Source organism: Azospirillum sp. UENF 112521 (genome assembly GCF_058780665.1).
The window spans coordinates 520,858-632,707 of the sequence record NZ_JBSNCI010000003.1 but is presented as its reverse complement, the minus strand read 5'-3'; the positions used below and the strand labels follow the sequence as shown (position 1 = coordinate 632,707).

Below are 111,850 nucleotides of genomic sequence, written 5' to 3'. Positions count from 1 at the left end.
GCCGGAGCTTCTGTGGGCCACCCCCCTGCTGTTCCGCTACGGCTGCGGCGATGCGGCGGCCTTCGACTACCCGGCTCTGCTCGACCCGGACAGCCGGAGCCGCAATTTCGACGACGTCGGCAGGACCGCCTATGTCTACATGACGCGGCTGAACCTCGACAAATGCAGGATCACCTGGAACCGCGACCTCGTCCGCATGCGGGTGGAGATCGACGGAGGCTGATCGCCCGGCAGCGGCAAGGATGCCACGCCCAGAGAATGCCACGCCCAGAGCGGCCGGACCCTATAGCCTGACAAACAACCGTTGCGAAGCGCCGGCCTGCATCCGATGTCTCGGCATGCCCCCAGGAACGAGGAGCAGCGCCATGCCGGACAGCGATCCTTTCGACCTCCAGCGCTTCGTCAAGGCTCAGGACCCGGTCTATGCGACCGTGCTGGCGGAGCTGAGCGACGGCCGCAAGCGCACCCATTGGATGTGGTTTATCTTCCCGCAGCTGCGCGACCTCGGCCGCTCGCCCACCGCCCAATTCTACGGCATCGCCGGCCTGGACGAGGCGCGGGCCTATCTGGCTCACCCGGTACTCGGCAGCCGGCTGGCACAGGCAACCGAAACCGTGCTGGCCGTGCAGGGGCGGACGCTTCACGAGATCTTCGGCTCACCCGATGACCTGAAGTTCCGCTCCTCCATGACCCTGTTCGCCCAGGCGGCGGCAGAGGGGGAGATCTCTACCGCAAGGCACTCGACCGATTCTGCGACGGACGGCCGGACGATGCGACCGTGAAGCTGCTGGCCTGACGGCCGGCCGTCAGGCCAGCAGTTCGCCAAGAGCCAGCCCGCGCTCCCGCCCCAGGCTGTCCAGCATCGCCAGCGTGGCGCCGTCCAGCGGAATGCCGTCGGCCAGACGCTGGCGGCGGGTGCGGGTTTCCGGCTCGCCCGGCATCTGGATGGCTTCGGCCCCCGGCACCGTGGGCGTGTCGCGGACATAGGCCACCAGATCGTCGAGATCGGCGGCCCACTGCATGTTGCCGCCACGCGCCGGGTCGAAGACGATGGCGAACATGTTGTTCATCACCCGGCCGGAATCCTGGTGGGACGGCGTGCCCGGCATCGCCGAGGCCAGCGCCCCCGCCAGCACGTCGCACATCAGCGCCAGCCCGAAACCCTTGTGCCCGCCCAGCGGCAGCAAAGCGCCCGACGGGTCCTGGAACATCACGCCGGGATCGCGCGTGGGCTCGCCCTGCGGATCGAGCAGCAGGCCCGGCGCCATCTCCTGCCCCTTGCCCATCGCGACGCGGCATTTGCCGACGGCGACGGCGCTGGTGGCGAAATCCAGGATCAAGGCCGGTGTCGCTTGCGTGGCCGGAACCGCGATGCAGATCGGGTTGGTGCCCAGCCGCGGCCGGGTGCCGTCATGCGGCGCCACCGCCGGGCGGGTGACGACATTGACGAAGGCGAGCATGACCATCCCGGCATCGCTGCACTGCTCGCCATAGGAACCGACGCGGCCGATATGGTGGCTGTCGCGCAGCGACAGCACGGCCAACCCGTCCTGCCGCGCCTGCTCGATGGCAAGCTCCGTTGCCTCGCGCGCGATCACCTGCCCATAGCCGCTGTCGCCGCCGACCGCCAGGAAGGGGCCGGACCGGCCGATCACCGTCGCATGCCGGTTGGGGCGCAGCAGCCCGGCGGCAATCGCCGGCATGTACATCGCCAGCATGCCGACACCGTGGCTGTCATGCCCGCGCAGATTGGCCTCGACCAGATGGTCGGCGACGACCGCCGCCTCCTCTGCCTCGCTTCCTGCCGCTTGAAGCAGACGCCGCGCCGCCGCTGCCAGCCGCTCCGCCCGGACCGGCCGCAATCCGGTGCCATAGACGCCGGCAGTGAAGGATGCCGCCGCGGCGAAGGGATCCTTGTGTGATTCCGTCATTGTCTGTCATCCCGTTCGATGGCCCCTATTTGGTTGCCGGTTTCGCGGCGGGGCAAGGGCTGAATTGCGGCCAAAAATGCAAAGGGGCGGATTCCGGCAGCCTGGACCGCCGGAAATCCGCCCCGCATCAGCCGGTCAGGCTATACGGTCAGGCGGCGTTGACCTCCGCCACGAAGCGCCGGACTTCGTCCTTCAGCCGATCGGACTGCTCCGAGACGCTCTCCACGCTGGTGGAGACGAGGCGCATCCGCTCGCTGGTGGTGGTCATGGTGGACGACAGCGAGCCGACACTGCTGGTGACGCGACGGGAGTTGTCGGCGGCGGCGCGGGCGTTGGCGAAGATCTGGTGGGTCGCCGCCTCCTGCTGCTGCACGGCCGACGCCACTTCGCCGTTCAGCGCGCTGAGGTTGGTGATCAGGCTGGCGATGCTTTCGATGGCGCCGATGGCGTTCGCGGTCGCCGCCCGGATCGCGCCCACCTGCGACTGGATGTCCTCGGTGGCCTTGGCCGTCTGGGTGGCGAGGCTCTTGACCTCGCTCGCCACCACGGCGAAGCCCTTGCCGGCCTCGCCGGCACGCGCCGCCTCGATGGTGGCGTTGAGCGCCAGCAGGTTGGTCTGGCCGGCGATGGAGTTGATCAGCTCCACCACCGCGCCGATCTGCTCGGCGGCCGACGCGAGGCCGGTGACGATCCCGGTGGTATTGGAGGTCTCCGTCACCGCGCGGGATGCCGTCTGGGCGGCGCTTTCGACCTGACGGCTGATCGCGGCGATGGAGCCGCGCAGTTCCTCGCTGGCCTGGGCGGCGGACTCGACGCTGTCGGAGGCACCCTGCGCGGCACCGGCGGCAGCATGCGCCTGGTCAGTCGTGCTGGCGGCGTCGTTGGTCAGGGCGGCAGTGCGCTCGTGCAGGGCCACAGTGGTGGTGCTGAGCGTCGCCACGACCTCGTCCATCGCGCGGGCGAACTCGGCGGCACGGACGGACAGGCGCTCGCGCTGAAGGTCGCGGGCGGCACGTTCCAGGTCGGCGCGCTGGCTCTCGTCGCGGGCACCCTGCAGGGTGGTGGCGAGGCCGGCGACGGCGCGGGCCATGTCGCCGATCTCGTCGGGCCGGTCGGCGTGGGGCACGGCAACGGTCAGGTCGCCGCCGCCGATGCGGCCCAGCACGTCGCGGATCGCCAGCAGCGGGCGCGACATCCCGCGCGACACCCAGATGCCGATGCCGACGCTGATCGCCAGCAGCAGCAGCGAGACCCCAAGCTCGCGCCAGATGCGGGCGCGGAATTCCGCATCGACGTCGTCGGTGTAGACGCCGGTGCCGACCATCCACTGCCAGGGCTGGTAGCCGGCGGCATAGGCGATCTTCGGGGTCGGATCGGCGTCGTCGGTACGCTTGTGGCGGAAGGCGACGAAACCGCCGCCGGCCTTGGCGGCCTCGGTCATCTGGACGTTGAACGGGACGCCGTCGGGGTCCTTCAGGTTCAGCAGGTTCTTGCCCTCGACCTGCGGGCGCAGGCCATGAACCAGGCTGACGCCGGCATAGTCGTAGACGAAGAAATATTCGCCGTTGCCATAGCGCATGGCGCGCACGGCATCGCGGGCCCGCTCCTGCGCCTCCGCGCGCGGCAGCTTGCCGGACTTTTCCTGCTCGCCATACAGCGCGATGACGGACGCGGCCGCATCGACCATCTCCTTGACCTTGGCCTTGCGCTGCTCGATCAGGTTCGTGCGCGTTCCCGTCAGGTGGACGGTGGCCCCGGCGAGCGTGCTGAGCAGCGCCACGCCGAACACCAGCAGCATGAGCCGCGTACCAATCTTGAGCTTCATCGCCCTTCTCCTTACTCCTGATCCACGCGGCATCGCGCGGCATCCACGCATCGATTTTCGATTGGTTTTCCGACCGGTTCTCCGGTCAGGCCGGGCAGCAGGCCCCGGCTTTCGCCTCCAGCGGGGTTTCCAGTGGAGCTGCCAGCGGGTCGCACCGCCACCATCCCGGCCCGCCCGGCGGGGCGGACAGGCGGGTGAAGGCCACGACCTCGCAATTTCCCAGTTCGACACCCGGCCGGCCGGCGAGCCGGTGCAGCAGGATGCGGGCCACGCCCTTGCTGCCGACCAGCAACGGCCGGTGCTCCAGCAGTCCGGCGGGTCCGTTCGCCAAGTCGTCGACACCATCCAGGACACGGGCGGCGAAGGCGCCTTCGCTCTCTCCTCCCGGCGGCGTCTCTCCGGCGGCGAACCAGGGGCGGGTCAGCTCGATCGGCAGGCCGTTCCACGCCCCCAGGCTGCGCTCGCGCAGCCAGTCCCGGCTGAGAAGCGGAACGCCCAGCGTCTCGGCGAAGACGGCGCCGGTCACGGCGGTGCGGTCCAGCGGACCGGCGATCACCAGACCGCAGGCCCGGCCGGACCGGCGAAGCCGCTCCGCCGCGTGGCGGGCCTGTTCGATCCCACGCTCGGTCAAGGGAATGTCCCGGTCGCCGCCGCAGCGCACGCCCCGCAGGTTGTCGTCCGTCTCGCCGTGGCGCACGAAATGGAAGCCGTCACTCATCGCCGGCCCCCTCACCGGAACAGGATGCGGGCAGCACCCGCGGTCCAGCCGATGGTGCTTTCCGCCGGCAGGGCATGGGGGGCCGACAGCCAGCGGGCCAGGGCATCGATGTGCAGAGGATCGCTCAGCGTCGGGGTATGGCCGACATCCGGCACATGCAGGACGCTCACCCCCGGCTTGCCCATCATCCGGGCGATGGTCGCCTCCTGCAGGGCGTCGCTCATCATGCCGTGCACCAGCAGCACCGGGCAGTCGATGCCCTGCCAGTCGTCCCACTGGTCATGGTCCTGGATGGCGCCGTCGCGGTAGCATTGCAGCGCCCGGATGTCGTGGCGGTAGACCCGGCCGCCATTCTCCTCCGACCAGCGGGTCTGGTGGAAGCTGTTGTGCAGGAGAACGGTGTCGTCCACCGGCCCGTCATTCTTCTGGGCCGCTCCGGTGCGGTGGAACAGTTGGGCCGGATGGCGGAAGACATAGTGGCGGGCGACGGATTCGGCGCGCCGGCGCCGCCGTTCGGTCGGGATGAAGGGGCCGATGTCGTTCAGGATAAGGCGTTCCACCAGATCCGGAGCCTCTGCCGCCACCCGCATCGCCACGCTGCCGCCGAGCGAGGACCCCAGCAGGGTGACCGGTCCCAACTGCTTGTGGCGGATCAGGGCCAGCACCTGGGCGACGGTTCCGTCGAAACTGTAGTCCGACTGGTCGGCCAGCCAGCCGCTGCGGCCGCGCCCGGCCCAATCGAGGCACAGCACATGGTAGCGGTGCGACAGGGCGCGGGCGACATAGTCGAAGCGCCGGGCGGAATTGGCGATTCCCCCAGGCATATCAGCGCCGGATTCTGCGGGCTGCCCCATTCCGTGTAGGCGAGGCGGATGGTGTAGTCGGTGCGCAGCCGCTCCACCGTGCCGAGTTGCAGTGCCGCGCTGTGTGTATAGTCGAAATGGCGCAGGCGATGGCCGGCACCGATCAGCGGCTCGACCACCCGCATGATGGTTTCATAGTTCTTCCAGGTCATGTCCTCGACGGATCCGATCCCCAGCGCCTCCAGGGTGACGCGCAGGGTCTCCATCGCGCCGTCGTGGCGGCCATGGGCAGGAAGGGTTTCCCTGGCGAAGGACGGGCAAGGCATCGTCGGAACTGGCTCCACGAGCATCTGGTCAGGCATGGGCGTCGAAGCCTCCGTGATCGATGGGTGTGGGGGCAAGGGACACAAGGCTGTCGGGGTTTGCGGCATCGGGGGATGACGCAAGGGGCTGGAGGCGGGGGAATTCATCGGACAGCCTCTCCCGCTGCCGGCGAGGCGGACGGAGCCAGCAGGAAGACGACGCAGAAGGCGGTCCCGCACAGCATGCCGAGCGCACCGAGAGCGACCAGCGCAGCCTGCGCTCCAAAGCGGTCGGCAATCGCCGCCGCCAGCAACGGACCGATCACCGAACCGCCGCGTTCCAGCAGGCGGTAGACCGCGAAGACGCTGGAATCGCCCATGCGGGCGCAGTCCGCGCGGCAGACCTCCGGGACCAGAGCCAGCTGGGTGGCGTTGTTGAAGGCATGGGCGACGCCGAGCGCGGCGATGCCGATCAGGATTCCCGCGACGCCCTGTTCCTGCAGGATCGCCAGCGTGCCGGCCCCGCCGACCAGCCCGCCCAGCCCGGCGAACAGGGCATGGCGGCCGGTGCGGTCGGCGACCTTCGACACCCACGGGCCGAGCAGGACGATGATCAGCCCGTAGGTCATCATCAGACGGCCGATCCCGGCCGGGGTCTCACCGGCCGCATGCAGCGACACCGGGACGAGATAGAAGAGGTATCCGGTCAGCATCAGCTTCGTCGGCACCGACGAGAACAGCAGCAACGCCAGGAACCGGGGATTGGCAAGCAGTGCGGTCGCATCGCCCATGCGGAAGGGGTGTTGTCGCACCCGCTCCGTCCGGTCGGCCGGAAGAAGCGTCACCGCCGCCGCGGCCGCCAGCGCCAGCAGCGCCGAAACCGCGAAGGTGGCGCGATAGCCGAACTGGTCGGCGAGGATGCCGCCCAGCGGTGCGCCGCACAGGCCGGCGACGATCACCGCGGCGACGAACTGCGCCATGCCGCGCGCCCGCCGGTCCGCCGGGGTGTGGCGGGCGACGAAGCCCTGCGCGCCGATGAACATCACCGCATAGCCGAGCGCGCAGGCCCCACGCCAAAGCAACAGTTCCGCCATCGATCCGGCCATCGCCGTCCCGATGAATCCCGCCACCGCCGGCAGGGTGCCGAGCAGCAGCGTGCGGCGGCTGCCGAACCGGTCGGCCCAATGGCCGGCGAAGGGAGTGAAGACGGCGACCAGAGCCATGAACAGCCCGATCGGCAGCCCCATCATCATGGTCTCGGACAGGCCGGGAACCGGGGTGTAGAGTTCGCGGGCGTAGAGCGGCAGGAAGGACCGCGACAGTTCCTCCGCCAGCATGAACAGGAACAGGGCGGCACGCATGCGGCCCACCGCCGATGCCGGCTCCGCATCCCCGCAGCCCGGGCGGGCGGCGAGCAAAAGCAGCCCTTCAAACACCAGAAGAAGGCAGACGACCAGCATCACGGCAGCGTCATAGAAGAAGCCGCGCACCGCCTCGGCTGGCAGCAGACCCGCGAGCCCCGGCAAAGTCATGGCACAGAATGCAAGCATGGCCCCTGCCACCACCATCAGCCCCCGCAGGGGCGTGGCACCGGCCAACCCTGGGAAAGAAGGCAGCAGCCAGCCGGCTGACCACAGGACCGCCGGAATTGCAGCCGCCAGGATCGCCATATGGTTGCGTGCGGAATCGAGCGACATCCGTGTAGCAGAAAAGGTGAAATCTGCAGCGGCATTTCCATAAAATTTTGCATAAATCAGACAAGAAAACAGTATGATTCCAGTCATCGCCAGAACAGGCAGAACGATGTGCGGACGTGTGACTGATTTCGATTGCATTGTTAGCTCCAGACACACAACCGCTGCGCAGAAGTGTTTCGGAGGCTAATTCGTAACTCCAAAGAATTGGTAAATCGAATTTGCTTCGGAAATAAAAGTTCTAGATTCTGAATGTCATACCAGGGTATGATTTTTGTTGGCAATACTGATACTGAAAATATTCAGGAAAATACGATGGAACGTCTCTCAATACATATTTCTGATATGATTTTTATATGAATTTCAATGTTTTTTGGCGGCGCAGGACGCCATTGCCCAGCAATCCGCGACGCCAGAGAGTGGAATACACACGTTGGTTGCGGCGCAGCAAAAAGTAAGCTTTGCTATTTTGAATTGGAATCGCCTCCTGATTTTCACACAGATTGAGAGTGATATCGCGAAGACGCACCCAACTCCTTCGCTTTTTTTCGGGAAAAATCGAAAAAATTGCCGCCCAGGGAGAGGCGCTTCACCCCTTTCGCCCCGGCTCCGTAAGGACGGGACCGTTCCGCGGCGCTTCGCCACATCGCAAATGCAAGTGATTCGCATCATTGTCGGGTTTGCGGCCCTTGCCGCCCATGCGCACGTCCTTTCCGGCGTGCCGCCCACAGGTGTTCCACCATGATCCCGCCGCTACCCGGCCCCGCTCACGCCGCCCATCCTTCCACCGCCACCCGCCAGACTCCCGGTCCTGCACCCGGCACCAGCTCCGATCCCCCCGCCGGGGACGATTGCTGCCGTCTCGGCGCGTTGCGCAAGGGCCAGCGCGCGGTTGTGACCGGTCTGGACGACTCCGCCGTCGCAACCCCGCTGCCACCCGGCGAACTGGAACGCCGCATGATCGAGATGGGCCTGATCGAAGGTGCCCGCGTGGAAATCCTGCATGAGGGCTTCCCCGGCGCCGATCCGCTTGCCGTGCGCATCAACGACCACACCCTGGCCTTGCGCCGGGCGGAGGCGCACGCCGTCCTGGTGACGCTCGGCTGAGCCGTCACCTCCTCTTCCTGCGGAAAGGTTTCCGCGATGTCCGATACCGTTCTTTCCACCCCGGCCTTTATGGGCGCTCCGCCGCGCATCGCCCTGGTCGGCAATCCCAATTGCGGCAAGACCGCCCTGTTCAACGCGCTGACCGGCGCCCGCCAGAAGGTGGCGAACTATCCCGGCGTGACGGTCGAGCGCAAGATCGGCGAGTTCCTCAGCCCGGCCGGCACCCGCGTGCAACTCGTCGACCTGCCCGGAACCTACAGCCTGCGCGCCCGCTCCCCCGACGAGGAGGTGACGCGCGACGTCGTGCTGGGCCGCTTCCAGCACGAATCCCCGCCGGACGTGATGGTCTGCGTCGCCGATGCCACCAACCTGCGCCTGCATCTGCGGCTGGTGCTCGAGTTGAAGAAGCTCGGCCGGCCGATCATCCTCGCGCTCAATATGATGGACGTGGCGGAGGCGCGGGGCTGCCGCGTCGATGCGGCGGCCCTGTCGGCGGCGCTGGGCGTGCCGGTGGTGCCGACGGTGGCGATCAAGCGCACCGGCGTGGCCGGGCTGCTCGACCAGATCGACCGCAGCATGATCGCGATGACCGCCGCGCTGGCCCCCTCTCCCGGCAACGCCCCTGACATTATCCCCGGCACCTCCTCCTGCGGTTGGAGCGAGCCCTCCGCCCTCGACCTGCGCGCCTATCATCAGGAGGTCGAAGCCATCCTGGCCGCTGCATTGCGCGATGCCGGCCGGCCGTCGCTCGCCACCCGCCGCATCGACGCCGCCCTGCTGCATCCGGCCATCGGCCTGCCCTTCCTGTTCCTGGTGCTGTTCCTGATGTTCCAGGCGGTGTTCGCCTGGGCCGCCGTGCCGATGGACATGATCGACAAGGGGCTGGGCTGGGTTCAGGCCGGCGCCGGAGCGGCCCTGCCCGACGGGCTTTTGAAAAGCCTGCTGACCGACGGCATCATCGCCGGCGTGGGCAGCGTGGTGATCTTCCTGCCGCAGATCCTGGTGCTGTTCTTCTTCATCCTGATGCTGGAATCCACCGGCTACATGGCGCGGGCGGCCTTCCTGCTCGACCGGCTGATGGGCGGTGTCGGACTGCATGGCCGGGCCTTCATCCCGCTGCTGTCCAGCTTCGCCTGTGCCGTCCCCGGCATCATGGCGGCCCGCACCATCGAGAACCGCGCCGACCGGCTGGCCACCATCATGATCGCCCCACTGATGACCTGCTCGGCCCGGCTGCCGGTCTATACGCTGATCATCGCCGCCTTCGTCCCCGACCGGACGGTGGCCGGCGGCATGATCGGCTTGCAGGGGCTGGTGATGTTCACCCTCTACGCCGCCGGCATCCTCTCGGCGCTGGCGGCCGCCTTCGTGCTGAAGCGAACGATCTTCAAGGGTGCGCGCGAACCGCTGCTGATGGAACTGCCGTCCTACCGGCTGCCCAGCCCGCGCGACATCCTGCTGGGGCTGCTGGAGCGGGCGCGCATCTTCCTGGCCCGCGCCGGCACGGTGATCTTCGCCATCATGATCCTGCTGTGGTTCCTCGGTAGCTTCCCGGCGGCGCCCGACGGAGCGACCGGACCGGCCATCGACCACAGCTTCGCCGGGATGCTCGGCCATGCGCTGGCCCCGCTTCTCGCCCCCATCGGCTTCACCTGGCAGATCGCCATCGCGCTGGTGCCGGGCATGGCAGCGCGCGAGGTGGCGGTGGCGGCCCTCGGCACCGTCTATGCGCTGAGCGAGACGGGCGACGCACTCTCCGGCTCGCTGGCCGGCGTGCTGGCGGCGGACTGGAGCCTGCCGACGGCGCTGTCGCTGCTGGCATGGTTCGTGTTCGCCCCGCAATGCGTCTCCACCCTGTCGGTGGTGAAGCGGGAAACCAACAGCTGGTTCTGGATGCTGGTGATGATCGTCTACATGACGGCGCTCGCCTATGGCGCCGCCTTCGTCACCTTCCACCTGTCCAGCGTCCTGCTGGGAGGGTGAGCCATGATGGAAAGCCTGCCCGAAACCATCCTTGTCGGCCTGATCGTAGCCGCCGCCTTCGCCTGGGTGGCCTGGACCATCCTGCTGCCTACCCCCTTGCGCAACCGCCTGCGCCGGCTGGCCGGCCGGCGGGCTCCCGCGCAGGCGGGCGGCTGCTCCGGCGGCTGCTGCGGCTGCGAGGCGGCGGGACCGAAACGCGGCAAGCGCTGCTGACGGTCCCGCCGCACACCGTCACCAGCCGGTCGGGCAGGACCGGCAGTCGGTCATCAACGCGTCCTGGAAGATGGCGAAGCGCAGCTTGGCCCCGTCCATGTTCGCCCCGGACAGGTTGGACAGGGCCATCTTCGCCTCCTGAAGGTTGGCCCCCTCCAAGCTGGCGCCGGCGAGATTGATCTTGTCGGCGCGGATCGCCTCCAGATTGGCGGCGGTCAGGTCGCTGCCGGTGAAGTCGGCGCCGGTGGCTCGGGCGAATTCCAGGTTGGCGCCCCTCAGCCGCGCACCGGACAGGCGCGCGCCCTGGAGAAAGGCGGTGCGCAGGTCGGCCCCGTCCAGAATGGCGCCGGTCAGGTCGGCGCCGCGCAGATCCGCCTTGCGCAGGTCGGCCCGCATCAGGTTGGCCCCATGCAGATCGGCCCCGGCCAGCGACAGTCCACGCAAATTGCGATGCCGCAGATCCAGGTTGGGGCAGACGATGCGGGGGCCAAGCGTGCATCCGTTGACGACGCTCGCCCGCTCCTCCTCGCCGCCGCCGACCGGCAGCGCGGCCTCCTCGACGGCCGCCGGGATCGCCGCCGTCTCCATCTCCGCCGCCAGCACGGCGGGAACAGGCGCCGCAAGACAGGCGGCCAGGGCGTTCAAAGCCAGGATCCGACAGAATTTTCTCGGCAGCGCGGCCTTGCTGTGCGACGTCATGATGATGCCTCCGATGAAAAGGACCGGGGCGGCGACCGCCCCGGCGCTCCAGGCTCCGGTTTCGCGGAGCCGGTCACTTGCTGCTGGAGACCTTCACGTCGGCCAGCTTGAACACCCAAAAGGAACCGCCCTGGGTCACGCGGGTGGTCAGGTCGGCAAGGTCACCGCCCCACAGCGGCACCGCGCCGCCATAGCCGGTGGTGATGCCGACATACTGCACCCCGTCCTGCTCCCAGGTGATCGGGGATGAGACGATCCCCGACCCGGTCTGGAAGTGCCACAGCTCCTGTCCGGACTTGGCGTCGAAGGCCTTGACGAAGCCGTCGCCGGTGCCGGTGAAGACCAGATTGCCGGCGGTCGCCAGCGTGCCGGCCCACAGCGGCAGTTCCTCCTTATGCTCCCAGACGATCTTGCCGGTCTTCGGATCCAGCGCCCGCAGGCTGCCGACATGATCGTCGAACATCTTGTGGATGCGGAACCCCATGCCGAGATAGGCCGAGCCGGGGTTGTAGCCGACATGCTCGGTCCAGTAATCCTCCTTCCAATGGTTGGCGGCGATGTAGAACAGCTTGGTGTCCTCGCTGTAGGACATCGGGTTCCAGTTCTTGCCGCCCAGGAAGGGCGGCGACACCTCGACCGGCTTGCCGCGCTTCTCGCCTTCGGCCGGCAGCGGCGGGCGCTGGCCCTCATTCTCGATCGGACGGCCGGTCTTCAGGTCGATGCCCTTGGCCCAGGTGATGCCGTCGACGAAGGGATAGGCCGCCAGCACGCTGTTGGGCTTGTTCGCCTCGCCGCCGGCCGTCGCCAGCTTGGTGCGGTCGGTGACGTAGAAGAAGCCGTTGCGGTCAGCATGCGCCGTCGCCTTCACCGTCTTGCCCGAGGCGTCGGTGTAGTCGAACAGCACCAGCTCGTTGTTGCCGGAGAAGTCCCAGGTGTCGTTCGGCGTGTGCTGGTAGAAGCCCTTCAGCTCGCCGGTGGTCGGGTCGACATAGGCCTGGCCGGAGGTGTAGAGGCTGTCTCCCGGCCAGCGCGCCCAGCCGTTCCAGGGCGCCGGGTTGCCGGTGCCGATGACGATGGTGTTGGTCTCCACGTCGAAGGTGGCGCTCTGCCAGGGCGCGCCGCCGCCGTGGTTCCACGCCTCCACCAGATTGCCGTCCTTGTCGCGCGGCCAGGAGGGGGCCTTGTCGCTGCCGGTCGGCGTGCTGTCCTTGCCGTTCAACCGGCCCATATGGCCCTCGACCAGCGGGCGCATCCAGATCTCGTCGCCGGTGTCGGGATCGCGGGCGAACAGCCGTCCGACCACGCCGAATTCGTCGCCCGAAGACCCGTGGATCAGCAGAACCTTGCCGGTCTTCTGGTCCTTCACGATGGTCGGCGCACCGGTCATGGTGTAGCCGACCTTGTGATCGGCGAACTTCTTCTTCCAGACGACCTTCCCGGTGTCCTTGTTCAGCGCGACGACGGAGGCGTCGAGCGTGCCGAAGAAAACCTTGTCGCCATAGATCGCGGCGCCGCGGTTGACCACGTCGCAGCAGGGGCGGATGTCGTCGGGAAGCCGGTGGGAATAGCTCCACAGCCGCTTGCCGGTCTTGGCGTCCAGCGCGAACATCCGCGAGTAGGAGCCGGTGACGTAGATCACCCCGTCATGGACCAGCGCCTGGGTTTCCTGCCCGCGCTGCTTCTCGTCGCCGAAGGAGAAGGACCAAGCGGGGACCAGACGTGACACGCTTTCGGTGTTGATCTGCTTCAGGGTGCTGAAACGCTTGCCTTCCACCCCCATCCCGTACATCAGCACGTCGCCGGGATTCTTCGCATCGTTGGCGATGGCATCCCAGGTGACGTCGGACGCCAGTGCCGGACCGGCAGGCGCCGCGGCCAGGAACAGCGCGGCAGCCACCGCCGCCATCCCGGCCATGCAGGTCCCGCGGAAGCGGCGTCGCGGCTTGCCGCCGGTGACGGCCGCAATCGTGCTGTAGGACGAAAGTGTCATGCGTTTCCCCCGATGATTGGCCGCGAAGCGGCGGTTGCGAACACGGCCTGCGCAGCCGTGCCGGCGATGGCGTCACGCCGGCCCGATCCCGTTCCTGCAAGCGGCGGGAGGCGATGCCGCCCCAGTAACGGGATGAGCCGAGCGTGACGATGTCGCGCCAGAAAGCCGTTGCCTTCTGAATGGCAGGACCCTTTTCAGGCCGGCCTGTGCATCCCGCCCGGCGCACAGCACCATGTCTTGCCGGCTCCAATAGTCTCCCGGACGGAGCCATGGTTCCATTCGACAATCCGGGGAAGAACTTCTTGACACAGCTCCATGATGACATCCCGGATCGACCGGGATTTTTTCCCGTTCGATGCGGTACACGGCCAGGATCGGCATCCGCACTGCGGCTCGATTGTGCGAAGGGTGGATGGCACCCGAACAGATGGATGGGTTAGCATTCCGTCGATGGTCGTATTTCGGAGTGGGCGCTGGTGTCGCTGAGGATGCGCATCCTGGCCCTGATCGGGCTTTTCCTTCTGCTGATGGCCACCGCCGGCGGTGCGGTGATGGTCGCCAATGCCCGCGATGCCGTTCGCGCAGAAATGGCCTCCGCCCTCGAACTGGGCGGCGCGTTGAGTCTCGCGGTGGCAGAGCACGGTGACATCCCCGGCGGCATCGCCATGCTGAACGGGCTGGGGCTGCGCCACCTGCGTTTCATCGGGGCCGACGGCCTGCCGAGTTCGGAACCGGCGGACCGGCGCGTGCCGGACTGGTTCGCAGCACTGATCGGCGTCGATCTGCAAGAGCGGCAGCTAGCAGCCGGCAAGCTGCGCATCGTTGCCGAGCCCTGGGACGAGATCGCCGAGGTCTGGGAGGACATGACCGATCTCGCCGCCGCAACGCTAGTGGTCGGGCTGCTGCTGATGGGGGCCGCCTATCTGGCGGTCGGGCGCGCCCTGGTTCCGCTGGCACGGCTGGAGGCCGGGGTGGAAAGGCTGCGTGCCGGCCATTACGCATTTTCCTTCGATGGCCGCGGGGTTCCCGAACTCGACCGGCTGGGAACCGGAATCGCCGCGCTGGCCCACGGGCTGGCAGCGGCGGAGGCGGAGAACCGGCGGGCCGGCCAGCGCATCGTCGCGGCGCAGGATGCCGAACGGCGGGAGGTCGCCCGCGAAATCCACGACGAACTCGGTGCCGCCCTCTTCGCGATCAAGGTGGATGCCGGTCGCATCCTGCGCCTGCGGGAGGGCCGAAGCGATGGGGATGCCACCGGCGAAGCGGCCGAGCGCGCCGGCAAGATCCTGGACACCGCGGCGGAGGTCCATCGGTTGAGCCGCCGCCTCCTGGCCCGCCTGCGCCCCGCCCTGCTGGACCAGCTGCCGCTGAGCGAGGCGCTGGCCGAGCTGGCCGGAGACTGGAGGAGGCGTCAGCCCGACGTCGCCCTGACCCTTGCCATCGAGCCGGCCCCGGCGGTGGCGGAGCTGGATGGCTGCGACGACGTGTTGCGGCTGACGGTTTATCGGCTGGTTCAGGAATCGTTGCTCAACGCCTTTCGCCATGCCAAACCGTCGGCAATCACCGTCACTCTGCGGGTCGATCCCGAGGCAGTCGAGATAGTCGTCGCCGATGACGGACCCGGCCTGCCGGACGGCGACGAACCGGCAAGGAACGGCTTCGGAATTTCCGGTATGGCGGAACGGGTGCACACTCTGGGCGGCAGCCTGTCGATCGGAACCGCGACCGGCGGCGGCACCCGTGTGTCGGCGCGCCTGCCCCGGCCCGCCCAGTCGCCATACTCGCCGGCAGCATTGGAGCGCATGGCGTGACCCACACCATTCTCCTGGTCGACGACCACCCCATCGTCCGGGCCGGCTGCCAGCGCCTGCTGGCCGAAGCGGCGCTCGGCCGCGTTGTGGAGGCGGAGGATGTCGGCAGCGCGCTGAATCTGTGGCGGGCGGAGCGGCCGGACGTCGTCGTGCTCGACCTCAATATTCCGGGAGACGGAGGCGGCATGGCCGTGCTGCGGACCATCCGCCAGGAAAACCCGGCGGTCCCGGTCCTGATTTTCAGCATGCATGAGGATCCGGCCATCGCCGCCCGCGCGCTGAAGGCCGGCGCCCGCGGCTATGTCACCAAGAACGACGCCCCGGACAGCCTGGCCTTCGCCATCGGTACGGTGCTGGCCGGCCGCATTCATCTGGACAGCGGGCTTGCCCGCGATCTGGCATTGATGAGCCTGTCGCCGCCGTCCGACCCGCTGGCCGTCCTGACCCAGCGGGAGCGGGAGATACTGGCCCTGGTCGGACGAGGGATGACAGCCTCGGCCATCGCGGATCGGCTGGGGATCAGCCAGAAGACGGTGGCCAACAGCTGTACCCAGATCAAGGACAAGCTGGGCGCCGACAGTGCCCGCGCCCTGATCCGCATCGCCATCGACAACGGTCTCGCCGACTGAACGGCCTCAGCCGCCCTGGGCCAGCGCGCGGCGGAAGGCGTCCAGCGTCTCGGCGCTGACATGGTGTTCGATGCCTTCGGCATCGATGCGCGCCGTGTCGGCGCTGACGCCGAGGGAGCGGAGGAAGGCCACCACCGTCCGGTGCCGCTCCCGGCTTTCCTCGGCGATCCGCCGGCCGGCATCGGTCAGGAACACCGCCCGGTAAGGCTTGCGATAGACCAGCCCGTCGGCCGCAAGCCGGTCCAGCATGCGGGCGACGGTGGGCTGCGCCACCCCCAGCCTTGCGGCGATGTCGACCTGTCGGGCCTCCTGCCCGCTTTCGATCAGGTCGGCGATCAGTTCCACGTAATCCTCGGCCAGGGCGGTCCGCTGGGCCTCCCGCGTCTTGCGGAAGCCCTCGGCATGGAGTTCGGCATCGGGAAGGTCCGCATCGCTGTCAGTCACGCCCCACCCGCCCGGAAAAATGTTCGGATGCTGAAAGTATAGCACCTTGCATACTCGTTGTCCCGGTACATACTTGATTGATACCAGTTCGCATTTTGGCCGGGAGTCACGCCGATGTCGGAAGCCGAAGCCGCCGTGCCGCCCCACCGGGCCTGGAGATATTCCAGTCCGGACGGGGAGCTCCGGCCGAGCCTGCCGGAGGTCCATGCCTCCGTCGCGGTACCGCAGGGTGGCCTGTGGCTGCGTCGGCTGATGGCCTTCGCCGGGCCGGGCTACATGGTGTCAGTCGGCTACATGGACCCCGGCAACTGGGCGACCGACCTCGCCGGCGGGTCGCAGTTCGGCTATACGCTGCTGTCGGTCATCATGCTGTCGAACCTGATGGCGATCCTGCTGCAATCGCTGTCGGCGCGGCTGGGCATCGTCACCGGACGCGATCTGGCGCAAGCCTGCCGCGACCATTACCCGCGCCCGGTCAACCTGATGCTTTGGGTGGCGTGCGAAGCGGCGATCATCGCCTGCGACCTTGCCGAGGTCATCGGCACCGCCATCGCGCTGAACCTGCTGTTCGGCATCCCGCTGATCGGCGGCGCGCTGATCACGGCACTCGACGCCTTCCTGGTGCTTCTGCTGATGCAGCGGGGTTTCCGCTATCTGGAAGCCTTCGTGGTGGCCCTGCTGACGGTCATCGCCGGCTGCTTCCTGGTGCAGATCATCGCGGCGGCCCCGCCGTTGGCCGCCGTGCTGCACGGCTTTGTGCCGACGACCCAGGTGGTGACCAACCCCGGTATGCTCTATGTCGCCATCGGCATCCTGGGGGCGACGGTGATGCCGCACAACCTCTACCTCCACTCCTCCATCGTGCAGACGCGGGCCTATCCTCGCACCGACGAGGGGCGGCGCGACGCCATCACCTGGGCCACCGTCGACAGCACCATCGCGCTGATGCTGGCCCTGTTCGTCAACGCGGCGATCCTGATCCTGGCGGCCAGCGTCTTCCACGGCAGCGGCCATACCGAGGTGGCGGAGATCGGCGAGGCATTCGAGCTGCTGTCGCCCCTGCTGGGCCTGGGCATCGCCTCGACCCTGTTTGCGGTGGCGCTGCTGGCCTCGGGCCTCAATTCCACCGTCACGGCGACGCTGGCCGGGCAGATCGTGATGGAAGGGTTCCTGCGGCTGCGGCTGCCGCACTGGATGCGCCGGCTGCTGACCCGCGGCCTCGCCATCATCCCGGTGGTGGTGGTGACGGCGCTCTACGACGAAAGCGGCACGGCCCAGCTGCTGGTGTTCAGCCAGGTCGTGCTGTCGATGCAGCTTCCCTTCGCGGTGATCCCGCTGGTCCGCTTCGTCACCGACCGCGGCAAGATGGGCCGCTTCGTCGTGCCCGGCTGGGTCGCCGGGCTGTCCTGGGTCGTCGCCGGCCTGATCGTCGTGCTGAATCTCAAATTGTTGTACGACACCGTTCTGGGCTGAGCGCTGTTGTGTATCGGGCGGGACGCGTTATCTGAAGGTCCGTCCCAAACGAGTGCGCATCGCCGCGGAGGATCGGACATGACCATCGGCCGTCTGCGACTGATGTCGGTTTGGCGCGGCGGGCTTCTCGCCGCAGCCACCCTGCTGTCCGCCTCCTGCGCCAACCCGCAGGCCGAGTTGGCTCTGCGTGCGCCCGAGGCGATGGTCGGGATGAGCAAGGGCAGCCTGCTGTCCTGCGCTGGCGTGCCGGAACGCTCCGCCGTCAACGGCGACGCGGAGTATCTGGCCTACACCCGCCGGCAGACCCTGGTCGACCGCGACGTGGATTGGGAGCCCAGCCCCTGGCTCGGCCCGCGCGGACCGCTGCTGTGGCAGCCCGACGTGACGACCTGGTCCCGGACCTACAGTTGCGAAGCGACCTTCGAACTGCATGGTGGGCGGGTCACCGCGGTGCGCTACAACGACAGGCGCGATCCCACGCTGTGCTACCAGATCGTCGGAAATTGCATGCGCTAGGCGCCGGCCGGTCGGGCTATCTGGCAGCCTCTCGGCACCCCGTCAACGACCGGGGGCCGCCGAGCCAAAGATAAAGGAGTCGACATGCAAGGCAAAACAACGTCCTGGCTGCGCCGGGCTGGACTGGCCGGCGGCATTGCCCTGGCCCTCCTCACCACCCAGATCGCCGCCCACATCGCCGAAGCCGCTGCCGAGACCGTGAAGCTCGGCGTCATGGGCGGTGCGGAGGAGGAGATCGCCGAGGTGGCGAAAACGGTGGCAGCCGGCAAGGGTCTGACCGTCGAACTGATCACCTTTTCCGACTACAACATCCCCAACGCGGCGCTGGATGCCGGCGACCTCGACGCCAACGCCTTCCAGCACAAGCCCTATCTGGAGGCCCAGATCGCCGCGCGCGGCTATAAAATCGTGCCCATCGGCTTCACCATCGTCGAGCCGATGGGGCTCTATTCCCGCAAGATCAAATCCGTCAGCGATCTGAAACCCGGCTCCAGCATCGGCATTCCGAACGACCCCAGCAACGGCGGCCGTGCGCTGAACCTGCTGGCGGCCAACGGACTGATCACGCTGGCGCCCGGCAAGGGCCTGTCGCCGAGCATCCTCGACATCGCCGAGAATCCGAAGAAGCTCAAGCTGGTGGAACTGGAGGCGGCACAGCTGCCGCGCGCCTTGGAAGACTTCGACGCGGCGATCATCAACACCGACTATGCGGTGAATTCCGGCCTGACGCCGTCGAAGGACGCGCTGATCCAGGAGCCGCGCGAAGGCAACCCCTACGGCAACTTCATCGCCGCGCGGGAAAAGGACAAGGACCGTCCCGCCCTGAAGACGCTGGTCGAGTCCTTCCAGTCCAAGGAGGTCCGCGACTTCCTGGAGACCCGGTTCAAGGGTGCGATCCTGCCAGCCTGGTAACTGATGCCCTGCCGCCTCCCCCTTCGCGGGTGGGAGGCGGCAGAATCCCCGATCAGACGGTCGGGCGGTCAGGCCGCCGGCAGCGGCGAGGCCTGACGGGCGAGCAGCTTCCAGGCTCCGTCGACCTTCTTCCAGACCTGCAGCACCTTGATGTGGGCGGTGTTGGTCTTGCCGTCCGGCAGGTTGTTGACCGAATCGAAGGTGTGGCGGGCGACCGCGATATCGCCGACCACCTGGATCGCATGGTCGCTGAGATCCAGCGCCTTGAAGGCGTTTTTGCCGTCGAGGCTGCCGACGAAGGCGGCCTTGTCCTCCAGCCGGCTGTTAGAGTGGCCGTAGGTCAGCTGGTCCATCGTCATCGCCCGCAGCGTGGCGCCGTCGCCCGCCAGCATGGCGTCGCGAAGGCCGTTCACCGCCTTCGCCACCGCCTGCTGGTCGTCATCGGCGGCAAACGCACCCCCCAGCGGCGCGATGGCGGCGGGCATAGCCAGCCCGGCGGCAGCGGCGGCGAGCAGAAGGCGGCGCGAGCGGATGTGGCCGGATTTGAACGCAGTCTTCTTGAGCATGGTGACCCTCCCATTCGATTGCAGTCACGCCCACCCGGAATGCTGGCGGGCGGGCAATGTAATATACTAGTATCCACGTCAGTGCCACAAACCGTTTGGGTGTGCGCCGGTTCGCCGCAGAAGAACGGACAGGCCGCCTTTGGATTTCCGGTTGGCATGCCCCCATCCGCATGGGCTATGTGACTTTCCGGAGATCATCTTGTGATTGGCTGCGCCGGACGGGGCGGGCGGCTATGCTCCCGGCCGCGGAGACGGATTTGAAAGCGGGGAGAGGGGCATGACGACCAGACGGCGAAAACTGCCGCGCAAGCGCAAGGGCCGGCAGGCAACCGCAGTTCGCGGGTCGGCAGGGGAGCCGGTCAATACCGGACGGCCGTCCCAGGGTGGCTTGACGACGGCCATCAGGGGGACCGCGGCAACCGCGGGCATGGCGGCCAAGGGCCGTGGCCGGGTGCGCTACGTGCCCACGCCGGACGCCGCCGCCGGCCGCTTCCTCAGCCCAGAACAGCAATTTCTGCTGAAGAAGCGGCGCGAGGCCGAACAGCGCGAGGCAAAGGACCGGCGCACCGCCTTCGCCATCATCCTGGTGCTGGTGCTTCTGGCGGCGGGTGCGGTCGCCGGTCTGGTCTGGCTCTGGCGGTCGTCAGCCCTCTGACATCGCCGCGCTCAATGCGTCGCCCCGGCCAGTGCTGCGGCGTAGCGTTCGGCCAGCAGCGGGCTGGCGGCGGCACAGGCCTCCGCCACGAGGCGGGAGCCCTGGACATAGGCGTCGGCCCGCTCGACGCTCCAGGACAGCGGGCGTTCGACCGCCAGCGCCTGCAGGATGGAGATCTGCTCGGCAAGCTTGATGCGCTTGGCCCCTTCGGGCGCGGCGGCGAGGCGGGCGGCCTGGATCGCCTTGCGCTCCGCAATCGCCTTGCCGACATCCTCCGGCGCGTCGCTGACCGCGGCGACGAGGTCGGCGACCTCCTGCCCGAACCGCCGGGCCAGATCGGCGACGTTGGTCAGCCCATCCTCCACCGCGTCGTGCAGCCAGGCCGCGGCGATCTCGGCGGGCGTGCCCCCGGCCTGCGCCACGAGTTCCGCCGTTTCCGACAGATGCGAGACGAAGGGCGTGCGCGCCCGGTCGGGCCGATAGGTGCCGTCATGCAGTTCCGCCGCGTAGCGCAGCGCCGCGATGACCACTTCCTTGTCCATAGACATGTGCTCTCCTCCGCGCCGCGGGCGGGCGGCGGAGGCCATGGCCCGTCCTGGCGGCGACAGTCCGCAAGGATGCCCGGTCGGGCGGCGCCCGCGGTGAAGGCGCGGCGGCGACCGATCCCCGAATGTTCGCAACCGGGTAGGGAGATGGTCCGCCCTGGAGGGGCCGAAGTCCAGGCCCTCGGCCGGCGGCACATCGCCGCGGCCTGACCTCCAGGGTTGGCGGAACAGGACGGAAGCCGCCTTGGCCCGTCGAACGCGCATCCTCGGCTGCCAGCCTCAGCCCCGCCGCTGCTCCAGCGCCTTGACGGCGAGGCACAGGATCTCGAACAGCATCTGCGCGCCGGCCTGGGCGGTGGTGGTGTTGGCGTCATATTGCGGCGCCACCTCCACCACGTCGCCACCGATGACGTCCAGCCCGGCCAGCCCGCGCAGAAGCTCGATTGCCTCACGCGTGCTCAGCCCGCCGATCTCCGGCGTGCCGGTGCCCGGCGCGAACACCGGGTCGAGGCAGTCCACATCGAAGGAGACATAGACCGGCCCGTCACCGACCACCCGGCGGGCCTGCTCGATCACCGCGGGGATGCCGCGCTGCGCCACCTCCTCGGCATGGATCACCGTCATGCCGGACTCGTAGGAGAACTCCCAGAGGAACTCGGTGCTGCCGCGGATGCCGATCTGCACCGTGCGCTCCGGGTCGAGCACGCCGTCCAGCACCGCCTGGCGGAAGGGACCGCCATGGTGGAACTTGGACCCTTCATAGGGGCCGCCGGTGTCGCAATGGGCATCGAAATGGATCATGCCGACCGGCCGGTCCCGTCCCACCGCCTTCAGGATCGACTGGCTGATCGAGTGGTCGCCGCCGACCGACAGCGGGATCACCCCGGCATCCATCACCTTGTTGTAGAAGCCCTCGATGTCGTGATGGCAGGCTTCCAGGCTGAAACGGCTGGACAGCGGCACATCGCCGACATCGGCCATCCGGCAGGCCGCCGCCGGCACCATCTTCAGCACATATTCGTAAGGACCGATCCGCTCGATGGTCCGCACCGCCCGCGGACCGAAGCGGGCGCCGGCGCGGTTGGTCACCCCCAGATCCATCGGCACGCCGATCAGCGCAACCTCCAGCCCGCCGAAATCGGGCAGTTCGGGCGCATCCGGACGGTATGGCGCGTCGAGCAGGGTGGAGACCCCGGCGAAGGGTTGGGTCCGTCGCCCCCCGGCGGAGAATTGCAAGGCAGCGACTCGCTGGAATTCGGGAGAGTGGATGTCGGCACCGCCGCTGCCGCTGTATTTCTCGCGCAGACGGTTGAGCTTGTCCGGATCGATCATTTTGCAAGGTCTCCTGTCGGAAGGTCAGTCGGCCCAGTCAGTCCTGCTTTATCCAGGCGCCCAGCAGGCGCGGCAGGTCGCCGAAGCGGGCGATCAGCCCGAAGACGGCGGCGGTCAGCAGCACGAACAGCACGGTGACGGCGGCCATGGTCGGCGTGTAGCCGTAGCGCAGGGCGTTGAAGATCTTGATCGGCAGCGTTTCCAGCGTGAAGCCGGCGACCATGTAGGCGACGATGTATTCGTTGAGTGACAGCACGAAGGCGAAGGCGAAGCCGGAAATCATGTATGGCCGCACCAGCGGCATCACCACCGTCCGCAGCACGGTGCGGTCGTCGGCCCCCATGGTTGAAGCGGCCTCGACAAAGCTGCGATCCACCGCGCCGAAGCCCAGCGACAACGTGACCAGCGGCAGGGTGACGAAGAAGACGGCGTGGCTGACCACCACCGTCCACGGCTCGCCATACTGCCCGAAGGTGGACCAGAAGCTGAGGAACCCCAGCGCGGTGATGACCGGCGGCAGGATGAAGGGGGCCATGCCCAGCACCTCGAAGGCCCGCGCCCAGGGCGCCCGCCAGCGCCAGATGAACCATGCCAGGGGAAAGGCGATGGCGACCGCCAGGGCCGCCGACGACGCCGCCACCACAAGGCTGGCGATCAGCGCCCCGCGCCAGCCGGGATCGGTGAAGATCTCGGCATACCAGGACAGCGACAGTCCATTGGGCGGGAAGTCGAGCGAGCGCTTGGCATTCAGCGACACCCCCGCCACCACCAGGATCGGTGCCGCCAGGACGAGGCCGATCAGGCCGGCCATCAGGCTGTTGAGCCAGCGCAGCATCACGCCTCCTCCTTGCGTCCGAACAGCAGGGACAGCCCGACCAGCGCCAGACTGACCAGCACCAGGAAGACTGCCATCGCCGCGGCGAACGGCATGTTGGACTGGTAGATCGCCTGATCGGTGATCAGCACCGACAGGGTCCAGTGCTGCGGCCGTCCCAGAAGCTGCGGCAGCAGGTAGCTGCCCAGCGCGAAGACGAAGGCCATGATCAGGGTGGCGACGATGGTGTTGCGCTGGGCCGGCACCACCACGGTGAAGAAGGCCTTGAGCGGCGAAGCCCCCAGCGTCCGCGATGCCTCCACGAGCGCTGGGTCGAGCCGTGCCAGCGCCGGATAGAGCACCAGCACGGTGTAGGGGAAGGCCTGATAGACCATGCCGGCCAGCAGCGCGCCGAAGCTGGGCGACAGCGATTGCGGCTCCGCCATCAGCCCGACCGCCACCAGCAGGTTGGTGATGCCGGCGGTGCGCGACAGCAGGGTCGACCAGGCGAAGCCGATGATCACCTCCGACAGCGACAGGATCGACAGCAGGAAGACCAGCCAGCGCACCTGGGCCGCCCTCGGCAGCCGCGCCAGCCGGTAGGTGAAGGGGAAGCCGATGCCGACCGCCACCACGGCCACCAGCGCCGCCAGTTCCAGCGAGAAGGACAGGACCCCGCCGAAGAAGGCGCTGAGGAAGCGCTCGTAATTGGCAAACACCAGATCGGGCTCGTAGAAGCCGCCGGGAATCCGGCGGGCGACGCTGACCGCGATCATCAGGCCGAAGGGAATGACGAAGAACACGACCAGCATCAGCGCCGGGAACAGGATCGGCGCATGTTCGCCCAGGCTGCGGGGGGCGCGGCGGATCATGACACCCTCCCCTCCGGCGGCAGGACAACGCAGGCCTCGGCCGGAATCTCGACGATGACCGCGGCACCCGGTTCGACCGAGGGACGGTCCTGTGGCCGGGTCAGAGCCACGATCTCCCGCCCGGCGACATCGATGCGGAACTCGACGCTGGCGCCGAGATCGCGGACGAAGGACAGGGTTCCCATCAACCGGTTTGCCCCTCCAGCCGCGGTCGCCGGATGCAACAGCACCTCCTCCGGCCTGACCGACAGCAGGGCACGCCCATGCGGCGGCAATCCGGCCAGGGCCAGTTCGCCTCCCGGCACGCTGGCACGGCCGGGGACCGTCACCTCGCCCTCCAGCAGGTTGGTCATGCCGATGAAGTCGGCGACGAAGGCGTCGGCGGGCCGGCGGTAGACTTCCATCGGCGGGGCGGCCTGCCGGATCCGTCCCTCCGACATCACCACCACCAGATCGGCCATGGTCATCGCCTCGCGCTGGTCGTGGGTGACGACGATGGTGGTGATGCCCAGCCGGCGCTGAAGCTGCTTCAGCTCGATCTGCATCGCCTCGCGCAGCTTGGCGTCGAGCGCCGACAGCGGTTCGTCGAGCAGGAACAGTTTCGGCTCCAGCGCCAGGGCGCGGGCGATGGCGACGCGCTGGCGCTGGCCGCCCGACAGCCGCGACACCGGCCGGTCGGCCATGCCGGGCAGGCGCACCAGGTCCAGCAGGCTGTCCGCCTTGCGGCGGCGCTCGTCGGCGGGAACGCCGCGGATGCGCAGGGGATAGGCGATGTTCTCCCCGGCGCTGAGATGGGGGAACAGGGCCAGGGACTGGAACACCATGCCGAAATCCCGCTTGTGGGCGGGGGTGGCGGTGATGTCTCGGTCGTCGATCAGCAATTGGCCGCCGGAAGGTTCCTCCAGCCCGGCGATCATCCGCAGGAGCGTGGTCTTGCCGCAGCCGGAGGGGCCGAGCAGGCAGACGAACTGACCGTGCGGGATGCGCAGGCTCGCCCCATGCACCGCGGTGAAGCTGCCGTAACGCTTGGTGAGACCGTCGAGAACGAGGGCGGACATGGGCGGGCCTTCGGATCGTTCGGAAAGGACGGAGCCCTTCCCCTCGCACTCGGGGGAGAAGGGCACTCGCGGATCAGCCCACGATCATTTCCGTCCATTTCTGGTTCAGCCAGTCGGCCTTCGACACATAGAGGTCATAGCGCGGAACGATGGGCGCCAGATCGGAGGAGACCGCGGCGAACTCCTTGTCCGTCAGGTCGGTGGCCGACCGGTCGATGGTCGGCGAGGTGCCGACCTTGCGCGACAGCAGCGCCTGGATTTGCGGCTGGCACATGTAGTCGATGAAGACGTGGGCCAGATCGCCGGCCTTGGACGCCTTGGATACCGCCCAGCTGCCGGAATCGAGGATACCGCCCTCCTTGGGAAAGGTGGAGCGCACCGGATGGCCGTCGGCGGCGGCAAGGCCGGTAACGTCGTGGTAATATTGCCCCATCGGGACTTCACCCGACTTCAGCGCCGCCTCGAATTGCGCCTCGTCGCGGTACCAAAGCTTCACATTGTTCTTCAGCTCGGCCAGCTTCTTGAAGCACTCCAACTGGCCCTGTTCGCTGTCGAGATGCTTGGAGCCGCCGAAGAAGGTGGCGGCGGTCACGTCCAGCAGGAAGGAGTTGGAGACCAGCGCCAGCAGGCCGAGCTTGTCCTTGTTGGCCGGGTCCCACAGCGCCGCCCAGCTTTCCGGAGGTTGGGGGTAGCTCTTGGTGTTGGTCACCAGGGTGATGTACCAGGACACCGCACCGATGCCCGACAGGCGGCCGTCAGGATACTTGTTCATCAGCGCCGGCTTGACCTTGGCGGCGTTCGGCAGCTTGGCGGGATCGAGCGGCGCCCACAGCTCGGCCGCCATGCCCTTCAGCATCGCCACCTGGGACATCATCGACACGTCGGCCGGAGCCTGCTTGGCACGGGCCGCCTGCTCAAGCTGGATCAGCCATGCCTCGCCCGTCGGTTCGGCCACCGCCTCCACCGCGATGCCGGTCGCCTTGGTGAAGTCCGGGAAGATGTGCTTGTCGAAGCTGTCTTTGAAATAGCCGCCATAAACCCCGATCTTCAACGACTTCGATTGGGCCCGGACGATGGAGGGAAAGCCCACCGCCCCCACCGCCGCAGCTGCGGCCGCCCCAGCCAGCACCGTCCGTCTGCCGAGTCTTCTGTCCAGTCCTGCCCCGATCGCCATAGCGTGTCTCCCTCTCGTCGTTGGTCAGCCCCGATGGAAGTGCATGCCGGAATTAGACGGTGACTTTGCGTCTCCACACATCCCGAATTCTTTGTATCTTACTTCGACAGGAGCCGAAGTAAGACCGGCCCACTCCCTATCCAGGCCCAAGGATTCCCGATCGCATGAGCCGGATGACCATCGAGACCGCCGACCTGCGGCTCTTTCGCCTGTTCATGACGGTGGTCGAGGCCGGTGGCTTTACTGCGGCGCAAGGCGAACTGAACCTGTCCCTTTCCACCATCTCCACCCATTTCGCCGAACTGGAAGGGCGGCTGGGGGTGCGGCTGTGCCGGCGCGGCCGCTCCGGCTTCAAGCTGACGGAGGAGGGGCAGGCGGTCTATGACGAGCTGCGGCGGGTGTTCGACACGCTGGACCGCTTCGGCGCCCGCGTGCGGGGTCTGCGCGACCGCCTGACCGGCACCCTCAGCATCGGGCTGGTGGACAACACGCTGACCGACGCCAATTTCCCGCTGGAACGGGTGATCACCCGCTTCGCCGACGCCGCTCCCGAGGTCAACCTCGCCATCGTCACCCGGCCACCCAACGAGCTGCTGCGCGACGTGGTCGGCGGCGAGTTGCACCTCGCCATCGCCAGCTTTCCGCGGATCGTGCCGGGCCTCTCCTACATCGACCTCTACACGGAAACCAACCTGTTCTACTGCGGGGACGGCCATCCGCTGTTCGACCGTCCGGACAGCATGGTCGATCTGGATGAGGTGCGCCGCCACCGGCTGGTGGCCCGCAGCTATTGGGGGGCGCGCGACATCAAGATCTTCGCGATCAGCGCGCCACATGCGACCGTCAGCGACATGGAAGGCGCCGCCCGGCTGATCCTGTCCGGCCGCTATCTCGGCTATCTGCCCGACCATTACGCCGATCCCTTCGTCCAGGCCGGACGGCTGCGCGCCCTGCTGCCGCGGGTGCTTTCCTATCACTCGCCGTTCCAGATCGCCGTCCATGGCGACCGGGCCAGGACGCCGGTGGTCGATCTGTTCATGACCCTGACGCGGGAGGAGATCGCCAGCCGCTGATTGGCCACGGCTGATGCCCCTTCAGATCTGCCTGCGATGATGGGATTTGGTATACCATACTCCCAAAGACCAACATCGGGGAGTCGACGGAGACCATGCGCAACTTCGAAGAACCGGGCCGGTCGCTCGCCATGGGGCGCAACGGCATGGCCGCTACCTCGCATCCGGCGGCAACCCTGACGGCGGTCGAAATCCTCAAGGCCGGCGGCACGGCCGTCGATGCCGCGGTGGCGGCCTGCGCGGTCCAGAGCGTGGTCGAAGCGGGTTCGACCGGAATCGGCGGCGACTGCTTCGCCATGGTCGCCCCGCAGGGTAGGACCGACATCCGCGCCTACAACGGCTCCGGCCGCACCCCGGCGGCGATGACGCTGGAGCGCTTGCGGGCGGCGGGCGTCACCGCTCTCGACCGCCACTCCCCACATGCGGTTACGGTTCCGGGTGCTGTGGATGCCTGGGCGCGGCTGGTCGCCGACCATGGCCGCCTGCCCCTGAGCGAGATCTTCGCTCCGGCCATCGCCATGGCGCGCGAGGGCTATGCCGTTACCCCGCGGGTATCGCACGACCTCGGCCTGCAGACCGATCTGCTCCGCCAAAACCCGGCCGCTGCCGCCACCTTCCTGGTGGACGGAGAGGCCCCTGCCGCCGGTACCGTCCAGACCCAGCCGCTGCTGGCCAACACGCTGGAGGCCATCGGACGCGACGGGCCGGGCGCCTTCTACCGCGGCGCCATCGCCGAGGACATGGTGGAGTGCCTGCGGGCGGCGGGCGGTTTCCACAGCCTGGAGGATTTCGCCGGGGCCAGGGGTGAGTACGTCACGCCAATCAGGACCGATTACCGCGGCCGCACCATCCATGAATGCCCGCCGAACGGACAGGGCATCATCGCCCTGATGATCCTGAACATCCTCAAGCGCTTCCGCCCCGCCGGCGATCCGCTCGACCCCGACGGCCTGCATGTGGAGATCGAGGCGACGCGGCTCGCCTATGCCGCGCGCGACGCCTTCCTGGCCGATCCGGCGCAGGCCGGACCGTCGATGGTCGATCAATTGCTGTCCGATGAGCTGGCCGACGAACTGGCCGCCCGCATCGACACCGCCCGCGCGCTGGAGATCGGCAGAGTGTTCGACGCTGTCGAGCACAAGGACACCGTCTACATCGCCGTGGTCGACAAGGATCGGACGGCTGTCAGCTTCATCAGCTCGATCTTCCATCCCTATGGCAGCGGGCTGATGGCGCCGCGCTCCGGCGTGCTGTTCCACAACCGTGGCCAGAGCTTTTCCCTGGCTGACGGGCATCCCAACATGGTGGCGCCGCGCAAGCGGCCGATGCACACCATCATTCCGGGCATGGTCACCGAAAACGGCCGCGTCAGCCTGACCTTCGGCGTCATGGGCGGGCATTACCAGGCGAAGGGCCACGCCCATTTCCTGTCGAAACTGTTCGACCATGGGTTGGACATCCAGAGCGCCATCGACCTGCCGCGCCTGTTCCCCCTGCCTGGCACCCTCACCGTGGAAGCGGAATCGGCCATTCGCAACAGGGCTGGGGCGGAACTGACCCGCCGGGGCTTCGCAGTAACGGCACCCAGCGGGGCCATCGGCGGCGCCCAGGCCATCGCCATCGACTGGGAGCGCGGAATCCTGCTGGGCGGCTCCGACCACCGGAAGGACGGGTGCGCGCTGGGCTACTGACGCGCCATCGGCGGCGACGCCGTGCGAAGGACCATGGTCGCCACACCATGGTCCTTCGATTACGAAGCAATGTCGGTTGACAGGTCCATCGTCACGGCTCACATTGTCAACAATCGACTGTCTACGGCGAGGGCGCATGTCCGACGGAGCAAAAGGCAAGGTTGCGGGATCGGTCCTGGCGCGTGTGCCGAAAGCAACCTTCCGTGCCCACATCGCGGACGGGTTGCGGGCTGCGATCCTGAACGGCGACATCGAGCCCGGCGCACAGCTCGTCGAGACCGTGCTTGCCGACCAGTTCGGGGTCAGCCGAGGCCCCTTGCGCGAAGCCATGCGGCAGCTGATCGACGAGGGGCTGCTGGTCGCCGTGCCCTACACCGGCACCCATGTCGTCGGCCTGTCGGTCGATGACGTGCGCGAGATCTATTCGATGCGCGTCACTCTGGAGATCTTCGCCTTCGAGCAGATCTGGGCGCGACGGGACCAAGCGTTCCGCCAGGGACTCGTTGCCCGGCACGACGCGCTCACCGCCTGCATCGACGCCCAGGACGATGCCGCCAGCATCGTCGCCGAGCTGCAACTGCACGGCTTCGTCTATGAGGCAACCGGGCACAAGCTGCTGATCCGGACCTGGGACAGCATCCGCGGACGCTTGCAGCTCTATTGGGCGGCGCACCACCGCGCACACGGCATCCGCGGCCCGCGCCGCGACGGCCATGACCGCTATGTGGAAATGGCTCTTTCCGACGATTTCGACACGCTGAAGTCCGAAATCACCGACCACATGGCCCGTGGCGGCCGGCAGACCGAAGACTTCCTGCGGGGCCGCGAGGCCCGCGCTGCCGCCCAAAGTCCCTGACGGAACGCTTCCGACCGAACCCACGAAAAAACGACGAACGGACAGAGGAGGTTTACGATGACCATCGACCAGTGGAACATGGGCCGCAGGACGCTGCTCGGCCTTGCTGCCGGCGCCACCGCTGCTGCCGCCGTCGGACTGTCGGCTTTGCCGGCGCTCGCCGCCTCGCCTTCCACCCTGGACAAGGTCAAGGAGAGCAAGCGCCTGCGCATCGGCGTGACCTCGGCCGAGCCCTGGTTCTTCAAGGATCCGATGACCGAGACCTGGACCGGCGTCGGCGTGGCGATGGGGCAGCGGCTTGCCGCCAGCCTCGGCGCCACTTTGGTTCCGGTGGAGACGACCTGGGCCAACGCAGTGGGGGCGCTCCAGGCCGACCAGATCGACCTGATGTTCGTCCTCGACCCGACCGAGGAACGGCGCAAGGCCATCGACTTCCCAGACGCCCCGCTCTTCTATTATGCCATGGGCGCGCTGGTCGCCGGCGATTCGACCATCAAGAGCTGGGCGGACATCGACAAGCCGGGCCTGCGCATCGGCGTGACGCTCGGCACCTCGCTGGACAAGAACGTGACGGCGCTGGTGAAGCAGGCGGCGATCAACCGCTTCTCCAACAACGACGAGACCATCGCCGCCTTCGCCGCCAAGCGCATCGACGTCGCCGTCCAGTTCCATCCGGCACTCGTCGTCCAGCAGACCCGCCTGCGCCTGGGCAAGGTCATCCTGCCCGAACCGGTCGAGCCGGTGGCCACCAGCGTCGGCCTGCGCAAGGAGGAGAACCCGGCCTTCCGCGACTGGCTGGACGGACAGTTGAAGACGCTCTATGCCGACGGTGTCCCCGATCAACTGTTCGCCGGCTACCTGAAGTCGAAGAACGTCGATGCCTCGAAGATTCCGGGCCTGATCAAGGAAGCTTGGCACTGACAGCCCGAGGCCATTGGAAATCTGAGGACGCCGCATGAGCTACCAATGGGATTTCTCGCCGGTCCTGACGCGATGGCCGCTGCTGCTCGACGGTCTGCTCAACACGGTGAAGATCGCTGCCATCGCCATCGTCTTCGGCGTCCTCGTCGGGCTGGTCCTGGCTCTGCTGCGGCTGTCGCCGCGCCGGCTTCTGCGCCTGCCGGCGGCGGTCTTTGTCGAGTTCTACCGGAACACGCCGCCCATCGTGCATTTCTTCTGGTTCTTCTACGCCTTGCCGGTGGTGCTGAACATCAGCCTCGACCCGCTGGTCGCCGCCGTGCTCGCCCTGTCCACCCAGTCCGGCGCCTTCTATGCCGAGGTGTTCCGCGGCGGCATCCGCTCCATCGAGCGCGGCCAGTGGGAAGGAGCCAAGGCGCTGGGCATGACCCACACGCAGCTGATGCGGCGCATCGTGGTGCCGCAGGCGGCGACGCGCATGGCCGCCCCCTTCGTCGAACGTTCCTTCGAACTGATCAAGACCACGGCGCTCGCCTCGACGCTGGCTTATGGCGAGTTGCTCTATCAGGCGATGATGGTGAACAGCGAAACCTTCCGGCCGCTGGAGGTCTACACCGCCGTCGCCCTGCTCTATCTCGTGCTGCTGGTCTCGTGCAGCGCGCTGGCCCGGGTCGCCGAAGCGCGGCTGACCGCCTACCGCTGAGGAGAACGGCAGATGGATTACGCCTTCGATTTCGCCCTGGTGGTGGAGACCTTCCCGATCCTGATGCGCGGCTTCGTGGTGACGCTGGAGCTGTGGCTGCCCAGCCTCGCCATCGGGCTGGCCGCCGGGCTCGTCCTGGCGCTCGCCCGGCTGTCGCGCAGCCGGCTGCTGCGCGGCGGCAGCCTCGTCTACATCGAGCTGTTCCGCGACACGCCGGTGCTGATCCAGCTGATCTGGTTCTACTACGCCTTCCCCATCCTGATCGGGGTGCAGTTGTCGCCCTTCACGGCAGCGCTGCTCGCGCTGGCGCTGAACACCTCGGCCTATGGGGCGGAGATCTTCCGCGGCGGCATCCAGTCCATCGCCCGCGGCCAGTGGGAAGGGGCGAAGGCGCTGGGCATGCGGCACGCCGATGTGCTGCGCCGGATCGTCCTGCCGCAGGTCTTCAAGCTGATGCTGCCGGCCTTCACCAACCGCGCGGTGGAGGTGGCGAAGATGTCGTCGCTGGCCTCCGTGCTGTCGGTCCATGAGCTGATGTATCAGGGCCGGCTGCTGAGTTCGACCTACTACCGTCCCTTTGAAATCCTTACGACCGTGGCGGTTGTCTATTTCGTCCTGATCTATCCGGCCACCTTCCTGTCGATGACCCTCGAACGCCGCATGGCCGGCAAGGGCTGACCGTCATGCAAGCGGAGACTCCGTCCATGCCAGACTCCACCCGCCCGCCCATCCTGCAGGTATCCGGCCTCCACAAATGGTTCGGGGCGCTGCATGTGCTGCAGGGGATCGATTTCTCCGTGGCCGCCGGCGAGCGCGTCGCCATCATCGGCGGCAGCGGATCGGGGAAGAGCACCTTCCTGCGCTGCCTCAATTTCATGGAGATGCCCACATCCGGCCGGATCGCGCTCGACGGCACGCCGCTGGGCCGCACATCCGCCGGCAAACCCGACGAGGTGCGCTATCCCGAAAGCGAGCTGTGCCGGGTCCGCGAGCGCGTCGGCATGGTGTTCCAGCAGTTCAACCTGTTCCCGCACATGACCGTGCTGGAGAACGCCATGGAAGGGCTGGTCACGGTCAAGCGGATGAAGAAGGCGGAGGCGCGCGAGAGGGCCTTGCGCGAGCTGGACAAGGTCGGGCTGGGCGGCAAAACCGACGTCTATCCCGGACGGCTGTCAGGCGGCCAGCAGCAGCGGGTGGCCATCGCCCGCGCGCTCGCCATGGAGCCGGAAATCCTGCTGTTCGACGAGCCGACCTCCTCGCTCGACCCCGAGCTGGTGGGCGAGGTGCTGCGCGTCATCCGGCAACTGGCGGAGGAGGGGCGGACCATGCTGCTCGTCACCCACGAGCTTGGCTTCGCCTATCATTTCGCCACCAAGGTGATCTTCCTCGCCGACGGCGTCTTCCACGAGGTCGGGACGCCGGACGAGGTGCTGAAGCATCCCAAGCAGGAGCGCACGCGCGCCTTCCTGGAACGTTTCACCGAATTTTCCTTCTGAGAGCATCCGTAAAAACAGGCGGCGCAAAGCTGGTGGCCGCCGGGAAAGGGTACATACGATGGTTTCCAACAGCACGGTCAGCCAGACGAGTTCGCAGGGCTATGTCGACGACAGCCGCAACGACGAGGTGCTGATCTATGTGAACGGCGCGTTCTTCCGGCGCGACGAGGCGAAGATCTCGGTCTTCGACGCCGGTTTCGTGCTGGGCGACGGTGTGTGGGAGGGACTGCGGCTGGTCAAGGGCCGCATCCTGGCGCTGGATGACCATATGGATCGGCTGTACGAGGGCGCCAACGCCATCCAGCTCGACATCGGCATGACGCGCCAGGAGTTGGTCGCGGCGATCCAGGCCACGCTGGACTGCAACGGCATGACCGACGGCGCCCACATCCGCCTGATGGTCACCCGTGGCCGCAAGAAGACGCCGAACCAGGATCCGCGCTTCGCGCTGGGGCAGGCGACCATCGTCATCATCGCTGAATACAAGGCGCCGAAGCCGGAATCGAAGGCCAAGGGGCTGACGCTGTTCACTTCGACCATCCGGTGCAGCGGCCCGGACGTCTTCGACCTGCGCCTCAATTCGCACAGCCGGCTGAATTTCATCCAGGCGCTGATCCAGGCGATCAATGCCGGGGCCGACGAGGCGCTGATGCTCGATCCCCACGGTTTCGTGGCGAGCTGCAACTCGACCAACTTCTTCATCGTCCGCAAGGGCGAACTCTGGACCTCCACCGGCCGCTTCAACTTCAAGGGCATCACCCGCGCCAAGACAATCGATCTCTACCGCAAGGACGGCCGCACGGTGCGCGAGCACGACTTCACCCTGGCGGAGGTCTATGCTGCCGACGAAGCCTTCGTCACCGGCACGCTGGGCGGCATCACGCCGGTGGTGCGGATCGACGGCCGGCAGATCGGCGACGGCAAGCCGGGGCCGGTCACCGCGCACATCGCCGAGCTGTATGCCCAGGCGATGCTCGGCTGACGGCTGGGCCGTCCACGCACTCCAACGCCGGAGGCGGCGCGCCGTCGCATGTTCCACTCGCCGAAAGCCAGGCTGTCCCGTCCGGAACAGCAGGATCCGGGCATCAGGGCTCCTGCCTGGCTGCGCGCCTTCGTGCGCGGCGACGAGATCTGGCTGGCGGTGCTGGCCGCCGGCATCGGCATCGTCTCCGCCGGACTCGTCGCCGCCATCGTCACCGCGGTGCAGTCGCTCCATCACATCCTGTTCGCGGTGGAGGGCCACGATGTCAGCGGGGCCGCCGCCGTCGATCCCTGGCGGGCGGCGCTGGTCCCGGTCGCCGGGGGCGGCCTGATGGCGGGGCTCGGCTGGCTGCTCGCCCGGCTTCCCCGCCTGTCTATCATCGATCCGGTTGAGGCGAATGCGCTGCATGGCGGGCGCATTCCCATCCACGGCAGCCTGCTGCTGGTGCTGCAAACCATGCTGTCGAACGGCTTCGGCGCCTCGGTCGGCATGGAGGCCGGCTATGCCCAGGCCGGTGCCATGGTGGCATCCAAGCTCGGCCGCATCTTCCATGTCCGGCGCGGCGACCTGCGCACGCTGGTCGGCTGCGGCACCGCCGCGGCAATCGCGGCGGCCTTCGACGCGCCGCTGACCGGCGCCTTCTATGCTTTCGAGCTGGTGATCGCCAGCTACTCGATCTCCACCCTGGCCCCGGTCGGCGTCGCCGCCATGACCGGCGTCGGCGTCATGCGGCTGATCCTGCCGCAGCCGTCGTTGCAGGTCGGCTTCGCCGGCAGTCTCGGGGCGGCCGATTACGCACTGGTCTGCCTGATGGGCGTGCTGTGCGCCCTGCTCGGCATCGCCATGATGCGGACGGTCGCGCTGGTGGAGGCGGTCTTCAACCGAAGCCGCGTTCCGGCCTGGGCCCGCCCGGTCGTCGGCGGATGCTGCATCGGGCTGCTGGCGCTCGCCACGCCGGTGGTGCTGTCGTCGGGCCACGGGGCGCTGCATGTCGGCTTCAACGCCTATTACACCGCCCCGGTCCTGCTGGCGCTGATCGGGCTGAAGGCGCTGGCCTCGGCGATCTCCATCGGGTCCGGCTTCCGTGGCGGCCTGTTCTTCGCCTCGCTGTTCCTGGGGGCGATGCTGGGCAAGCTGGTCGCCATCGGCTGGATGCTGGCGGTCGGGCTGACCATCCCGGCGGTGGTGATCGGCATCGTCGGCATGTGCGCCATGGCCACCGCGGTGCTCGGCGCTCCGCTGACCATGGCATTCCTCGCCCTGGAGGTCACCGGCAGCCTGCCCCTGACCATCGCGGTCCTGGCCGCCGCGGTGGTGTCGTCGATCACCGTCCGGCGGGTCTTCGGCTATTCCTTCGCCACCTGGCGCTTCCATCTGCGCGGCGAGTCGATCCGCAGCGCCGCCGACGTCGGCTGGATCCGCGACCTGACGGTCGGGCGCATGATGCGCAAGGATGTCCGCACTGTGCGCGACGACCAGACGCTCGCCCAGTTCCGCCGCGCCTTCCCGCTGGGGGCGACGCAGAGGGTGATCGTCGTCGATCAGGCCGACCGCTATGCCGGGATCGTCTTCGTCTCCGATGCCCACCGCGAGACGGCGGAGACGGTCGAACTCGCCGACCTCATCCGCCTCAAGACCGACATGCTGCTGCCCAACGTCAACATCCGCGAGGCGATGAAGAGCTTCGCCACGGCGGAGAGCGACGTACTGGCGGTGGTGGACGGCACCGACCGGATGCGGGTGATCGGGCTGCTCACCGAACAGCACGCGCTGAAGCGATACAACGAGGAGCTGGACGGACGGCTGCGCGAGGGCGGCCTGCTGTGATGAGCGGGGCGCAGCCGGACGCCCGCGATCAAGCGGTTGCGTCCCGCCGGCTTTCCTCGACCACCCAGTGGCGGAAGCGGTCGTGGCGTTCGTCCGGTCGGCGCCGGCTGGGCACGACGAGGAAATAGCCCCGTTCCGTCTGGATCGGCCGGTCGAGCAGGGAAACCAGATGCCCGTCCCGCATCAGGTCGTCGATCAGCGGGCTCCATCCCAGCGCCACCCCTTGGCCCATCAACGCGGCCTGCAGGACCAGCGGATAGTTGTTGAAGGTCAGCTCCTGGCCGCCGGCCGGCATCGGCAGCCCGTACAGGGTGAACCAGTCGCCCCAGGACAGCCACGCGGCTGGCCCGACGCTTTCCAGATGCAGGAGCGGCAGCGACGACAGGTCGGCCGGGCTGCCGGCGCCCCCGGCGGCAAGCGGCGCGCGGCTCGCCCGGAAGGCCGGGCTGCAGACCGGCAGCACCCGTTCCGGGAACAGCAGCTCCGCCTCGCAGCCGGGCCAATGGCCGTGCCCGAAGGTGATGGCGATGTCCGCCGCCTCGCGGCGCAGGTCGATTGCGGTCTGCATCGTCACGATCCGCACGTCCAGCTCGGGCAGCAGCTGGCGCAGGGCGCTGAGACGCGGCAGCAGCCAGCCGGCGGCGAAGCCGAAATCGGTGGCGACGTTCAGCACGCCCGGCCGGCGCCGGTCACGGATGCGGGTCACCGCGTCGCCGATGCCGTCCAGCGCGTCGCGCGTCGCCTCGTAGAGCCGCACGCCGTCCGGCGTCAGCGCCACCCCGCGGTGCAGGCGGCGGAACAGCGGCGTCCCCAGATCGGCCTCCAGCCAGCCGATCTGGTGGCTGACGGCCGACTGGGTGCAGGCAAGCTCGCGCGCGGCGGCGCTGAAGCTGAGCAGCCGGCCGGCGGCCTCGAAGAACAGCAGGGTGCGCAGCGGCGGCAGGCGGTCCTTTCCCATGAGCACCCTTCATGCCAGCATGATCAGACAGGGGCTTCACGCTCCCTGCCGGCTTGGTCAATTCTATCCTCCTCGAACGATCTGTCCACAGACGGTATGAAGCAGGCGGATATGGTGCGGCGTCCCAACATCCTCATTCTCATGGCCGACCAGATGATCCCGCAGGCGCTCGGCGCCTACGGCAATCCGACGGTGCGGACACCGAACATCGACCGGCTGGCGGAAAGCGGCGTGGTGTTCGACAACGCCTACTGCAACAGTCCGCTCTGCGCCCCCTCGCGCTATGTCTTCCTTTCGGGACGGCTGCCCTCGGCCATCGGCGCCTACGACAACGCTGCCGAATTCCCCTCCACCGTCCCCACCTTCGCCCATTATCTGCGGCTGGCGGGCTACCGGACGATTTTGTCCGGCAAGATGCATTTCTGCGGGGCCGACCAGCTTCACGGCTTCGAGGAACGGCTGACCACCGACATCTACCCGGCCGACTTCGGCTGGACGCCGGACTGGACCAGGCCCGATGTGCGGCCGAGCTGGTATCACAACATGAGTTCGGTGCGCGATGCCGGCCCCTGCCTGCGCACCAACCAGCTCGACTTCGACGAGGAGGTGGTCTTCACTTCGAAGCGCAAGCTGTACGACATCGCCCGCGGCCGGCGGGAACGGCCCTTCTGCTTCGTGGTGTCGCTGACCCACCCGCACGACCCCTACGCCATCACCGAGCGCTACTGGAACCGCCACTCCGACGCGGAGGTGCCGTTGCCGCGCGTCACACTGGCGCCGGACGAGATGGACCCGCATTCGCGGCGGTTGCGCCATGTCTGTGCCATGGACGAGATGCCGCTCAGCGAACGGCAAATCCGCAATGCCCGCCGCGCCTATTACGGGTCCGTCGCCTATGTCGACGACCAGATCGGCCGGCTCATGACCGTGCTTGAGGAAACCGGGTTGGCCGAGGACACCATCGTCGTCCTGCTGTCCGACCATGGCGACATGCTGGGCGAACGCGGCCTGTGGTACAAGATGAGCTTCTTCGAGTCCGCCTGCCGCATCCCGCTGATCGTCCGGGCGCCGGGCTGGTTCCAGGCCGGGCGGGTCGCCGCCTCGGTCTCGTCTATGGATTTGCTGCCGACCCTGGTCGATTTCGCCCATGACGGGGCGGCGACCAGCCTGCGGACCCCCATCGACGGGCGCAGCCTGCTGCCGCACCTTCAGCGCAGCGGCGGCCATGACGAGGTGATCGGCGAATATCTGGGTGAAGGCGCCGTGGCGCCGATTGTGATGATCCGGCGGGGAAGCGAGAAATTCATCCATTCGCCGGCCGATCCCGACCAGCTCTACGACCTGTCCGAGGATCCGGACGAGCTGACCAACCGGGCGGAGCAGCCCACCGCCGGCTCGGCGGCGGCCAATGCCGTGAAAGACTACCGCGCCGAGGTGGACCGGCGCTGGAATCTGGCGCGTCTTCATGAGGAGGTCGTCGCCAGCCAGCAGTTGCGCCTTCTGGTCGCCGACGCGCTGCGGCAGGGGCACCACCGCTCCTGGGATTTCCAGCCTTTCACCGATGCAGGCACCAGCTATATGCGCAACCATCTGGATCTCGACGATCTGGAAGCCATGGCGCGCTTCCCGCGCCCCGGCATCCCTGCGCAGTAGGACGGCGCGACGGCGCGCCGGAACTCGACCGTCAACCGACAGGAGGGAAAGCAGCATGCATGGACCCGGGGTTGCAAAGGGCGGTTTGGCGGCAGGGCGTGCGGCGCTGGCCGGCCTGATGGCCGTGTTCGGGATGGCGGCCGGGTTGTCGGCGGCATCGGCGGCGGAACCCGCAAGCTGCCAGACGGTGAGGATGGCGGATCCCGGCTGGACCGACATCACCGCGACGAATGCGGTGGCGGGCACGCTGCTGAGCGCGCTGGGCTACCAGCAGAAGATCGAGACGGTCGCCGTACCGATCATTTTCCAGGGGCTGAAGACCGCGCAGATCGATGTCTTCCTCGGCAACTGGATGCCGGCCCAATCCACCTTCCTCGACAAGCTGATCGCCGAGAAATCCGTCGAGATCGTTCGACCGAACCTGGAGAACGCCAAATTCACCTTGGCGGTGCCGAAGGCAGTGGCCGATGCCGGTGTGCACAGCTTCGCCGACCTCGCCCGGTTCGGTGACCGGTTTGAAAAGAAGATCTACGGGATCGAGCCGGGGGCGCCGGCAAACCAGAACATCCAGCGCATGCTCGACAAGAAGGATTTCGGGCTGGAAGGCTGGACGCTGGTCGAATCGAGCGAGCAGGCCATGCTGGCCCAGGCGGTGCGCCGGACCCGCAGCAAGGATTGGGTGGTCTTCCTCGGCTGGCAGCCGCACCCGATGAACACCCGGATCGACATGACCTATCTCAGCGGCGGCGACGCCTATTTCGGCCCGAACTATGGCAGCACCACGGTCAACACCCTGTCCCGGCGCGGCTACGGCAACGACTGCACGAATGTCCACCGCCTGTTCGGCCAGCTCGCCTTCACCGTCGGGATGGAGAACGAGATCATGGCCGCCATTACGGACGACAAGAAGGCGCCGAAGGACGCTGCCGCCGACCATCTGAAGGCGCATCCCGACCTGCTCGGCCCCTGGCTGGCCGGCGTGTCGACCCGCGACGGCAAGGACGGCGCCGCGGCCGTGCGCACGGCATTGGGCCTGAAGTGACGCAACCGTACGAAATGAGAACGACAAGGAGATGAACGACATGCTCGCCGCGTTGCGCGCATGGGTCCGGGCCCGCTTCCCGTCCTGGTTCCGTCCGTCCTACCGGCCCGAACGCCATTACATGCGAGGCCCCTCAGGCCGACGATAAGGCCGAAGCGTTCAATGGATGCTCGTTTTCATGATCCGGTCGTTCTGAGGCGCAGCGCCACCCTGGCCGGCCACCCAACCCATGGGCGGCCGGCTTCACCGGAATAAGATGGAGCACAAGGCTCCATCACAGGTGGTTTCAGGGCGCGTAGCCGACGGTCCCCTTGATCTCCAGGAACTCCTCCAGCCCGAAATCGGCATATTCGCGCCCGTTGCCGGACTGCTTGTAGCCGCCGAAGGGCGCGCCGGCGTCCCAGGCCGGGTGGTTGATGTAGACGTTCCCGCTGCGCATCCGCGCCGCCACCTTGCGGGCACGCTCCAGCGAGCCCGACTGCACATAGGAGGCGAGGCCGTAGGGCGTGTCGTTGGCGCGGCGGATCGCCTCTTCCTCGCTGCCATAGGGGAGGATCGCCAGCACCGGACCGAAGATCTCCTCGCGCGCGATGGTCATGTCGTCGGTGACGTTGGCGAAGACCGTCGGCCGGACATAATAGCCGCGGTTCAGCCCCTCGGGCCGGCCGGGGCCGCCGGTGACGAGGTCGGCGCCCTCGGCGATCCCGGTCTCGATCAGGCGCTGGATCTTGTCGTACTGGACCTGGCTGACGACCGGACCGAGCCGGGTGTCGGCGGTGGACGGCGCATCGACCTTCAGCCGTTCGGCCGTGGTCTTCGCGATCTCGACCGCCTGGTCGTGCAGGGCGGCCGGCACGAACATCCGGGTCGGGGCGTTGCACGACTGGCCGCTGTTGCTCATGCAGCTCTCGACGCCCAGCTTCACGGCGCGGTTCAGGTCGGCATCGTCCAGGATGAGGTTGGCGGACTTGCCGCCCAGCTCCTGATGCACCCGCTTGACCGTGTCGGCCGCCGCCTTGGCGACGAGGATGCCGGCCCGCGTCGATCCTGTGAAGGACACCATGTCGACGCCCGGATGGCGGGCGATGGCCTCGCCCACCGTCGGCCCGTCGCCGTTGACGAGGTTGAAGACGCCCTTCGGCACGCCGGCCTCATGGACGGCTTCGGCGAAGAGTATGGCGTTGAGCGGGGCGATCTCGCTCGGCTTCAGCACCATGGTGCAGCCGGCGGCCAGCGCCGGCGCCACCTTGCACATGATCTGGTTGATCGGCCAGTTCCAGGGCGTGATCATGCCGACGACGCCGATCGGCTCCTTGCTGATCAGGGTGGAGCCGCGCAATTCCTCGAACGCGAAACCTTCCAGCGTCTCGATCATCCGGGAGAGGTGGGCGGTTCCCATGGCCGCCTGCGAGCGATGGGCCAGCGTCTTCGGCGCCCCCATCTCACGCGACAGGATGTCCGCGACGGCGTCGTAACGCGCCTTGTAGCACTCCAGCAGACGACGCATCAGGGCGAGCCGCTCATCGCGCGAGGTGGCGGCGAAGGCCGGGAAGGCGGCGCGGGCCGCGGCGACCGCCCGGTCGACATCCTCCGCCGTACCCATCGCGATGGTGGCGAAGGCCTCCTCCGTCGCCGGATCGATCACGTCGAGCGTCGTGCCGCCCGCCATCCCGGTCGCGGGCCCATTCGCCGGATCCACCCAGGCGCCGTCGATGTAGAATTTCAGGCTGTTCGACATCCATGCCTCGTGTTCGTACAGTGGCGGGAACGGCTGCCTGACCAGGGACCGGAGCAGCCGCTCCGCAGGTCGGAGGAAAATAGCCCTCCGCACGACAGACCGGAAGCCGCAACACACCGTTCCTGTCAGGGGTACCCAGCACGCCGCCGTGAACGAAAGCCGCCGCGGGCTGTTTCCGTTGCTGTCCCTCCCCGTCCGACCATGGTTCATGCCCCCCGACCGAGCGTCCCAGACCGACACCCCGTCCAGCAGCCAGCTCGCCGCCAGCCTCACCCGCAGAGAGAAGCAGCACGGCCTGCTGGCCCGCTTCGGCATGGCCGCCCTGAAAAGCACGGACAAGAGCACCGGCATCGCCGACCTGTTGCAGCAGGCGACCTCCCTCTGCGCCGAAGCGTTGGAGGTTGAGCTTTGCAAGGCGCTGGAATGGGTTAAGGAGGCGGATGGCACCGAACGTCTGCTCGTCCGCGCCGGTGTCGGCTGGCATCCCGGCGTGGTCGGCAAGCGGTCGGTCGGCGCCGACCTCGCCTCCCCCGCCGGCTATGCGCTGAAAACCGGCGAGCCGGTCATCGCCAACGATCTCGCCGCCGAGTCCCGTTTCCGCTGCCCCGACCTACTGGCCGAACACGGAGTGACGCGCGCCATCAACGTCATCATTCGCGGCGAGGGCGCGCCCTTCGGCGTGCTGGAGGTCGACAGCGGCCGGGAGGGCCGGTTCGACGCCGCCGACGCCGCCTTCCTCCAGGGCGTCGCCAACCTGCTGGGCGGCGCCATCGACCGCGCCAACGATGCCGCCGAACGCCGCCGCACAGAAGCACTGCTGCGCGAGAACGAGGCCCAGTTCCGCGGTCTCGCCGACCTGATCCCGCAGCTGACCTGGATGGCCGATGCCAGCGGCGCGATCTATTGGTACAATCGGCGCTGGTACGAGTATACGGGCGCCAGGCCGGGCGAGACGGAGGGCTGGAACTGGCGGAGCGTCCACCACCCCGACCATGTCGACCGCGCCTCCGATGGCTTCTTCCGCGCAATCCGCACCGGCGAGCCGTGGGAGGACACCTTCCCCCTGCGCGGCAGGGACGGCCAGTACCGCTGGTTCCTGTCGCGCGCCGTTCCGGTGAGCGGCCCGGATGGGCGCATCCTGCGCTGGCTGGGCACCAACACCGACGTGACCGAGCAGCGCAAGGCCGAATCCCGGATCATGGAGGCGGAACGCCGGCTGCAACTGGCGCTGCGCGCCGCGCGCATCGGTGCCTGGTCTTGGGATTTAGAGGAGGACCGCATCGAGGCCGACGGCCGGCTGCGCGAGATCTTCGACTTCACCGCGGACCAGCCGATAAACGGCTCCGACGTGACCGGCCGCGTCCATCCCGACGACCAGCCGCGGATCGGCGGGATCATCGAGACCGCCCGGCGGGAACGCGGCGAATATGACGCCGAATTCCGCATCCTGCTGCCGTCCGGCGAAATCCGCTGGGCGGTGGCACGGGGCGTGGTGACCGACAGCACGCCGGAACGCAGCCTGACCCTGATTGGCGTGACTTGGGACACCACCGACGCCAAGCGGGCGGAGGAGAAGTTGCGCCTCAGCGAGGAGCGCTTCCGCTCGCTGGTCGAGGCGACCGCCGCCATTGTCTGGTACACCTCCGGCGCCGGCCGCTTCGAGGCCCCGCAGCCGAGCTGGAGCAGCTTCACCGGCCAGACATTCGACGAACTGAAGGGCATCGGCTGGGTCGAGGCCATCCATCCCGACGACCGCCCCCACACCTCGGAAGCCTGGCGTGCGGCGCGTACGGGGCGGACAATCTACAAGACGGAACACCGCCTGCGCCGGTACGACGGCGTCTACCGCGACATGCTTGTCCGCGCCGTGCCGCTGCTCGACGCCGGCGGGGCCGTTCAGGAATGGGTCGGCGTCCACACCGACATCACCACCCGCCGCCGCGCCGAGGAGGTGTTGCGCGAGACGGAGGAACGCTACCGGCTGGCGGCGCAGGCAACCAACGACGCCATCTGGGACTGGAACCTGTCGTCCGACCGCATCCATTGGAACGAAGCGGTGCGCACCCTGTTCGGCTATGGCGCGGATGCGACCGAGACCTCCGCCTCCTGGTGGATGGACCACATCCATCCCGACGACCAGGACCATGTGGTCACCGGCATCCATGCGGTGATCGATGGCGGCGGCACGCGCTGGAACGACGAATACCGCTTCCGCCGTGCCGACGGCAGCTATGCCAGCATCCTGGACCGCGGCTTCGTGCTGCGCAGCCCCATCGGCCAGCCCCTGCGGATGATCGGCGCCATGCAGGACATCAGCGTGCGCAAGCGGGTGGAGGAGGAGTTGGAGGCCGCCCGCTTCACCGCGGAAGAGGCCAACCGGGCCAAGAGCCTGTTCATCGCCAACATGAGCCACGAACTGCGCACGCCGCTCAGCGCCGTCATCGGCTACACCGAAATGCTGGAGGAGGAACTGGCCGACCTCGGTGTCGACAGCATGCTGCCCGATCTGGAGAAGATCGAGGCGAACGCCCGCCACCTGCTGAACCTGATCAACGGCGTCCTCGACATCTCGAAGATCGAGGCCGGCAAGATGGAGGTGCATGGCGAGGACGCCGACATCGCCGAGCTGACGCGCGAGGTCGCCGCGACGGTGGAGGCGTTGGTGTCCAAGAAGGGAAACCGGCTGGCGGTGGAGGTGGCGGACGGGCTCGGCACCATGCACACCGACGTGGTGAAGGTGCGCCAGTGCCTGTTCAACCTGTTGAGCAACGCCGCGAAATTCACCGAGGACGGCACCATCACCCTGTCGGTGGACCGCGCCGCCCCCGGCCCACAGGGCGTGGATGACGTCACGCCGACCGACATGGTCGTCTTCCGCGTCACCGACACCGGGATCGGCATGACGCCGGAACAGGTCCGCCGGCTGTTTGAACGCTTCATGCAGGCAGACAGCTCCACCACCCGGCGCTTCGGCGGGACCGGGCTCGGGCTGGCGATCACCAAGGCCTTCGCCGACATGCTGGGCGGCGGGATTTCGGTCGACACCGCGCCGGGCCAGGGCACCAGCTTCACGCTCCGCCTTCCCGCCGACCTGCGGCACGGCCGTCTGGCCGGCTCGGCCGACGCCGACCCGTTGAGCGTCGAGGAGGTCACGCCCTCCCCGGCCGCCCGCGAAACGATCCTGATCATCGACGACGAACAGGCGATGCGCGAGTTGCTCGCCCGTTTCCTGCATCGCGAGGGGTTCGGCGTGGCTCTGGCCGCCGACGGGCAGACCGGCCTGTCGATTGCCCGGCAAATCCGCCCGCGCGCCATCCTGCTGGACGTGATGATGCCGCGGACCGACGGCTGGTCGGTGCTGTCGGTGCTGAAGGCCGAACCCGACCTTGCCGACATTCCCGTCATCATCATCTCGTCGCGCCGGGAAAAGGGGCTGGCGCTGTCGCTGGGGGCCGCCGACTATTTCACCAAGCCGGTGGACTGGCAGCGCCTGCACCGGGTGCTGAGCGGCCTCAGCGGGCAGGCACCGGGCACGGCGCTGGTGATGATGGAGGCGGACGAGACCCGCACCCTCCTGGCTGCCGAGCTGGGCCGCGACGGCTGGCAAATCGGCGAGGCCGAAACGGAGGAGGAGGCGTTCCGCCACCTCGCCACCACCTTGCCGACCGTCATCCTGCTCGACCCCGTCATGGCCGGACTGGACGGCTTCGCCTTCCTCAAGGCGCTGGACCGCAACCCGGACTGGCGGGACATCCCCGTCATCGTCGTCGTCGCCCAGCCGATCGGGCGCGATGAGACGGAGGAACTGCGCGGCCGGGTGCAGGACATCATCCCGATGGCAGAGGACGGAGCGGATGGGGTGATCGAGGAGTTGAAGGAAGCGATCGCCCGCCTGCGGCCTGCTCCGCCCGACCGGGGCCCCCAGGAGCGGAGCATGGACGCCGGCGCGACGAACGGAACAGGAGGTACCGATGGCTAAGCTGCTGCTGGTCGAAGATCACGAGGAAATCTGGGATTTCCTGTCGCGCCGACTGAAGCGGCGCGGGTTCGACGTCGTTCTCGCCTTCGACGGACGGCAGGGGGTGGACATGGCGCGCAGCGAGCGGCCCGACGTCATCCTGCTCGACATGAACCTACCCATCATCGATGGCTGGACCGCCGCCCGCGAGTTGAAGGCGGAGCAGGAGACCTCCGGCATCCCGATCATCGCGCTGACCGCCCACGCCATGTCCGGCGACCGCGAGAAGACCTTGCAGGCCGGCTGCGACGACTATCACCCAAAGCCGGTCGATTTCTCCCGTCTGCTGACCCAGATCGACACTGCGATGCAGCGCCGCCCGCAAACGGCCGGGGAGTGACCGCGGAATGACCCAAGCCCCTCTCGGCCTGCTGAAGCGCCTTTTCGCCGGAGCGCCCGAGGCACCCGCCGCGGATGCCGCACCGGCGGTCGAACCTGCTCCGCCAAAGTCCCGCCTGGGTCACGAACCGGCGCTGCATGCGATGCTGGGCAGGCAGATCCTCGATGCCCATCTGCGCAACCGCCACCAGCTGCTCGACCGCGCGCCCACCGACTTCCGGACCGCCGACGCGAACGAGACCCATCTGCTGGTCCTTGCCATGTCTGCCGCCGCCCAGGCCGACGGCGAACTGGATGCGATTGAACGTGGCCGGATCCGGAGCAGGCTCGGCACCAGCAGCCTCGACGAGGAGGCCCGGAGCCGGCTGGAGCAGCTGGTGGACGAACCGCAATGCCTGGAGGAGCTGGTCCGTCGGATCGACACCCCGCGGCTGGCGGCGCGCTTCTACGCCGTGTCGCTGGCGACGGTCGACAAGAACGCGCCGATCAACCGCTCCTACCTGCGCTATCTCGCCCAGCGCCTGGGCCTGCCGGCCGATCTGGTGGTCCGCCTCAACCGGCAGATGGGGCTGCGGCTGTAAAGGGAATGGCGGGGCTTTCGTCCTTCCCTCACACATCCTGCCCGCTGGCGCTGAGTTCGCTCAGCGCCTCGCGGATGGTGTCGGTGTCCAGCAGCATGCGGCGCGAGATGTCGCTCAGCGTCAGCCAGCCGACCACCACCCCACCCTCGTCCAGCACCGGCAGGCGGCGCATGTGATAGGCGCCCATGATGTCCATGGCGGTGGCCAGCGTATCGGTGTCGCGGCAGCTGAACAGCGCGCTCGACATGACATCGCGCACCCGCACCCGCGTGTTGTCGCCGCCTTCCGCCACCACCCGGAACAGGATGTCGCGGTCGGTCAGGATGCCGACGAGGTCGTCGGCCGATCCGACCGGCAGGGCGCCGACATCCAGTTCCCCCATAAGAGTCGCGGCGTCCTGCACAGTCGCGTCCGGCGAAATGAACTCCAGCGCCTTCGCCATGATCTCGGAAACCAGCACGGTCGTGATCCTCGTTGTTCAGGCCATCCGGACATTGGACCTGGGGCCGGGCTTGGGCAACGGAGCCCGGCTTCCCATTGTTCCCCTCCCCGCCCAGCCGCTCCTCTCAGCCGCCAAGCGGCCAGACCATGACGATCAGCCAGGTGCCCAGCGCCAGGATGATCAGCGACAGCGGCACGCCCAGCCGCGGATAATCGCCGAACCGGTAGCCGCCCGGCCCCATCACCAGCGTGTTGCACTGGTGGCCGATGGGCGTCAGGAAATCGCTTCCGGCACCGACCGCGACCGCCATCAGGAAGGGGTCGGGGCTGAGCCCCAGCTGCTGCGCGACGCCCGCGCCGATGGGCGCCATCACCAGCACCGTCGCGGCGTTGTTCAGGAACGGCGTCACCGCCATCGCCGCCGCCATGATCAGCGCCACGCAGGCCACCGCCGGCAGGCCGCGCGCGGCGTCGGCCAGCAGGGTGGAGATCACCTGTGTCGCCCCGGTGCTCTCCAGCGTGCCGCTGACCGGGATCAGTGCCGCCAGCAGGACGATGATCGGCCATTCCACCGCATGATAGGCATCCTCGACGCTCAGCACGCCGGTGACGATCATCGCCGCCGCCGCCGCCAGGAAGGTGACCGCCAGCGGCGCCAGATGGAAGGCGAGGACCAGCATCGTGACGACCAGGATGCCGACCGGTACCCAGACCGGCCGGCGCCGGCCGAGCTGCAGCCTGCGCTCCGCCAGCGGGATCAGGTTGGCGTCGGCCAGCGCATCCGGATAGCGCTCCGCCGGCACCTGCAGCAGCAGCAGGTCACCCTCCCTGAACATCACATGGTGCAGGCGGCGGGCAAGCCGCTCCCCGGTCCGGCTGACCGCCAGCAGACTGACGCCGAAGCGCCGGCGCAGATCCAGAGAGCGGTCCGATTTGCTGGCCAGCGGCGAGTCCGGCGTCACCACCGCCTCGACCGCCAGCAGTTCGCCCTCCGCCCCCTCCAGGATGCCCAGCGGCTCCAGCGACGCGCCCTGGACGAGGCGTTGCAGGGCGGGGGCATCGCCTTCCAGCACCAGCACGTCGTCGGCCATCAGGGTCCAGTGCTTGTCGGGCACATAGCGGCGGAAACGCTCGCGGATCAGGCCGATCACCTGGGCCTCGCCCTCCGCCAGGGCTTCCACGTCGCGAACGGTGCGCCCGACGAAGGAAGACCGGGCGGGAAGCCTCATCTCGCTGGCGTAATTCTCGACCGCGAAGGTCTCTTCCGCCGAGCGGGCGCCGCTGCGGTCCTGGGGCAGCAGGCGCCAGCCGACCATCAGGAACAGCAGCCCGACCACCGTGATGCCCAGCCCGACCGGCAGGTAGTCGAACATGGAAAATGGCTGGCCGACGATCTCCGTCCGCACGCGCGACACGATGATGTTGGGGGAGGTGCCGACCAGCGTCATCAGCCCGCCCATCAGCGAGGCGAAGGCCATCGGCATCAGCACCCGGTGCGCCCCCGTCCGGTGCCGCCGCGCCAGCTGCATGGTGATCGGCAGGAAGATGGCGAGCGCGCCGATGTTCTTCATCAGTGCCGACATGAAGGCCACCGACCCGCACAGGAAGGCGATCTGCCGCGTCGGCGTGCTGAGCTTCGCCGCCACCGGACGCACCAGCGCGTCGATCACCCCGGACCGGGCGATCCCGGCGCTGACGATCAGGGCGGAGGCGATGATGATGACGATGTCGTCGGCAAAGCCGGAAAAGGCGTCCTTCGCGGGGATCAGCCCCAGGAACACGCCGGCCAGCAGGGCCAGCACCGCAACCACGTCGAACCGCCACCTGTTCCAGATCAGCATCGCCACCACGATGCCCACCAGCGCGAAGGACATGAACTGCTGAAGGGTCATCTGGGGTCCGTTCGTTGAGGTGCCCGAGGATAACCCCATGCCCCCCACCCGCGTTCCCGCAAAGCCTGCGCTCAGGCCCGGATGACCAGGATGCACATCGTCCGACGCCTCGGACTGCACTTTCAGCTTGCCCCCTAGGCGGCGATAGCCCGCCGGTCCCGCCCCGCGCTCTTGGCCGCATACAGCGCCTGATCCGCCGCCGCCAACAGGTCGTCCAGCGTGCTGCGCCGCCGCGTCACGCTGATGCCGATGCTGACGGTGATGGCCAGCATACGGTCCGGCACGGCCACCCGGGCCTGACGGACATCGGCCAGAAGCCGCTCGGCGATGCGGTCGGCGTCGGGACCGTCGGCGCCCGGCAGGATGATGGCGAATTCCTCGCCGCCCAGCCGCCCGAGCAGATCCCCGCCGCGCACCGCCTCCTGGAGAATGTCGGCCAGCATGCGCAGCACATCGTCGCCGGCCTGATGCCCGAAGCCGTCGTTGACCGATTTGAAATGGTCGGCGTCGATCATCAGGACACTGACCGGCCGTCCCTGGCGCCAAACCTCCTCCAGCAGCTCGGTGCCGCGGCCCATGAAGGCGCGCCGGTTCAGCAGCCCGGTCAGCGGATCGAGGTTGGCCAGCTCCCACAGCCTCTCTTCCTGCAGCTTGCGCTCGCGGATGTCGCGAAGCACGCCGACATAGATCGCCTCTCCCTCGCTGTGCGACGCGCCGAGCGTGAGCTCGACCGGAAACTCCACGCCGCTGCGATGGCGCGCCATCAGTTCGCGGACACCAGCCTGCCCGCCCCATCCGTGGCTCGCGACGTCACCGGGATCCTGCAGGTCGCGCAATTGACACGGCAGCAGCAGGTCGATGGTCCGGCCGATCAAGTCCTCGGCGGCATAGCCGAACAGGGTCGTTGCCGCAGGGTTGAGAAACTGGATGGTGCCCGTGCCGTCCACCACCAGCATCGCATCGCGCGCGGTGGAAACGAAAGCGGTCAGCCGCTCTTCGCTGCGCTGCAAGGCGGCCGTGCGTTCGACCACACGCTGCTCCAGCCGGGCGTTGGCTTGCGCCAGCTGGAGCATCGCCCGCCGCCGCCGGGTGACCTGACGGTAGAGCGTGGCGGACAGCACCGCACCGCCGCCGCTCAGCACCAGGTCCAGCAGGAAAAAGACCGGCAGGCGTCCGAGCCAGCCGCCGATCGCCTCCCGGGTTTCGATGTTCGCCGCCGCGATGATGCCGTAGCGGGGACTGACCTGATAGGCGCCGGGGCCGGTCACTCCCGGCAGGATGGAGCCTCGCGTCGTGCTGGCGGTCGTCCCCGGTTCCTGCCCATGGTGGAGGAACAGCGGCCAGTCGCCGGCCGGGCGGCCGAGGCAGTCCGTGCTGGGCAGGCATCCGAACACGAAGCCGGACGGCGAAACGATTGCCGCCTGCATGCCCTCCGGCAGCGGAAACGCCTTCAGCATCGCGGAGAAGATTTCCGGGTCGAGGGCTGCGGAGACGATCCCGACAAGACGGCCGAACCGGTCCTCGACCCGGCGGCTGACCGGCACCATCCATTGGCCGTCGGTCCGGTTGACGACCGGCTTTCCGATGAACAGGATGTCCGCTCCCCCATTCAAATGATACTGGACATAATCACGGTCATGCAGATCGACGCCAACGGGATGCGGCGTGCGGGAGTCGTGGGTCAGGCGCCCGTCCGGCTTGACGACGAAAAGGCTTCGCAGGATCGGTGTGATCCGGTGCTGATGGACCAGAAGGCGATGGATGTCGAACTCTTCGAGGTCCGCGATCCGTTCGGAAAACCGCATGAATTCCGACACCACGGACATGGTGCGGTCCGCGATCTCCAGCACCTCGTCCATATGCTCGGCACTGTGGGCCGTGGTGAGCGAGGCCAAATCCACCATCGACCGGATGTCGGCGCTGCGCTCCGCCGAGAGCAGGCCGCCGAGCACGCCATTCAGCAGGATGATCAGTCCGAGAGTCGTGGCGACCCATACCCGCTTCATGGCGCCCCGTATCCCACAGCGTTCGGAGGAAACCATGCCAGCCGATAGGCTGGTCACGCAATTGGGACCAACCGCAGTCGCCGAACGACCGGCACCCGGCAACCGTATGGTGCTGCACAGCACTCGCTTCACGGTATCGGCTTACTTGCCATTCGGCTCCCATGGCAGAAGTTGTTATGGCGGGCCATAACTTGATCGACCACAGTATCACCGATGATATTCTGGATTCTTTTAAAACAACCACCCACGATACCTGAATGGTTATAATTGGATTTTCCATGGACTCACGATTCGTGCTCTGACATCGTTCGCATACGAACCTTTACGGGGCAGGAAATGGGAGTCAGGGCAATGAAAACTTCATCCACAAGTTTCAAGGTCGCATGCCTGTTCGCAATCGCCGGTCTCGGCATGGGCATTGGAATGGCGGCATCGCAGGATCACACCCTGATGCCGGCCCATGCGCACCTCAATCTTCTGGGCTGGGTGTCGCTGTTCCTGTTCGGCGTCTTCTACCGCCTGCATCCGGCCTTGGAAACCAGCCGTCTTGCGATGACCCAGATCGTCGTCTGGAGTGTCGGCACCGCCTTCCTCACGGTCGCGGTGGCGGCGCTGCATCTCGGTTATGCCGCGTTCGAACCGGTCGCCGCGGTCAGCGCGCTGCTCCTGCTCGGCTCGCTCGGGCTGTTCTCCGTCCTGGTCTTCCGGTCCGGCAAGCTGCCGCAGCCGGCAGCACGGGCGATGACCGCGGCAGAGTGAGTCCTGAGGGTTCCGGGACCGCGCTCATCCGCCGCCCCGCAATGCATACGCAACGGGCGCGCACAGCTGGCGACAGCGGCGCGCCCGTTGCGTTTCAAAGGCCCGTCATCGGCTGGCCGGCACCGGCCGAGCGCCTGAATTTCGGCATAAAACAGCGCTGACCGGCAAAACACCGCTGTTTGTGGTGCGGCTCACATCCGGGACTCCGGCTCTTGGGTAGGGTCTGTCCATCGGCAACACGCCGCACCCCGCGGCCCCGAAAACAGGAGACAGACCATGATCCGCACCGCCCTGCTGACCGGCTTCGCTTCGCTCGCCCTGTTCGCCGCTCCGGCGATGGCCCAGAACATCTCCGACATCTCCAACACCGCGGCCGGCATCGGCAACACCGCCAACCAGAGCGCGCTGGTCATGCAGAAGTCCAAGGGCCCCTTCGCCGGCCCGAACAGCGCCACCGTCTCCAACCTCGCCGCCGGCATCGGCAACACGGCCAACCAGGAAGCCTTCGTGAAGCAGCGGAGCGGCGGCCTGTTCAATGGCGGCTCGGCGGCCACCATCGGCAACACCGCGGCGGGCATCGGCAACAACGCCGGCCAGATGGCAACGGTGATGCAGCGGAGCGGCGGCCTGCTGAGCGGCGGGAACATCGCCAACGTCGGCAACACGGCGGCCGGCATCGGCAACACCGCCCTGCAGAGCGGCACGGTGCTGCAGCGTTCGGGCGGGCTGGTCGGCCCCTTCAACCGCAGCAACATGCAGAACCTGTCGGCCGGCGTCGGCAACTTCGCCGGACAGAGCGCCCTGGTCAGGCAGCGCTGACCTTCCCCTTCCTCCCGGCCTCCTCCCTGACCTCGCTCCGGCCGGCAACGGCCGGAGCATTTTTCTGCCCGCCGGCTTCCTGTCCGATCAGGAGGGAAATCCGCCCGCGGTTGTGGGGCAACTCACAGAAGCCGTTCCGGCACTTCACTTAAGCTTTCCACAAGGACGCCACCCACCCCCATCCCCAATCGAAGGAAATCCCGCCATGATCCGCACCTGTGTTCTGGGCACCCTTGCCGCCATGCTGCTCGCCACTCCCGCCCTGGCGCAAAACAAGCCCGTCGGCCCGCTCACCGGCCCCGGCATGCCGTCGATGATGGCGGTGCCCGGACTGGTCAGCACCAATGTCGGTAACGCCACCAATGTCGGCGCCGGCATCGGCAACTCGGCACAGCAGCAGGGCGTTTTCATTCGGGGCGGTGGCGGCGCTCCCATCCGCGGCGTCGGCCCGCTGGTCAGCACCAATGTCGGCACCGCCACCAACGTCGCCGCCGGCATCGGCAACAGCGCCGGTCAGAGGCTGCTGGGCATCCAGGGCAGCGGTGTGCAGGTCGGGCTGAACTTCAGCGGCCGCGGCCCCCTGGTCAGCACCAATGTCGGGGTCGGCACCAACGTCACCGCCGGGATCGGCAACAGCGCCGCACAATCGCTGACCGGCCTTCGCCGCTGAGCGCTCTTTTCCCTCCAATCTAGGAGGTCCCTGATGCTGAGGCTCCCGACACTCCTCGCTCTCGCCGCACCCGCTCTGCTGGTCCTGGCCGTTTCGGCCCCGGTGCAGGCCGACTCCCTCTCCTGCCAGACGGTCAACGGCAAGACCGTCTGCATGCGGGGGTCGGGAACGCTGAGCTGCGTGACGCACAACGGCCGGACCCGCTGTTCGGCCACCCCGTCCGACCCGCAGTCCGAAGTCATTCCCGATGCGGAAATCCAACGGCTTCCCCGCCCGATCACGCCCGATCTGCACAGCCTGCTCGAGCGCCGGGGCTTTCCCTTCGACCATCGGGCGCACTCCCTGACCCTGGAGAACGATGACGATCCGGACATCGACTGATCCCCCCGAACCGCGAAACCGGAGGAACCGACGGAGTTGGTCCGCTAAGGACGATCCACCGCACCATCCCGCAATCGAAGGGCGGCCGGCAGACGCCGGTCGCCCTGTTTGCATCCGACCAGCACACGAACGGGGCAGAAGCGCCGACGACGGCGTACCGCCTTTGACGGCGGGGGTCGGGTCGGTTGCCGGCGTACCATTCCCCGCATCGTCACACCGAAGTCTTCACACCCGCGCCTTCACACCCGCGTCGTCAGCCGAAGCTCAGCCAAGAGGCAGCCATGACCGCGATACGGATCAATTTCGACAAGGATCTCGTCCTTGCCGGACATTTCCTGCTCAAGCATCTGGAGCGGGAGGAAAGGCATCGTCTGGCGACAGCCGCGCGGCTGTCCCACCACGCACGCGGCGCCATGATCTTCCAGAAGGGTGATCCAGGCGACAGCATGATGGCGGTCATCCGCGGCCGGGTGAAGATCTGCTGCCATTCCATGGACGGCAAGGAACTGGTGCTGAGCATCATCAACAAGGGCGGCCTGTTCGGCGAGATCGCCCTGCTGGATGGCGAGCCGCGCACCGCCGACGCGGTGGCCCTGGAGGAAACCGACCTTCTGGTGCTGGACCGGTCGCAGCTGATGCCGGTACTGACGGCAAGGCCGGATCTGGCCTTCCGCATCATCAGCGTGCTGTGCCAGCGGCTGCGCCAGACCAGCGAGCATCTGGAGGACACGCTGTTCCTGGAAGCGCCCTCCCGCTTCGCCCGCGCCCTGAAACGGCTGGGCGATGCCTTCGGCAAGCCGGGGCCGGAGGGGCTGCGGCTGGACATCAAGCTGTCGCAGCAGCAGTTGGGCTGCCTCGTCGGCGTCTCGCGCGAGAGCGTCAACAAGCTGCTGAACGAGTGGCAGCGTGCCGGCGTGATCGGGATGGACGCAGGCTATATCGTCATTCGCGACACCGGCGCCCTGGACGACATCGCCGACTCCTGCGGCTGAGACGCCAATCCGGCGCCGCTTGTGAGCCGCGCCACAGCGCCCTGGTCCGATCGGCATCAAGATGCTCCCCACACCCGGCCGTCAGCCACTGAGGGAGCCCGCGATGATGTCGTCCCGCACCGTTTTCCTACCTGCCTTCGCCGCCCTGCTGCTGACCGCCGGGACGGCCGCGGCCCAGGTCACCGGCGGGATCGCCTTTCCGCCCGGCCCGATCCCCGGCGCGGCGATGGCGCAGGCCTTCGCCCAGAACACCCCGGCTGCCGGTGTCGGTGAACCCGACGCCCCGCGGCGCCCCTCCCGGCGCGATGGTCACCAACCCGTCCCTGCGCCGGTCTTCCGTGAACCAGCAGGCGATCACCCGCATCCGCGGCGATGCCGGCTATCTCGCCGGCTTCAACAAGGGGCAGCCGCTGGCCGCCAGCCGTCAGCCGCCGGTGCAGCCGGTCGACCCCAGCTTCACCATCATCGATGCCCCCTTCATCGTGAACAATTTCAACAGCGCGCTGAACTTCGCCTTCGGCGACGGCAACATCAGCCAGCAGCAGCTCGGCGACGGCACCGCGGCGGGCAGCGCCGGGCCGGTGGACACCGCCGCCCCGGCGCCGGCGCCCGAACCGGCCCCGCTTCCCGCTCCGGCCCCCGCTCCGACCGCCAAGCCGGCCGGACCTTCAACCCTCGATATGCTGATGAGCACAGCCGGGCCGCTGCCGCATCTGCCCGCGGCGCTGGCCCATGGCGGCGTCCAGTTCAACAACGTGAACACCACCACCAACACCGCCGTCGGCACGGGGAACCGGGCGACCCAGAAGACGGTCACGGTCCAGCGCTGACCCCCGTCAGTTCACCTCCCGAGCCACCCGGAAGCCATTGGTCAGATAGCGCACGTCGATGTCATAGCTGTTGCGCATCGTTCCATTGATCGCTTCCAGCTTGTCGCGCCAGGACCCGCCGCGCAGAACCCGCTTGCGGCAGTTCCCCTGCGTCCAGGCGCTGCCGTCGGCCGGGGCACCCTGGTAGTTCTTGTTCCAGCAGTCGGCCACCCATTCCGCCACGCCGCCGTTCATGTCGTGCAGACCGAGCGGATTGGCCTTGTAGCTGCCGGCGGCGGCCGGGGTCAGATGTTCGTGCGGACCGCCGCAATCGTCGCAGTCGGCGTGGTTCCCCTCCTCCGCCCCCCACCAGAAGGGCGTGGTGGTGCCGGCCCGCGCGGCGAATTCCCATTCCGCCTCGCTCGGCAGGCGGTAGCGCTGGCCGGTCTTGCGGCTGAGCCAGGCCACATAGGCCTGTGCATCCTGCCAATGCAGATTGTGGACAGGGGTTCCATCGGTCGGGTTGGTCATGCGCGGCATGTCGGTGCAGCCGCCCTCCTGGATGCAGGCGCGCCATTCGCCGACCGTCACCTCATACATGCCGAGCGCGAAGGGCTTGGCGATGGTGACGCGGTGGACCGGCCGTTCCGACGGGTCGCCCTTGTCGTTCCCCATCATGAAATTGCCGGCCGGCACCCGCACCAGCACCGGGCAGGTCGGACAATCCTGGAAGCTGTTGCCCGAGCCATGATTGCGCGCCGTGCCGTTCGTCGGCCCGGATGGCGCAGTTGAGGGCGCAGCCGGCGGACCAGTCGGCGTTGCTGGCTGCGGTGCTGCCGGCGGCACAGTCGCCACCACCTGCGGCTCGGCCGGCGGTGGAGCCGCGGCCTGGACCGGCGCCGGCGGCGCTTCACGCTTCAACAGTGCGGCGGCGACGAAGCCCTGGGTGCCATCCTCAAGCGCGATGCGGTACCACCCGCCGTCCGGCACGCGGCCGAGAACCTGCACCACGGCTCCGCGCGCCACCCGGCCGACCCGTGCGCCGCCATTGGCCGGCGTCGCCCGCAGGATGCCATCCGCCGTGACCATGTAGCGTCCGGGCTCCGCTGGCTCCAGGCCCGGTCCCATCGCCGTTTCAGGCTTGGCTTCCGCCTTCGGCGGCGGCTCCGCCGGTTTCCCGGCGAGCTTCAGCGCCTCAAGCTGGCGGCGGGCCACCGGGGCGTAATTGCCGCTGCCGAACAGTTGCAGGAAGGCCTGAAGGTCGCCGGGCTCCTTGCTGGACTGGATGCGCTTCCACAGGCTGTCTTCCAGCTCGGCCACCGGGGCGGTGCCGGGTGCCGCGATCTCCACGCTGACGCTCGCCATGGCGGTGCCGCCGCGCCCGTCATCGACGCTGTAGCGCAGGGTTCCGGCCGGACCGGGGGGGGCGGCCTCCGGGTCGAAGGTCAGGCCGGTCAGCGCCTGGACGGTCAGCCGGTCGCCCGACTTCACGACGGCCGACCCATCGTGGACGCTGCCGCGCTCCGGCACGGCGGTGACGGCGACGGTCAGCGGGTCGCCGTCCGGGTCGGACGGCGCGTCGATTCCCATCGGATTGCCGGCGACGCGCAGTTTGCGCTCCGCCACCACCGCCGGGGGCTGGTTGCTCGGCTTGATCGTCACGGGGATGGCGCCGGTTGTCATGCCGCCGCGCCCGTCGGCCACCAGGAACTCGAAGGCGCCGGCATCGCCGCGGAAGCTGCCATCGGGCTTGAAGCTGGTGGCCGCCAGCTGATCCACCGTCAGATAATCGCCGATCAGCACGCTGCGCTCCCCGACGCGGACGGTGCCGCCGCGCGGCAGGCCGGTGATGCGGGCGTACATCTGATCGTCGTCAGGATCGGTCGGCTTGCCGGCCCCCAGCGGCTCCGCGCCGGCACGATCCAGCACGGTCAGCGCCCGCAATTCCCCCAGCACAGGCGGCCGGTTGGGCGGGCGGGGATTGAAGTAGAAGGGGGTGGCGCCGAGCGACCCGTAGACGAACGGCTCCTGCCGGCCGTTGGTGGCCTGCTTCACCGTATCGCGCACATTGCGGAAGAACAGGCTCAGCTCCAACCCCGGTGTCTGGAGATGCTGGAGCAGCGCCGCGCTGAAGGGGCTGTGGTCGCCGGTGCCGTCCTCCGCCAGCTGGTCGGCGCGGGTCGCCATCGCCACCAGCGTGTCGCTCGGCGTGTCGTCGACGCTGCCGAAGCCGGGATGGGCCTGGTTGCGGTTCGAGCCGCTGCGGGTCAGCCGGTCGACGAAGGGATTGTTGCGGCAGGCGTCGAGGATGAGGATGCCGAGCTTGCGCGCTCCCGCCAGTTCACCCATCGGCAGATTCAGCGGGATCGCCTCATAGACCAGATCGCGTTCGCGTTCCAGCTGGGCATCGGCCGGCAGCAGATAGTTGACGCCGTTCACCTGGATGCCGTGCCCGGCATAGAAGATCACCGCCACGTCGGCCTGCGACGCCTTCAGCCCGAACTGGCGCAGGGCGGTGGCGAAGCCGCGGGCGTCCAGATCGTACTGCTCGTCCACCGTGAAGTTCAGTGCCCGCAACGCCTCGCCTATGGCTTTCGCATCGTTGCGCGGGTTCACCAGTTCCGGCGCATTGCGGTAATTGCTGACCCCGATAACCAGCGCCAGCCGGCTTTCCGCCGCGGCACCGGCCGGCGTCTGCCCGGTGGTGGCCGGACCGGCCGCAAGCGCGCCCCCGCCGAGGGCCATAACCGCCAGCAAAAGGAGCAACACCGCGACCATCGTCCGGCAGGGTCCGACCGGTTTTACCATCCCCGCCTCCGTACCCGTGCAAAGAGGCGCCGCACTCCGTCGTCGGTCGCATACGACCTATAGGCTCACCGGCGAAGCTTGCGGCGCATAGCGGATGGCTGTTCGAATCGATTTCGGAAATTGCCGGCAGCCCGCCATGGATGGAAGGAAGCATACCATGGCTCAATTGCATTCCAAGCCGCCCCATGAGCCTGAACCCGGCAAAAGAGGGGGTGGCAGGCCGAAGTGATTACTTCCTGTATCGAGGGTTAATGCTGATGATTATCGCCGACGGCTATCGGCATCTTCATCGTCGATCAACAGCCAGATCCGCACCGCTTTCACCTTCCCCTTCAGCGCCACCTCCCCCACCGGCAGCGCCGTGCAACGGACGCCCGCCGCCTGCGGCCCCCCCTGCCGCACCGCCTGCCATGTCGGATCGCCGACGATGACCCGGCAATGGCGCGACGTGCGGGCATCGACCAACTTGCCATAGGCCTCCAGCCGGGCGGCGGTGTTCGCGGTGTCGCCGAGAAGCGAGTATTCGCTGTGCCGCAACCCGCCAAGGCTGCCGGCGACCAGCGGGCCGGTGTGCAGGCCGACCCGGATGCCGACCGGCGGCAGCCCTTCCGCCTGCCACCGCCGGTTCAACGCCACCAGTTCCCGGCCCATCTGTAAGGCGCAACGGACGGCGCGGCCGGCGTCGGCGTCGATCTCGTCCTGCGTGCTGCGGGCGACCGGCGCGCCGAACACCGCCAGAATCGCATCGCCGACGAAGCGCAGAACCACCCCGTCATTGGCGGTGACGATGTGCACCATGGCATCCAGATAGCCCTCCAGCCAGCGGATCAGCGGTTCCGGCTCCAGCGCCTCGCAAATGGTGGTGAATCCCTCGATATCGGAGAACAGCACGGTGGCAGTCAATTGCTGCGGGCGCGGGCGGTTGCCGGTCATGAAGGTCGCGCGTTCGCGCCAGATCTCCTCCGCCACCGGCTGGGAAACATGGTTGGCGAACAGCTGCATCATGACGCGCCGGTCCGCCCGTTCGCGCAGCGACATCTGCACGGTCATGGCCGCAAGCCCCGCCCCCCAGGCCAATGACGGCGCCACCAGCGGCACCAGCGGCCCGCCCGCCGCGAACAGCGCATTGGCACCGGTCCAGGCGGCCGCCGGCACAAGCAGCCCGGCCGCCGCCACCAGCCACAAGGGCAATCCGGCCAGCGCCACCGCCACCCCGGCCGCGGCCATCAGCAGCGCCAGCGCCGCTTCTCCCGCGAATGGCAGGCGCGGGTTCTGCCGCCCGTCGAGAAGCTGGGCCAGCACATGCGCCTCGATCTCCACCCCCGGCGTCGACGCACCGGCCGACGACAGCGGCGTCCGATGCTGATCGATGCCGGCCAGTGCCGTGCCCACCAGCACCGTCCGCCCGGCCAGCCAGCTTTTCGGCAGAACGGCGACAGTTTCCGCGGGATAGACCGGGAACGGGCTGGTCGAGCCGTCCGGCCGGCCATGCCAGTCGATGCGGAACGGTTCGCCCGGCACAACCGACACACCGCCCAAACGGGCAAGCTGAACCGGCAGGCTCGGCGTGCCGTCGCCGCCGAAGGGGACATGCCAGCGCACCGCGGCATCCAGCCGATCCTTCGCCAGATTGGCATGACCGCGCGGCATCCCGTCGGTGAAGCCGTCGAGGAAACGGCGCTGCCGCTCGGTCAGCGGCGTCTGCTCCAGGGCGGTGATCGCCACCACCGGGACCTGTGCGCCCAGCATGGCGCGGCGCAGCCGCTCGTCCAGGACCGGAAGGCTGGGTTGGTCGAACAGCACGTCGATGCCGATGGCGCGGACCCCGGCCGCCGCCAGCACGCCGACGATGTCGGCCAGCATGCCGCGATCCACCGGCGACCGGCAGGCAAGACCGGCGAAGCTGTCCTCGCCGAACAGCACCAGCGCGATGGCGGGATGTTGTGGCTGCGCCGGAGCGGCAGCGGCGATCAGCCGGTCGGCCAGGCTTTCATCCGCGGTGCGCAGCGGCGGCACCAGCCGCGTGGCGGCAAGCGCCAGCACCGCACTCGCCAGCATGACGGCCACCGGCAGCCACCGGCGCGACCAGCCGCGACGGTCCGGCGGCGGGTCGCGCACCGCCGGTTTCGCAACGGCGGGAGCCTCCGGCCCTTCCCTGGGATTCGCCGGCGGGCCGTCCATCCGCTCCTCACCGAACCTTCAGGATCAGTTGGGCGGAGGCCACCTCCGTCTCGCGCAGGCGGGACACCGCGCGGTCGAGCTGGCCGGCGGCATCCTCGGCCAAGGGGCGGAAGGCGGCATCGCGGCCGGGAAACTCGCCGTCGAGATTGCGGCTGGTGGCGATGCAGCGCACCTCCAGATCGGCAGGTGCGTCCCCGGCGCGCAGCGGCATGCGGTCGCCGGACAGACTGATCGGAACATTGCCCATCACCCGGGCGCTCATCGTGGCACCGGACGGAAAGATCGGGATCAGCTGGCCGCGCGCGTTGCGCAGATAGCAATAAAGATGGGCATCACGGTCGGTCTGCACCCGCAGGCGGATGTCCTCGCCCGGCCGGTAGGCGGCATTGCCGGCCGGCTCTGCGGAGAGAAAGACGTCGAGCGGCACCATCGCGTCGCGCAGGGACGCCATCGCCGCCCCGATCTGCCCGGCGCAGCCGGCCGATGCCAGGCCGACCGCCAGCGCCGCCCCGCCCGCGGCCTCCACCATGCGGACATGCAGGGTGCCGACCGGTGTCCCATTCGCCCGCAGCATGCCGATGTCCATCCCGTCCGCGAGCGGCAGGCTCCGCGGCCAGGGGGCCGGGCTGCCGTTCATCCATTCGACCGCCGCGCGTTCCCCACCGGCCTGCAACGTCAGCCGGTCCAGTCCCGGTTCCGCCGGGCGACGCAGCACGGGGGAACTGCCGGCCTTGACGCATTGCGTGCCGAATGCCGACGGGTCGATGGCCAGCGCCTTCTCCAGCGCCGCATCCAGCGGATTTCCCAGCGCACGCGCGGCGCCGAGGTCGCTCTGCATGAACCGGTCGTCGCCGGGACCGGCACGGGCCGACACGGCGCCGTCCGCCGCTTGGCCGGGAACCCCGTCATAGGGACCGCGCAGGCGCAGCAGACGGCCGTTGGCGAACAACAGCGTCGCATTCGCCCCATCGGGAAGCCTGACCGCCTGCCCGTCGGTAACGAGTTGGCCCTGGACATAGCCGGGCGCACTGGACGCCACGACCACGGCCTCCGCCGCGGCCTCCTGCCCGAAGCCCAGAGCGAGGACGGTGGCGGCGCCCAGCAAAGAAGAAAAGCGTCTCTTCGGCATGATCGTCACCTCCTGGATTTGAAGGGATCAGTCGCGGTTCCGGCCCTTGCCGCTGGCGGCTCCGTCATCGGGAGCCAGCAGGCAGGCGGTGCGGGACTGCGTCACCACCGACACCGCTCCGTCCGTCCCGCCGTTGCGGCGGAAGCGCAGCCCGTTCATCTGGCTGGCGATGCTGAGCGAGACGACGGCAAGATCCTCTTCATCGATGATCTTATGCCCGTCCTGCCAGCATTGGACCCGGACCCGCTTGCCGGCGGGGGCAACGTCCACGCCGCCCGCAACACCGCCGCTGGTGGCACCCGACGTGTCGGCCCCCTTCTTGCGGACAACCGTGGCATCGGCGGCACCGGCGAGCCATAGGGCGGCAAGACCGAGGCAGGCCGCGAGGAGCAGAGCGTGTTTCATGGCATCCTCCTCCGTTCGGGCCGCACTCAATGGGTCGGCTTGAATTCGACGCGCCGGTTGCGGCCGTCATAGGGGTTGGCGGCGATCGGCGCGGTCGGCCCCTTGCCGTCCACCGTGATGCGCTTGGGGTCGATCCGATGGACGCGGACCAGATACTCGCCGACCGACACAGCGCGGCGCTGCGACAGCAGCATGTTGTGGGAAAGGCTGCCGCTGGCGTCGGTGTGGCCCTCCACCGTCAGTCCCAGGGTCGGATCCTCCTTCATCAGCGCCCCGACGGCGTCGATGTAGGAAGCGGACTCGGCCGGGATGTCGGCGGAATTGAGCGCGAAATTGATGCGGAAGCCGAAGGCCTGCGGTGCGGCGTCCTGCTGCTGGGCGACAGGAGCGGCGGGCGGCTCGGCGGTGGCCGTCTGGGCGGCCGGGGCCTCGGTGCGCACCTCCTGCCGGCGCTGCTTGTGGGCGGGGCGGCTGGGTGCGGCCTGCGCAGCAGGTTGGGGTGCCGGTTGGGCAACGGGCTGCATTTCGGGCTGGGGAGCCGGCTGCGCTGCGGACGGGATCGGCGCCGTGCCGTAGTTGATCTCGTCGATAGGCCGGGGCCGCTTGGCGGCAGCACCGGCCGCACCGCCGATGATCTCGATGCTGCGGGTGCGGATTTTGGGTTCCGGCGCCACCACTTCGCGCAGTTCCTCCACGCTGGGCGGCCGGTCGAACATCATCACCTTCGATGAGCCCGACCCTTCCACCGTTTGGGCGGATACGGAACCGGCCCAGGCAGCGGCCAGCATCGGCAGGGTGGCAAGCAGCGTATGAGACAGGATGGACTTGGTCATATCGGGCTCCATGGGCAGGAGAAAGAACGGCGTTGCCCTGGTTCTACCGCCACCACCCTGCCCCGCGCTGTGAGCCGGCCAACAGTCGGCTCCCGATTCCGGCGGTTCGCCCGAGGTTACTCCCCCTGTGCCAGCGTGCCGGGCAGCACCTTCACCGTCAGCCGCTTGGCGCGGGCATCGCTGCCCTTGGCGGTCGCGAAGGCATTGATCACGTCATCCAGGGCGGCGCCGGGTATGGGCTGCAGATCCTCGCTCTTGAACGCCTCGGGGATCCGCACGCCGATCTCGTCGTGCGACAGGACGCAGGCGACCGTCTCCTCGGCATTGGGCCGGTCCATGCGCAGGTTGAAGGGCTTCTGCACACCGGGCGGAATTTCCACCTGCCGGCCGGCCTCGACGAAGGCGTCGGGCTGGAAGCGGTTGGGGAAGATGCGGGACACCGTGCCGGCGGCATCGCGGTAGTAGCAATAGACGAAGCCGTCCGCCGTCGGCTGCATCCGCACCACCAAGGCTTCGCCGGCGCGGTAGCGCGGTGCCGGCCCACGGTCCGACGACAGCAGCAGGTCGAGCCGGGACGGCGACGGCTGGGCGCGCGGCAACCCTTCGCCCCCGGCATTGCTGACGCTCTGCAGCCTAGCCGGCGGCGCCCCGCCCTGGCCGGGCGGCTTGGCGAGCAGGCGCTGGTAGAGGTCGAAATCGATGCGGCCAGTGGCGATCAGGTCGCTGTCCGCCTGGAAACGGCCGACCGCCTCGGCTGTCCGCTGGTCGAGCTGCCCGTTGACCGGCCCGTCGTAATAGCCCTGTGCCGACAGCGCGCGCTGGGTGAAGGTCACGCGCTCCGACGGGGCCATACCGTCGAACCATCCGCGCGCCTCCGCCATGAAGGCGGGGTTGGTCTGATCGATGCCCAGGCATTGCCAATAAGGCACGCGGGTCAGCTTGCCGAGCACCTCGATGGTGCTGAGTTCGACCAGCGTGCGCACCCCCTGGTGCAGCCCTTCCGACCGGTTGAGCGAGATGTTGAAGGACAGGCCGGCCTTGCCGATCACCCCGCCGGTGTCGGCCCCACGCCCCGAAGACACCACCGCCAGCGTGTTGGACGCCGACATGCCGGGGATGATCTGGCGCGTCACCAGTTCCCCGACATTGAGGTCGACCGAGACCATCGACACCACCTGATCGGCGGACACGCCGATGTCCAGCTTGGGCAGCGACAAACCGGCCCCCGCCGCCTCGCTGACCACATTGTCGTCCAACTGGGTGATGGCGCCGCGGATGTAGTAGGACGGCGCACGGAAGTTCGGCTGCACCCCGATCATCCAGTACAGCGCGTTGACGTCGTCCAGCGCCGGCTCGAAATCCACGAAACGAAAGGCGTTGGAGGTCTCCGACATCCGCGAGACGGCGGTGATCAGCATCTCCTTCGTGCCGCCGGCGACCCGGCCGGTGGCGTCGGGCAGGCCGTTGGCGGTGATGTAGATATCACGCTTGCCATGGGTCCACAGCAGCGTGTCCATGCAGCGTAGCGCCTCGCTGAAGCTGCTGATGGTGCGGACGGCCGGGGTCTTCGGCTGCTGCACCACGCGGGCCATCTCGCCGGAGGTGAAACAGCCGCCCAGCGCCAGCGTCAGGCCGACGGATACCACGGCGGAACCAAGGAACCGGTCCATGCTCATCGGCGCTGTCTCCTGTGGGTTTGTGGTCCGGCTTGCTGCCTGCGCCGTCAGGCCGGCTGAGGACCGGTCACCGCGCCGACAGTTGCGGGCTGCGGTCGGCGCGGACCGTGATCGTGATCTTCTTCGACATGATCGGCGGGTCGTGCGGCACATGGTCGGCATCGGCCAGGACCAGTTGCAGCGTGTGGCGGCCGGGCGGCAGTTCCAGGATCGTTTCGGTCTGGCCCTTGCCGAAATGCAGGTGCTGCTTGTCGCTGGGGATCGGCTCGTTGAAAGTCTTAAGGTCGGTGTCGATCAGCAGATGATGGTGCCCGGTGCCGTCCTTGCGCACGCCGGCCGGCGCGACGCCGAAGTTGCGCAGCCCGAACCACACCTTGAAGCGCGTCCCCACCACCTGCCCGTTGTTGGGCCAGCCGATGTAGAGCCATGCGTCCTTTCGGCCAGGCGTCCGCTGCCCGGCCGCAGCGTCGCTCTGCCCGGCCTTCTGGCTGTCCTTCTGATCGGCCTTCTGTTGGGCGGACGCATCCGCCGCAGCCGCGGGCGTCGCCGCGACCGTCAGCGGCGTGAGCGACAGCACTGCCCAAAGCGCCGCGCAGGACACGGCGCCCAGTACCGGTTGCAGGCGGCGAACAGTCGTAAGCGCGCACGAATTCGTTGTCATGCTGCCCTCCCTGGCAGGGACGAAGCCAACGGCTCCGGTCAGCGGACGGTGATGGTCACCTTTTCCGACATCACCGGCGGGTTGTGCGGAATATGGTCGGCATCGCCCAGGACCATCTGCAGCGTGTGGGTTCCGGGCGGAAGCTCCAGCCGCGCTTCGGTCTGGCCGGCGCCGAAATGCAGGTGCTGCTTGTCATTGGGGATCGGCTCGTCGGGGTTCGTCAGCTCGGTGTCGATCAGCAGGTGATGGTGCCCGGTGTCGGCGTGGCTTATGCCGGCCGGTGCGATACCCATGTTCTGGAGCCCCATGCGCACCCAGAATTTTCCGCCAGTAATGACCGTCCCGTTGGAAGGCCACAGGATGTAGGCACGCGCGTCATCGGGTGCTTTCGCCCGGTCGGCCATTCCCTGCCCAGCCAGAAACAGCGGCAGAAGCAGCAGGGCGCCGACTGCGATCACGGCAGTCCGCAGCATGATTTCCCCCTGTATTCTTCATTGCCCTTTGTCCGATGCCATCGATCTTAGTCTTCGACCGCGAAGCAGGGTTCCCCCGAATTCTTGGGTAATCCCATCCCGTTGAAAAACAACCCGCTCCTGCGCCACACCCTTCCGAATTGGCGGACAATCGCCGTCCCCATCCCCACCATTGCGGGGGAGGACGGCGCAGGGAAGACAGACAGGCGACCTTTTCAGCGCTTGATCCCAAACAGTTGCTCGTTCATCACCGCCCGGTCCGCAGTTGCGACACCGCCGGCCCGCCCCGGCAACTGCAATCCGCCGCCCATCGCTCCGTTGGCCAGGGCCGGGCCATTCGTCCGGCCGTTCCCCATCCAGGGCGGAAAAGCACCGCTGGGACCGGCCGCATTGGGCGGCACGTTGCCGATCCGGTTCCCCAGCAGGGAAACGGCCGCAGCCGAAAGCGGCACGCCACCGGACTGCACCTCGAACGCCGCGGCCGGCCGGACAATGGTCGTCATCGTGACGAGAACGGGCAGGCAAAAGGCAACGGCGGCAAGGTTGCGCATCGGGGTTTTCCTCCGCGGAACAGGACCAGGGCAACAGGGCCAGGGACGGCATGGACCCATCCTGCCGCAGGTCATTCGCCCGCCGCTGTGAGCGGGACCACAGCGGCAGGCGAAAAGCCGAAAAGCATCATCCCTGCTCGGGAATACGGGCGATGACCTTGATTTCAAAATCGAATCCCGCCAGCCAGTTCACCCCGACCGCGGTCCAGTTGGGATAGGGCGCATCGCCGATCACCGTCTCGCGCACCGTCATGATGGCATCGAACTGGTTGGCCGGATCAGTGTGGAAGGTGGTGACGTCGACGACATCGTCGAAGGTGCAGCCGGCTGCCTTCAACACGTTTGCGAGATTGTCGAAGGCCAACCGCACCTGCCGCTCGAAGTCGGGTTCCGGCGATCCGTCCGCGCGGCTGCCGACCTGCCCCGATACGAACAGGAGATCGCCAGAACGTATCGCCGCCGAATAACGGTGCTTTTCATAGAGCGCGTGCCGGTTGGCCGGAGTGATCGCATCGCGTTTGGCCATGGTGGTGGTCCTCCTTGACTGCCGGAATGGCCGGCATCGGGCTTCACAGCGCGGCTGCGAGTTGATATACGCCGCGTATGCGAACCACAACACACATACGTTGCGTATGTCAATTCACATACGCAACGTATGCAGAAGTTTCTGGAGAAGGCAATGGCCGCCAAAAAGCGATCCGAGATGATGGAGGAAACCCGCGCCAAGCTGATCGCGTCCGCGCGCAAGGCTTTCGCCGAACAGGGATTCGCCGCCGCATCGATGGATGAGCTGACGGCGGAGGCCGGGCTGACGCGCGGCGCCCTCTATCACAATTTCGGCGACAAGCGCGGGCTTCTCCAGGCCGTGGTCGACCAGCTCGACACGGAGATGGCACAGCGCGCGCATGCCATCGCTGCCAGGGCCGGTAGCGACTGGGACGGATTGCTGGCGGAAGGTGTGGCCTATATCGAGATGGCGCTGGAGCCCGAGGTCCAACGCATCGTCCTGCTCGACGGACCGGCATTCCTGGGCGATCCCTCGCAATGGCCGAGCCAGAACGGTTGCCTTCAAATGACGCGGCAAACGGTGGAACGGCTGATCGCGCAGGGAATCGTCAGGCCCATCGACCCCGAAGCGGCCGCCCGGCTTTTGAATGGGGCGGCATTGAACGCCGCGCTCTGGGTGGCGGCCAGCCCCGATCCTCAGGAGGTCCTCGCCAAGGCGGTCGATGCGTTCCGCGCCCTGGCGGAAGGGCTGCTGGCACGCCCATCCTGAAATAGCCACAGCCCCGCATCGGCGGAGCTGTGGCAACAGACAGGACGATGCTTCCGCCAGTTCAGAGGTTACTTGGACTCACTCTTCAGATAGGCGATCAGGTCCGCGCGCTTGGCATCGTCCTTGACGCCGGCGAAGGCCATCTTGTTGCCGGGAAGCGCCGCCTTCGGATCCTTCAGATAGGTGTCGAGCTTCTGCTCGTCCCAGTCATAGCCGGCATCCTTCACCGCCGCGGAATAGCTGAATCCATCGACGCTGCCCGCCTTGCGGCCGACGATGCCATGCAGGTTCGGGCCGACGCGGTTGGGGCCGCCGGCCTCGATGGTGTGGCAGGCCTTGCAGGTGTTGAACACCGTCTTGCCCGCCGCGGCATCGCCGTCCGCGGCCTGCGCGGCGGCGGTTCCACCGGAAATCAGAATGACGGAGGCCAACAGAATTTTGCGCATGACGGACACAGCGGAACTCCCATTTCTCAACGTTGTCTCCGGCCAACCGAGAAAATTGGTCGGGCTTCCTTCCGGCGAGCAAGCGGAAGCTAAAGGCGGCCATTGAGGCCAGGAAGCGAATTTACCCGATGGTTGTCATCGGTTTTTCCGATACGATCCTGCCGCATTAGGGGAACCGCCGGTCGCGGCTGCATCCAGTGGATGCGACGAATCGTCTCACACCGGTCGGTCGCGATCAAGCCGCCGATGGCGTAGGTCTTGCTCCCCGTCCGTGGAGGCGGGGTTTCGAGCGAGGTATCATGGATACGGAAATGGCCCGGACATTTCTGGAGGTCACGGCGGCGGGCAGCTTCATGGCGGCAGCCGACCGGCTCCATGTGACCCAGTCGACCGTCAGCACGCGCATCCAGCAGTTGGAGCAGCAGCTTGGCTGCCGGCTGTTCGTGCGCAACAAGACCGGCGCCACGCTGACCAGCGCCGGCCTGCGTTTCCAGAGACATGCCGCGGCCATCCTCCGCCTGTGGGAGCAGGCCCGGCAGGAGGCCACCCTGCCCGCCGGCCACAAGGCGCTGCTGCGCATCGGCAGCGAAGCCGGCCTGTGGAACCGCCTGCTCTACCGCTGGATTCCCTGGATGCGGCGCAACGCCAACGACATCGCCCTGCGCTGCGACGTCGGCCTGCCGAACGGACTGCTGCAAGGGCTTCAGGACGGCACGCTGGACGTCGCCGTCCTCTATTCGCCGCGCGCCCTGCCGGGCCTGTCAATCCGCCTGCTGCTGGAGGAGGAACTGGTCCTTTTCCGCATGCCGGCGGTCGAGGATTACCTGGAGGAGCCCTATGTCCACATCGACTGGGGCGACGATTTCCGCCGCAATGTGCGGCTGCATCGCCCGGACGTGCAGGCCGCGCCGGTGTCGATCGGCGTCGGCACGCTTGGGCTCGACTATGTCAAACAGTGCGGCGGCACCGGGCATTTCCCCCGGCAGCTCGTCCAGCCGCTGATCGATGCCGGCAAGGGGGAAATCCTGCCGGAAGCCCGGCCGCTCAGCCTTCCCATCTACGCCGCCTACCCGACCGACGCCGACGACACCATCATCGACCCGGCCCTCACCGGGTTGAAGGCCATCCTGGGCGAACCGGCCGGCGCCCGCAATTCACTTTGATAAAACCGATACAAACTATCGGTTTATTTCGCTTTTTGCGATGGATGGCGCTGCCTAGGATCGGCTTCAACCAAAACCTGAGATAAAGGTCCGATCCGATGTCAATGCAACTGGCGCAGCCGTCCCTGCTCGAAGAGGACGGCGCCGCGGCGGAAACGAAGTTCCGCCGGTTCGAGTCGCCCTACATCGTGTTTCCGTCGCTGATCCTGCTGCTGATCATGCCGTTCGGCATCGTCTTTCACCCGGTCTGGCTCGCCACCGCCGCCGAAGTGGGCGTGGTCGTGATGTTCATCGCCATTTTCCGCATGATGCGGATGTGAGGCCACCCCCCCGCCGTTAAGACGCGCGGCCGCGGGCGGATCGCGTCTTCCAGGTGACGGTCGCCGCAACCGCCAGCGCTGCCGCGCTCAAGGCCAGCACCCAGAGCAGGAGGCCGAAGCCTGTTCCATCATGGCGCACCGCGACCGACAGCGCCGCCGCCAGGCACAGCAACGCCGCCAGCCGCAGCCGGAATACCGTGCGGCGCGGCGGCCCCCGCCTGGACTCGACGAGGTCGCGCCAATGCCGCTCCACCGACAGGGCAAGGGCGGCGAAGGCGAAATAGCAGAGCCCGAAGAGGCCGGGCAGCATCAGGGCATCAGGCATGGTCGGTCACCTCCGCCAGGGTTGAGAGTTCGGGATCGCGCCGCCGGGCCAGCCGACGCGACACCCGCCAAGCGGCGGCGGCGGTCAGAGCCAACACCGCATCGACGCCCAGCACCGCCCAATCGGCGGCGGCCACGGCGCGGATGGGATGTTCCCCCGTCGTGATCCAGTTCAGCACCACGCAGGCTGCGGCCAGCAAGGCGACCGCGGTGCATTGTTCGCTCCAGGGCGGGTCCGTCCGGGTGCTGACGGCAGCATGGACGGCGCTCCCGATCCAGATCACGAAGAAGAGGCCGACCTCCACAAGCTCCCGCGACGGGATGCCGGCCGGCAGCAGCCGGTTGGCCGCCATCATCGCCAGCGTGGCGATCAGCAGGCCGGAGGTGCTGCCACAGGCGATGGCGGCGACGCTGCGCCAGCCGGCGCCGGGCTTCACGCCATGGGCGACCCGCCGCTTCTCCATCCAGTACAGCATGCCGGTGCCGATCAGCACGCAGCCGGACAGCCCGAACAGGAAATACAGCCAGCGCAGCGGCCAATGGTCGAAGGCGGCGAAATGCAGCCCCGACAGGACGCGGTGGGTTGCCACCACCGGCCCCGGCCGCTGGTATTTCAGCACCTGCCCGGTAACGCCGTCGAAGAAGACCGGCTGGACATCGAGGCTGATGCGGTCCCGCAGAGCGCGGTTGATGCGGACGACCGACGCGGCATCGCCGGCATTGTAGACGAACACCACGGCCGGCTCGCCCCCGCCCCACAGCCGGCGGGCCTCCGCCACCATCGGATCGAGCGGCGCCAGCGGGGCAGCGATGCCGCTGCGCGGACGGCTGTAGTTGCCCAGCGCGTCGTCGTAGAAGCGCCGCACATCGCCGCCATACAGCGCCTGGACGCCGGCCGGCAGCACGATGGGCAGGACGATGACGATCCCGGTGATCGTGATCATCAGATGGAAGGGCAGGACCAGCACGCCCGCCAGATTGTGCAGGTCGAGCAGGGAGCGGCGAACCTGCCCCCAGCTGCGGAAGGTGAAGAAATCCTTGAAGATCCGCGCATGGATGATGACGCCGGAAATCAGCCCGGCCAGCATCGCCACCGAGGCGAAGCAGACGATCCAATAGCCGATGAAGCCCGCCCGCAGATGCAGGCTGTAATGCAGTGGATAGAAGAAATAGGTGGCTCCCAGCGTCCCGACCGGCGGCAGCAGCTGGCCGTCGCCGGTCGCCATGCCGCCGGCATTGCCGGTCTCGGTCCGAAGCTGAAGCGCCATCACCGGCCGCCGTTCGTCCGGCAACTGCACATACCAGTCGCGCACCGTCCGCCCGGCGGCGAGCTTCTCCACCGCCGGCAGCACCGCATGGTCGAGCGAGACCGGCACGGTCTCCACCGTGCCGACACGGGTGGCGGGCATCATCCAGCGGTCGATCTCGGAGGCGAACACCGCCAGCGATCCCATGAAGAAGATCAGCATCAGCAACCCGCCGAGCGTCACCCCCGCCCAGGTGTGCGGCCACAGCATGGCGGCGCGCAGCGCCGAGCTGATAAGCTTGCGCGTCTTCGCCGTCATGGCCCCACTATCCCGGCGAACTTCCCGGCAAACTGCGAGGCCGCGATCAGCAGCACCCCGCCGCCGCCCAGCACCGCCCAGCCGACCGTGATCCGCGGGACCGCAAAGGCCCACAGCGACGCCGCCGGCAGCACCACCAGCGCCAGCAGGCTGGAGGCGGTAACCGCCTCCGCCGGCGCCATGCCTGCCAGCGCCCCCAACTCCGCCCCGAAGGCGGCGAGGCCCCAAGCGAAACCATAGGCGCCGAACACCGCCGCGGTCACCCGTGCGGCAATGCGCAGGCGCGGCGGCGCAGCCCGTCCCTCAACCCGTCCGGACTGCCCGGCAGTCTTCATCGCGATGCTCCCCCTGCCATTGTGCCTGCCAAAGCGCCGACGCCCCCGACACGGTTCACGCAGCTCCAACCTTGATAATGATACTGATTCTCATTTGCAAGATTCTCCTCGTTCCGCGGGAGAAAGACGGGCAGCCGGCGGTCGGAGGCTGGAACCGCGCAGAGCGCGACGCTGCCGGCCGGACTGGGCTACACTCGGGCCGACATCGACCGGCTGCTTCCCGACCGGAACCAAGACCCTGCAGGGCCAAAAAGGACAAGAACCAATGACCACCGAGAGCGCAACCGAAACGACCTCCGAAACCGGGGCTTTTGAAACCGGAGACGCCCTGCTCGCCCGACACCCCGGCGCCATCATCCGGCCCGTCAAGGGAGTATGGCCGCGCATCGCGGCCGACGCCTACATCGCTCCCGGCGCGGTGGTGGTCGGCGACGTCACCATCGGGGCGGAGGCCAGCGTCTGGTACGGCTGCGTCCTTCGCGGCGACGACCACAGCATCACGGTGGGGCCGCGCACCAACATCCAGGACGGCACCATCATCCATGTCATGCTGAACGAGTATCCGACCATCATCGGTGCCGACGTGGTGATCGGCCATGGCGTGCGGATGCATGGCTGTACGCTGGAGGACGGCTGTCTGGTCGGCATCGGCGCAATCGTGCTGGACGGCGCGGTCGTGGAAAGCGGCGCCATGCTGGCGGCCGGTGCTGTGCTGACCCCGCGCAAGCGCGTCCCCGCTCGCCAGCTTTGGGCCGGAAGCCCGGCCAGGCATCTGCGCGACGTGACCGACGCCGAGGTGGAGTTCATCGCCTTCGACGTGCGCCACTATGCCGGCCTGGCACGGGCTGCGTCGGGACGCTGATGACGGAGCCGGGGCGACCTCCGATCCGAACGGGCATCGCCCCACCTGACCGTTACTGCACAGCCGACAGCCCGGACCGGGGGCGCGTATAGCGGCCGTATATTTCTCAGGCATCACGCGCCCCATCGCATTTATATGCCCCGCAGCCCTCTTCTCAGTGGGATAGCGGCCATTGGCCGCCCGTAAACTGTGAGGCTGTCATGCAAGGAAAATCGCCTCTCGGGCTGCTCGACCGGACCATGCCTGCCCCGGCGCGCATGGAGGACTGCGACCTGCGGGCATCGGACGACACGTCGGATGGAGCTTTCCCCTCCCCGCACGCGGTGCTGGGCGAGGCGGCGATCACCATCGCCGCCTTCCTGCTGATCGCATTCGCGCTGCAAATGCTGGCCTTGTGGATCGGGGCCTGACCGGCTGAGACGATCGCGCGGATGCCCGGACGGCCCGCCGTATATATGAACCCTATATTTTCCGGCCCTGCCGTCCCCCATCGAATCTATACGCGGCTCCGGCGCACCCTCACAGGGTCGGACCTCCCCCGCCACCATGACGGCGTGGGGGACGCAATTCCGGAGACCCAAACGATGCTCGACCTGCTGTTTCTTGCGCTCACCGTCGGCTTTTTCGCCGCGGCGGTCGCCTATGTCCATGCCTGCGACCGGCTGTGAGGGGAGCGGCGCCATGTCCCTCGATTATGCCCTGGCCGGCCTCGTGACCGCCGGACTGCTGGTCTATCTGGTCTATGCCCTGATCCGCCCCGAACGGTTCTGAGGAGATCCATCCCATGACCGTCAACGGCTGGATCCAGATCCTGGTCTTCCTCGCCCTGGTCGTCGCGATGACGCGGCCCCTGGGCGGCTTCATGACGCGCGTCTTCACCGGCGAGCGCACGCTGCTCTCCCCCATCCTCGGCCCCGTCGAGCGCGGCCTCTACCGTCTGGCCGGCGTCGATGAACGCACCGAGCAGCATTGGGTAACCTACGCCGTGTCGATGCTGCTGTTCAGCGCCGCCGGCATGGTTCTGCTCTATGCCCTGCAACGCCTCCAGCCGGTCCTGCCGCTGAATCCGCAAGACATGGCGGCGGTGCCGGCCGACCTCGCCTTCAACACCGCGGCCAGTTTCACCACCAACACCAACTGGCAGAATTACGGCGGCGAGACCACCATGGGCCATCTGGTACAGATGGCCGGGCTGACCTTCCACAACTACGTCTCGGCCGCCACCGGCATCGCGCTGGCGGTGGCTCTGGTTCGAGGCTTCGCCCGCACCTCGGCCCGCACGGTGGGCAATTTCTGGGTCGATCTGACCCGCGCCACCCTCTATGTCCTGCTGCCGCTGTGCGTCGTCTGCGCGCTGTTCCTGGTCTGGCAGGGCGTGCCGCAAACGCTGGCGGGCGCCGTCGATGCCACCACGCTGGAGGGTGCGAAGCAGACCATCTCGCTCGGCCCCGTCGCCTCGCAGGAGGCGATCAAGATGCTGGGGACCAACGGCGGCGGCTTCTTCAACGCAAACTCCGCCCATCCCTTCGAGAATCCCAACGCCCTGACCAATCTGGTCGAGATGCTGTGCATCTTCGCGCTGGGCGCCGGGCTGACCAACCTGTTCGGCCGCATGGTCGGCGACGAGCGCCAGGGCTGGGCCATCCTCGCCGCCATGGGGCTGCTGTTCGCCGCCGGCGTCTGCGTCGCCTATTGGGCCGAGGCCCAGGGCAACCCGGCCTTCGCCGCCTTCGGGATCGACGGCAGCGCCGGCAACATGGAGGGTAAGGAGACCCGCTTCGGCATCGCCGCGACAGCGCTGTTCGCCACCGTCACAACCGCCGCCTCCTGCGGTGCGGTCAACGCCATGCATGACAGCTTTATGCCGCTGGGCGGCATGGTGCCGATGATCAACATGATGCTGGGCGAGATCATCGTCGGCGGCGTCGGCGCCGGCCTCTACGGCATGCTGCTGTTCGCCATCGTGGCGCTGTTCGTCGCCGGCCTGATGGTCGGCCGCACGCCGGAATATCTCGGCAAGAAGCTGGAGGCGAAGGAGGTCAAGATGACCATGCTCGCCATCCTCTGCCTGCCCCTGATGATGCTGGGCTTCACAGCCGTCGCGGTGGTGCTCGACACCGGCACCGCGTCGATGGCAAATGCCGGGCCGCACGGCTTCTCCGAAGCGCTCTACGCCTATGTCTCGGGTGCCGCCAACAACGGCAGCGCGTTCGGCGGGCTGACCGGCAACACGCCCTGGTACAACGTCACGCTGGCCATCGCCATGCTGGTGGGCCGCTTCCTGGTCATCGTGCCGATGATGGCGATCGCCGGCTCCCTGGCGTCCAAGGCCCGCGCCCCCGTTTCGGCCGGCACCTTCCCCACCCATGACGGGCTGTTCGTCGGGCTGCTGGTCGGCGTCATCCTGATCGTCGGCGGCCTCACTTTCTTCCCGGCTCTCGCCCTCGGCCCGGTGGTCGAGCATCTGGCGATGACCGCCGGCACCCTCTTCTGATCGGGAACGCTCCCATGCATGCCAAAAGCAAACGGTCGGGCCGCTCCTCCGCCAGCACCCTGCTGGACCCCGCCATCCTGGTGCCGGCCATCGGCGGCTCCATCGCCAAGCTTTCCCCGCGCCAGATGATCCGCAACCCGGTGATGTTCTGCGTCGAGGTGGTGGCCGCGCTCACCACCCTGCTGGTCCTGCGCGATGCCGTCACCGGTGCCGGAGTGTCCGGCTTCGCCGTCCAGATCGTCGTCTGGCTGTGGTTCACGCTGATCTTCGCCAACTTCGCCGAGGCGGTGGCCGAGGGGCGCGGCAAGGCCCAGGCCGCCAGCCTGCGCAAGACCCGCACCGAGACCAGCGCCAAGAAGCTGGAGAACGGCACCGTCCGCACAGTACCCGCCACTGCGCTCAAGCCCGGCGACCTCGTGTTGGTCGAGGCCGGCGACATCATCCCGTCCGACGGCGAGGTGGTGGAGGGCGTCGCCTCGGTCAACGAGGCTGCCATCACCGGCGAATCCGCCCCCGTCATCCGCGAGAGCGGCGGCGACCGGTCGGCGGTCACCGGCGGGACGCAGGTCCTGTCCGACCAGATCAAGGTCCGCATCACCGCCGCCCCCGGCTCGACCTTCCTCGACCGCATGATCTCGCTGGTGGAGGGCGCCCAGCGCCAGAAGACCCCCAACGAGATCGCACTGAACATCCTGCTGGCCGGGCTGACCATCGTCTTCGTCATCGCGGTGGCGACGATCCCCAGCTTCGCCGCCTATGCCGGCGGGTCGGTCGGCGTGCTGGTGCTGGTGGCGCTGTTCGTCACGCTGATCCCGACCACCATCGGCGCGCTCTTGTCGGCCATCGGCATCGCCGGCATGGACCGTCTGGTGCGCTTCAACGTGCTCGCCATGTCCGGCCGCGCGGTGGAGGCGGCAGGCGACGTCGACACGCTGCTGCTCGACAAGACCGGCACCATCACGCTGGGCAACCGTCAGGCCGCCGAGTTCCTGCCGGTCGCCGGCGTCGGCGAGGAGGAGCTGGCCGACGCCGCCCAACTCGCCTCGCTGGCCGACGAGACGCCGGAAGGCCGGTCCATTGTCGTGCTCGCCAAGGAGGACTACGGCATCCGCGCCCGCAGGATGGAGGAGATGCACGCCTATTTCGTCCCCTTCACCGCCCAGACCCGCATCAGCGGCATCGACACCGACGGCACGGTGATCCGCAAGGGGGCGGTGGACGCGGTGCTGGCCCACGTCAACGGGGCGCAGCGCGTCGCCGTGGCCGGCGGCCGCGGCGTCACCGCGCTGCACCCGGCCGCCGGCCCGGCGGAGCGCGAGATCCTCGCCATCGCGGAACGGGTGGCCAAGGCCGGCGGCACGCCGCTGGCGGTGGCGCGCGACGGCCGGCTGCTCGGCATCATCCACCTGAAGGACATCGTCAAGGGCGGCATCCGCGAACGCTTCGCCGCCCTGCGCCAGATGGGCATCCGCACGGTGATGATCACCGGCGACAACCCGATGACCGCCGCCGCCATCGCCGCCGAGGCCGGGGTGGACGACTTCCTTGCCCAGGCGACACCGGAGGCCAAGCTGCAGCTGATCCGCGACGAGCAGGCGAAGGGCAAGCTGGTCGCCATGTGCGGCGACGGCACCAACGACGCGCCGGCGCTGGCCCAGGCCGATGTCGGGGTGGCGATGAACACCGGCACCGTGGCGGCGCGCGAGGCCGGCAACATGGTCGATCTGGACAGCGACCCGACCAAGCTGATCGAGATCGTCGAGATCGGCAAGCAGCTGCTGATGACCCGCGGCGCGCTCACCACCTTTTCCATCGCCAACGACGTGGCGAAGTATTTCGCCATCATCCCGGCGATGTTCCTCGCCTTCTACCCGCAGCTCCAGGCGCTGAACGTGATGGGGCTTCACAGCCCGGAGAGCGCCATCCTGTCGGCGATCATCTTCAACGCGCTGATCATCGTGGCGCTGATCCCGCTGGCCCTGCGCGGCGTGCGCTACCGCGCCGTCGGTGCCGCCTCGCTGCTGCGCCGCAACCTGCTGATCTATGGCCTTGGCGGCCTCGTGGTGCCCTTCGCCGGCATCAAGGCGATCGACCTGATCGTCACCGCCGCCGGCCTTGTGTGAGGAGCCTGTCATGTTGAAGGATCTGCGTCCCGCCCTGGTGATGACCGTCGCACTGACGGCGATCACCGGGCTCGCCTACCCGCTCGCCGTCACCGGTGCCGCACAAGTCCTGTTTCCGCACCAGGCCAACGGCAGCCTGATCGAACGGAACGGGACCATCGTCGGCTCCAGCCTGATCGGACAGGATTTCACCGGCGAAGGCTATTTCCATCCCCGCCCGTCGGCCACCACCGGCGCCGACCCCGCCGATCCGGCCAAGACCGTGCCGGCTCCCTACAACGCGGCGAATTCGATGGGATCCAACCTCGGCCCGACGAGCAAGGCGCTGGTCGACCGCGTGCAGGCCGACGCCGAAAAGCTGAAGACGGAAAACCCCGGCGCCCCGGTCCCGGTGGAGCTGGTGACCACCTCGGGCAGCGGCCTCGACCCCGACCTGTCGCCGGGCGCCGCCGACTTCCAGGTGCCGCGCATCGCCAAGGCCCGCGGCCTTTCGGAAGATGCCGTGCGCAAGCTGGTTGCCGATACCACCGAACCGCGCCCGCTCGGTTTCCTGGGCGAGCCGACCGTCAATGTCCTGGCGCTCAACCTCGCGCTGGATCGGGCGGCCGGCAAAACAGCAGGAGGCAAATAGCCGGCCGTTGCTGTGCAACGGGGCTGTCGGAATCGGCTATCCTCCGCAACGGCCGGCGGAGTAATCCATAGCCGGGCTTGAAGTCGGGGTTGGGGGAGCGTAAAGGGACGATGCCATGACCGACGAACAGGGCGACCGCATTCAGGGCGACCGCGCCGGCCGGCCATCTCCCGACGCGCTGCTGCGCCAGGCGGCGAAGGAGGCGCAGGGACGGCTCAAGATCTTCTTGGTGCCGCCCCCGGCGTCGGCAAGACCTTCGAGATGCTGCAAACCGCCCAGGCCAAGCGCCGCGATGGCGTCGACATCGTCGTCGGGGTGGTGGAGACCCACGGCCGGCGCGAGACGGAAGCGCTGGTCGCCGGGTTGGAAATCGTTCCGCGCCGCAGGATCGAGCACAAGGGCCATGTCCTGACCGAGATGGATGTGGACGCCATCCTCGCCCGCCGCCCGAAGATCGTGCTGGTCGACGAGCTGGCCCACACCAACGCCGACGGCGGCCGCCATCCGAAGCGGTATCTCGATGTCGAGGAACTGCTGGCCGCCGGCATCGACGTCTACACCACCTTGAACATCCAGCATGTAGAGAGCCTGAACGACGTCGTCGCCAAGATCACCCGTGTCCGCGTCCGCGAGACGGTGCCGGACTCGATCCTCGACAGGGCCGACGACATCGAGGTCATCGACATCGCGCCCGACGACCTGATCCAGCGTCTCCAGCAGGGCAAGGTCTATGTCCCGCGCACGGCCGAGCGGGCGATCCGGCATTATTTCTCGCCCGGAAACCTGACGGCGCTCCGCGAACTGGCGTTGCGACGCACCGCCGACCGCGTCGACGAACAGTTGCTGACCCACATGCAGGCGCACGCCATCTCCGGCCCCTGGGCCGCCGGCGAGCGGCTGCTGGTCTGCATCAACGAGGACGCCAGCGGCGGCGCCCTGGTGCGTTACGCCCGCCGTCAGGCCGAGCGGCTGCGCGCCCGCTGGGGCGCCATCCATGTCGAAACCAGCCGGGCGCTGCGCCTGAGCGAGGCCGACCGCGACCGCATCGCCGACACGCTGCGTCTGGTGGAGCGGCTGGGCGGCGAGGCGGTCACCGTGCCCGGCAGCGATGTCGCCGACACCGTCGTCGATTATGCGCTGGCCAACAACGTCACGCACATCGTCATCGCCAAATCCACCCGGCCGCGCTGGTCGGAGCTGCTGCACGGCTCCGTGGCGCACAGCCTGATCCGCCGGGCGGGCGACATCAGCGTGCATGTCATCGCCGCCAGCTCCGGCGCCACGCTTCCAGCCAAGACGATCAGGACGGAAGCAGCCCGGCCGCGCGCCTTCGCATGGTGGCCCTACGTCGCCAGCACGGGCTATGTCGCGGCGGCGCTGGGCGCCGGGCATGTGCTGCATCGGGTGCTGGCCCTCAACAACATGGCGCTGGTCTTCCTGACCGCCGTGCTGGCGAGCGCCGTCACCGGCGGGCTGGCGCCGTCGCTCTATGCCAGCGTGATCAGCGTCCTTGCCTTCAACTATTTCTTCCTGCCGCCGCTCTACACCTTCACCATTTCCGATCCGGAGAACATCGTCGCCTTGCTGGTCTTCGCCGTCGTCTCGGTGATCGCCAGCAACCTGACCGCCCGTGTCCGCGCTCAGGCGGTGACCGCGCGGCTCCGCGCCAAGACGACCGAAGACCTCTACCAGTTCAGCCGCAAGCTGGCCGGCGTGGTGACCATGGACGATTTGCTGTGGGCCACCGCCTATCAGATCGCCGCCATGCTGAAGGTCCATGTCGTCCTGCTGCTGCCCGAGGATCGTCCTGGCGAAGCCTCGGGAAAAGGCAGCGTCGCGGTCAGGGCCGGCTATCCGCCGGAGGACGTCATCGAGGACGCGGATCTTGCGGCAGCTGTCTGGGCTTGGGAAAACAACCGGCCGACCGGCAAGGGTGCCGACACGCTGCCCGGCGCCAAGTGGCTGTTCCTGCCGATGCGCACCGGGCGGGGCGTCGTCGGGGTGGTCGGCATCGACACCGGCGGCGGAAAGGGGCGGACCGGCGGTTACCTGACGCCGGACGAGCGCCGGCTTCTCGACGCGCTGATCGATCAGGCCGCCCTGGCGATCGAGCGGGTGACGCTTGCCGAGGATGTCGACCGCAGCAAGCTGGCGGCCGAGACCGAGCGGCTGCGCTCGGCCCTGCTCACCTCGATCTCGCACGATCTGCGCACGCCGCTGGCCTCCATCCTGGGCTCGGCGACCAGCCTCGTCGGCTATGGACCGATGATGGACGAGGAGGACCGGCGCGACCTCGCGGCGACCATCCAAGAGGAGGCGGAACGGCTCAACCGCTTCATCGCCAACCTGCTGGACATGACGCGGCTGGAATCCGGGGCCATCCGGCCGCGCACCGGTGCGGTCGATTTGTCCGAAGTGGTCGGCAGCGCGCTGGAGCGGGGGGCCCGCATCCTCGCCGGCCATCGGGTCGAGGTCGATCTTGCCGCCGGCCTGCCGATGGTGGACATCGACGCCGTGCTGATCGAGCAGGCGCTCTTCAACCTGCTCGACAACGCCGGTAAATATGCGCCGGTCGGGTCGACGATCACGGTGCGCGGACGGCAGGACGGCTCCCTCGTCCGCATCGAGGTGCAGGACGAGGGCGGCGGCATTCCGCCCGAGGATGTGGAGCGCATCTTCGACAAGTTCTACCGTGTCCATGCCCAGGACCGGCAGCGCGCCGGCACCGGGCTGGGTCTGGCGATCTGCCGGGGCTTCGTCGAGGCGATGGGCGGGACGGTCACGGCCGGCAACCGCCGCGACCGGAGCGGCGCCGTCTTCACCCTGACCCTCCCCAAGGCCGCCGACCTGTCCGGATATGAAGAGGAAGCCGCAGCATGAAATCGGACTCCATCCCGCTTCGCGTGCTCGTCGTCGACGACGAGCCGCCGATCCGGCGCTTTCTGCGCACCAGCCTGACGGCCCAGGGGTACGACATCGTCGAGGCAGAGGACGGAACGAAAGCGCTGGAGGAGGTGCGGCGGCGCTCCCCCGATCTGCTGGTCCTCGATCTCGGGCTGCCGGGCATCGACGGGCTGGAGGTCATCCGGCGCCTGCGCGGCAGCGGCGTGACCCTGCCGATCATCGTGCTGTCCAGCCGGGTCGACGAGGCCGGAAAGGTCGAGGCGCTCGATCTCGGGGCCGACGATTATGTGACCAAGCCGTTCGGGGTGGAGGAGTTGCTGGCCCGCATCCGCACGGCCATGCGCCACAAGCTGCAACAGCAGGGGGAACGGCCGCTGTTCCGCAGCGGCGACCTGACGGTCGATCTGGTGCGGCGCATCGTCACCGTGCGCGGCGAGGATGTGAAGCTGTCGCCGCGCGAATACGACCTGCTGCGGATTCTGGTGGCGCATGCCGGCAAGGTGTTGACCCACCGCTTCATCCTCAAGGAGGTGTGGGGTGGTGAAACCGACATCCAGTACCTACGGATTTACATCCGCCAGTTGCGGCAGAAGATCGAGCCCGATCCCGAGCGACCCCACCACATCCTGACCGAGACAGGCGTCGGATACCGGCTGCGCGCGCCGGATTGAGGCGGGTGCGCTGGCCGCGCAGATCGCCCTGAGGTTGCCGCCGGCACAGGGCTTCATGACGATTTGATGAAGGCCGATCGCAAGCCGATTCCCGCTCTTGACCTTGGCCGGCCAGGGGAGTAGAGGGGCGGCATCGTCACCGCATGATCGTTCTTGTCCGCCCTGCCCGCCGGGCCGGCGGCCGGATCGAAAAGGCAAGAGATGGACAGCCCCAGTAGTCGATCTACTCACATTCCCCTGACGACGCCGTTCGCGGGCTGACCTCTTGAAGGGGTCCACCCGCGGCCCGTCGTCTTCGGGCCGATCAGAGGTGGACCATGGTGAAGCTCCTCACCATCCCGGTTTCCATGCACCGCCGCCCCGACGGGTGCCGGTGCTTCTCCGTGACGGGCGATCTGCGCCCGCCAAGTCGCTGACCCCACGCCACTCCTCCTGAAAATCCGCATCGGCGCCTCTGCCGCGCCGCTACCGTTTTCCTTGCCGGCCGGTCCCGCGACGGGACCGCAGGATGGATTGTCATGGTCTGGATCAACACGAATGTTTCGGTGAAGGCGGTCGACGCCGCGCCGAACCGGTGGGACGTTGTCGCCCTGCCGCTGGTCATCGGCTTGCTGGCGCTGCTCGCCATCGGCGGCCATCAGATGGCCCTGCCTCTGAACAGCGTCGAGGAGGTGCCGGTCACGCTGGACCCCTGGATGCTGCCGGAATACGCCCTGCGCTCGACCCTGCGGATGCTGGCGGCGATGGCAGCCTCGCTGCTGTTCACCTTCACCTATGCCACGCTGGCGGCCAAGAGCCGGCGGGCCGGCATGCTGCTGATCCCGGTGCTGGACGTGCTGCAATCGGTGCCGGTGCTGGGATACATCTCCTTTACCGTCGTCTTCTTCCTGGGGCTTTTCCCGGGCAGCGTGCTGGGAGCCGAATGCGCGGCGATCTTCGCCATCTTCACCAGCCAGGCCTGGAACATGGCCTTCAGCTTCTACCAGTCGCTGCGCACCGTCCCGCGCGACCTGGACGAGGCGGCGACCGGCTTCGGCTTTTCCGGCTGGCAGCGCTTCTGGACGCTGGAGGCGCCCTATGCCGCCCCTGGCTTGGTGTGGAACATGATGATGTCGATGTCCGGCGGCTGGTTCTTCGTCGTCGCGTCGGAGGCGATCACCGTCGGCGACCACACCATCACCCTGCCGGGTATTGGCTCCTACCTCGCCAAGGCCATCGACGGGCAGCGCCTGGACGCCGTCGGTTGGGCGGTGCTGGCGATGCTGCTGGTCATCCTGGCCTATGACCAGCTGCTGTTCCGCCCGCTGGTCGCCTGGGCCGACAAGTTCCGGGTCGAACTGACCGGGGCGCAGGAGGTCCCGGAGTCCTGGCTGCTCACCCTGTTCCAGCGCACCCGCTTCTTCCGCGCCCTCTTCGCGCCGCTCAACCGCCTGTTCGGCTGGCTGGTCTGGCTGCGCCTGCCGGCGGGTGGGGCGAGCCGCGGTGCGGCAGGCGGCCTTCGGGCGGTCGGCGGCATGCTCGACCGGGTGCCGGCGCGGGCCATCGATATCCTCTGGTATCTGCTGCTGGCGGTGGCGGGCCTGTGGGCCGGCTGGTCGATGATCGCCTTCGTCTCATCCGGCGTGGACTGGGGCGATGTCGGCACCGTGCTTCTGCTCGGCGGCGCCACGCTGCTGCGGGTGATCGTGCTGATCGCGGTGGCGACGCTGGTCTGGGTGCCGCTGGGCGTGCTGATCGGGCTGCGGCCACGGCTGGCGGAGAAGGTCCAGCCGGCCGCCCAGTTCCTCGCCGCCTTCCCGGCCAACCTGCTGTTCCCGGTGGCGGTGGTCGCCATCGTCCGCTTCGACCTGAACCCGGATGCCTGGCTCAGCCCGCTGATGATCCTCGGCACCCAATGGTACATCCTGTTCAACGTCATCGCCGGGGCCACCGCCTTTCCCGGCGACCTGAAGGAGGCAGCGGCCAATTTCCGCATCCGTGGCTGGCAATGGTGGCGCGACGTCATGCTGCCGGGCGTCTTCCCCTACTATGTCACCGGGGCAGTCACCGCGTCCGGCGGGTCGTGGAACGCCAGCATCGTGGCGGAGGCGGTGAACTGGGGCGACACCCGGCTGACCGCCCATGGCTTGGGCAGCTACATCGCCCAGGCCACCGAAGCCGGGGACTACCCGCGCATCGTGCTGGGCATCGCCGTCATGTCGCTGTTCGTCATCCTGTTCAACCGTCTGCTGTGGCGTCCGCTCTATGCGTTCGCCGAGCACCGCCTGCGCCTCGCCTGAGGAGGACCCCGCCATGCTGAACACCCGCAACACCACCATCTTCGAACTGAGCGGCGTCCGTCAGGCCTATGCCAAGCCGTCGGGGCAGGATTACGTCGTGCTCGACAACGTCGACCTGACCTTGCGCGACGGCGAGATCGTCGGGCTGCTCGGCCGCTCCGGCTCCGGCAAGTCGACGCTGCTGCGCATCGTCGCCGGGTTGGTCAAGCCGACCGGCGGCTCCGTCCGCCATCATGGCGAACCGGTCGCAGGCCCGACCGACGGGGTGGCGATGGTCTTCCAGACCTTCGCGCTGTTTCCCTGGCTGACGGTCTGGGAGAATGTCATGGCCGGCCTGAAGGCCAAGGGCGTGCCGGCCCGCGAGGCGGAGGCGCGGACCGAGGAGGCCATCGACCTGATCGGCCTGTCCGGCTTCGAATCCGCCTATCCCAAGGAGCTGTCCGGCGGCATGCGCCAGCGGGTGGGGTTCGCCCGCGCGCTGGTGGTCCATCCGGAAATCCTGCTGATGGACGAGCCCTTCTCCGCACTGGACGTGCTGACGGCGGAGACTCTGCGCACCGACCTGCTCGACCTGTGGATGGAGCGGCGGCTGCCGATCAAATCGATCCTGATGGTGACCCACAACATCGAGGAGGCGGTGCTGATGTGCGACCGCATCCTGGTCTTCTCCTCCAACCCCGGCCGGGTGGCGGCGGAGATCCGGGTGGACATCCCCCACCCGCGCAACCGCCTGGACCCGCAGTTCCGCGCCATGGTGGACGACATCTATGGCCGGATGACCGCGCGCAAGCCGCTGGTGGCGTCGTCCCCGGCGGCGAAGCAGCCGCCGGCCCATGCGGTGCCGCTGGAGCATGTGTCGACCAACCTGCTGGCCGGCCTGCTGGAGACGCTGGCCTCGCCGGCCTACCATGGCAAGGCCGACCTGCCCCATCTGGCAGCATCCCTCCAGCATGAGATCGACGACCTGTTCCCGATTGCCGAGACGTTGCAGATGCTGGGACTGGCCGAGGTGGCGGAGGGCGACATCCACCTGACCGAGCCCGGCCGGCTGTTCGCCGAGTCCGGCCTGGATGACCGCAAGCGGCTGTTCGCGGAGCATCTGATTTGCTACGTGCCACTGGCGGCCCACATCCACGGCCTGTTGAAGGAACCGGCGACGAAGCACGTGCCGAGCAGCCGCATCCTGGCCGAACTGACTCCCTTCATGAGCGAGGGCTATGCCGAGGAGACGCTGAAGGCCGTCACCAGCTGGGCACGCTATGCCGAGCTGTTCACCTACGACGACGAGACCGAGACCTTCGCGTTCGAGGACGCGGACTGAACGGACGGACGGAGCCGTTCGCAGGAGCCGGCACCGTCACGTCAGCGAAAGCCGGATCGGCACCGACGCTTCCCGTCGGCTGTCCGGTCCGGCAGCGTCCCGGTGCCGTCCGCAGGTCAGGGATGGCAGCCGATCATTTGCGGGCGCATGTCTTCACATCGTCTTCGCTGATCGAGAAGGCATAGGCCTCGGTCCCCGACAGGGCGACATTGCGCAGGACGCAGGTGCGGCCCTTCTTGTCCTTCATTCTGACATCCCAGGTTCCCGGCTTGACGTCGCTGAGCTTCAGCCGCTCATCGGCCTCGACCGTCTTGTCCTTGTCGTTCAGCGTCTGGTTCTTGCCCCACTTGTTCGTGCCGGGTTCGGCGAGCTTCAGCTCGGTGATGGTTTCCGTGGTCAGATTCCAGAACTTCAGCGTCTGGGCCGTCTGGGCCTGCGCCGTCGAGGCGAACGATCCCGCGCACAGCAGCAGGATGGCGATCAGGCTGTTCCGTTTCATGATTTTTCCTCCCTTGGGTTGCGCAAGGCACGCCCGATCTGAGCACAGGCCAGGGAAAAGCGGAATGCGACAATGGGATAAGCTGATTGTATGAGTCGCGTCTCGCGAGCAGCGCGAGATCATGCCGAGACTGCGCAACCCAGGGCACGAACCGCCGACCGACCGGCCGCACACCATCGAGGAGGGTGGTCAAATCGTCCTGCCACCGCCGAATGGCTTGACTGGACAAGGCTGCGCGTGAAGGTTGGTCGCGGCTTTCCGCAACCGCCGGCTCCCCCGTATGGCCCGCCGCCAGACCGCGCGCAACACGCTTGCAACCCTCCGGACCGGCGCTCCCGCCGGCACGGTCGGGCTGCGCCGCGCGCTGGTTGGCTGGCTTGCCGTCCTGGCTCTGCTGATCCAGGTGGCGGTTCCCGATCTGGCGATGGCGGCACGGGCACAGTCGGGATTGCCCGCCGGGTTCCTGACCGCCCCGACGGCGGCCGACCATTGCGGCACCACCCCGTCCGATGTGCAGGACAGTGAAGGGCTGGCTGGCGGAGACCATGGCGGCGGAACCCACGACGGGTCCGGCCATCCCGTCATGGATCATGACAGCCTTTGCGCTTTCTGCCTTGCGCTCGGCACCCATGGCCTGCTCCCCGGTTCTGCGATGGTCCGGCCGCAGGCCGTCCATCGCATGCCGGTCGCCGCACCGGTTGCCGCCGGCATTCGCCCGGACGACCATTTCCTGACCTGTCTCAATCCCCGCGCTCCGCCGGCGTGACGGCCTGTTCCCCCGTCGTCACCGGACTGTCCCCGAACCATCATTCCGTTCAGGAGCGCATCATGACCCGCATCATTTCCCTGGCGCTCGCCGCCGGGACCCTTTGCCTTGCCCTGTCCGCTGGAAGCGCCGCTGCGCATGTCACGCTGGAAACCCGCGAAGCGCCGGCCGGCAGCTATTACAAGGCGGTGCTCAAGGTCGGCCACGGCTGCGACGGCTCGCCGACTACGGCCATCCGCGTCCGCCTGCCCGACGGGGCTGTTCTGGCCAAGCCGATGCCGAAGCCGGGCTGGACCCTGGCGACCAAGGAAGGCCCCTACGCCCAGCCCTATGAGTCGCACGGCCGCAGCATCACCCAGGGCGTCACCGAAATCGCCTGGACCGGCGGCAGCCTGCCCGACGCGTGGTACGACGAGTTCGTCTTTCAGGTCGTGCTGCCCAAGCAGCCCGCAGGCACCATGCTTTACATCCCGGTGGTGCAGGAGTGCGAGAAAGGCGCCCACCGCTGGATCGAGATCCCCGAAGCCGGCAAACCGGCGGACGATTATCGCGAGCCGGCACCGGGTCTCAAGCTGACCGAACCCAAGCAGCACTGACGGCGCCCCGGCATCGGCCGGAAGATCGGGCTGCATGCCGGCTGCCGCGACGGCTGAACGGCATGCAGACCCTTGGCCGCCTCTCTTCCGCGGCCCTCGCCCTTCCCGATAGCGAGGCATCCCCATGCGTCCCAGCCCGCGTCGCAGGCTTACGGGTCTGTCCGCCCTCTTCCTCGCCATGCTGTTCCTCGCCGCCCTGCCGCGCACCGGCTGGGCCCATGCCGTCCTGATGGAGTCCGTGCCGGCCGACGGCGCCAGCCTTGAGGCCGCACCGACAGCCCTGTCGCTGGAGTTCAACGAACCCGTCACTCCCGTCCGCATCCAGCTGCTTGACGGACAGGGGCGGGACATGGCCGATCCGCAGGGTGCGCTGGCGGAAAACAACCGCGTCCGCCTCGCCCTGCCGCCGGAGCTGCCGAAAGGCCTGTACGTCGCCAGCTATCGTGTCACCTCCGCGGACGGCCATCCCGTCGCCGGCTCATTCACGTTCGGGATCGGTGCGACGCCGACACCGACGACCGGCACGCCTCCGGTGGACAATTCATCCCAAGCTGCCCCGTTCGCCGGAGTGCTGCTGCGGGCGATGCACTATGCCGCCCTGCTGGCCGGGACCGGGGGCGGCCTGTTCCTCGTGCTGGTGACCGGGCGCTGGGCACCGCTCAACGACCGCCTGAAACCGGTTCTCTGCCTGCTGCTGCTGATGGCCGGCCTGTCGGCGGCGCTGCTGGTGGGGGTGACCGGGGCGGCTCTGACCGGTCAGCCGCTTACCGTCCTGGCGACAGGGGCCCCCTGGACCACCGGGGCGGGGACCAGCGTCGGGCTCAGCGCCGGCATCGCTCTGCTGGCCCTGCTCTGCTCGGCTTGCGGCTTGGCCGTAGAGGCCCGCTCTGCGATGGGACCGTTGCTGCTGGCGGCGGGGGCATTGCTGGGGGCCGCCTCGCTGGCCGCCACCGGCCATGCTGCCACGGCTTCCCCCCGCTGGCTGAGCGCGCCGCTCGTCGGCCTGCACGGGCTGATGGCGGCCTTCTGGGTCGGCGCCTTCTGGCCATTGTCCATGGCGCTGCGCCTGGAATCGCCGGCCGAGGCGGCAAGGCTGACCCGCCGCTTCTCGCGCATCGCCATCGGTGCCGTGGCCGTTCTGGCCGGAGCCGGCATGGTCCTGTCCGCGATCCAACTCCAGTCGGTTCAGGCCGTGCTGCGCAGCGGCTATGGCTGGGTGTGGCTGGGCAAGATGCTCGCGGTCCTGCTGCTGCTCGGGCTGGCGGCACGGAACCGGCAAGTCCTGACCCCGGCCCTGGACCGGAATGGTGACCGGAGTGGCGAGCACGCCCTCATGTCCCTACGCCGGAGCATCGGCCTGGAGATGGCGGCGGCAGCCACCGCCCTGCTGCTGACAGCGGCGTTCGCCCTGACGCCGCCGCCGCGCGCATTCCATGCAAGCGAGGAGACGCCGCCGGCAGGCTTTTCCGGCGTCGCGGTGAAAGGCGGTCTCATCGCCCTTATCGACGTCGGACCGGCCATGCCTGGGCGCAACGGCGTCCGGCTCCACCTGCAGAACGAGGATGGCAAACCGGTTGCCGCCCGTGAGGTGACGATGAACTGGGAGCTTCCTTCGGCGGGCGTGGCTCCGCTGCGGCATGCCCTGACGAATTTCGGCCCCGGCTTCTTCGGAGCCGACGACACGACTCTGCCGCTCGCCGGTCAGTGGTCGTTGCGTCTTGAGGTGCTGATCGACGATTTCGACAAGCGGGTGTTCCAGACGGAGGTTCCGATCAAGGACGTCCCGGCCAGCACGGAGGGGATTCCCACAGGCCCGAAGCTTCGCTAGAATCGAGTCCGGTCCCGCCATCCACGGTCTTCGATCCCATGGTCAACAGCGCTGACACCTCCAGCCCGTCCATCGATCTCCACTGTGAACATTGCGGTCGGCCACATGGGCAGATGCTTCGTTGCCTGCCCGACGGCCGTTGGCTGTCGCCCGACAACGGGTGGATCGACGCCAACGGCGACCAGGCGTCCTGGCCGGATGTCGTCGATTACGCCCGTCTGCGTCACTCGCGTGCCGTTGTCGGTCTCTACCGTCAGTCGGCAGCGGCAAGGATGGCCGCTGAGCAAAGTCACCGGCTCTGCCGCCGCTGCCACCTCGTGACCGGCCGCGAGGAACATCGGCGGGTGGCGCGGCTGCGGGCCCTCACCCGCTTCGCCCTCGGCGACCTGTTCGACGGCACCTACGCCGTCTGAGCGGCGGCCGGACAAGCGCAGGCAGGCCCGGCGCATAAGTCACTGAAGACCGACGTTTCTTCTTGCCCCAGACCGGCGGCGCAGCATCGCGCCGTCGGCGAAAGCGCGCGGAATTGGTGCGGCGCAGCAACGCAAACGTTTGCGCAAACGTTTCGATGGCGCTAGCGTCCGCCTGTCCCGCCCAGTTGGAGCCGCTTTGCGATGAAACGGATTGGCCTTCTCAATGCCCCGCTCAGCCACGCGATTGCCTCGCTTGGCCATACGCAGGCGTTGGCCATCGCCGATGCGGGGTTGCCGATTCCGGCCGGGCCGGAACGGATCGACCTCGCGGTGACGCCGGGCCTGCCGTCCTTCCTCGAGATCCTCGACGCGGTGGCCGACGAGATGATGGTGGAGCGCGTGGTGATCGCGGGCGAGATGACCATCTCCAACCCGTCCCTGCGCGCACAGCTGTCCGTCCGGCTGGACCGCATGGCCGCGGCGCAGGGCCGGCAGATCGCGGTGGAGGAAGTCACGCATGAGGAGTTCAAACGGCTGACCGTGTCCTCCGCCGCCGTCGTGCGCACGGGCGAATGCAGCCCCTACGCCAACATCCTTCTCTATTCCGGCGTAACCTTCTGACCGCAGGGGGCGTGATGGATTCCCGATCCGGATTCCTGCTCGACCTCCAGGGGGTCGGCAAAGGCTTCAACGGCGTGACGGTGCTGGACGGGGTGGATTTCCGCCTGCGCCCCGGCGAGGTCATGGCCCTGATCGGTGAGAATGGCGCCGGCAAATCGACGCTGATGCGGATCGTCACCGGCATCGTCCAACCGGATAGCTCCAGTGCGATGATGTTCCGCGGCCAGCCGGTGCGCTTCACCGCCCCGCGGCAGGCCATCGACGCCGGCATCGCGATGATCCATCAGGAACTGAACCTGCTGCCCCACCTGTCGGTGGCCGACAACATCTGGCTGGGACGCGAGCCGCGCAACAGGCTGGGCCTGATCGACCGCGGCCGCATGCGGCGCGAAGCCAAGGCCCTGCTGGAGCGGCTGCGCCAGACCATCGACCCGGACTGTCCGGTCGGAAGCCTCAGCGTCGGCCAGCAGCAGATGGTCGAGATCGCCCGCGCCCTGTCGCTGAACGCCGAACTGATCGTCATGGACGAGCCGACCGACGCGCTGACCGACATCGAGACCGCCGTCCTGTTCGAGGTGATCCGCGGCCTGAAGGCCGACGGCAAGGGCATCGTCTACATCTCGCACCGGCTGGGCGAGATTTTCGCGCTGTGCGACAGCGTCACGGTCCTGCGCGACGGCCACATGGTCCATCGCGGGGCGGTCGCCGATCTCGACGAGGCGGCGCTGATCCGCCATATGGTCGGCCGCTCGATCACCGACCAGTATCCCTATCTGTCCTGCCCTGCCGGGGCCGAGCGGCTGACGGTGGAGGGATTGAGCGCCGATGGCGTGAACAATGTCAGCTTCAGTGCCGCCGGTGGTGAGATTCTGGGATTTGCCGGGCTGATGGGTGCCGGGCGCACCGAACTGGGCAAGGCGATCTTCGGCGCCAGCCGGCTGCGCGCCGGCAGCGTCCGGGTCGATGGAACCGAGGTCCGGCTGCGCCATCCCCGCGACGGCGTCGCCGCCGGCATCGCCTATGTGCCCGAAGACCGAAAGGCCGAGGGGCTGATCCAGGGCCATTCGATCCGCACCAACATGTCGCTGGCGGCACTGACACAGCTTTGCGGCCCCGGCGGTGTCGTCCGGCAAGCCGACGAGCGGACGGCCGTCGGCCGCTTCATGGCCGCCTTCGCCGTCAAGGCGCACGGCATCGGGGCGGAGGTGCGGACGCTGTCCGGCGGCAACCAGCAGAAGATCTCGCTGGCCAAGGCGCTGATGCTGTCGCCCAAGGTCGTGATCCTGGACGAGCCGACGCGCGGCGTCGATGTCGGCGCACGGCGCGAGATCTACGGCCTGATCAACGATCTGAAGGCCAAGGGCCTGTGCATCCTGCTGATGTCCTCGGACATGCCGGAACTGCTGGGCCTGTCGGACCGCATCCTCGTGATGGCGGGCGGGCGGATCACCGGCCGCTTTGGCCGGGACGAGGCGACCCAGGAAAAGATCATGGCCTGCGCGATCGGCTGACGGGCAGGAAGAGAGACGACGATGACCACGCTGAAACGCTTCCTGTCCCGCAACAAGCCGCTGGTCGGCCTGATCGTGCTGATGGCCGCCGTCGCGGTCATGAGCCCCAGCTTCATGACCGTCGACAATCTGCTGAACATCCTGCGGCAGACCTCGATCAACGCGGTGATCGCGGTGGGCATGACCTACGTCATCCTGTCCGGCGGCATCGACCTGTCGGTCGGATCGGTGCTGGCCTTCTGCGGCGCCGTCTGCGCCTGGCTGGTGGCGGGGGACCTGTCGATCTGGCTGGCGATCCCGCTCAGCCTGCTGCTGGGTGCCGGTCTGGGCGCCGTCAACGGAATCGTCATCGGCACCGGCGGCGTGCAGCCCTTCGTCGCGACGCTGGTCGCCATGACGATGCTGCGCGGCGCCACGCTGGTCTTCACCGACGGGCGGCCGATCACCACCGGAACCGGTGCGGCGGCCGATGCGTTCTGGAGCGTCGGCGGCGGATATCTGCTCGGCATTCCGGTGCCGGTGGTCGTGGCGGCGGCGGTCTTCGCCGTCTGCGGCCTTATCCTGACCCGCACCCGCTTCGGCCGCTACACCTATGCGGTCGGCGGCAACGAGGTGGTGGCACGGCTGTCCGGCATCCGCGTCAATCTGGAAAAGACGACGATCTACGCCCTGTCGGGCCTGCTGGCGGCGCTGGCCGGCGTCATCCTGACCGCCCGGCTGGAAAGCGCGCAGCCGACCGCCGGTGCCGGTTACGAGCTGGATGCCATCGCCGCCGTCGTTGTCGGCGGCACCAGCCTGTCCGGCGGCAAGGGCACCCTGTTCGGCACGCTGGTCGGCGCCCTCATCATCGGCGTGCTGAACAACGCGCTGAACCTGATGGACGTCTCCTCCTATTACCAGATGATCGCCAAGGGCGCGGTCATCCTGCTCGCGGTGCTCGCCGACAGCCGCAAGTCGTCGTAAGGCGACCGCTTAACCGGATCGGCCCTCCTGTACCTGTTGCTTGCCCCAACCAGACGAACAAGAACGATGAGGAAGGAATCCAACCATGCGTAAGCTTCTGACCGCGGCCACCGTCGCCGCCACCGCCCTGCTCGCCTCGGCCAACGCGCAGGCGGCCGATACCATCGCCCTGGTCGTCTCGACCCTCAACAACCCGTTCTTCGTCACGCTGAAGAACGGGGCGGAAACCAAGGCCAAGGCGCTGGGCTATAATCTGCTGGTCCTCGATTCCCAGAACGACCCGGCCAAGGAACTGGCCAATGTCGAGGACGTGGTGAACAAGAAGGTCAAGCTTCTGCTGGTGAATCCAACCGACTCCGACGCCGTCCGCTCGGCGGTCCGTTCGGCCAACCGCGCCAAGATTCCGGTGGTGACGCTCGACCGCTCGGCCAATGGCGGCGAGGTCGCGTCGCACATCGCGTCGGACAACGTTGCCGGCGGCCGGATGGCCGGCCAGCTGGTGGTCGACATGCTGAAGGGCCAGGGCGCCGTCGTCGAGCTGCAGGGCCTGCCGGGCGCGTCGGCCGCCCGCGACCGCGGCAAGGGCTTCCACGAGGCGGTGGACAAGGCCAGCGGCCTGAAGGTGGTGGCGAGCCAGCCGGCCGACTTCGACCGCACCAAGGCGCTGAACGTCATGGAGAACATCCTCCAGGCCCAGCAGAAGATCGACGTGGTGTTCGCCCATAACGACGAGATGGCGCTGGGTGCCGCCAAGGCGATCCAGGCGTCCGGCCGCAAGATCCCGGTGGTCGGCTTCGACGGCACCGACGAGGGCGTCGCGGCGGTCAATGCCGGCACCCTGACGGCGACGGTCGCCCAGCAGGCCGGCCTGATCGGCGAGAAGGGTGTCGAGACCGCCGACAAGGTCCTGAAGGGCGAGAAGGTCCCGGCCTTCACGCCGGTTGAGTTGAAGATGGTGACGAAGTAAAGCACGGACCCACCCCTGCCGGCGCGGCCAAGGGGGCTTGCGCCGGCGGGGGCGGAACGTGTTGAGGAGAGCGGCGGCATGGTGACGATCAGGGATGTGGCCCGCGAGGCCGGCGTGTCGATGAGCACCGTCTCCCACGTCATCAACGCCACCCGCTTCGTGGCGCCGGAAACAGAACAGCTGGTGCGCGCCGCCATCGACCGGCTGGGCTACACGCCGAACGGCATCGCGCGGGCGCTGAAAGGCAACCGCACCCGCACGCTCGGGATGATTGTCACCGCCAGCTCCAACCCCTTCTTCGCCCATGTGATCCACGGGCTGGAGACGGTCAGTTCCGACCGCGGCTACAGCCTGATCCTGTGCAACACCGACAATGAGCCGGACAAGCAGCTCCGCGCCTTCGAGGCCCTGCACAACCGGCGGATCGACGGGCTTGCGGTGCTGACCAGCAATGCCGATCCCGGCTTTCTCGACAATGTGCAGGCGCGCGCACCCGACCTGCCGCTGCTGCTGCTCGACACCGATCCGCATCCGGGCGCCTGCACGGTGACCGACGATTCGGTGATGGGCGGACGGCTGGCGGCACGGCTGCTGGCGGACCGAGGGTTCCGCCGCATCGCCTGCATCACCGGCCCGGGGCGCCATCCGCGCTCCCGCGCCCGGCTGGCCGGCCTCGTCGAGGAGTTGGGCAAAGCCGGCCTGACTTTGGAGCCCGGGCTGCTGCGCGAGGCCGACCTGACCATCGCCGGCGGTTACACGGCGGCGGCATCGCTTCTCGACGGGGGGGAGCCGCCGGAGGCGGTCTTCGCCTTCAACGACCTGATGGCGGCCGGCGTGCTGCGCGCCGCGGCGGAGCGTGGGCTGGCCGTGCCGGACCGCCTATCGGTGTTGGGCTACGACGACATCGAACTGGCTGCCTACCTCACCCCGCCCTTGTCCACCATCCGCCAATCCGCGGGCCTGCTGGGCGCCCGCGCGGCGGAACTGCTGATCGACCATCTCGAAGATGGCCGGCCCCTGCCCGACCTGTTGTCCCTGCCGCCCGACCTCGTGCTCCGCGCCTCGGTCGGCTGGCCCTGTGCGAGGCTTTCATGACTTCCAATCGCCCTATCGTCGTCTTCGGCAGCGTCAACATCGACGTCTGCGCCTATTCCGACCGGCTTCCCCGTCCGGGCGAGACCGTGCATGGCAGCAGCTATGCCATGGGGCTGGGCGGCAAGGGCGCCAACCAAGCTGCCGCCGCCGCCCGCCTGGGCGGATCGGTCGAGATGGTCGGGCGGACCGGCGGCGATGCCTTCGGCGAGATGGCGCGCAGCCGGCTGGCCGGCTTCGGCGTGCGGACCGGTCACCTGTCCAACGACCCGGCCCACCCGACGGGAATCGCGGTGATCGGTGTAGAATCCTCCGGCGAGAACTGCATCACCGTGATTGGCGGCGCCAACATGGCGGTGAGCGAGCAGGACGTGGCCCAGGCCGCCCCGCTGTTCGCCGAGGCGTCCGTGCTGCTGCTTCAGCTGGAAATCCCGCTCGCCGCCGGTCTGGCTGCGGCGACCGCGGTGCGGGCCGGCGGCGGCCGCATCATCCTGGACCCGGCTCCGGCCCCGCATGACGGGCTGGCCGCTGATGTCTTCCGCGCCGTCGATGCCATGACCCCGAACGAAACGGAGACCGAATCCCTGGTCGGGCTGCGGCCGACCACCCCGGACGAGGCCGCGGCGGCGGCAGAGCGGCTGGCCGAGCGCGGCCTGTCCATCGCCATCGTCAAGATGGGCGCCAAGGGCGTCTATTTCCGCGGCCTGGGGCAGCAGGGCTTCCTCCCGCCCTTCCCGGTGACGGCGGTCGACACCGTCGCGGCCGGCGACTGCTTCAACGGCGGGCTCGCCTTCGCGCTGGCCCGCGGCGACGATCTGGCTGGTGCGGTGCGCTTCGCCGCCGCCTGCGGAGCGCTCGCCACCACCCGCGCCGGTGCTGCGGACTCCGCCCCGACGCTGGCGGAGGTGGCGGCGCTGCTGGGGTAACCGGGATCGCCCGGCGCCGCTACACGGCGTCCTGCGGCACGGCTCCATCCCCGGCATTTGACGCGGCCTCGTCCCGCCGCAGCTTGTGCAGGGCGACGTCGATGGTCCGCTCATAGCTGACCAGGGGCGGTTTCAGCCCATGGCTGAACAGAGCCTGCCGCGATGTGTGGCTGGTCCCGGTCAGGATCAGCTTCACGCCGCGCCGCGCCGCCTTGTGCGCCAGCCCCTCGATGGTGTTGGCCGCGGTCGAATCGAGAAACGGCACGGCGCTGAAATCGACGATCAGAACCCGGTGGGTGTCGGCGATGCGGTCGAGCACCGACCCGATGGACGCCGCCGCCCCGAAGAAGAACACGCCCGAGATCCGGTAGATCACCACCTCGGGATCGGCGGCGCCCTGATCGTAGGGCTTGCGGGCGACCAGGGCGCCGTCGGCGCTGTCCTCGGCAACGAAGGGCGTCTGGCTTTCGATGGCGGTGATCGTCGACATGCGGTGGATAAAGAGCACCGAGCCGAGCGCGAAGCCGATGACGATGGCTTCGGTCAGGCCGGTGAAGATCGTCAGCAGGAAGGTGGTCAGCAGCACCGCGGCATCGCCGCGCGAGGCGCGCAGGAGGGCGACGATGGCCGGCTTCTCCACCATGTTCCAGGACACGACGGCAAGGACGCCGGCAAGGCTGGCGAGCGGAATGAAGCTGGCGAGCGGTGCCGCGACCAGGATGAAGACCAGCAGGAAAACGGCGTGCAGCATGCCGGCGACCGGCCCATGGGCGCCGGCGCGCACGTTGGTCGCCGTGCGGGCGATGGTGCCGGTGACACAGATGCCGCCGAACAGGCCCGACGCGATGTTGGCGACGCCCTGCCCGACCAGTTCGCAGTTGGACCGGTGGCGGCGTCCGGTCATGCCGTCGGCCACCACGGCCGAAAGCAGCGATTCGATGGAACCGAGCAGCGCGAAGGAGATGGCACTCGGCAAAACCGCCTGAACCTTTTCCAGCGTGATTGCCGGCAGTGCCGGCATCGGCAGGCCCGACGGAATGCCGCCGAACTTGGTGCCGATGGTCGCCACGTCGAGGCCGAGGGCGGCGGTCACCACGGCGCTGCCGGCGACCGCGATCAACATCCCCGGCCAATGGGGCCGCACCGCCTTCAACCCGACGATGATGCCGATGGACGCCAGCGCCAGCGCGACCGACGCCGGATCGGCCGTCGGCAGGCCCGACCACAGCACCGGCAGCTTTTCAAGGAGGGGCCCCGGCTCCGGCCCGCTCAGGGTCAGGCCGAGAAGATCCTTGATCTGGCTGGCGAAGATGATGACGGCGATGCCGGCGGTGAAGCCGACCGTCACCGGGTAGGGCATGAATTTGATGTAGGTGCCCAGTTGCAGAAGGCCGATGGCCGCCAGCATCAGACCGGACAGCAGTGTGGCGAGGATCAGCCCGTCCATGCCATGCGCCTGCACCGTGGCGGCGACCAGCACGATGAAGGCGCCGGCAGGCCCGCCGATCTGGAACCGGCTGCCGCCCAGGGCGGAAACGACGAAGCCGCCGAAGATCGCGGTGTAGAGCCCTTGTGCCGGGGAGGCACCCGAGGCGATGGCAATCGCCATCGACAGCGGCAACGCCACGATGGCCACCGTCAGTCCGGCGATGGCGTCGGCGCGGAGGTTTGCGAGCCCGTAACCCTCGCGCAGGATGGTGACGAGCTTTGGCGTGAACAGTTCGGCAAAGCTCGGTTGATGGGAAATCGGTGCTGTCATCTGTCCGGCGGCCTTCTGGAATAAGGCGGCGGGATCGTCGGCATCAGGTCGGCGGTCGCCGTCGCGCGGTCGATGGTGTGGGCGTCAGGGTTTGGCGCCAGGATTTGGCGTCAGGGTTTCAGGACCTGGGTGCCGGTGTCTTCAGACGGACACCGCGGCCGCCGGTGACGCTCTGCGCGTTGTCGCCGATCAGCTCGATTCCGGCGAGGTCGAGCGCCTCCACCACCTTGGTCAGGCTCTCCACCACGCCGCGCACGTTTCCGTCGCTGGCTTCCATACGCTGGATGGTCGGAACGGAGAGGCCGGCCAGTTCGGCCAGCGTCTTCTGATCGATTCCAAGCAGCGCCCGGGCGGCGCGCAGCTGCGATGCCGTGATCATCACGCATACCCCGCTGATACATGCAAGTCGCTATCTGAAACATACATCATGATGTTTTAAACGTCACTAGAGATGTTTGGAACAACGACGCTTCTCCGGTCCCCCGCAACCGGACACCCCGCCAGTGCCATGCGATGACGTGTGTGCCCACCGGCGAAATAGGCCGTTTCGGATCCGGTATAATTTCGGCAGGATTGTCCCAGAGATTTGCTGGAACATAAGGACAAGACGATGGACGGGATGGTGACGGGGCTCGACGGGTTGACCGCGGACATGACGGATTGGCGGCGCGATCTGCACGCCCATCCGGAAACCGCCTTCGAGGAGCAGCGGACCAGCGACTTCGTGGCGGAAAAGCTCGCCTCCTTCGGGCTGGAGGTTCACCGCGGCCTCGCCAAGACCGGCCTGGTCGGGATCCTGCGCAATGGCGAGGGGCCGATGGTCGGCTTCCGCGCCGACATGGACGCGCTGCACATTCACGAGGAAACCAACCTTCCGCACAGTTCGCGCAATCCCGGGCGGATGCATGCCTGCGGTCATGACGGGCACACCGCCATGCTGCTGGGTGCGGCCCGCTACCTGACCGAACATACCGACCTGTTCCGGGGCACCATCGTCTTCATCTTCCAGCCGGCGGAAGAGAATGAGGGCGGCGGCCGGGTGATGGTGGAGGAAGGGCTGTTCGACCGCTTCCCCGTCGAGAAGGTCTTCGGCATGCACAATTGGCCGGGGCTCGAGGTCGGCCGCATCGCGCTGCGCCCCGGCCCGCTGATGGCCGCTTACGACATCTTCGAGCTGAGCCTGACCGGCAAGGGCACCCATGCCGGCATGCCGCATATGGGGACCGACACGATCATGGTCGGCAGCCAGATCGTCTCCGCCCTCCAGACCATCGCCAGCCGCAGCGTCCATCCCATCGATTCGGCCGTCGTCAGCGTCACGCAGTTCCACGCCGGCGATACGTGGAATGTCCTGCCCGGCACCGCCGTTCTCCGCGGCACCGTCCGGACCTTCCGGCCGGAGGTTCAGGATCTGGTTCAGCGCCGCATGGGCGAGGTGGCGACCGCCATCGCCGCCGGATTCGGAGTCGAGGCCAGCCTGCGCTACGAGCGGCGCTATCCGCCCACCACCAACAGCGCCGCGGAGACGGAACTGGCCCGACGGGCAGCGGCACGCGTGGTCGGAGAAGAGGCGCTCGACCTCGATCCGATGCCCAGCATGGGGGCGGAGGATTTCTCCTTCATGCTGCAAAAGCGTCCCGGCTGCTACGTCTGGGTTGGTGCCGGGCCGTCGGACCAGGGCCGCAACCTGCACAGCCCGCATTATGATTTCAACGATGCAGTGCTGCCCATCGGCGCCAGCTATTGGGTGCGGCTGGCGGAAACCGTCCTGCCGAAATGATACAGATCATGTACATGCGTCCAGATTTCCCGATCCGGGCGCATGACATGAAAAAATTTCCGCGGAAAAATCTTGGGAATTGCGTACGTGTGTCCATTGTCCCATAGTTCGGCGGGAAACGGATGGCCCTAACTCCAAAAGGGGATAAGGGCGTAGCGGATTTCAGCCGAACAGGGACGGGCGCGACGTGACGAACCAAGGGGCACATCAGGCGGCGGGCCAGGCGCAGGACATTCCAGGCCGGGGCGGCATCTGGCAGCGTCCGGACTCATTGTGGGAGGCCACCGCCCCGCCGCCACCCGCCCTGCCGGCGTTGCAGGACAGCGTGCAGGCCGACGTGCTGGTGATCGGCGGCGGCTTCACCGGGCTTTCCGCCGGTCTGCATGCGGCCGAAGCCGGGCGCCGCGTGGTGGTGCTGGAGGCCTCCGAGCTGGGACGGGGTGCCTCTGGCCGCAACAACGGGCAGGTCATTCCGACGCTGACCCGTCCCGACCCTGCCGACCTCATCGACCGTTTCGGATGGGAGAGCGGGGAGCGCTTGGTCGGGCTGATCCGCGACAGCGCCTCCACCCTGTTCGATCTGGTGCGCCGCCTCGGCATCGACTGCGCTGCGGAACAGACCGGCTGGGTTCAGCCGGTCCATTCGCCGGGCCGCATCAAGATCGCCGAGCGCCGGGCAACGCAATGGGGCAAGTTCGGCGCCGATGTCGAACTGCTCGACCGCGCCGCCGTCTCCGCCATTCTCGGAACGGACGCCTATTTCGGCGGCTGGATGAACCGGACCGGCGGGCACATCAACCCGCTGGCGCTGGTGCGCGGGCTCGCCGCCAAGGTGGTCGCAGCCGGGGCGGCGGTCTACGTCAACTCCCCCGCCTTGTCGGTGCAGCGCCGCGGCGACTCCTGGGTCGCCCGCACCCCGCAGGGCATGGTGACCGCCGATTCCCTGGTGCTGGGCACCAACGGCTATACCGCCTCCATCTTCCCGGAAATCCGGACGGAGGTCGTGCCGGTCCTGTCCTGGCAGATGTCGACCGCCCCCCTGGGCGACAACGTCCGCAAAACCGTCCTGCCGGGCCGGCAGGCGATGTCGGACACCCATGGCGATCTGCGTTTCATGCGCTACACCGCCGACAACCGGCTGGTGACCGGCGGCGCGCTGCTGAACCCGGTGAATGGGGCGGAGCGGTTGAAGCGCATCGTCGGCGCCCGTCTGGCCGGGATGTTCCCGGCGCTGAACGGCGTCGGCTTCGACCATGTGTGGAATGGCCGCATCGCCATGACCCCCGATTACTTCCCCCGTGTCCACCGGCTGGGGCCGAACGGCTTCGCCTGGGCCGGCTGCAACGGGCGCGGCGTGGCGCTGTCGGTCTCGCTGGGGCGGGAATTGGCCCGTGCCGCCATCGGCCAGGACCCGAAGGACCTCGCCCTGCCCTTCACCGCACCGACGCCCCTGCCCTTCAATGCCCTGCTGCAACGCATCGGGCCGTTGAAGATCCTGCAATACCGCTGGAACGACGCCCGCGAAGTCTGATCGAGGAGACTGCCAGCATGTCCGACAGCCCCGACTATCCCACCCTTCTGCGCAATGCCTACGCGATGCGCGCGGCGTCCTATGCCCACATGTTCGATGTGCTGCGCGAGCGTTTCGGCACCGAAACGGCGCTGGAGGTCGGACAGGAATCGACCCGCCGCCTCGGCGAGGCGATGGGCGTGAAGTTTGCGGGCCACGGTCCCGACGACCTGACCGGCCTGTGCCATGCCTTCCTCGACGGCATCCCCAACCGCGACAGCATGTTCGCGCCGGAGATCAAGCGGTGCGACGGCGAGGCGTTGGAAATCCATTTCCACCGCTGCCCCTTGAAGGAAGCCTGGCAGGCGCAGGGCCGCTCCGACACCGACCTGGAACTGCTCTGCAAGATGGCCGGCGCCATCGACGGCGGTCTGTTCGAGTCCGCCGGGTTCGTCTTCAAGGGCCAAACCTGGAAACCGGGCGACGAGGGCTGTTGCCGGCTGAAGGTCCTGCCCGGCGCCAAAGCCGCCGAATAGACGCGCATCGCCGCAAAGCCTGCAAAGACAGACAATAAGAGGGTGACATCGCCATGAAGTTCCGCCTCCTCACGCTGACAACTCTCGCCGCCGCCGGGATCGCCGGTTCGGCCTTCGCCGCCGACACGGTCAAGCTCGGCTATCAGTTGCCGCTGACCGGCGACACCGCGCAGTACGGCCAGGATTTCCGCAAGGCCGCCGAGATCGCGCTGACCGAGTTCAACGCCGCCGGCAAGCCGTTCAAGGTCGAGATCGTCTTCGAGGACAGCCGCTCCGACGCCAAGGAGGGCACCAACATCGCCCGCAAGTTCGTGGACGACAAGGAGATCGTCGGCGTCCTGGGCGACTTCACCTCCGGCGTGTCGATGGCGGCGGCACAGGTCTACAAGGAGGCCGGCATGCCGCAGCTGTCGCAGACGGCCTCGCACCCCGACTACACCAAGGTTTCCAAGTACCAGTTCCGCAACATCGCCACCCAGGCGCAGGAAGGCCCCTACAACGCCAAATGGATGGCGGCCAAGGGATTCAAGAACGTCGCGGTGATCGCGGAGCAGACCGACTGGGGCCAGTCGGTGGTCAGCGGCTTTTCCGACGCGGTCAAGGCCAACGGCGGCACCGTCGCCTTCTCGGAATTCTTCAACCGCGGCCTGAAGGACTACCGGTCGCTGATCAGCAAGCTTGAGCGGGCGAAGCCCGACGCGATCTACACCGGCTTCTTCTACGAGGACGGCGCGCAGTTCCTGAAGCAGCTGCAGCAGCTGGGCATCAAGACGCCGGTCTATTCGACCTCGGCGGCCTACAGCCCGAAGCTGATCGAGCTGGCCGGCGGCGCGGCGGAGGGCGTGCATCTGACCTCCAACTTCCTGCCGACCGACCCGTCGCCGAACGTCCAGCATTTCGTCGACGAGTGGAAGAAGCGCTCCGACGGTGCTGTGCCCGGCCAGTTCCCGGCCCAGGCCTATGACGCGGTCCGCATCATGCTGGCGGCGGTGGAGAAGGCTTCGCCCAACCCGACCCGCGAGAATGTGCGCGACGCGCTGGCCCAGACCAAGGACTTCCCCGGCGTCACTGGCAAGACCAGCTTCAGCGCCGACCGCGAGGCCGAGAAGGAGCTGGTGAAGGTCGAGGTCAAGGGCGGCGCCTTCGTTCCGGTCGCCGACTAGAGTGTGATCGTTTCAAGCGGAATCGCTTGGAACGTGAATCACACGAAAAACCAAAAACTTAGAGACTGTGTGGTGCTTCAATAAGTACCACACAGTCTCTAACCCCCGGCAAACGATCCCCAGCGCTCCTTTCCCGGCGCCCCTTTTCGCAGCGACAGAGCCCGCATGTTCGATCCCTATTATCTCCAGCAGCTCGCCATCGGCCTGTCGCTGGGCATGACCTACGCGCTGATGGCAATCGGCTTCACGCTGATCTTCGGCGTGCTGAACGTCGTCAACTTCGCCCATGGCGAGATCTACACGCTGGGCGCCTTCGCCGGGCTCGTGCTGATCTCGGCCACGGCGCCGCCCATCGTGGCGGTGATCCTGGGCGCGCTGGCAATCGGGGCGCTTGCGGGCTTCTCGCTGGAGCGGATCGCCTTCAAGCCGTTCCGCCGCTTCACCGACGAGGCGTCGCTGAAATCGCGGGCGATGCGGGAATCGACCCTGCTCTCCTCGCTGGCGGTGTCCATCGTGGTGCGCGAGGCGCTGGAGATCGTCTTCGGATCGCAGATGCGTTCCGTCCCCTTCGACTACCTGATCAACACGCCGGTGCGCGTCGGCCCGGTGATCCTGGTGACCGGCGACTTCATCATCTTCGGCGTCGCCGCCGCAATGCTGATCGGCCTGCAATATCTGCTGACGCGCACCCGCGTCGGGCTGGCGATCCGCGCGGTGTCGAACAACCCGCTCGGCGCCAAATATGTGGGCATCGACACCGACCGCACCATCATCACCACCTTCGTCGTCGGGTCGATGATGGGGGCAGCGGCCGGCATCCTGATGGGGCTCTATTACGGCGCTGTCTTCCCCGCCATGGGCTTCACGCCGGGCATCAAGGCCTTCGTCGCCATGGTGATGGGCGGCCTGTCCTCCATCCCCGGAGCCGTGATCTGCGCGCTGATCCTCGGCATTTCCGAAAGCATGGCGACGACCTTCGTCTCGTCGGGCTGGTCGGACATGGTGGCCTACGGCTTCCTGATCCTGACCCTGATCTTCTTCCCCAACGGTTTGTTCGGAGCGCGCCGTGAACGCGTCTGAGTTTGTCGTGCCAACCGATGGCCTGACCCGGCGCCGGGGGCTGCTGGTCCCGGCGCTGATCCTGTTGCTGGTCTTCGCAGCGCTTCCGGCGCTGCTGGCCGGCTTCGACAAGGGCTATTTCTACCAGATCGCCAATCTGGCGCTCATCTTCGTCCTGCTCTCGGCGTCCATGCATCTGGTGACGGGGGTGGCGGGCCTGCTGCATCTGGGGCATGCCGCCTTCTATGGCGTCGGCGCCTACACCGCGGCCCTGCTGACCTCAAAGCTTGGGCTGGGCTTCACCGTCACGCTGCCGCTGTCCGGTCTGATGGCGGCGTTGGTCGCCTTCCTGGTGGCGCTGCCGACCATGCGGCTGGTCAGCATCTATTTCGCCGTGGCGACGCTCGCCATCGGACAGATGCTGTATCTGGTGATGCTGAACTGGGTGGACTTCACCAAGGGGCCCAACGGCATCATCGTCTCCAAGGGGTTCGAGCTGTTCGGCTTCAGCCTGTCCGGCCGCCTCGCCGCCTACTACACGGTGGCGGCGGTGGTGACGCTGTCGGTCGTCGCCATCGGCCGGCTCAGCCACTCCTATTACGGCAACGCCCTGCGCTCGATCCGCGAGGACGACCAATGCGCCGACGCCATGGGCGTCAGCACCGTGCGGCTGAAGATGGAGGCCTTCACCCTGTCGGCCTTCTTCGCCGGGGTGGCGGGCAGCCTGTGGGCGCACATGACCGGCTACATCTCGCCGGGCGATTTCAAATTCTCCGAATCCATCCTGATCCTGGCGATGGTGGTGGTCGGCGGCCTGGGCAGCCTGCCGGGGGCAATCATCGGCGCGCTGCTGATGATCCTGCTGCCGGAGGGGCTGCGGGCCTTGGGCGATTTCCGCAACATCATGGTCGGTCTGGTGATGTTCCTCTCCATCCTGCTGCTGCCGAAGGGCCTGCTGGGCGAGGTCTCCGCCCTGCGGCTGGTGCGCCGGCAGCTGGGTGCCGCGTGGCGGAACACAGGAAAAGGCGAAGGGATCGGCTGGCGATGACCCATCTACTTGAAATCCGCAACGTCAGCCGCCGCTTCGGCGGCGTGCAGGCGGTCGGCGACGTCACCGCCCATGTGGACGAGGGCGAACTGGTCGGGCTGATCGGACCGAACGGCGCCGGCAAGACCACGCTGTTCAACCTGATTTCCGGCTTCACCCCGCTGTCCGGCGGCACCGTCGCCTTCGCCGGCAGGACCATCAGCGGGCTGAAACCCAATCACGTGGCGCGGCTGGGTATCAGCCGCACCTTCCAGAATTTGCGCGTCTTCCCCAACATGTCGGTCTTCGACAACGTGTCGGTGGGTGCCGTCGGCGCGCTGCCGCAGGGGGCGTTCGGCGCGCTGTTCGGCGCGCTCCACCGGCGCGGCCGGGACCGCTCGGCCGAGATCAGCCGCCGCACCTGGGAAGCGCTGGAGGCGGTCGGCCTGACCCATATGGCGGCGGAACTGGCGGCCAACCTGCCCTACGGCCAGCGCAAATATCTGGAGATCGCCCGCGCGCTCGCCATGCGGCCGCGCTTCCTGATCCTGGACGAGCCGGCGGCCGGGCTGAACGACACCGAAACGCGCGATCTCGCCGCCTTCATCAAGCGGCTGCACGGCCAAGGCCTGACCATCATGCTGGTCGAACACGACATGACGCTGGTCATGGGCATCTGCCAGCGCATCCTGGTGCTGGCCTCCGGCCGCAAGATCGCCGACGGCACGCCGGACGCCATCCGCACCGATGCCGCCGTCCTCGAAGCCTATCTTGGGGTGGATGAATGACCGCGCCGCTGCTTTCCATCGCGGACCTGCATGTCGCCATGGGGCCGCAGGAGATCCTGCACGGTGTCCGCCTGGATGTGCCGGAGGGCGCCATCGTCGCCGTGCTCGGCTCCAACGGCGTCGGCAAGACCACGCTGATGCGCACGGTGTCCGGCATCTACCGGGCGAAACAGGGGACCATCACCTTCCGCGGCCAGCCGATTGCCAACATGCCGGCCCACCGAATTGTCCAGCTCGGCCTGTCGCAGGCGCCGGAAGGGCGGCAGATCTTCTCCAACATGAATGTCCGCGAGAATCTGGTGCTGGGCGGCGGCGATGTCGGGCTGGGCGAGTTGGACCGCGTGCTGGCGATGTTCCCGATCCTGAGCGAGCGCCTGCGCCAGAATGCCGGATCGCTGTCCGGCGGCGAGCAGCAGATGCTGTGCATCGCCCGCGCCCTGATGCGCCGGCCGAGCCTGCTCCTGCTCGACGAGCCGTCGCTGGGGCTGGCGCCGAAGATCGTCGCCCAGATCTTCGACCTGATCGGCCGCATCCGGGCCGAAGGGGTATCAATCCTGCTGGTCGAACAGAACGCCCGCGCCGCCTTGCGCATCGCCGACCATGCTGCGGTTCTAGAGGACGGACGGATCGTGCTGTCCGGCCCGGCCGACCAGCTGCGGGACGACCCGCGCATCGCCGAGGCCTATCTCGGCGGCCACGCCCATTGAAAGCCCATTAAAAGCCGATTGACGCCACCTGATGGAAGGAAGCCAGTCATGACCCAGACCATGGGCATCCTCGAACGCCGCCGCATCGAGGCGGAAATCCTGAAGCCGGTCTATGAGGAGATGGCCGCCCGGCTGGGCGAAGCCACCGCGCAGGAGATCCTCGGCGCGGCGATCACCAAGGCGGCCCTAGCCGCCGCCAAATCCTTCGCCGCGACCGAGCCGGAGGGCACCAGCCTGAAGAGCTTTGCCGATCTCCAGCCATTGTGGACCAAGGACGACGCGCTGCGGCTGGACGTGAAGCGGCAGGACGACACCCATTTCGACTACAACGTCACCCGCTGCCGTTACGCCGAGATGTACCGGGAGATGGGGCTGGGGTCGATCGGGCACCTGCTGTCCTGCAACCGCGACGCCGCCTTCTGCACCGGATACGACCCGCGCATCAAGATGGAGCGCACGCAGACCATCATGCAGGGGGCCGACCATTGCGACTTCCGCTATCGCTTCGAGGCTAAGGACGAATAGGAGCGGCGGTCAGCCGTTTTTCCAGCTCCATCAGCATGAACAGCGCAGCACCGACGGCGACCATCGCCGCCCAGGCGGTGGCGCCGACCGGAGCCGTGCCGAACAGGGCCTGCAAGGTTGGCGCGTAGGTGAAGGCCAGCTGAAGCAGGGTCATCACCGCGATGGACAGCCAGACCGGCCGGCTGCCGGCCAGCGCGGACGGCAGCCCGGCCCGGCCATGCAGGTCGCGGGCGCTGAGCAGAAAGAAGATCTCGCCCACCACCAGGGCGTTGACGGCGATGGTCCGCGCCTCCTCGATGCCGTCGCCCTGCAAGCGGTGGAAGTGAAAGAAGCCGAAGCTGGAGGCCACAAGCAGGGCCAGCACCACCAGCATCCGCCGCACCAGCCGGCCGGTCAGGATCGGCTCGTCGCGCGGGCGCGGCGGGCGGGCCATCACGCCCGGTTCCGGCGCCTCGAAGGCCAGCGCCAGTCCCAGCGTCACCGCGGTCACCAGGTTGACCCACAGGATCTGCACCGGCGTGATCGGCAGGATGCTGCCCGACAGCACCGCCAGCAGGATCACCACCGCCTGCGCTCCGTTGGTCGGCAGCATGAACAGGATGGTCTTGCGCAGGTTGTCGTAGACGGTGCGCCCCTCCTCCACCGCATGGACGATGGAGGCGAAATTGTCGTCGGCCAGCACCATCGCCGCCACCTCCTTCGCAGCCTCGGTGCCGTTGCGGCCCATGGCGACGCCGATGTCGGCGCGCTTCAGCGCCGGGGCGTCGTTGACGCCGTCGCCGGTCATGGCGACCGTGTCGCCCGCCGCCTGGAGTGCTGCGATCAGGCGCAGCTTGTGTTCCGGGGTGGTGCGGGCGAAGACGCTGTTGGCCTCAGCCGCCGCGGCGAAGCCGGCCTCGTCCAGCCGGTCCAGCTCCGGCCCGCCGATGACGCCGTCCGGCAGGCCGAAGCGTCGGCCGATGGCGGCGGCGGTCGCGGCATGGTCGCCGGTGATCATCTTCACCGTGATGCCGGCCTGCCGGCAGGCCGCAACCGCGACCAGCGCCTCTTCCCTCGGCGGATCGATCAGCCCGCAGAGTCCGAGCAGCTCCAGCCCCTCCTCTCCTAAATCCTCGGCGATCAGTTCCGACAGCTCCACCGATGTGCGGCGCATCGCCAGAGCCAGGACACGCCGGCCTTGCCCGGCCAGTTCGGCGGTCGCGGCGGTCCAGCGCGGCCGGTCCAATGGCGCCGTGCCGGCGCCGCGCCGCTCCCGCTCGCACAGCGCCAGCACCCGCTCCGGCGCCCCCTTCACCACCAGGATGCCATGGCCGGCATGGTCGTGATGCAGGGTCGCCATGTACTGGCGTTCGGATTCGAAGGGCAAGGCGTCGCGGCGCGGGAAGCGCGTCGCCTCGCCGGCCGGGTCCAGCCCCGCCTTCATCGCCAGCGCCAGCAGCGCGCCGTCGGTCGGATCGCCGGCCAACTGCCACGCGCCGCCGGGGTCGCGGTAAAGGGCAGCGTCGTTGCAAAGCAAGGCGGCACGCGCCAGATCCAGCAGCAGCGGCTCGCCGGCCGGATCGACCAGCCGCCAGTCTCCATCCAGGCTGCGGCCGATCTCACCTTCCGGCGCATAGCCGCTGCCGCCGGCGCGGTAGCTGGCGTCGGCAGTGACGATGCTGGTCACCAGCAGTTCGTTGCGGGTCAGCGTGCCGGTCTTGTCGGTGCAGATGGTGCGGACGCTCCCCAGCATCTCGACCGCCGGCAAATGGCGGATGATGGCATTGCGCCGGGCCATGCGGGTCACGCCCACCGCCATGGTGATGGTCATCACCGCCGGCAGACCTTCCGGGATTGCCGCCACCGCCAGCCCGACCGCGGTCAGCACCATGTCCTGCCACGGCTCGCCATACACCAGCATGCCGAACAGGACGGTGACCAGCGCCAGCAGCAGGATGCCGCCGGTCAGCCAGCGGCCGAACCGCGCCATCGACACCAGCAGCGGCGTCGCCACCGTCGTGACCGAGGCCAGAAGATGGCCGATGCGCCCGACCTCCGTCGCGTCGCCGGTCGCCACCACGATGCCGGTGCCCTGCCCCTGCACCACCATCGTGCCGGCATAGGCCATGCCGCCGCGGTCGCCCAGGGCCGCATCGGCGGCGACCGCGGCGGCAGATTTGGATGAAGGCACGGATTCGCCAGTCAGCGCCGCCTCCTGCACCAGCAGGCCCTTGGCACGGTCGAGCCGCAGGTCGGCAGGCACCCGGTCGCCGGACACCAGGAACACGCGGTCCCCCGGCACCAGCGTTTCCGCCGCCAGCGTCACAGCATGGCCATCGCGCAGCACCACCGCCTGGGGCGACAGCAGGGTGCGGATGGCTTCCAGCGCCTGTTCGGCCTTGTCCTCCTGGATGTAGCCGATCAGCGCATTGACCAGCACGACGCCGAATATCACCCCGGCATCCGTCCAGTGCCGCAGCAGCAGCGCCACCGTTCCCGATGCCAGCAACACATAGATCAGCAGGTTGTGGAACTGCGCGACGAACCGCATCCAGGCCGGCCGCCGCGTCGGCGGGGTCAGGCGGTTGGGGCCGAAACGCGCCAGCCGTGCCGCCGCCTCTGCGCTGTCGAGCCCGTCTGCCGGACTGTCGAGCCGTGTCGCGACCTCGGCGAGGTCCAGCGCGTGCCAGAGAACTTCGAGCGGTTTGCCCTGCGGTGCGGAGACGCCTGGGTCTGTGTCTGCCAGCGGTGGCATGCGAACTGCCTCCCTAGGGAGATCCTGATCCCAAGGATGACACCTTACCCATGCCAGGAGAAGGGATTCGACCGGCTGGCCCGCTCCGCAGCCGGCGCATGGTGGCCGGCAACGGAGCGGACGCGACAAGTTCTCAGAGCACGATCACATCTGGGCGATCACACCTGCGCCATGCCGCCGTCGGCGAACAGTTCGATGCCGTTGACGAAGCTGCTGTCGTCGGAGGCCAGGAAGACGGCGACCTTGGCGATCTCGTCCGGGTCGCCGACACGGCCAAGCGGCACCTGGGCGGCCAGATAATCGACCAGCCCCTGCTGCTGCACCGCGTCCGGACCGGCCAGTTCGACCAGACCCGGCGTGCGGACCGGGCCGGGGCTGAGCGTGTTGATGCGGATGCCGCGATCTTTCAGGTCCAGGATCCAGCTGCGGGCGAAATTGCGCACCGCCGCCTTGCTGGCGCTGTAGACGCTGAAGGCCGCCGTGCCCATGCTGCCGGCGGTCGAGCCGGCGAGGATCACCGACGAGCCCTTGCCGAGCAGCGGCAGCGCCTTCTGCACGGTGAACAGCACGCCCTTCACATTGCGGTTGAAGGTGTCCTCATACTGCTCCTCGGTGATGTCGCCCAGCGGCAGCATCCCGCCGCCGCCGGCATTGGCATAGAGCACGTCGAGCCGGCCGGCCTCGCTCTGGATTTGGGCATAGAGCCGGTCGAGATCGGCGAGGTTGGAGGAGTCCGCCTGCACCCCGGTCGCCTTGCTGCCGGCCGCAACGATCGCAGCGACCGCGGCCTCCAGTTCCGTCTGGCGGCGGCCGGTGAGGTAGACGGTGGCGCCTTCGGCGGCGAAGCGCTTGGCCGCCGCAAGGCCGATGCCGCTGTTGGCGCCGGTGACGAGGGCGATCTTGCCGTCAAGCTTGCGTGACATCTGAAGTCTCCTTGGAATTGGGTTGTTCGCTGGAGACAAAGCTATCGACGGCACGATCTTACCGAAATAGAAATGACTGAAAACCATTGTTGCAGGATTGGCGATGTCGAAGCTGCCGGATTTCGAAGGGCTGGCGATGTTCGCCAAGGTGGTGGAGGAGCGCTCCTTCGCCGGTGCGGCCCGCGCCATGGGGGTTTCGGTCGCCACCGTGTCGCGCGCGGTCAGCCGGCTGGAGGAGCGGCTGGGCGCGCGGTTGTTCAACCGCACCTCCCGCCGGCTGGCCCTGACCGATTTCGGCCATTCCCTGGCGGAGCGGGCGACGCGCCTCTATGACGAGGCGGAAGCGGCGGAGAACGCAGTACGCGAAATGTCCAGCCGTCCGCGCGGCCTGATCCGCTTCGCGGTGCCGATGTCCTTCGGGCTGCGCTGGGTGGCGCCGCTGCTGCCGGACTTCTTCCGCCTCTATCCGGAGATTTCCATCGACCTGCACCTGAGCGACGCGGTCGTCGATCTGGTCGGGGACGGCTTCGATGCGGCCCTGCGCGTCGCGGTGCTGCCGGACAGCTCGCTGGTGGCACGGCGGCTGTGCGGGGTGTCGCAGTTGGTGCTCGCCGCCCCCAGCTACCTCGCCCGCCATGGCGAACCACGGCATCCCCGGGAGCTGGATGGCCGCCATTGCCTGGGCTATGCCTATCGCCGGCGGCAGGACATCTGGCACTTCACCAACAGCGCCGGCGAGGAGGAGAGCATCACCCCGTCCGGCCTGCTGCGTGTCACCAACTCCGACGCGCTGGTGCCGATGCTGCTGGAAGGACTGGCCATCGCCGAACTGCCGGAATTCATGGCGGCGGAGCATTTGGTCGACGGAAAATTGACCGCCATCCTGACCGACTGGTCGCTGCCGAAGGGGGGCCTCTACTTCGTCACGCCGTCGGCCCGCGCACGGCCGGCCAAGGTCGGCGTGCTGGCCGATTTCCTGATCGAGCGGCTATCGGACCCGGTCTGGCGGCGTCAGATCGACGGTATGAAACCAGATAAATAAGGGTTTGGGCCATCAATCCAGAGCCAGCAACGGACCGAAGGCCTCCTCCAGGCTGCTGCGGTGCAGGCCGATCTTCGCGGGATTGCCGGGCGTCAGGTTGACCGCGCGGATCAGGCGTCGGACCACCCGGTCGGCCGTCACATCGATGTCGATGATGTTGATGCAGCCGTAATCCTGTTCGAAGGCCGACAGGGAGGACAGGCCGGCGCCGCAGGCCCAGGACAGCAGCATGCGGTTCACCCCGTCATGGGCGACCAGCGCCAGATGGGTCCAGTCCGGTTGCCGCACCAGTGCCTCGACGGCGGACACCACCCGGTCGCGCACGGCGGCGAAGCCGTCGCCGCCGGCGAAGCGCCCATCCTCCGCCGCCGCGTCGAAGCCATAGACATAGGCAGCCTCGCGTCGCTCCTTCGGCACCTCCGACAGCCGGCCGGCGCGGATCTCCAGAAAGTCGGAGTCGTCCTCCACCGGCAGCCCATGCGGAGCGGCCACCAGTTCCGCCGTCTGCCGCGTGCGGGCGAGGCCGGAACACAGCACGCGGTCCAGCGGCACAGCGGCCAGCAGGGCACCCGCCGTCCGCGCCTCCTCCCGCCCACGGTCGGTCAGCGCAGCAAGCTTCGGATTCAACGGTTTGCCGTCGGCATCGTAATAGGCGACGTGACCATGGCGCAGCAGGTAGAGGCGGCGGCGGGCGACCGTTCCTTCCAGGGGCGGAAACAGACTCATCGGCCGGGTTCCCGCTGTTCCACGGACAGCCGCTTGGGATTGCTCACCGCCAGCCTTGCCAGCGTGATGTCCTTCAGGACGGCCCGCAAGGCCGACTGCCGGTCCGGTGCGTCGAAGCGCCCGGAATCGATGGCGGCGCAGAGCCGCGGCAGCAGGACCGGCAGGTCGCCGGTTTCGCCCAGCAGGTCGCCGACGGCGGCGGCCAAGGCAGGCTCGGCACCGGTGCCGGCGGCCAATTCCCGCTCGGCCGTCCCCAGCGCGTTGGCGATCATCAGTGCGGTGAAGCGCTGGTCGGCCGGCACCACCGGCAGGATCGCCTCGCGGAAGCTGCGCAGTGCGATGGCGACCAGATCGCGGGCGCCGGGATCGTCATTGATCATGCCCCATCTCCGATCATGGCGCGGCCTCGACGGCATCGAGGTGGCGCAGCAAATCCATTTCGATCTCCGGCAGCATCCGGCCGGTCAGCGCCAGTTCCAGCGACGGCTCGGTGCCGGAGATGTGGCGGTCGGCCTGCTGGATGGCGATGACCGCCCAGCGCATGCAGGCTGCGGCCTCCCAATAGGCGACGGCGGCCGGGTCCACCCGTCGTCCGGCGGTTTCCTCATAGCCGGCATAGAGGTCGGCGCGGTCGGCGATGCCGCCGGCCTCGCGGTCGTTGCGGCCGAACCGCCAGCAGGCGGCGCAGAACCAGCCCAGATCCTCCATCGGATCCGACCAACCGGCAAACTCCCAATCGATGATCGCCGTCAGCCTATCGCCATCGACCATGTAATTGCCGGTCCGGTAGTCGCGATGGCACAGCACGAGGTCGCCGGGCGGCGGTGCATTCCGCTCCAGCCAGCGCAGGCCATAGGCCAGCACCGGATCGCTGGCGGCGTAGCGCCCGGCCCAGCGGCGGAAATCTCCCACCGCCTGCAAGGCCGCCGTCGGTTCCGGCCGCGCCAGGAATTCCAGCCCTGCCACACCGGGCCGCACCCGGTGGATCAGGCCGAGCTGCCGGCCCAGTTCACGGGCCAGCTCGCGCCGCGGCTCCTCGCTCTTGACGATGCGGAAGCCGGCGGCGACACCCGTCGCCCGCCGCATGATGTAGAAGGGCGCCCCCAGCATGGCGGGATCGGCGCCAATGAACAGCGGCTCCGGCACCGTGGCGCCAGCGGCGAAGACGGCGCGCAGGACGGCGGCCTCCTCCGCCTTGCCCAGGCTGGCCGACACGCCGGACGCCGATCCGGTGCGCAGCACACAAGG

At 68.0% G+C, this 111,850-nt stretch carries 107 protein-coding genes (2 of these 107 running past the window's edge); 64 read left to right on the top strand and 43 right to left on the bottom strand.

The features are described from left to right. Both ACWPN8_RS18615 and ACWPN8_RS18610 read left to right on the top strand, forming a co-directional pair. On the top strand, nt 1-223 hold the 3' end of the coding sequence (locus ACWPN8_RS18615) for a hypothetical protein (RefSeq protein WP_492241763.1). The gene continues 923 nt to the left of window position 1, outside the view; the window shows 223 of its 1,146 coding nt (coding positions 924-1,146); the start codon falls outside the window, past its left edge; its stop codon occupies nt 221-223. A gap of 142 nt (nt 224-365) precedes the next feature. After that, nucleotides 366-782: a DUF1810 domain-containing protein gene (locus ACWPN8_RS18610; RefSeq protein WP_492241762.1), complete on the top strand. Its 417-nt coding sequence runs from the start codon at nt 366-368 to the stop codon at nt 780-782. A 24-nt stretch (nt 783-806) separates the two neighbouring features. On the opposite strand, the gene ACWPN8_RS18605 is transcribed toward ACWPN8_RS18610, so the two are convergent. The 6 genes from ACWPN8_RS18605 to ACWPN8_RS18580 form a co-directional block, all read right to left on the bottom strand. Further along, nucleotides 807-1,931: a malate/lactate/ureidoglycolate dehydrogenase gene (locus tag ACWPN8_RS18605; RefSeq protein ID WP_492241761.1), complete on the bottom strand. Its 1,125-nt coding sequence runs from the start codon at nt 1,929-1,931 to the stop codon at nt 807-809. Between the two features lie 148 nt (nt 1,932-2,079). Continuing rightward, entirely contained in the window at nt 2,080-3,756 is a 1,677-nt protein-coding gene (locus ACWPN8_RS18600; RefSeq protein WP_109448001.1) for a methyl-accepting chemotaxis protein, read from the bottom strand. A gap of 85 nt (nt 3,757-3,841) precedes the next feature. Beyond that, on the bottom strand, nt 3,842-4,474 hold the full coding sequence (locus tag ACWPN8_RS18595; protein WP_492241760.1) for a histidine phosphatase family protein: 633 nt from the start codon (nt 4,472-4,474) through the stop codon (nt 3,842-3,844). Between the two features lie 11 nt (nt 4,475-4,485). Then, on the bottom strand, nt 4,486-5,244 hold the full coding sequence (locus ACWPN8_RS18590) for an alpha/beta fold hydrolase (protein ID WP_492242099.1): 759 nt from the start codon (nt 5,242-5,244) through the stop codon (nt 4,486-4,488). Next, a complete protein-coding gene (locus ACWPN8_RS18585) occupies nt 5,127-5,639 on the bottom strand; it encodes a hypothetical protein (RefSeq protein ID WP_492241759.1) in 513 nt (170 codons plus the stop codon). The genes ACWPN8_RS18590 and ACWPN8_RS18585 overlap by 118 nt, the downstream gene beginning before the upstream one ends. A gap of 104 nt (nt 5,640-5,743) precedes the next feature. Then, nucleotides 5,744-7,129, bottom strand: a complete 1,386-nt coding sequence (locus ACWPN8_RS18580) for an MFS transporter (protein WP_247873073.1) — start codon at nt 7,127-7,129, stop codon at nt 5,744-5,746. Nucleotides 7,130-8,014: 885 nt separating this feature from the next. Between ACWPN8_RS18580 and ACWPN8_RS18575 the strand changes: the two genes are divergently transcribed. The 3 genes from ACWPN8_RS18575 to ACWPN8_RS18565 are packed head-to-tail and all read left to right on the top strand — an operon-like array spanning nt 8,015 to nt 10,576. Further along, a complete protein-coding gene (locus ACWPN8_RS18575) occupies nt 8,015-8,380 on the top strand; it encodes a FeoA family protein (protein ID WP_492241758.1) in 366 nt (121 codons plus the stop codon). 36 nt (nt 8,381-8,416) lie between these two features. Then, nucleotides 8,417-10,363, top strand: a complete 1,947-nt coding sequence (gene feoB, locus ACWPN8_RS18570; protein WP_492241757.1) for a ferrous iron transport protein B — start codon at nt 8,417-8,419, stop codon at nt 10,361-10,363. 3 nt (nt 10,364-10,366) lie between these two features. After that, complete coding sequence (locus ACWPN8_RS18565) at nt 10,367-10,576, top strand: hypothetical protein (RefSeq protein ID WP_492241756.1); 210 nt, start codon at nt 10,367-10,369, stop codon at nt 10,574-10,576. Nucleotides 10,577-10,594: 18 nt separating this feature from the next. Here ACWPN8_RS18565 and ACWPN8_RS18560 read toward each other — a convergent pair whose 3' ends face one another. Together ACWPN8_RS18560 and ACWPN8_RS18555 are read right to left on the bottom strand one after the other, a co-directional pair. Beyond that, nucleotides 10,595-11,275, bottom strand: coding sequence for a pentapeptide repeat-containing protein (locus tag ACWPN8_RS18560; RefSeq protein WP_492241755.1), 681 nt, complete (start codon nt 11,273-11,275; stop codon nt 10,595-10,597). Between the two features lie 73 nt (nt 11,276-11,348). Next, nucleotides 11,349-13,190, bottom strand: coding sequence for a methanol/ethanol family PQQ-dependent dehydrogenase (locus ACWPN8_RS18555; RefSeq protein WP_109452897.1), 1,842 nt, complete (start codon nt 13,188-13,190; stop codon nt 11,349-11,351). A gap of 551 nt (nt 13,191-13,741) precedes the next feature. On the opposite strand from ACWPN8_RS18555, the gene ACWPN8_RS18550 reads away from it, so the two are divergent. Beyond that, the gene (locus ACWPN8_RS18550; RefSeq protein ID WP_492241754.1) at nt 13,742-15,076 is read left to right on the top strand and encodes an ATP-binding protein; all 1,335 of its coding nucleotides are present in this window, start codon (nt 13,742-13,744) and stop codon (nt 15,074-15,076) included. Then, nucleotides 15,073-15,705, top strand: a complete 633-nt coding sequence (locus ACWPN8_RS18545; protein ID WP_492241753.1) for a response regulator — start codon at nt 15,073-15,075, stop codon at nt 15,703-15,705. The genes ACWPN8_RS18550 and ACWPN8_RS18545 overlap by 4 nt, the downstream gene beginning before the upstream one ends. A gap of 6 nt (nt 15,706-15,711) precedes the next feature. Here the strand turns inward: ACWPN8_RS18545 and mntR are convergent, their stop codons facing one another. Then, nucleotides 15,712-16,149, bottom strand: coding sequence for a manganese-binding transcriptional regulator MntR (gene mntR, locus ACWPN8_RS18540; protein ID WP_109050890.1), 438 nt, complete (start codon nt 16,147-16,149; stop codon nt 15,712-15,714). A 114-nt stretch (nt 16,150-16,263) separates the two neighbouring features. Here mntR and ACWPN8_RS18535 point away from each other — a divergent pair, with 114 nt between their 5' ends. The 3 genes from ACWPN8_RS18535 (at nt 16,264) to ACWPN8_RS18525 (ending at nt 19,050) form a co-directional block, all read left to right on the top strand. Further along, a complete protein-coding gene (locus tag ACWPN8_RS18535) occupies nt 16,264-17,622 on the top strand; it encodes an Nramp family divalent metal transporter (RefSeq protein WP_492241752.1) in 1,359 nt (452 codons plus the stop codon). Nucleotides 17,623-17,700: 78 nt separating this feature from the next. Further along, complete coding sequence (locus tag ACWPN8_RS18530; protein WP_492241751.1) at nt 17,701-18,138, top strand: hypothetical protein; 438 nt, start codon at nt 17,701-17,703, stop codon at nt 18,136-18,138. Nucleotides 18,139-18,222: 84 nt separating this feature from the next. Next, nucleotides 18,223-19,050 carry a MetQ/NlpA family ABC transporter substrate-binding protein gene (locus ACWPN8_RS18525; protein WP_492241750.1) on the top strand — a complete coding sequence of 276 codons (828 nt, stop codon included), beginning with the start codon at nt 18,223-18,225 and terminating at the stop codon, nt 19,048-19,050. A 68-nt stretch (nt 19,051-19,118) separates the two neighbouring features. Here ACWPN8_RS18525 and ACWPN8_RS18520 read toward each other — a convergent pair whose 3' ends face one another. Then, a complete protein-coding gene (locus tag ACWPN8_RS18520) occupies nt 19,119-19,616 on the bottom strand; it encodes a nuclear transport factor 2 family protein (protein WP_247873077.1) in 498 nt (165 codons plus the stop codon). 277 nt (nt 19,617-19,893) lie between these two features. On the opposite strand from ACWPN8_RS18520, the gene ACWPN8_RS18515 reads away from it, so the two are divergent. Continuing rightward, on the top strand, nt 19,894-20,271 hold the full coding sequence (locus ACWPN8_RS18515) for a hypothetical protein (protein WP_109050894.1): 378 nt from the start codon (nt 19,894-19,896) through the stop codon (nt 20,269-20,271). Between the two features lie 11 nt (nt 20,272-20,282). Here the strand turns inward: ACWPN8_RS18515 and ACWPN8_RS18510 are convergent, their stop codons facing one another. The 6 genes from ACWPN8_RS18510 to ACWPN8_RS18485 form a co-directional block, all read right to left on the bottom strand. After that, complete coding sequence (locus tag ACWPN8_RS18510) at nt 20,283-20,819, bottom strand: HD domain-containing protein (protein WP_109050895.1); 537 nt, start codon at nt 20,817-20,819, stop codon at nt 20,283-20,285. A gap of 276 nt (nt 20,820-21,095) precedes the next feature. Then, nucleotides 21,096-22,148, bottom strand: coding sequence for an agmatinase (gene speB / locus ACWPN8_RS18505; RefSeq protein WP_492241749.1), 1,053 nt, complete (start codon nt 22,146-22,148; stop codon nt 21,096-21,098). Between the two features lie 37 nt (nt 22,149-22,185). Continuing rightward, nucleotides 22,186-22,983 (bottom strand): ABC transporter permease, encoded by a 798-nt coding sequence (locus ACWPN8_RS18500; protein WP_492241748.1) that lies wholly within the window; start codon nt 22,981-22,983, stop codon nt 22,186-22,188. Then, the gene (locus ACWPN8_RS18495; RefSeq protein WP_109448020.1) at nt 22,983-23,834 is read right to left on the bottom strand and encodes an ABC transporter permease; all 852 of its coding nucleotides are present in this window, start codon (nt 23,832-23,834) and stop codon (nt 22,983-22,985) included. The genes ACWPN8_RS18500 and ACWPN8_RS18495 overlap by 1 nt, the downstream gene beginning before the upstream one ends. Further along, nucleotides 23,831-24,892, bottom strand: coding sequence for an ABC transporter ATP-binding protein (locus tag ACWPN8_RS18490; protein WP_492241747.1), 1,062 nt, complete (start codon nt 24,890-24,892; stop codon nt 23,831-23,833). Before ACWPN8_RS18490 ends, ACWPN8_RS18495 begins: the two co-directional genes overlap by 4 nt. A 73-nt stretch (nt 24,893-24,965) precedes the next feature. Next, complete coding sequence (locus ACWPN8_RS18485; RefSeq protein ID WP_492241746.1) at nt 24,966-26,066, bottom strand: ABC transporter substrate-binding protein; 1,101 nt, start codon at nt 26,064-26,066, stop codon at nt 24,966-24,968. Nucleotides 26,067-26,230: 164 nt separating this feature from the next. Between ACWPN8_RS18485 and ACWPN8_RS18480 the strand changes: the two genes are divergently transcribed. From ACWPN8_RS18480 to ACWPN8_RS18440, 9 genes are all read left to right on the top strand, one after another. Beyond that, nucleotides 26,231-27,139 carry a LysR family transcriptional regulator gene (locus ACWPN8_RS18480; protein ID WP_492241745.1) on the top strand — a complete coding sequence of 303 codons (909 nt, stop codon included), beginning with the start codon at nt 26,231-26,233 and terminating at the stop codon, nt 27,137-27,139. Between the two features lie 95 nt (nt 27,140-27,234). After that, the gene (locus ACWPN8_RS18475; RefSeq protein WP_492241744.1) at nt 27,235-28,830 is read left to right on the top strand and encodes a gamma-glutamyltransferase family protein; all 1,596 of its coding nucleotides are present in this window, start codon (nt 27,235-27,237) and stop codon (nt 28,828-28,830) included. A gap of 136 nt (nt 28,831-28,966) precedes the next feature. Further along, entirely contained in the window at nt 28,967-29,686 is a 720-nt protein-coding gene (locus tag ACWPN8_RS18470) for a GntR family transcriptional regulator (protein ID WP_492241743.1), read from the top strand. Nucleotides 29,687-29,743: 57 nt separating this feature from the next. Further along, nucleotides 29,744-30,607: a transporter substrate-binding domain-containing protein gene (locus ACWPN8_RS18465; RefSeq protein WP_199237624.1), complete on the top strand. Its 864-nt coding sequence runs from the start codon at nt 29,744-29,746 to the stop codon at nt 30,605-30,607. Nucleotides 30,608-30,641: 34 nt separating this feature from the next. Continuing rightward, nucleotides 30,642-31,307, top strand: a complete 666-nt coding sequence (locus ACWPN8_RS18460; protein ID WP_492241742.1) for an amino acid ABC transporter permease — start codon at nt 30,642-30,644, stop codon at nt 31,305-31,307. Nucleotides 31,308-31,319: 12 nt separating this feature from the next. Further along, complete coding sequence (locus ACWPN8_RS18455; protein WP_376963023.1) at nt 31,320-31,985, top strand: amino acid ABC transporter permease; 666 nt, start codon at nt 31,320-31,322, stop codon at nt 31,983-31,985. Nucleotides 31,986-32,011: 26 nt separating this feature from the next. Next, entirely contained in the window at nt 32,012-32,803 is a 792-nt protein-coding gene (locus tag ACWPN8_RS18450) for an amino acid ABC transporter ATP-binding protein (protein WP_109448036.1), read from the top strand. A 58-nt stretch (nt 32,804-32,861) separates the two neighbouring features. After that, the gene (locus ACWPN8_RS18445) at nt 32,862-33,785 is read left to right on the top strand and encodes an aminotransferase class IV (RefSeq protein ID WP_492241741.1); all 924 of its coding nucleotides are present in this window, start codon (nt 32,862-32,864) and stop codon (nt 33,783-33,785) included. A gap of 48 nt (nt 33,786-33,833) precedes the next feature. Beyond that, a complete protein-coding gene (locus ACWPN8_RS18440; RefSeq protein WP_492241740.1) occupies nt 33,834-35,612 on the top strand; it encodes a chloride channel protein in 1,779 nt (592 codons plus the stop codon). 28 nt (nt 35,613-35,640) lie between these two features. On the opposite strand, the gene ACWPN8_RS18435 is transcribed toward ACWPN8_RS18440, so the two are convergent. Further along, nucleotides 35,641-36,570: a choline sulfate utilization transcriptional regulator gene (locus tag ACWPN8_RS18435; protein ID WP_492241739.1), complete on the bottom strand. Its 930-nt coding sequence runs from the start codon at nt 36,568-36,570 to the stop codon at nt 35,641-35,643. A 96-nt stretch (nt 36,571-36,666) separates the two neighbouring features. On the opposite strand from ACWPN8_RS18435, the gene betC reads away from it, so the two are divergent. Together betC and choX are read left to right on the top strand one after the other, a co-directional pair. Then, on the top strand, nt 36,667-38,223 hold the full coding sequence (gene betC, locus ACWPN8_RS18430) for a choline-sulfatase (protein WP_492241738.1): 1,557 nt from the start codon (nt 36,667-36,669) through the stop codon (nt 38,221-38,223). 55 nt (nt 38,224-38,278) lie between these two features. After that, nucleotides 38,279-39,265, top strand: coding sequence for a choline ABC transporter substrate-binding protein (gene choX / locus ACWPN8_RS18425; protein WP_199237625.1), 987 nt, complete (start codon nt 38,279-38,281; stop codon nt 39,263-39,265). A 286-nt stretch (nt 39,266-39,551) separates the two neighbouring features. Here choX and ACWPN8_RS18420 read toward each other — a convergent pair whose 3' ends face one another. Beyond that, nucleotides 39,552-41,003, bottom strand: a complete 1,452-nt coding sequence (locus tag ACWPN8_RS18420) for an aldehyde dehydrogenase family protein (protein WP_492241737.1) — start codon at nt 41,001-41,003, stop codon at nt 39,552-39,554. A gap of 208 nt (nt 41,004-41,211) precedes the next feature. Here ACWPN8_RS18420 and ACWPN8_RS18415 point away from each other — a divergent pair, with 208 nt between their 5' ends. The 3 genes from ACWPN8_RS18415 to ACWPN8_RS18405 are packed head-to-tail and all read left to right on the top strand — an operon-like array spanning nt 41,212 to nt 45,941. Beyond that, nucleotides 41,212-44,982 (top strand): PAS domain-containing protein, encoded by a 3,771-nt coding sequence (locus ACWPN8_RS18415; protein WP_492241736.1) that lies wholly within the window; start codon nt 41,212-41,214, stop codon nt 44,980-44,982. Continuing rightward, nucleotides 44,975-45,361 (top strand): response regulator, encoded by a 387-nt coding sequence (locus tag ACWPN8_RS18410; RefSeq protein ID WP_109448048.1) that lies wholly within the window; start codon nt 44,975-44,977, stop codon nt 45,359-45,361. Before ACWPN8_RS18415 ends, ACWPN8_RS18410 begins: the two co-directional genes overlap by 8 nt. A 7-nt stretch (nt 45,362-45,368) precedes the next feature. Then, entirely contained in the window at nt 45,369-45,941 is a 573-nt protein-coding gene (locus ACWPN8_RS18405; protein ID WP_492241735.1) for a DUF533 domain-containing protein, read from the top strand. 28 nt (nt 45,942-45,969) lie between these two features. Here ACWPN8_RS18405 and ACWPN8_RS18400 read toward each other — a convergent pair whose 3' ends face one another. The 3 genes from ACWPN8_RS18400 to ACWPN8_RS18390 all read right to left on the bottom strand — a co-directional run bounded on the left by ACWPN8_RS18400 (nt 45,970) and on the right by ACWPN8_RS18390 (nt 50,280). Beyond that, on the bottom strand, nt 45,970-46,401 hold the full coding sequence (locus ACWPN8_RS18400; RefSeq protein WP_492241734.1) for a CBS domain-containing protein: 432 nt from the start codon (nt 46,399-46,401) through the stop codon (nt 45,970-45,972). A 106-nt stretch (nt 46,402-46,507) separates the two neighbouring features. Further along, a complete protein-coding gene (locus ACWPN8_RS18395) occupies nt 46,508-48,274 on the bottom strand; it encodes an SLC13 family permease (RefSeq protein WP_492241733.1) in 1,767 nt (588 codons plus the stop codon). A gap of 134 nt (nt 48,275-48,408) precedes the next feature. Then, entirely contained in the window at nt 48,409-50,280 is a 1,872-nt protein-coding gene (locus ACWPN8_RS18390; RefSeq protein WP_492241732.1) for a diguanylate cyclase, read from the bottom strand. Nucleotides 50,281-50,631: 351 nt separating this feature from the next. On the opposite strand from ACWPN8_RS18390, the gene ACWPN8_RS18385 reads away from it, so the two are divergent. From ACWPN8_RS18385 to ACWPN8_RS18360, 6 genes are all read left to right on the top strand, one after another. Further along, nucleotides 50,632-51,039: a hypothetical protein gene (locus tag ACWPN8_RS18385; protein ID WP_492241731.1), complete on the top strand. Its 408-nt coding sequence runs from the start codon at nt 50,632-50,634 to the stop codon at nt 51,037-51,039. A gap of 276 nt (nt 51,040-51,315) precedes the next feature. Continuing rightward, nucleotides 51,316-51,858 (top strand): hypothetical protein, encoded by a 543-nt coding sequence (locus tag ACWPN8_RS18380; protein ID WP_109448058.1) that lies wholly within the window; start codon nt 51,316-51,318, stop codon nt 51,856-51,858. Nucleotides 51,859-52,063: 205 nt separating this feature from the next. After that, nucleotides 52,064-52,528, top strand: a complete 465-nt coding sequence (locus ACWPN8_RS18375) for a hypothetical protein (RefSeq protein ID WP_492241730.1) — start codon at nt 52,064-52,066, stop codon at nt 52,526-52,528. Between the two features lie 33 nt (nt 52,529-52,561). Further along, nucleotides 52,562-52,909, top strand: coding sequence for a hypothetical protein (locus ACWPN8_RS18370; RefSeq protein ID WP_492241729.1), 348 nt, complete (start codon nt 52,562-52,564; stop codon nt 52,907-52,909). Between the two features lie 281 nt (nt 52,910-53,190). Next, on the top strand, nt 53,191-53,901 hold the full coding sequence (locus ACWPN8_RS18365; RefSeq protein ID WP_109448064.1) for a Crp/Fnr family transcriptional regulator: 711 nt from the start codon (nt 53,191-53,193) through the stop codon (nt 53,899-53,901). Nucleotides 53,902-54,170: 269 nt separating this feature from the next. After that, on the top strand, nt 54,171-54,731 hold the full coding sequence (locus ACWPN8_RS18360; protein WP_492241728.1) for a hypothetical protein: 561 nt from the start codon (nt 54,171-54,173) through the stop codon (nt 54,729-54,731). 6 nt (nt 54,732-54,737) lie between these two features. Here the strand turns inward: ACWPN8_RS18360 and ACWPN8_RS18355 are convergent, their stop codons facing one another. The 10 genes from ACWPN8_RS18355 to ACWPN8_RS18310 form a co-directional block, all read right to left on the bottom strand. Continuing rightward, nucleotides 54,738-57,479 carry an SUMF1/EgtB/PvdO family nonheme iron enzyme gene (locus ACWPN8_RS18355; protein ID WP_492241727.1) on the bottom strand — a complete coding sequence of 914 codons (2,742 nt, stop codon included), beginning with the start codon at nt 57,477-57,479 and terminating at the stop codon, nt 54,738-54,740. 300 nt (nt 57,480-57,779) lie between these two features. After that, nucleotides 57,780-59,699, bottom strand: coding sequence for a CHASE2 domain-containing protein (locus ACWPN8_RS18350; RefSeq protein ID WP_492241726.1), 1,920 nt, complete (start codon nt 59,697-59,699; stop codon nt 57,780-57,782). Between the two features lie 7 nt (nt 59,700-59,706). Further along, nucleotides 59,707-60,828: a DUF4384 domain-containing protein gene (locus tag ACWPN8_RS18345; protein WP_492241725.1), complete on the bottom strand. Its 1,122-nt coding sequence runs from the start codon at nt 60,826-60,828 to the stop codon at nt 59,707-59,709. A gap of 27 nt (nt 60,829-60,855) precedes the next feature. After that, nucleotides 60,856-61,233: a hypothetical protein gene (locus tag ACWPN8_RS18340; protein ID WP_109448076.1), complete on the bottom strand. Its 378-nt coding sequence runs from the start codon at nt 61,231-61,233 to the stop codon at nt 60,856-60,858. Nucleotides 61,234-61,259: 26 nt separating this feature from the next. Next, entirely contained in the window at nt 61,260-62,066 is an 807-nt protein-coding gene (locus ACWPN8_RS18335; RefSeq protein ID WP_492241724.1) for an OmpA family protein, read from the bottom strand. Between the two features lie 116 nt (nt 62,067-62,182). Continuing rightward, on the bottom strand, nt 62,183-63,742 hold the full coding sequence (locus ACWPN8_RS18330; protein ID WP_492241723.1) for a DUF4384 domain-containing protein: 1,560 nt from the start codon (nt 63,740-63,742) through the stop codon (nt 62,183-62,185). A gap of 67 nt (nt 63,743-63,809) precedes the next feature. Continuing rightward, nucleotides 63,810-64,403 carry a DUF4399 domain-containing protein gene (locus ACWPN8_RS18325; protein WP_492241722.1) on the bottom strand — a complete coding sequence of 198 codons (594 nt, stop codon included), beginning with the start codon at nt 64,401-64,403 and terminating at the stop codon, nt 63,810-63,812. A 38-nt stretch (nt 64,404-64,441) separates the two neighbouring features. After that, the gene (locus tag ACWPN8_RS18320) at nt 64,442-64,876 is read right to left on the bottom strand and encodes a DUF4399 domain-containing protein (protein WP_174469450.1); all 435 of its coding nucleotides are present in this window, start codon (nt 64,874-64,876) and stop codon (nt 64,442-64,444) included. Between the two features lie 215 nt (nt 64,877-65,091). Next, a complete protein-coding gene (locus ACWPN8_RS18315; RefSeq protein WP_492241721.1) occupies nt 65,092-65,427 on the bottom strand; it encodes a hypothetical protein in 336 nt (111 codons plus the stop codon). Nucleotides 65,428-65,554: 127 nt separating this feature from the next. Continuing rightward, entirely contained in the window at nt 65,555-65,953 is a 399-nt protein-coding gene (locus ACWPN8_RS18310; protein WP_109448088.1) for a RidA family protein, read from the bottom strand. Between the two features lie 153 nt (nt 65,954-66,106). Here ACWPN8_RS18310 and ACWPN8_RS18305 point away from each other — a divergent pair, with 153 nt between their 5' ends. Continuing rightward, nucleotides 66,107-66,703 carry a TetR/AcrR family transcriptional regulator gene (locus tag ACWPN8_RS18305; RefSeq protein ID WP_199237626.1) on the top strand — a complete coding sequence of 199 codons (597 nt, stop codon included), beginning with the start codon at nt 66,107-66,109 and terminating at the stop codon, nt 66,701-66,703. Nucleotides 66,704-66,771: 68 nt separating this feature from the next. On the opposite strand, the gene ACWPN8_RS18300 is transcribed toward ACWPN8_RS18305, so the two are convergent. Next, nucleotides 66,772-67,134, bottom strand: a complete 363-nt coding sequence (locus tag ACWPN8_RS18300; RefSeq protein ID WP_492241720.1) for a c-type cytochrome — start codon at nt 67,132-67,134, stop codon at nt 66,772-66,774. Nucleotides 67,135-67,460: 326 nt separating this feature from the next. Here ACWPN8_RS18300 and ACWPN8_RS18295 point away from each other — a divergent pair, with 326 nt between their 5' ends. Together ACWPN8_RS18295 and ACWPN8_RS18290 are read left to right on the top strand one after the other, a co-directional pair. After that, complete coding sequence (locus tag ACWPN8_RS18295; RefSeq protein ID WP_158285404.1) at nt 67,461-68,312, top strand: LysR family transcriptional regulator; 852 nt, start codon at nt 67,461-67,463, stop codon at nt 68,310-68,312. 98 nt (nt 68,313-68,410) lie between these two features. Continuing rightward, nucleotides 68,411-68,632 carry a hypothetical protein gene (locus ACWPN8_RS18290; protein WP_146208056.1) on the top strand — a complete coding sequence of 74 codons (222 nt, stop codon included), beginning with the start codon at nt 68,411-68,413 and terminating at the stop codon, nt 68,630-68,632. Nucleotides 68,633-68,648: 16 nt separating this feature from the next. Here the strand turns inward: ACWPN8_RS18290 and ACWPN8_RS18285 are convergent, their stop codons facing one another. The 3 genes from ACWPN8_RS18285 to ACWPN8_RS18275 are packed head-to-tail and all read right to left on the bottom strand — an operon-like array spanning nt 68,649 to nt 70,856. Continuing rightward, nucleotides 68,649-68,957, bottom strand: coding sequence for a DUF3325 family protein (locus ACWPN8_RS18285; protein ID WP_109448098.1), 309 nt, complete (start codon nt 68,955-68,957; stop codon nt 68,649-68,651). Then, a complete protein-coding gene (locus ACWPN8_RS18280) occupies nt 68,950-70,521 on the bottom strand; it encodes a PepSY-associated TM helix domain-containing protein (RefSeq protein WP_109448100.1) in 1,572 nt (523 codons plus the stop codon). Before ACWPN8_RS18280 ends, ACWPN8_RS18285 begins: the two co-directional genes overlap by 8 nt. Next, nucleotides 70,518-70,856: an iron uptake protein gene (locus ACWPN8_RS18275; RefSeq protein ID WP_109448102.1), complete on the bottom strand. Its 339-nt coding sequence runs from the start codon at nt 70,854-70,856 to the stop codon at nt 70,518-70,520. Before ACWPN8_RS18275 ends, ACWPN8_RS18280 begins: the two co-directional genes overlap by 4 nt. Before the next feature lie 265 nt (nt 70,857-71,121). Between ACWPN8_RS18275 and ACWPN8_RS18270 the strand changes: the two genes are divergently transcribed. The 10 genes from ACWPN8_RS18270 to ACWPN8_RS18225 all read left to right on the top strand — a co-directional run bounded on the left by ACWPN8_RS18270 (nt 71,122) and on the right by ACWPN8_RS18225 (nt 84,141). Then, the gene (locus ACWPN8_RS18270; protein WP_109448104.1) at nt 71,122-71,718 is read left to right on the top strand and encodes a gamma carbonic anhydrase family protein; all 597 of its coding nucleotides are present in this window, start codon (nt 71,122-71,124) and stop codon (nt 71,716-71,718) included. A gap of 200 nt (nt 71,719-71,918) precedes the next feature. Next, nucleotides 71,919-72,128 carry a hypothetical protein gene (locus ACWPN8_RS18265; RefSeq protein WP_109448106.1) on the top strand — a complete coding sequence of 70 codons (210 nt, stop codon included), beginning with the start codon at nt 71,919-71,921 and terminating at the stop codon, nt 72,126-72,128. 271 nt (nt 72,129-72,399) lie between these two features. Then, nucleotides 72,400-72,489, top strand: a complete 90-nt coding sequence (locus tag ACWPN8_RS18260; RefSeq protein WP_109448108.1) for a K(+)-transporting ATPase subunit F — start codon at nt 72,400-72,402, stop codon at nt 72,487-72,489. 13 nt (nt 72,490-72,502) lie between these two features. Continuing rightward, nucleotides 72,503-74,212 carry a potassium-transporting ATPase subunit KdpA gene (gene kdpA / locus ACWPN8_RS18255; protein ID WP_109448110.1) on the top strand — a complete coding sequence of 570 codons (1,710 nt, stop codon included), beginning with the start codon at nt 72,503-72,505 and terminating at the stop codon, nt 74,210-74,212. Between the two features lie 14 nt (nt 74,213-74,226). After that, on the top strand, nt 74,227-76,335 hold the full coding sequence (gene kdpB / locus ACWPN8_RS18250) for a potassium-transporting ATPase subunit KdpB (RefSeq protein WP_109448112.1): 2,109 nt from the start codon (nt 74,227-74,229) through the stop codon (nt 76,333-76,335). 10 nt (nt 76,336-76,345) lie between these two features. Then, nucleotides 76,346-76,966, top strand: a complete 621-nt coding sequence (locus ACWPN8_RS18245) for a K(+)-transporting ATPase subunit C (protein WP_109448114.1) — start codon at nt 76,346-76,348, stop codon at nt 76,964-76,966. 261 nt (nt 76,967-77,227) lie between these two features. Continuing rightward, on the top strand, nt 77,228-79,846 hold the full coding sequence (locus ACWPN8_RS18240; RefSeq protein WP_492241719.1) for a DUF4118 domain-containing protein: 2,619 nt from the start codon (nt 77,228-77,230) through the stop codon (nt 79,844-79,846). Beyond that, a complete protein-coding gene (locus ACWPN8_RS18235) occupies nt 79,843-80,541 on the top strand; it encodes a response regulator (RefSeq protein ID WP_109448118.1) in 699 nt (232 codons plus the stop codon). The genes ACWPN8_RS18240 and ACWPN8_RS18235 overlap by 4 nt, the downstream gene beginning before the upstream one ends. A 518-nt stretch (nt 80,542-81,059) precedes the next feature. Continuing rightward, nucleotides 81,060-82,820, top strand: a complete 1,761-nt coding sequence (locus tag ACWPN8_RS18230; RefSeq protein WP_492241718.1) for an ABC transporter permease — start codon at nt 81,060-81,062, stop codon at nt 82,818-82,820. Nucleotides 82,821-82,833: 13 nt separating this feature from the next. Beyond that, nucleotides 82,834-84,141, top strand: coding sequence for an ABC transporter ATP-binding protein (locus ACWPN8_RS18225; protein WP_492241717.1), 1,308 nt, complete (start codon nt 82,834-82,836; stop codon nt 84,139-84,141). Between the two features lie 133 nt (nt 84,142-84,274). On the opposite strand, the gene ACWPN8_RS18220 is transcribed toward ACWPN8_RS18225, so the two are convergent. Continuing rightward, nucleotides 84,275-84,640, bottom strand: a complete 366-nt coding sequence (locus ACWPN8_RS18220; RefSeq protein WP_109448124.1) for a hypothetical protein — start codon at nt 84,638-84,640, stop codon at nt 84,275-84,277. Nucleotides 84,641-84,920: 280 nt separating this feature from the next. Here ACWPN8_RS18220 and ACWPN8_RS18215 point away from each other — a divergent pair, with 280 nt between their 5' ends. From ACWPN8_RS18215 to rbsK, 10 genes are all read left to right on the top strand, one after another. Next, nucleotides 84,921-85,406, top strand: a complete 486-nt coding sequence (locus ACWPN8_RS18215) for a DUF2946 family protein (protein WP_109448126.1) — start codon at nt 84,921-84,923, stop codon at nt 85,404-85,406. A gap of 62 nt (nt 85,407-85,468) precedes the next feature. Next, on the top strand, nt 85,469-86,002 hold the full coding sequence (locus ACWPN8_RS18210) for a YcnI family copper-binding membrane protein (RefSeq protein WP_109448128.1): 534 nt from the start codon (nt 85,469-85,471) through the stop codon (nt 86,000-86,002). A gap of 124 nt (nt 86,003-86,126) precedes the next feature. Next, nucleotides 86,127-87,830: a copper resistance CopC/CopD family protein gene (locus ACWPN8_RS18205; protein WP_492241716.1), complete on the top strand. Its 1,704-nt coding sequence runs from the start codon at nt 86,127-86,129 to the stop codon at nt 87,828-87,830. Nucleotides 87,831-87,943: 113 nt separating this feature from the next. Next, the gene (locus ACWPN8_RS18200; RefSeq protein ID WP_492241715.1) at nt 87,944-88,243 is read left to right on the top strand and encodes a hypothetical protein; all 300 of its coding nucleotides are present in this window, start codon (nt 87,944-87,946) and stop codon (nt 88,241-88,243) included. A gap of 201 nt (nt 88,244-88,444) precedes the next feature. Then, nucleotides 88,445-88,864, top strand: a complete 420-nt coding sequence (rbsD, locus tag ACWPN8_RS18195; RefSeq protein ID WP_492241714.1) for a D-ribose pyranase — start codon at nt 88,445-88,447, stop codon at nt 88,862-88,864. A 14-nt stretch (nt 88,865-88,878) separates the two neighbouring features. Continuing rightward, nucleotides 88,879-90,375 carry a sugar ABC transporter ATP-binding protein gene (locus ACWPN8_RS18190; RefSeq protein WP_492241713.1) on the top strand — a complete coding sequence of 499 codons (1,497 nt, stop codon included), beginning with the start codon at nt 88,879-88,881 and terminating at the stop codon, nt 90,373-90,375. Between the two features lie 21 nt (nt 90,376-90,396). Beyond that, on the top strand, nt 90,397-91,338 hold the full coding sequence (gene rbsC, locus ACWPN8_RS18185) for a ribose ABC transporter permease (protein WP_492241712.1): 942 nt from the start codon (nt 90,397-90,399) through the stop codon (nt 91,336-91,338). A gap of 85 nt (nt 91,339-91,423) precedes the next feature. Then, complete coding sequence (gene rbsB / locus ACWPN8_RS18180) at nt 91,424-92,305, top strand: ribose ABC transporter substrate-binding protein RbsB (protein ID WP_098736467.1); 882 nt, start codon at nt 91,424-91,426, stop codon at nt 92,303-92,305. A 78-nt stretch (nt 92,306-92,383) separates the two neighbouring features. Further along, complete coding sequence (locus ACWPN8_RS18175) at nt 92,384-93,400, top strand: LacI family DNA-binding transcriptional regulator (RefSeq protein WP_492241711.1); 1,017 nt, start codon at nt 92,384-92,386, stop codon at nt 93,398-93,400. Next, nucleotides 93,397-94,323 carry a ribokinase gene (gene rbsK / locus ACWPN8_RS18170; protein ID WP_492241710.1) on the top strand — a complete coding sequence of 309 codons (927 nt, stop codon included), beginning with the start codon at nt 93,397-93,399 and terminating at the stop codon, nt 94,321-94,323. The genes ACWPN8_RS18175 and rbsK overlap by 4 nt, the downstream gene beginning before the upstream one ends. 19 nt (nt 94,324-94,342) lie before the next feature. Here the strand turns inward: rbsK and ACWPN8_RS18165 are convergent, their stop codons facing one another. Continuing rightward, nucleotides 94,343-96,082, bottom strand: coding sequence for a SulP family inorganic anion transporter (locus tag ACWPN8_RS18165; RefSeq protein ID WP_492241709.1), 1,740 nt, complete (start codon nt 96,080-96,082; stop codon nt 94,343-94,345). 118 nt (nt 96,083-96,200) lie between these two features. After that, nucleotides 96,201-96,461: a helix-turn-helix domain-containing protein gene (locus ACWPN8_RS18160; protein WP_109448146.1), complete on the bottom strand. Its 261-nt coding sequence runs from the start codon at nt 96,459-96,461 to the stop codon at nt 96,201-96,203. A gap of 240 nt (nt 96,462-96,701) precedes the next feature. Here ACWPN8_RS18160 and ACWPN8_RS18155 point away from each other — a divergent pair, with 240 nt between their 5' ends. From ACWPN8_RS18155 to ACWPN8_RS18115, 9 genes are all read left to right on the top strand, one after another. After that, nucleotides 96,702-97,862: a M20 aminoacylase family protein gene (locus ACWPN8_RS18155; protein ID WP_492242098.1), complete on the top strand. Its 1,161-nt coding sequence runs from the start codon at nt 96,702-96,704 to the stop codon at nt 97,860-97,862. A gap of 187 nt (nt 97,863-98,049) precedes the next feature. Then, nucleotides 98,050-99,393, top strand: a complete 1,344-nt coding sequence (locus ACWPN8_RS18150) for an NAD(P)/FAD-dependent oxidoreductase (RefSeq protein WP_492241708.1) — start codon at nt 98,050-98,052, stop codon at nt 99,391-99,393. Nucleotides 99,394-99,410: 17 nt separating this feature from the next. After that, a complete protein-coding gene (locus ACWPN8_RS18145; protein ID WP_109448148.1) occupies nt 99,411-99,908 on the top strand; it encodes an L-2-amino-thiazoline-4-carboxylic acid hydrolase in 498 nt (165 codons plus the stop codon). A 53-nt stretch (nt 99,909-99,961) separates the two neighbouring features. Next, nucleotides 99,962-101,071, top strand: a complete 1,110-nt coding sequence (locus ACWPN8_RS18140; RefSeq protein ID WP_492241707.1) for an ABC transporter substrate-binding protein — start codon at nt 99,962-99,964, stop codon at nt 101,069-101,071. A gap of 165 nt (nt 101,072-101,236) precedes the next feature. Then, on the top strand, nt 101,237-102,151 hold the full coding sequence (locus ACWPN8_RS18135; protein ID WP_109448152.1) for a branched-chain amino acid ABC transporter permease: 915 nt from the start codon (nt 101,237-101,239) through the stop codon (nt 102,149-102,151). A gap of 7 nt (nt 102,152-102,158) precedes the next feature. Beyond that, the gene (locus ACWPN8_RS18130) at nt 102,159-103,178 is read left to right on the top strand and encodes a branched-chain amino acid ABC transporter permease (RefSeq protein ID WP_492241706.1); all 1,020 of its coding nucleotides are present in this window, start codon (nt 102,159-102,161) and stop codon (nt 103,176-103,178) included. Next, complete coding sequence (locus ACWPN8_RS18125) at nt 103,175-103,945, top strand: ABC transporter ATP-binding protein (protein WP_492241705.1); 771 nt, start codon at nt 103,175-103,177, stop codon at nt 103,943-103,945. The genes ACWPN8_RS18130 and ACWPN8_RS18125 overlap by 4 nt, the downstream gene beginning before the upstream one ends. Continuing rightward, nucleotides 103,942-104,652, top strand: a complete 711-nt coding sequence (locus ACWPN8_RS18120; RefSeq protein ID WP_109050966.1) for an ABC transporter ATP-binding protein — start codon at nt 103,942-103,944, stop codon at nt 104,650-104,652. The genes ACWPN8_RS18125 and ACWPN8_RS18120 overlap by 4 nt, the downstream gene beginning before the upstream one ends. A 48-nt stretch (nt 104,653-104,700) precedes the next feature. Beyond that, complete coding sequence (locus ACWPN8_RS18115; RefSeq protein ID WP_109050967.1) at nt 104,701-105,177, top strand: L-2-amino-thiazoline-4-carboxylic acid hydrolase; 477 nt, start codon at nt 104,701-104,703, stop codon at nt 105,175-105,177. Here the strand turns inward: ACWPN8_RS18115 and ACWPN8_RS18110 are convergent. Both ACWPN8_RS18110 and ACWPN8_RS18105 read right to left on the bottom strand, forming a co-directional pair. Continuing rightward, entirely contained in the window at nt 105,164-107,911 is a 2,748-nt protein-coding gene (locus tag ACWPN8_RS18110) for an HAD-IC family P-type ATPase (RefSeq protein ID WP_492241704.1), read from the bottom strand. The genes ACWPN8_RS18115 and ACWPN8_RS18110 overlap by 14 nt on opposite strands. 158 nt (nt 107,912-108,069) lie before the next feature. Beyond that, a complete protein-coding gene (locus ACWPN8_RS18105) occupies nt 108,070-108,834 on the bottom strand; it encodes an SDR family NAD(P)-dependent oxidoreductase (RefSeq protein ID WP_492241703.1) in 765 nt (254 codons plus the stop codon). 103 nt (nt 108,835-108,937) lie between these two features. Here ACWPN8_RS18105 and ACWPN8_RS18100 point away from each other — a divergent pair, with 103 nt between their 5' ends. Beyond that, the gene (locus tag ACWPN8_RS18100; protein WP_109448162.1) at nt 108,938-109,876 is read left to right on the top strand and encodes a LysR family transcriptional regulator; all 939 of its coding nucleotides are present in this window, start codon (nt 108,938-108,940) and stop codon (nt 109,874-109,876) included. A 12-nt stretch (nt 109,877-109,888) separates the two neighbouring features. Here ACWPN8_RS18100 and ACWPN8_RS18095 read toward each other — a convergent pair whose 3' ends face one another. The 3 genes in view from ACWPN8_RS18095 to ACWPN8_RS18085 are tightly spaced (at most 13 nt apart) and all read right to left on the bottom strand, a layout consistent with a single transcriptional unit that may run on beyond the window. Beyond that, nucleotides 109,889-110,602: a histidine phosphatase family protein gene (locus ACWPN8_RS18095; RefSeq protein WP_109448164.1), complete on the bottom strand. Its 714-nt coding sequence runs from the start codon at nt 110,600-110,602 to the stop codon at nt 109,889-109,891. Next, complete coding sequence (locus ACWPN8_RS18090; protein WP_109448166.1) at nt 110,599-110,982, bottom strand: DUF6285 domain-containing protein; 384 nt, start codon at nt 110,980-110,982, stop codon at nt 110,599-110,601. Before ACWPN8_RS18090 ends, ACWPN8_RS18095 begins: the two co-directional genes overlap by 4 nt. Before the next feature lie 13 nt (nt 110,983-110,995). Further along, nucleotides 110,996-111,850, bottom strand: partial view of a phosphotransferase family protein gene (locus ACWPN8_RS18085; protein ID WP_109448168.1) — the 3' portion only. The gene runs 186 nt beyond the window's last position; the window shows 855 of its 1,041 coding nt (coding positions 187-1,041); its start codon lies beyond the right edge, outside the window; the stop codon is at nt 110,996-110,998.

What these genes read in the sequence shown, in the direction of transcription:
- ACWPN8_RS18375 (WP_492241730.1), top strand. Translation starts at nt 52,064, where the DNA reads ATGATCCGCACCTGTGTTCTGGGCACCCTTGCCGCCATGCTGCTCGCC.
- ACWPN8_RS18290 (WP_146208056.1), top strand. Translation starts at nt 68,411, where the DNA reads ATGTCAATGCAACTGGCGCAGCCGTCCCTGCTCGAAGAGGACGGCGCC.
- ACWPN8_RS18230 (WP_492241718.1), top strand. Translation starts at nt 81,060, where the DNA reads ATGGTCTGGATCAACACGAATGTTTCGGTGAAGGCGGTCGACGCCGCG.
- ACWPN8_RS18160 (WP_109448146.1), bottom strand. Translation starts at nt 96,461, where the DNA reads ATGATCACGGCATCGCAGCTGCGCGCCGCCCGGGCGCTGCTTGGAATC.
- ACWPN8_RS18600 (WP_109448001.1), bottom strand. Translation starts at nt 3,756, where the DNA reads ATGAAGCTCAAGATTGGTACGCGGCTCATGCTGCTGGTGTTCGGCGTG.
- ACWPN8_RS18490 (WP_492241747.1), bottom strand. Translation starts at nt 24,892, where the DNA reads ATGTCCGCCCTCGTTCTCGACGGTCTCACCAAGCGTTACGGCAGCTTC.
- rbsK (WP_492241710.1), top strand. Translation starts at nt 93,397, where the DNA reads ATGACTTCCAATCGCCCTATCGTCGTCTTCGGCAGCGTCAACATCGAC.
- ACWPN8_RS18350 (WP_492241726.1), bottom strand. Translation starts at nt 59,699, where the DNA reads ATGGACGGCCCGCCGGCGAATCCCAGGGAAGGGCCGGAGGCTCCCGCC.
- ACWPN8_RS18215 (WP_109448126.1), top strand. Translation starts at nt 84,921, where the DNA reads ATGGCCCGCCGCCAGACCGCGCGCAACACGCTTGCAACCCTCCGGACC.
- ACWPN8_RS18330 (WP_492241723.1), bottom strand. Translation starts at nt 63,742, where the DNA reads ATGAGCATGGACCGGTTCCTTGGTTCCGCCGTGGTATCCGTCGGCCTG.
- ACWPN8_RS18110 (WP_492241704.1), bottom strand. Translation starts at nt 107,911, where the DNA reads ATGCCACCGCTGGCAGACACAGACCCAGGCGTCTCCGCACCGCAGGGC.
- ACWPN8_RS18340 (WP_109448076.1), bottom strand. Translation starts at nt 61,233, where the DNA reads ATGAAACACGCTCTGCTCCTCGCGGCCTGCCTCGGTCTTGCCGCCCTA.
- ACWPN8_RS18165 (WP_492241709.1), bottom strand. Translation starts at nt 96,082, where the DNA reads ATGACAGCACCGATTTCCCATCAACCGAGCTTTGCCGAACTGTTCACG.
- ACWPN8_RS18100 (WP_109448162.1), top strand. Translation starts at nt 108,938, where the DNA reads ATGTCGAAGCTGCCGGATTTCGAAGGGCTGGCGATGTTCGCCAAGGTG.
- betC (WP_492241738.1), top strand. Translation starts at nt 36,667, where the DNA reads ATGAAGCAGGCGGATATGGTGCGGCGTCCCAACATCCTCATTCTCATG.
- ACWPN8_RS18535 (WP_492241752.1), top strand. Translation starts at nt 16,264, where the DNA reads ATGTCGGAAGCCGAAGCCGCCGTGCCGCCCCACCGGGCCTGGAGATAT.
- ACWPN8_RS18120 (WP_109050966.1), top strand. Translation starts at nt 103,942, where the DNA reads ATGACCGCGCCGCTGCTTTCCATCGCGGACCTGCATGTCGCCATGGGG.
- rbsD (WP_492241714.1), top strand. Translation starts at nt 88,445, where the DNA reads ATGAAACGGATTGGCCTTCTCAATGCCCCGCTCAGCCACGCGATTGCC.
- ACWPN8_RS18175 (WP_492241711.1), top strand. Translation starts at nt 92,384, where the DNA reads ATGGTGACGATCAGGGATGTGGCCCGCGAGGCCGGCGTGTCGATGAGC.
- ACWPN8_RS18295 (WP_158285404.1), top strand. Translation starts at nt 67,461, where the DNA reads ATGGCCCGGACATTTCTGGAGGTCACGGCGGCGGGCAGCTTCATGGCG.
- ACWPN8_RS18450 (WP_109448036.1), top strand. Translation starts at nt 32,012, where the DNA reads ATGCCAGACTCCACCCGCCCGCCCATCCTGCAGGTATCCGGCCTCCAC.
- ACWPN8_RS18265 (WP_109448106.1), top strand. Translation starts at nt 71,919, where the DNA reads ATGCAAGGAAAATCGCCTCTCGGGCTGCTCGACCGGACCATGCCTGCC.
- choX (WP_199237625.1), top strand. Translation starts at nt 38,279, where the DNA reads ATGCATGGACCCGGGGTTGCAAAGGGCGGTTTGGCGGCAGGGCGTGCG.
- ACWPN8_RS18240 (WP_492241719.1), top strand. Translation starts at nt 77,228, where the DNA reads ATGCTGCAAACCGCCCAGGCCAAGCGCCGCGATGGCGTCGACATCGTC.
- ACWPN8_RS18595 (WP_492241760.1), bottom strand. Translation starts at nt 4,474, where the DNA reads ATGAGTGACGGCTTCCATTTCGTGCGCCACGGCGAGACGGACGACAAC.
- ACWPN8_RS18310 (WP_109448088.1), bottom strand. Translation starts at nt 65,953, where the DNA reads ATGGCCAAACGCGATGCGATCACTCCGGCCAACCGGCACGCGCTCTAT.
- ACWPN8_RS18205 (WP_492241716.1), top strand. Translation starts at nt 86,127, where the DNA reads ATGCGTCCCAGCCCGCGTCGCAGGCTTACGGGTCTGTCCGCCCTCTTC.
- ACWPN8_RS18105 (WP_492241703.1), bottom strand. Translation starts at nt 108,834, where the DNA reads ATGTCACGCAAGCTTGACGGCAAGATCGCCCTCGTCACCGGCGCCAAC.
- ACWPN8_RS18280 (WP_109448100.1), bottom strand. Translation starts at nt 70,521, where the DNA reads ATGACGGCGAAGACGCGCAAGCTTATCAGCTCGGCGCTGCGCGCCGCC.
- ACWPN8_RS18095 (WP_109448164.1), bottom strand. Translation starts at nt 110,602, where the DNA reads ATGAGTCTGTTTCCGCCCCTGGAAGGAACGGTCGCCCGCCGCCGCCTC.
- ACWPN8_RS18125 (WP_492241705.1), top strand. Translation starts at nt 103,175, where the DNA reads ATGACCCATCTACTTGAAATCCGCAACGTCAGCCGCCGCTTCGGCGGC.
- ACWPN8_RS18155 (WP_492242098.1), top strand. Translation starts at nt 96,702, where the DNA reads ATGGTGACGGGGCTCGACGGGTTGACCGCGGACATGACGGATTGGCGG.
- ACWPN8_RS18115 (WP_109050967.1), top strand. Translation starts at nt 104,701, where the DNA reads ATGACCCAGACCATGGGCATCCTCGAACGCCGCCGCATCGAGGCGGAA.
- ACWPN8_RS18325 (WP_492241722.1), bottom strand. Translation starts at nt 64,403, where the DNA reads ATGACAACGAATTCGTGCGCGCTTACGACTGTTCGCCGCCTGCAACCG.
- ACWPN8_RS18525 (WP_492241750.1), top strand. Translation starts at nt 18,223, where the DNA reads ATGCAAGGCAAAACAACGTCCTGGCTGCGCCGGGCTGGACTGGCCGGC.
- ACWPN8_RS18515 (WP_109050894.1), top strand. Translation starts at nt 19,894, where the DNA reads ATGACGACCAGACGGCGAAAACTGCCGCGCAAGCGCAAGGGCCGGCAG.
- ACWPN8_RS18440 (WP_492241740.1), top strand. Translation starts at nt 33,834, where the DNA reads ATGTTCCACTCGCCGAAAGCCAGGCTGTCCCGTCCGGAACAGCAGGAT.
- ACWPN8_RS18190 (WP_492241713.1), top strand. Translation starts at nt 88,879, where the DNA reads ATGGATTCCCGATCCGGATTCCTGCTCGACCTCCAGGGGGTCGGCAAA.
- ACWPN8_RS18445 (WP_492241741.1), top strand. Translation starts at nt 32,862, where the DNA reads ATGGTTTCCAACAGCACGGTCAGCCAGACGAGTTCGCAGGGCTATGTC.
- ACWPN8_RS18320 (WP_174469450.1), bottom strand. Translation starts at nt 64,876, where the DNA reads ATGCTGCGGACTGCCGTGATCGCAGTCGGCGCCCTGCTGCTTCTGCCG.
- ACWPN8_RS18465 (WP_199237624.1), top strand. Translation starts at nt 29,744, where the DNA reads ATGACCATCGACCAGTGGAACATGGGCCGCAGGACGCTGCTCGGCCTT.
- ACWPN8_RS18260 (WP_109448108.1), top strand. Translation starts at nt 72,400, where the DNA reads ATGTCCCTCGATTATGCCCTGGCCGGCCTCGTGACCGCCGGACTGCTG.
- ACWPN8_RS18225 (WP_492241717.1), top strand. Translation starts at nt 82,834, where the DNA reads ATGCTGAACACCCGCAACACCACCATCTTCGAACTGAGCGGCGTCCGT.
- ACWPN8_RS18485 (WP_492241746.1), bottom strand. Translation starts at nt 26,066, where the DNA reads ATGGCGATCGGGGCAGGACTGGACAGAAGACTCGGCAGACGGACGGTG.
- ACWPN8_RS18345 (WP_492241725.1), bottom strand. Translation starts at nt 60,828, where the DNA reads ATGCCGAAGAGACGCTTTTCTTCTTTGCTGGGCGCCGCCACCGTCCTC.
- ACWPN8_RS18575 (WP_492241758.1), top strand. Translation starts at nt 8,015, where the DNA reads ATGATCCCGCCGCTACCCGGCCCCGCTCACGCCGCCCATCCTTCCACC.
- ACWPN8_RS18390 (WP_492241732.1), bottom strand. Translation starts at nt 50,280, where the DNA reads ATGAAGCGGGTATGGGTCGCCACGACTCTCGGACTGATCATCCTGCTG.
- ACWPN8_RS18585 (WP_492241759.1), bottom strand. Translation starts at nt 5,639, where the DNA reads ATGCCTGACCAGATGCTCGTGGAGCCAGTTCCGACGATGCCTTGCCCG.
- ACWPN8_RS18145 (WP_109448148.1), top strand. Translation starts at nt 99,411, where the DNA reads ATGTCCGACAGCCCCGACTATCCCACCCTTCTGCGCAATGCCTACGCG.
- ACWPN8_RS18460 (WP_492241742.1), top strand. Translation starts at nt 30,642, where the DNA reads ATGAGCTACCAATGGGATTTCTCGCCGGTCCTGACGCGATGGCCGCTG.
- ACWPN8_RS18420 (WP_492241737.1), bottom strand. Translation starts at nt 41,003, where the DNA reads ATGTCGAACAGCCTGAAATTCTACATCGACGGCGCCTGGGTGGATCCG.
- ACWPN8_RS18380 (WP_109448058.1), top strand. Translation starts at nt 51,316, where the DNA reads ATGATCCGCACCGCCCTGCTGACCGGCTTCGCTTCGCTCGCCCTGTTC.
- ACWPN8_RS18470 (WP_492241743.1), top strand. Translation starts at nt 28,967, where the DNA reads ATGTCCGACGGAGCAAAAGGCAAGGTTGCGGGATCGGTCCTGGCGCGT.
- ACWPN8_RS18410 (WP_109448048.1), top strand. Translation starts at nt 44,975, where the DNA reads ATGGCTAAGCTGCTGCTGGTCGAAGATCACGAGGAAATCTGGGATTTC.
- ACWPN8_RS18510 (WP_109050895.1), bottom strand. Translation starts at nt 20,819, where the DNA reads ATGTCTATGGACAAGGAAGTGGTCATCGCGGCGCTGCGCTACGCGGCG.
- ACWPN8_RS18500 (WP_492241748.1), bottom strand. Translation starts at nt 22,983, where the DNA reads ATGCTGCGCTGGCTCAACAGCCTGATGGCCGGCCTGATCGGCCTCGTC.
- ACWPN8_RS18305 (WP_199237626.1), top strand. Translation starts at nt 66,107, where the DNA reads ATGGCCGCCAAAAAGCGATCCGAGATGATGGAGGAAACCCGCGCCAAG.
- ACWPN8_RS18580 (WP_247873073.1), bottom strand. Translation starts at nt 7,129, where the DNA reads ATGCTTGCATTCTGTGCCATGACTTTGCCGGGGCTCGCGGGTCTGCTG.
- ACWPN8_RS18555 (WP_109452897.1), bottom strand. Translation starts at nt 13,190, where the DNA reads ATGGCCGGGATGGCGGCGGTGGCTGCCGCGCTGTTCCTGGCCGCGGCG.
- speB (WP_492241749.1), bottom strand. Translation starts at nt 22,148, where the DNA reads ATGATCGATCCGGACAAGCTCAACCGTCTGCGCGAGAAATACAGCGGC.
- ACWPN8_RS18210 (WP_109448128.1), top strand. Translation starts at nt 85,469, where the DNA reads ATGACCCGCATCATTTCCCTGGCGCTCGCCGCCGGGACCCTTTGCCTT.
- ACWPN8_RS18395 (WP_492241733.1), bottom strand. Translation starts at nt 48,274, where the DNA reads ATGACCCTTCAGCAGTTCATGTCCTTCGCGCTGGTGGGCATCGTGGTG.
- feoB (WP_492241757.1), top strand. Translation starts at nt 8,417, where the DNA reads ATGTCCGATACCGTTCTTTCCACCCCGGCCTTTATGGGCGCTCCGCCG.
- ACWPN8_RS18385 (WP_492241731.1), top strand. Translation starts at nt 50,632, where the DNA reads ATGAAAACTTCATCCACAAGTTTCAAGGTCGCATGCCTGTTCGCAATC.
- ACWPN8_RS18610 (WP_492241762.1), top strand. Translation starts at nt 366, where the DNA reads ATGCCGGACAGCGATCCTTTCGACCTCCAGCGCTTCGTCAAGGCTCAG.
- ACWPN8_RS18270 (WP_109448104.1), top strand. Translation starts at nt 71,122, where the DNA reads ATGACCACCGAGAGCGCAACCGAAACGACCTCCGAAACCGGGGCTTTT.
- ACWPN8_RS18315 (WP_492241721.1), bottom strand. Translation starts at nt 65,427, where the DNA reads ATGCGCAACCTTGCCGCCGTTGCCTTTTGCCTGCCCGTTCTCGTCACG.
- ACWPN8_RS18245 (WP_109448114.1), top strand. Translation starts at nt 76,346, where the DNA reads ATGTTGAAGGATCTGCGTCCCGCCCTGGTGATGACCGTCGCACTGACG.
- ACWPN8_RS18140 (WP_492241707.1), top strand. Translation starts at nt 99,962, where the DNA reads ATGAAGTTCCGCCTCCTCACGCTGACAACTCTCGCCGCCGCCGGGATC.
- ACWPN8_RS18560 (WP_492241755.1), bottom strand. Translation starts at nt 11,275, where the DNA reads ATGACGTCGCACAGCAAGGCCGCGCTGCCGAGAAAATTCTGTCGGATC.
- ACWPN8_RS18365 (WP_109448064.1), top strand. Translation starts at nt 53,191, where the DNA reads ATGACCGCGATACGGATCAATTTCGACAAGGATCTCGTCCTTGCCGGA.
- ACWPN8_RS18135 (WP_109448152.1), top strand. Translation starts at nt 101,237, where the DNA reads ATGTTCGATCCCTATTATCTCCAGCAGCTCGCCATCGGCCTGTCGCTG.
- ACWPN8_RS18335 (WP_492241724.1), bottom strand. Translation starts at nt 62,066, where the DNA reads ATGACCAAGTCCATCCTGTCTCATACGCTGCTTGCCACCCTGCCGATG.
- ACWPN8_RS18495 (WP_109448020.1), bottom strand. Translation starts at nt 23,834, where the DNA reads ATGATCCGCCGCGCCCCCCGCAGCCTGGGCGAACATGCGCCGATCCTG.
- ACWPN8_RS18235 (WP_109448118.1), top strand. Translation starts at nt 79,843, where the DNA reads ATGAAATCGGACTCCATCCCGCTTCGCGTGCTCGTCGTCGACGACGAG.
- ACWPN8_RS18370 (WP_492241729.1), top strand. Translation starts at nt 52,562, where the DNA reads ATGCTGAGGCTCCCGACACTCCTCGCTCTCGCCGCACCCGCTCTGCTG.
- kdpA (WP_109448110.1), top strand. Translation starts at nt 72,503, where the DNA reads ATGACCGTCAACGGCTGGATCCAGATCCTGGTCTTCCTCGCCCTGGTC.
- rbsB (WP_098736467.1), top strand. Translation starts at nt 91,424, where the DNA reads ATGCGTAAGCTTCTGACCGCGGCCACCGTCGCCGCCACCGCCCTGCTC.
- ACWPN8_RS18285 (WP_109448098.1), bottom strand. Translation starts at nt 68,957, where the DNA reads ATGCCTGATGCCCTGATGCTGCCCGGCCTCTTCGGGCTCTGCTATTTC.
- ACWPN8_RS18520 (WP_247873077.1), bottom strand. Translation starts at nt 19,616, where the DNA reads ATGCTCAAGAAGACTGCGTTCAAATCCGGCCACATCCGCTCGCGCCGC.
- ACWPN8_RS18455 (WP_376963023.1), top strand. Translation starts at nt 31,320, where the DNA reads ATGGATTACGCCTTCGATTTCGCCCTGGTGGTGGAGACCTTCCCGATC.
- ACWPN8_RS18475 (WP_492241744.1), top strand. Translation starts at nt 27,235, where the DNA reads ATGCGCAACTTCGAAGAACCGGGCCGGTCGCTCGCCATGGGGCGCAAC.
- rbsC (WP_492241712.1), top strand. Translation starts at nt 90,397, where the DNA reads ATGACCACGCTGAAACGCTTCCTGTCCCGCAACAAGCCGCTGGTCGGC.
- ACWPN8_RS18090 (WP_109448166.1), bottom strand. Translation starts at nt 110,982, where the DNA reads ATGATCAATGACGATCCCGGCGCCCGCGATCTGGTCGCCATCGCACTG.
- ACWPN8_RS18415 (WP_492241736.1), top strand. Translation starts at nt 41,212, where the DNA reads ATGCCCCCCGACCGAGCGTCCCAGACCGACACCCCGTCCAGCAGCCAG.
- ACWPN8_RS18220 (WP_109448124.1), bottom strand. Translation starts at nt 84,640, where the DNA reads ATGAAACGGAACAGCCTGATCGCCATCCTGCTGCTGTGCGCGGGATCG.
- ACWPN8_RS18275 (WP_109448102.1), bottom strand. Translation starts at nt 70,856, where the DNA reads ATGAAGACTGCCGGGCAGTCCGGACGGGTTGAGGGACGGGCTGCGCCG.
- ACWPN8_RS18565 (WP_492241756.1), top strand. Translation starts at nt 10,367, where the DNA reads ATGATGGAAAGCCTGCCCGAAACCATCCTTGTCGGCCTGATCGTAGCC.
- ACWPN8_RS18530 (WP_492241751.1), top strand. Translation starts at nt 17,701, where the DNA reads ATGACCATCGGCCGTCTGCGACTGATGTCGGTTTGGCGCGGCGGGCTT.
- ACWPN8_RS18435 (WP_492241739.1), bottom strand. Translation starts at nt 36,570, where the DNA reads ATGGGAAAGGACCGCCTGCCGCCGCTGCGCACCCTGCTGTTCTTCGAG.
- ACWPN8_RS18200 (WP_492241715.1), top strand. Translation starts at nt 87,944, where the DNA reads ATGCTTCGTTGCCTGCCCGACGGCCGTTGGCTGTCGCCCGACAACGGG.
- ACWPN8_RS18605 (WP_492241761.1), bottom strand. Translation starts at nt 1,931, where the DNA reads ATGACGGAATCACACAAGGATCCCTTCGCCGCGGCGGCATCCTTCACT.
- ACWPN8_RS18405 (WP_492241735.1), top strand. Translation starts at nt 45,369, where the DNA reads ATGACCCAAGCCCCTCTCGGCCTGCTGAAGCGCCTTTTCGCCGGAGCG.
- ACWPN8_RS18480 (WP_492241745.1), top strand. Translation starts at nt 26,231, where the DNA reads ATGAGCCGGATGACCATCGAGACCGCCGACCTGCGGCTCTTTCGCCTG.
- kdpB (WP_109448112.1), top strand. Translation starts at nt 74,227, where the DNA reads ATGCATGCCAAAAGCAAACGGTCGGGCCGCTCCTCCGCCAGCACCCTG.